Annotated in this window: 114 protein-coding genes, 1 tRNA gene and 1 other RNA gene (1 of these 116 running past the window's edge); 81 read left to right on the top strand and 35 right to left on the bottom strand. The window is 60.2% G+C overall.

Annotated elements, in window-relative coordinates; all coding sequences use genetic code 11:
• A protein-coding gene (locus QO231_RS08740; protein WP_316775207.1) for an ABC transporter ATP-binding protein crosses the window boundary here: on the bottom strand, positions 1-446 show its start. It extends 658 nt beyond the left edge of the window; the window shows 446 of its 1104 coding nt (coding positions 1-446); it begins with the start codon at positions 444-446; its stop codon lies off the left edge, out of view.
• A gap of 314 nt (positions 447-760) precedes the next feature.
• Between QO231_RS08740 and edd the strand changes: the two genes are divergently transcribed.
• The gene (gene edd, locus QO231_RS08735) at positions 761-2569 is read left to right on the top strand and encodes a phosphogluconate dehydratase (RefSeq protein ID WP_316775206.1); all 1809 of its coding nucleotides are present in this window, start codon (positions 761-763) and stop codon (positions 2567-2569) included.
• A 3-nt stretch (positions 2570-2572) separates the two neighbouring features.
• On the top strand, positions 2573-3220 hold the full coding sequence (gene eda, locus QO231_RS08730) for a bifunctional 4-hydroxy-2-oxoglutarate aldolase/2-dehydro-3-deoxy-phosphogluconate aldolase (RefSeq protein ID WP_316775204.1): 648 nt from the start codon (positions 2573-2575) through the stop codon (positions 3218-3220).
• Positions 3221-3271: 51 nt separating this feature from the next.
• Here the strand turns inward: eda and QO231_RS08725 are convergent, their stop codons facing one another.
• Complete coding sequence (locus QO231_RS08725; protein WP_316775201.1) at positions 3272-3928, bottom strand: TetR/AcrR family transcriptional regulator; 657 nt, start codon at positions 3926-3928, stop codon at positions 3272-3274.
• A gap of 65 nt (positions 3929-3993) precedes the next feature.
• Between QO231_RS08725 and QO231_RS08720 the strand changes: the two genes are divergently transcribed.
• From QO231_RS08720 to QO231_RS08700, 5 genes are all read left to right on the top strand, one after another.
• On the top strand, positions 3994-5310 hold the full coding sequence (locus QO231_RS08720; RefSeq protein WP_316775199.1) for a flavin-containing monooxygenase: 1317 nt from the start codon (positions 3994-3996) through the stop codon (positions 5308-5310).
• Positions 5307-6209 (top strand): bile acid:sodium symporter family protein, encoded by a 903-nt coding sequence (locus tag QO231_RS08715; RefSeq protein WP_316775197.1) that lies wholly within the window; start codon positions 5307-5309, stop codon positions 6207-6209. The genes QO231_RS08720 and QO231_RS08715 overlap by 4 nt, the downstream gene beginning before the upstream one ends.
• On the top strand, positions 6206-7138 hold the full coding sequence (locus tag QO231_RS08710; RefSeq protein WP_316775195.1) for an SDR family oxidoreductase: 933 nt from the start codon (positions 6206-6208) through the stop codon (positions 7136-7138). The genes QO231_RS08715 and QO231_RS08710 overlap by 4 nt, the downstream gene beginning before the upstream one ends.
• 56 nt (positions 7139-7194) lie before the next feature.
• Positions 7195-7893: an SDR family NAD(P)-dependent oxidoreductase gene (locus tag QO231_RS08705; protein WP_394356589.1), complete on the top strand. Its 699-nt coding sequence runs from the start codon at positions 7195-7197 to the stop codon at positions 7891-7893.
• An 81-nt stretch (positions 7894-7974) separates the two neighbouring features.
• A complete protein-coding gene (locus QO231_RS08700; protein ID WP_316775191.1) occupies positions 7975-8508 on the top strand; it encodes a DUF2478 domain-containing protein in 534 nt (177 codons plus the stop codon).
• A gap of 179 nt (positions 8509-8687) precedes the next feature.
• Here the strand turns inward: QO231_RS08700 and QO231_RS08695 are convergent, their stop codons facing one another.
• The gene (locus QO231_RS08695; RefSeq protein WP_316775189.1) at positions 8688-10370 is read right to left on the bottom strand and encodes a hypothetical protein; all 1683 of its coding nucleotides are present in this window, start codon (positions 10368-10370) and stop codon (positions 8688-8690) included.
• A 124-nt stretch (positions 10371-10494) separates the two neighbouring features.
• Here QO231_RS08695 and QO231_RS08690 point away from each other — a divergent pair, with 124 nt between their 5' ends.
• Positions 10495-10833 carry a hypothetical protein gene (locus tag QO231_RS08690; RefSeq protein WP_316775187.1) on the top strand — a complete coding sequence of 113 codons (339 nt, stop codon included), beginning with the start codon at positions 10495-10497 and terminating at the stop codon, positions 10831-10833.
• Positions 10834-10863: 30 nt separating this feature from the next.
• On the opposite strand, the gene QO231_RS08685 is transcribed toward QO231_RS08690, so the two are convergent.
• Positions 10864-11517, bottom strand: a complete 654-nt coding sequence (locus tag QO231_RS08685; protein ID WP_316775186.1) for a hypothetical protein — start codon at positions 11515-11517, stop codon at positions 10864-10866.
• Between the two features lie 141 nt (positions 11518-11658).
• On the opposite strand from QO231_RS08685, the gene QO231_RS08680 reads away from it, so the two are divergent.
• Positions 11659-13056 (top strand): amidase family protein, encoded by a 1398-nt coding sequence (locus QO231_RS08680; protein WP_316775184.1) that lies wholly within the window; start codon positions 11659-11661, stop codon positions 13054-13056.
• 12 nt (positions 13057-13068) lie between these two features.
• Here QO231_RS08680 and QO231_RS08675 read toward each other — a convergent pair whose 3' ends face one another.
• Positions 13069-13722, bottom strand: a complete 654-nt coding sequence (locus QO231_RS08675; RefSeq protein WP_316775182.1) for a GntR family transcriptional regulator — start codon at positions 13720-13722, stop codon at positions 13069-13071.
• 139 nt (positions 13723-13861) lie between these two features.
• Between QO231_RS08675 and dctP the strand changes: the two genes are divergently transcribed.
• The 8 genes from dctP to aqpZ all read left to right on the top strand — a co-directional run bounded on the left by dctP (position 13862) and on the right by aqpZ (position 23273).
• On the top strand, positions 13862-14848 hold the full coding sequence (gene dctP, locus QO231_RS08670; RefSeq protein ID WP_316775179.1) for a TRAP transporter substrate-binding protein DctP: 987 nt from the start codon (positions 13862-13864) through the stop codon (positions 14846-14848).
• A 53-nt stretch (positions 14849-14901) separates the two neighbouring features.
• Positions 14902-15450, top strand: a complete 549-nt coding sequence (locus tag QO231_RS08665; RefSeq protein WP_316775177.1) for a TRAP transporter small permease — start codon at positions 14902-14904, stop codon at positions 15448-15450.
• The gene (locus QO231_RS08660) at positions 15450-16766 is read left to right on the top strand and encodes a TRAP transporter large permease (protein ID WP_316775174.1); all 1317 of its coding nucleotides are present in this window, start codon (positions 15450-15452) and stop codon (positions 16764-16766) included. The genes QO231_RS08665 and QO231_RS08660 overlap by 1 nt, the downstream gene beginning before the upstream one ends.
• Positions 16763-18010: a malonyl-CoA decarboxylase gene (locus QO231_RS08655; RefSeq protein WP_316775172.1), complete on the top strand. Its 1248-nt coding sequence runs from the start codon at positions 16763-16765 to the stop codon at positions 18008-18010. The genes QO231_RS08660 and QO231_RS08655 overlap by 4 nt, the downstream gene beginning before the upstream one ends.
• Positions 18011-18021: 11 nt before the next feature.
• The gene (locus QO231_RS08650; RefSeq protein WP_316775170.1) at positions 18022-19533 is read left to right on the top strand and encodes a malonate--CoA ligase; all 1512 of its coding nucleotides are present in this window, start codon (positions 18022-18024) and stop codon (positions 19531-19533) included.
• 260 nt (positions 19534-19793) lie between these two features.
• Entirely contained in the window at positions 19794-20900 is a 1107-nt protein-coding gene (locus tag QO231_RS08645; protein ID WP_316775169.1) for a porin, read from the top strand.
• A 180-nt stretch (positions 20901-21080) separates the two neighbouring features.
• Positions 21081-22412, top strand: a complete 1332-nt coding sequence (gene tig / locus QO231_RS08640; protein ID WP_316775168.1) for a trigger factor — start codon at positions 21081-21083, stop codon at positions 22410-22412.
• Positions 22413-22583: 171 nt separating this feature from the next.
• On the top strand, positions 22584-23273 hold the full coding sequence (gene aqpZ, locus QO231_RS08635; protein ID WP_316775167.1) for an aquaporin Z: 690 nt from the start codon (positions 22584-22586) through the stop codon (positions 23271-23273).
• Between the two features lie 63 nt (positions 23274-23336).
• Here the strand turns inward: aqpZ and QO231_RS08630 are convergent, their stop codons facing one another.
• Positions 23337-23810 carry a lytic transglycosylase domain-containing protein gene (locus tag QO231_RS08630; RefSeq protein ID WP_316775165.1) on the bottom strand — a complete coding sequence of 158 codons (474 nt, stop codon included), beginning with the start codon at positions 23808-23810 and terminating at the stop codon, positions 23337-23339.
• 167 nt (positions 23811-23977) lie between these two features.
• On the opposite strand from QO231_RS08630, the gene QO231_RS08625 reads away from it, so the two are divergent.
• Together QO231_RS08625 and QO231_RS08620 are read left to right on the top strand one after the other, a co-directional pair.
• Positions 23978-24412 (top strand): DUF1330 domain-containing protein, encoded by a 435-nt coding sequence (locus QO231_RS08625; protein ID WP_316775164.1) that lies wholly within the window; start codon positions 23978-23980, stop codon positions 24410-24412.
• Positions 24409-25008 carry an isopropylmalate isomerase gene (locus tag QO231_RS08620; RefSeq protein WP_316775163.1) on the top strand — a complete coding sequence of 200 codons (600 nt, stop codon included), beginning with the start codon at positions 24409-24411 and terminating at the stop codon, positions 25006-25008. Before QO231_RS08625 ends, QO231_RS08620 begins: the two co-directional genes overlap by 4 nt.
• A gap of 62 nt (positions 25009-25070) precedes the next feature.
• On the opposite strand, the gene rplI is transcribed toward QO231_RS08620, so the two are convergent.
• The 3 genes from rplI to rpsF are packed head-to-tail and all read right to left on the bottom strand — an operon-like array spanning position 25071 to position 26334.
• The gene (rplI, locus tag QO231_RS08615) at positions 25071-25712 is read right to left on the bottom strand and encodes a 50S ribosomal protein L9 (protein ID WP_316775162.1); all 642 of its coding nucleotides are present in this window, start codon (positions 25710-25712) and stop codon (positions 25071-25073) included.
• Positions 25713-25723: 11 nt separating this feature from the next.
• A complete protein-coding gene (gene rpsR / locus QO231_RS08610; protein ID WP_138165171.1) occupies positions 25724-25951 on the bottom strand; it encodes a 30S ribosomal protein S18 in 228 nt (75 codons plus the stop codon).
• Between the two features lie 29 nt (positions 25952-25980).
• The gene (gene rpsF, locus QO231_RS08605) at positions 25981-26334 is read right to left on the bottom strand and encodes a 30S ribosomal protein S6 (RefSeq protein ID WP_316775157.1); all 354 of its coding nucleotides are present in this window, start codon (positions 26332-26334) and stop codon (positions 25981-25983) included.
• Positions 26335-26641: 307 nt separating this feature from the next.
• Here rpsF and QO231_RS08600 point away from each other — a divergent pair, with 307 nt between their 5' ends.
• Both QO231_RS08600 and QO231_RS08595 read left to right on the top strand, forming a co-directional pair.
• The gene (locus QO231_RS08600) at positions 26642-27229 is read left to right on the top strand and encodes a YceI family protein (protein WP_316775156.1); all 588 of its coding nucleotides are present in this window, start codon (positions 26642-26644) and stop codon (positions 27227-27229) included.
• 123 nt (positions 27230-27352) lie between these two features.
• The gene (locus QO231_RS08595) at positions 27353-27943 is read left to right on the top strand and encodes a YceI family protein (protein ID WP_316775154.1); all 591 of its coding nucleotides are present in this window, start codon (positions 27353-27355) and stop codon (positions 27941-27943) included.
• Positions 27944-28036: 93 nt separating this feature from the next.
• Here QO231_RS08595 and QO231_RS08590 read toward each other — a convergent pair whose 3' ends face one another.
• A complete protein-coding gene (locus QO231_RS08590) occupies positions 28037-29302 on the bottom strand; it encodes a cytochrome b/b6 domain-containing protein (RefSeq protein ID WP_316775153.1) in 1266 nt (421 codons plus the stop codon).
• 178 nt (positions 29303-29480) lie between these two features.
• Between QO231_RS08590 and fabD the strand changes: the two genes are divergently transcribed.
• Both fabD and fabG read left to right on the top strand, forming a co-directional pair.
• Positions 29481-30419 (top strand): ACP S-malonyltransferase, encoded by a 939-nt coding sequence (gene fabD / locus QO231_RS08585; RefSeq protein WP_316775152.1) that lies wholly within the window; start codon positions 29481-29483, stop codon positions 30417-30419.
• A 17-nt stretch (positions 30420-30436) separates the two neighbouring features.
• Complete coding sequence (gene fabG, locus QO231_RS08580; protein ID WP_316775151.1) at positions 30437-31174, top strand: 3-oxoacyl-[acyl-carrier-protein] reductase; 738 nt, start codon at positions 30437-30439, stop codon at positions 31172-31174.
• A 7-nt stretch (positions 31175-31181) separates the two neighbouring features.
• Here the strand turns inward: fabG and QO231_RS08575 are convergent, their stop codons facing one another.
• Positions 31182-31358, bottom strand: coding sequence for a hypothetical protein (locus QO231_RS08575; protein WP_316775149.1), 177 nt, complete (start codon positions 31356-31358; stop codon positions 31182-31184).
• A 296-nt stretch (positions 31359-31654) separates the two neighbouring features.
• Between QO231_RS08575 and QO231_RS08570 the strand changes: the two genes are divergently transcribed.
• The 21 genes from QO231_RS08570 (at position 31655) to QO231_RS08470 (ending at position 50294) form a co-directional block, all read left to right on the top strand.
• Positions 31655-31888 carry an acyl carrier protein gene (locus QO231_RS08570; RefSeq protein WP_316775147.1) on the top strand — a complete coding sequence of 78 codons (234 nt, stop codon included), beginning with the start codon at positions 31655-31657 and terminating at the stop codon, positions 31886-31888.
• 139 nt (positions 31889-32027) lie between these two features.
• Entirely contained in the window at positions 32028-32567 is a 540-nt protein-coding gene (locus QO231_RS08565) for a GNAT family N-acetyltransferase (RefSeq protein WP_316775145.1), read from the top strand.
• A gap of 100 nt (positions 32568-32667) precedes the next feature.
• Positions 32668-33411, top strand: a complete 744-nt coding sequence (locus QO231_RS08560; RefSeq protein WP_316775144.1) for a 1-(5-phosphoribosyl)-5-[(5-phosphoribosylamino)methylideneamino]imidazole-4-carboxamide isomerase — start codon at positions 32668-32670, stop codon at positions 33409-33411.
• A gap of 143 nt (positions 33412-33554) precedes the next feature.
• A complete protein-coding gene (gene fabF, locus QO231_RS08555) occupies positions 33555-34820 on the top strand; it encodes a beta-ketoacyl-ACP synthase II (RefSeq protein ID WP_316775143.1) in 1266 nt (421 codons plus the stop codon).
• Positions 34820-35974: an endolytic transglycosylase MltG gene (mltG, locus tag QO231_RS08550; protein ID WP_316775141.1), complete on the top strand. Its 1155-nt coding sequence runs from the start codon at positions 34820-34822 to the stop codon at positions 35972-35974. The genes fabF and mltG overlap by 1 nt, the downstream gene beginning before the upstream one ends.
• Positions 35975-36533: 559 nt before the next feature.
• Positions 36534-37904 (top strand): DNA-packaging protein, encoded by a 1371-nt coding sequence (locus QO231_RS08545; protein WP_449421109.1) that lies wholly within the window; start codon positions 36534-36536, stop codon positions 37902-37904.
• Positions 37905-38024: 120 nt separating this feature from the next.
• On the top strand, positions 38025-39212 hold the full coding sequence (locus QO231_RS08540; protein ID WP_316775139.1) for a phage portal protein: 1188 nt from the start codon (positions 38025-38027) through the stop codon (positions 39210-39212).
• A complete protein-coding gene (locus tag QO231_RS08535) occupies positions 39205-39432 on the top strand; it encodes a GTA head formation protein, RCAP_rcc01685 family (protein WP_316775137.1) in 228 nt (75 codons plus the stop codon). Before QO231_RS08540 ends, QO231_RS08535 begins: the two co-directional genes overlap by 8 nt.
• A gap of 35 nt (positions 39433-39467) precedes the next feature.
• Positions 39468-40025, top strand: coding sequence for an HK97 family phage prohead protease (locus tag QO231_RS08530; protein ID WP_316775135.1), 558 nt, complete (start codon positions 39468-39470; stop codon positions 40023-40025).
• Between the two features lie 36 nt (positions 40026-40061).
• Positions 40062-41243, top strand: a complete 1182-nt coding sequence (locus QO231_RS08525; RefSeq protein ID WP_316775133.1) for a phage major capsid protein — start codon at positions 40062-40064, stop codon at positions 41241-41243.
• A 168-nt stretch (positions 41244-41411) separates the two neighbouring features.
• The gene (locus QO231_RS08520; RefSeq protein ID WP_316775454.1) at positions 41412-42011 is read left to right on the top strand and encodes a head-tail connector protein; all 600 of its coding nucleotides are present in this window, start codon (positions 41412-41414) and stop codon (positions 42009-42011) included.
• Positions 42008-42346 carry a phage head closure protein gene (locus tag QO231_RS08515; RefSeq protein ID WP_316775132.1) on the top strand — a complete coding sequence of 113 codons (339 nt, stop codon included), beginning with the start codon at positions 42008-42010 and terminating at the stop codon, positions 42344-42346. Before QO231_RS08520 ends, QO231_RS08515 begins: the two co-directional genes overlap by 4 nt.
• A complete protein-coding gene (locus QO231_RS08510) occupies positions 42343-42756 on the top strand; it encodes a DUF3168 domain-containing protein (RefSeq protein WP_316775130.1) in 414 nt (137 codons plus the stop codon). Before QO231_RS08515 ends, QO231_RS08510 begins: the two co-directional genes overlap by 4 nt.
• A gap of 25 nt (positions 42757-42781) precedes the next feature.
• A complete protein-coding gene (locus QO231_RS08505) occupies positions 42782-43195 on the top strand; it encodes a phage major tail protein, TP901-1 family (protein ID WP_316775129.1) in 414 nt (137 codons plus the stop codon).
• Between the two features lie 4 nt (positions 43196-43199).
• On the top strand, positions 43200-43520 hold the full coding sequence (locus QO231_RS08500) for a gene transfer agent family protein (protein ID WP_316775128.1): 321 nt from the start codon (positions 43200-43202) through the stop codon (positions 43518-43520).
• Positions 43517-43720, top strand: a complete 204-nt coding sequence (locus QO231_RS08495; protein WP_316775126.1) for a rcc01693 family protein — start codon at positions 43517-43519, stop codon at positions 43718-43720. The genes QO231_RS08500 and QO231_RS08495 overlap by 4 nt, the downstream gene beginning before the upstream one ends.
• The gene (locus QO231_RS08490) at positions 43713-44372 is read left to right on the top strand and encodes a phage tail tape measure protein (RefSeq protein ID WP_316775125.1); all 660 of its coding nucleotides are present in this window, start codon (positions 43713-43715) and stop codon (positions 44370-44372) included. Before QO231_RS08495 ends, QO231_RS08490 begins: the two co-directional genes overlap by 8 nt.
• Positions 44373-44396: 24 nt before the next feature.
• Positions 44397-45029: a DUF2460 domain-containing protein gene (locus tag QO231_RS08485; protein ID WP_316775123.1), complete on the top strand. Its 633-nt coding sequence runs from the start codon at positions 44397-44399 to the stop codon at positions 45027-45029.
• Positions 45029-45916 carry a DUF2163 domain-containing protein gene (locus QO231_RS08480; protein WP_316775121.1) on the top strand — a complete coding sequence of 296 codons (888 nt, stop codon included), beginning with the start codon at positions 45029-45031 and terminating at the stop codon, positions 45914-45916. The genes QO231_RS08485 and QO231_RS08480 overlap by 1 nt, the downstream gene beginning before the upstream one ends.
• Positions 45913-46365: an NlpC/P60 family protein gene (locus tag QO231_RS08475; RefSeq protein ID WP_316775118.1), complete on the top strand. Its 453-nt coding sequence runs from the start codon at positions 45913-45915 to the stop codon at positions 46363-46365. Before QO231_RS08480 ends, QO231_RS08475 begins: the two co-directional genes overlap by 4 nt.
• Entirely contained in the window at positions 46365-50294 is a 3930-nt protein-coding gene (locus QO231_RS08470; protein WP_316775116.1) for a baseplate multidomain protein megatron, read from the top strand. Before QO231_RS08475 ends, QO231_RS08470 begins: the two co-directional genes overlap by 1 nt.
• 32 nt (positions 50295-50326) lie before the next feature.
• Here the strand turns inward: QO231_RS08470 and QO231_RS08465 are convergent, their stop codons facing one another.
• Complete coding sequence (locus QO231_RS08465; RefSeq protein WP_316775114.1) at positions 50327-50665, bottom strand: TraR/DksA family transcriptional regulator; 339 nt, start codon at positions 50663-50665, stop codon at positions 50327-50329.
• Between the two features lie 85 nt (positions 50666-50750).
• Between QO231_RS08465 and cysE the strand changes: the two genes are divergently transcribed.
• Complete coding sequence (cysE, locus tag QO231_RS08460) at positions 50751-51560, top strand: serine O-acetyltransferase (RefSeq protein ID WP_316775112.1); 810 nt, start codon at positions 50751-50753, stop codon at positions 51558-51560.
• Positions 51561-51601: 41 nt separating this feature from the next.
• On the opposite strand, the gene QO231_RS08455 is transcribed toward cysE, so the two are convergent.
• From QO231_RS08455 to QO231_RS08430, 6 genes are all read right to left on the bottom strand, one after another.
• Positions 51602-52900 carry a pyruvate dehydrogenase complex dihydrolipoamide acetyltransferase gene (locus QO231_RS08455; protein ID WP_316775110.1) on the bottom strand — a complete coding sequence of 433 codons (1299 nt, stop codon included), beginning with the start codon at positions 52898-52900 and terminating at the stop codon, positions 51602-51604.
• A gap of 10 nt (positions 52901-52910) precedes the next feature.
• Complete coding sequence (locus QO231_RS08450; RefSeq protein ID WP_316775108.1) at positions 52911-54266, bottom strand: pyruvate dehydrogenase complex E1 component subunit beta; 1356 nt, start codon at positions 54264-54266, stop codon at positions 52911-52913.
• A 16-nt stretch (positions 54267-54282) separates the two neighbouring features.
• Entirely contained in the window at positions 54283-55293 is a 1011-nt protein-coding gene (gene pdhA, locus QO231_RS08445) for a pyruvate dehydrogenase (acetyl-transferring) E1 component subunit alpha (RefSeq protein WP_316775107.1), read from the bottom strand.
• Between the two features lie 96 nt (positions 55294-55389).
• Complete coding sequence (locus tag QO231_RS08440) at positions 55390-55689, bottom strand: FtsB family cell division protein (RefSeq protein ID WP_316775105.1); 300 nt, start codon at positions 55687-55689, stop codon at positions 55390-55392.
• A gap of 146 nt (positions 55690-55835) precedes the next feature.
• Complete coding sequence (locus QO231_RS08435) at positions 55836-56729, bottom strand: fructose bisphosphate aldolase (RefSeq protein ID WP_316775103.1); 894 nt, start codon at positions 56727-56729, stop codon at positions 55836-55838.
• Positions 56730-56875: 146 nt separating this feature from the next.
• Positions 56876-58066: a phosphoglycerate kinase gene (locus tag QO231_RS08430; protein WP_316775101.1), complete on the bottom strand. Its 1191-nt coding sequence runs from the start codon at positions 58064-58066 to the stop codon at positions 56876-56878.
• A 130-nt stretch (positions 58067-58196) separates the two neighbouring features.
• Here QO231_RS08430 and QO231_RS08425 point away from each other — a divergent pair, with 130 nt between their 5' ends.
• From QO231_RS08425 to QO231_RS08415, 3 genes are all read left to right on the top strand, one after another.
• On the top strand, positions 58197-58703 hold the full coding sequence (locus QO231_RS08425) for a peptidylprolyl isomerase (RefSeq protein WP_316775099.1): 507 nt from the start codon (positions 58197-58199) through the stop codon (positions 58701-58703).
• Positions 58696-59244, top strand: a complete 549-nt coding sequence (locus QO231_RS08420) for a peptidylprolyl isomerase (RefSeq protein ID WP_316775097.1) — start codon at positions 58696-58698, stop codon at positions 59242-59244. The genes QO231_RS08425 and QO231_RS08420 overlap by 8 nt, the downstream gene beginning before the upstream one ends.
• Before the next feature lie 229 nt (positions 59245-59473).
• Positions 59474-59866 carry a cupin domain-containing protein gene (locus QO231_RS08415; RefSeq protein ID WP_316775095.1) on the top strand — a complete coding sequence of 131 codons (393 nt, stop codon included), beginning with the start codon at positions 59474-59476 and terminating at the stop codon, positions 59864-59866.
• Between the two features lie 102 nt (positions 59867-59968).
• Here the strand turns inward: QO231_RS08415 and QO231_RS08410 are convergent, their stop codons facing one another.
• The 5 genes from QO231_RS08410 to QO231_RS08390 form a co-directional block, all read right to left on the bottom strand.
• Complete coding sequence (locus QO231_RS08410; protein ID WP_316775094.1) at positions 59969-60484, bottom strand: bactofilin family protein; 516 nt, start codon at positions 60482-60484, stop codon at positions 59969-59971.
• Entirely contained in the window at positions 60435-61805 is a 1371-nt protein-coding gene (locus QO231_RS08405; protein WP_316775092.1) for a DUF5930 domain-containing protein, read from the bottom strand. Before QO231_RS08405 ends, QO231_RS08410 begins: the two co-directional genes overlap by 50 nt.
• Positions 61806-62025: 220 nt before the next feature.
• Positions 62026-62832: a ferritin-like domain-containing protein gene (locus QO231_RS08400; RefSeq protein WP_316775452.1), complete on the bottom strand. Its 807-nt coding sequence runs from the start codon at positions 62830-62832 to the stop codon at positions 62026-62028.
• Positions 62833-62878: 46 nt separating this feature from the next.
• A complete protein-coding gene (locus QO231_RS08395) occupies positions 62879-63556 on the bottom strand; it encodes a DUF6778 family protein (protein ID WP_316775091.1) in 678 nt (225 codons plus the stop codon).
• Positions 63557-63743: 187 nt separating this feature from the next.
• The gene (locus tag QO231_RS08390) at positions 63744-64205 is read right to left on the bottom strand and encodes a peroxiredoxin (protein WP_316775089.1); all 462 of its coding nucleotides are present in this window, start codon (positions 64203-64205) and stop codon (positions 63744-63746) included.
• Positions 64206-64361: 156 nt separating this feature from the next.
• On the opposite strand from QO231_RS08390, the gene QO231_RS08385 reads away from it, so the two are divergent.
• The 4 genes from QO231_RS08385 to QO231_RS08370 all read left to right on the top strand — a co-directional run bounded on the left by QO231_RS08385 (position 64362) and on the right by QO231_RS08370 (position 70853).
• On the top strand, positions 64362-67637 hold the full coding sequence (locus QO231_RS08385) for a YhdP family protein (protein ID WP_316775088.1): 3276 nt from the start codon (positions 64362-64364) through the stop codon (positions 67635-67637).
• A 92-nt stretch (positions 67638-67729) separates the two neighbouring features.
• Entirely contained in the window at positions 67730-68785 is a 1056-nt protein-coding gene (queA, locus tag QO231_RS08380) for a tRNA preQ1(34) S-adenosylmethionine ribosyltransferase-isomerase QueA (RefSeq protein WP_316775087.1), read from the top strand.
• Positions 68786-68891: 106 nt separating this feature from the next.
• Entirely contained in the window at positions 68892-70172 is a 1281-nt protein-coding gene (locus QO231_RS08375) for an MFS transporter (protein ID WP_316775085.1), read from the top strand.
• A 102-nt stretch (positions 70173-70274) separates the two neighbouring features.
• Entirely contained in the window at positions 70275-70853 is a 579-nt protein-coding gene (locus QO231_RS08370) for a DUF924 family protein (protein WP_316775083.1), read from the top strand.
• A gap of 11 nt (positions 70854-70864) precedes the next feature.
• Here the strand turns inward: QO231_RS08370 and QO231_RS08365 are convergent, their stop codons facing one another.
• A complete protein-coding gene (locus QO231_RS08365; protein WP_316775081.1) occupies positions 70865-71308 on the bottom strand; it encodes a DUF6674 family protein in 444 nt (147 codons plus the stop codon).
• Positions 71309-71462: 154 nt separating this feature from the next.
• Between QO231_RS08365 and lpdA the strand changes: the two genes are divergently transcribed.
• Positions 71463-72857, top strand: coding sequence for a dihydrolipoyl dehydrogenase (gene lpdA, locus QO231_RS08360; RefSeq protein ID WP_316775080.1), 1395 nt, complete (start codon positions 71463-71465; stop codon positions 72855-72857).
• An 80-nt stretch (positions 72858-72937) separates the two neighbouring features.
• Positions 72938-74299: an MATE family efflux transporter gene (locus QO231_RS08355; protein ID WP_316775079.1), complete on the top strand. Its 1362-nt coding sequence runs from the start codon at positions 72938-72940 to the stop codon at positions 74297-74299.
• Here the strand turns inward: QO231_RS08355 and gyrA are convergent, their stop codons facing one another.
• The gene (gene gyrA, locus QO231_RS08350; protein ID WP_316775077.1) at positions 74300-77065 is read right to left on the bottom strand and encodes a DNA gyrase subunit A; all 2766 of its coding nucleotides are present in this window, start codon (positions 77063-77065) and stop codon (positions 74300-74302) included.
• 193 nt (positions 77066-77258) lie between these two features.
• Between gyrA and QO231_RS08345 the strand changes: the two genes are divergently transcribed.
• Complete coding sequence (locus QO231_RS08345) at positions 77259-77528, top strand: usg protein (RefSeq protein WP_316775074.1); 270 nt, start codon at positions 77259-77261, stop codon at positions 77526-77528.
• 79 nt (positions 77529-77607) lie between these two features.
• Here the strand turns inward: QO231_RS08345 and QO231_RS08340 are convergent, their stop codons facing one another.
• Together QO231_RS08340 and QO231_RS08335 are read right to left on the bottom strand one after the other, a co-directional pair.
• Positions 77608-79158 (bottom strand): caspase family protein, encoded by a 1551-nt coding sequence (locus tag QO231_RS08340; RefSeq protein WP_316775073.1) that lies wholly within the window; start codon positions 79156-79158, stop codon positions 77608-77610.
• 82 nt (positions 79159-79240) lie between these two features.
• A complete protein-coding gene (locus QO231_RS08335) occupies positions 79241-80194 on the bottom strand; it encodes a radical SAM protein (protein ID WP_316775070.1) in 954 nt (317 codons plus the stop codon).
• A gap of 163 nt (positions 80195-80357) precedes the next feature.
• On the opposite strand from QO231_RS08335, the gene zwf reads away from it, so the two are divergent.
• The 3 genes from zwf to pgi are packed head-to-tail and all read left to right on the top strand — an operon-like array spanning position 80358 to position 84106.
• Positions 80358-81815: a glucose-6-phosphate dehydrogenase gene (gene zwf / locus QO231_RS08330; protein WP_316775069.1), complete on the top strand. Its 1458-nt coding sequence runs from the start codon at positions 80358-80360 to the stop codon at positions 81813-81815.
• A complete protein-coding gene (pgl, locus tag QO231_RS08325) occupies positions 81812-82483 on the top strand; it encodes a 6-phosphogluconolactonase (RefSeq protein ID WP_316775068.1) in 672 nt (223 codons plus the stop codon). The genes zwf and pgl overlap by 4 nt, the downstream gene beginning before the upstream one ends.
• Before the next feature lie 3 nt (positions 82484-82486).
• Positions 82487-84106, top strand: coding sequence for a glucose-6-phosphate isomerase (pgi, locus tag QO231_RS08320; protein ID WP_316775067.1), 1620 nt, complete (start codon positions 82487-82489; stop codon positions 84104-84106).
• Positions 84107-84267: 161 nt separating this feature from the next.
• On the opposite strand, the gene QO231_RS08315 is transcribed toward pgi, so the two are convergent.
• Positions 84268-84744: an acyl-CoA thioesterase gene (locus QO231_RS08315; protein ID WP_316775065.1), complete on the bottom strand. Its 477-nt coding sequence runs from the start codon at positions 84742-84744 to the stop codon at positions 84268-84270.
• 196 nt (positions 84745-84940) lie between these two features.
• Between QO231_RS08315 and QO231_RS08310 the strand changes: the two genes are divergently transcribed.
• Positions 84941-86560 carry a long-chain-fatty-acid--CoA ligase gene (locus tag QO231_RS08310; RefSeq protein WP_316775063.1) on the top strand — a complete coding sequence of 540 codons (1620 nt, stop codon included), beginning with the start codon at positions 84941-84943 and terminating at the stop codon, positions 86558-86560.
• A 260-nt stretch (positions 86561-86820) separates the two neighbouring features.
• Complete coding sequence (locus QO231_RS08305) at positions 86821-87303, top strand: SspB family protein (RefSeq protein ID WP_316775061.1); 483 nt, start codon at positions 86821-86823, stop codon at positions 87301-87303.
• A 5-nt stretch (positions 87304-87308) separates the two neighbouring features.
• On the opposite strand, the gene QO231_RS08300 is transcribed toward QO231_RS08305, so the two are convergent.
• Positions 87309-87872, bottom strand: coding sequence for a hypothetical protein (locus QO231_RS08300; protein ID WP_316775060.1), 564 nt, complete (start codon positions 87870-87872; stop codon positions 87309-87311).
• Between the two features lie 175 nt (positions 87873-88047).
• On the opposite strand from QO231_RS08300, the gene fumC reads away from it, so the two are divergent.
• Genes fumC through QO231_RS08285 form a run of 3 tightly spaced genes read left to right on the top strand, consistent with a single transcriptional unit; the run spans position 88048 to position 89866 of the window.
• Positions 88048-89442: a class II fumarate hydratase gene (gene fumC / locus QO231_RS08295; RefSeq protein WP_316775058.1), complete on the top strand. Its 1395-nt coding sequence runs from the start codon at positions 88048-88050 to the stop codon at positions 89440-89442.
• Entirely contained in the window at positions 89442-89618 is a 177-nt protein-coding gene (locus QO231_RS08290; protein WP_316775056.1) for a DUF4169 family protein, read from the top strand. The genes fumC and QO231_RS08290 overlap by 1 nt, the downstream gene beginning before the upstream one ends.
• Positions 89615-89866 carry a ribbon-helix-helix domain-containing protein gene (locus tag QO231_RS08285; RefSeq protein ID WP_316775053.1) on the top strand — a complete coding sequence of 84 codons (252 nt, stop codon included), beginning with the start codon at positions 89615-89617 and terminating at the stop codon, positions 89864-89866. Before QO231_RS08290 ends, QO231_RS08285 begins: the two co-directional genes overlap by 4 nt.
• Before the next feature lie 18 nt (positions 89867-89884).
• On the opposite strand, the gene QO231_RS08280 is transcribed toward QO231_RS08285, so the two are convergent.
• Positions 89885-90070, bottom strand: coding sequence for a hypothetical protein (locus tag QO231_RS08280; protein WP_316775051.1), 186 nt, complete (start codon positions 90068-90070; stop codon positions 89885-89887).
• A gap of 262 nt (positions 90071-90332) precedes the next feature.
• On the opposite strand from QO231_RS08280, the gene QO231_RS08275 reads away from it, so the two are divergent.
• Positions 90333-90406, top strand: a tRNA-Gly gene (locus tag QO231_RS08275).
• A gap of 74 nt (positions 90407-90480) precedes the next feature.
• Here QO231_RS08275 and ssrA read toward each other — a convergent pair.
• Positions 90481-90828, bottom strand: a transfer-messenger RNA (tmRNA) gene (gene ssrA, locus QO231_RS08270).
• A gap of 64 nt (positions 90829-90892) precedes the next feature.
• Positions 90893-91630 (bottom strand): FadR/GntR family transcriptional regulator, encoded by a 738-nt coding sequence (locus tag QO231_RS08265; RefSeq protein WP_316775050.1) that lies wholly within the window; start codon positions 91628-91630, stop codon positions 90893-90895.
• Between the two features lie 94 nt (positions 91631-91724).
• Between QO231_RS08265 and QO231_RS08260 the strand changes: the two genes are divergently transcribed.
• The 7 genes from QO231_RS08260 (at position 91725) to QO231_RS08230 (ending at position 98285) form a co-directional block, all read left to right on the top strand.
• A complete protein-coding gene (locus tag QO231_RS08260) occupies positions 91725-92504 on the top strand; it encodes a DUF2182 domain-containing protein (protein WP_316775451.1) in 780 nt (259 codons plus the stop codon).
• Positions 92505-92508: 4 nt separating this feature from the next.
• Positions 92509-93213, top strand: a complete 705-nt coding sequence (locus tag QO231_RS08255) for a DUF1326 domain-containing protein (RefSeq protein WP_316775048.1) — start codon at positions 92509-92511, stop codon at positions 93211-93213.
• Complete coding sequence (locus QO231_RS08250) at positions 93210-93722, top strand: DinB family protein (RefSeq protein ID WP_316775047.1); 513 nt, start codon at positions 93210-93212, stop codon at positions 93720-93722. The genes QO231_RS08255 and QO231_RS08250 overlap by 4 nt, the downstream gene beginning before the upstream one ends.
• Positions 93722-94831, top strand: coding sequence for a dimethylsulfoniopropionate demethylase (locus tag QO231_RS08245; protein WP_316775045.1), 1110 nt, complete (start codon positions 93722-93724; stop codon positions 94829-94831). Before QO231_RS08250 ends, QO231_RS08245 begins: the two co-directional genes overlap by 1 nt.
• Before the next feature lie 111 nt (positions 94832-94942).
• A complete protein-coding gene (gene acuI / locus QO231_RS08240) occupies positions 94943-95938 on the top strand; it encodes an acryloyl-CoA reductase (RefSeq protein WP_316775043.1) in 996 nt (331 codons plus the stop codon).
• Positions 95939-96200: 262 nt separating this feature from the next.
• On the top strand, positions 96201-96605 hold the full coding sequence (locus tag QO231_RS08235; RefSeq protein WP_316775041.1) for a universal stress protein: 405 nt from the start codon (positions 96201-96203) through the stop codon (positions 96603-96605).
• A gap of 45 nt (positions 96606-96650) precedes the next feature.
• Positions 96651-98285: a BCCT family transporter gene (locus QO231_RS08230; RefSeq protein WP_316775039.1), complete on the top strand. Its 1635-nt coding sequence runs from the start codon at positions 96651-96653 to the stop codon at positions 98283-98285.
• A gap of 54 nt (positions 98286-98339) precedes the next feature.
• Here the strand turns inward: QO231_RS08230 and QO231_RS08225 are convergent, their stop codons facing one another.
• A complete protein-coding gene (locus tag QO231_RS08225) occupies positions 98340-98714 on the bottom strand; it encodes a VOC family protein (RefSeq protein ID WP_316775037.1) in 375 nt (124 codons plus the stop codon).
• A gap of 133 nt (positions 98715-98847) precedes the next feature.
• Between QO231_RS08225 and QO231_RS08220 the strand changes: the two genes are divergently transcribed.
• The 7 genes from QO231_RS08220 (at position 98848) to QO231_RS08190 (ending at position 107970) form a co-directional block, all read left to right on the top strand.
• Positions 98848-100071, top strand: a complete 1224-nt coding sequence (locus tag QO231_RS08220) for an aminotransferase class V-fold PLP-dependent enzyme (RefSeq protein WP_316775035.1) — start codon at positions 98848-98850, stop codon at positions 100069-100071.
• A gap of 48 nt (positions 100072-100119) precedes the next feature.
• Positions 100120-101541: a cryptochrome/photolyase family protein gene (locus QO231_RS08215; RefSeq protein ID WP_316775033.1), complete on the top strand. Its 1422-nt coding sequence runs from the start codon at positions 100120-100122 to the stop codon at positions 101539-101541.
• A 78-nt stretch (positions 101542-101619) separates the two neighbouring features.
• Positions 101620-102828, top strand: a complete 1209-nt coding sequence (locus tag QO231_RS08210; protein WP_316775031.1) for a cyclopropane-fatty-acyl-phospholipid synthase family protein — start codon at positions 101620-101622, stop codon at positions 102826-102828.
• A gap of 15 nt (positions 102829-102843) precedes the next feature.
• On the top strand, positions 102844-103284 hold the full coding sequence (locus QO231_RS08205) for a TrgA family protein (RefSeq protein ID WP_316775029.1): 441 nt from the start codon (positions 102844-102846) through the stop codon (positions 103282-103284).
• Between the two features lie 8 nt (positions 103285-103292).
• A complete protein-coding gene (locus QO231_RS08200; protein ID WP_316775027.1) occupies positions 103293-104426 on the top strand; it encodes an NUDIX domain-containing protein in 1134 nt (377 codons plus the stop codon).
• 72 nt (positions 104427-104498) lie between these two features.
• Positions 104499-105533 (top strand): cysteine synthase A, encoded by a 1035-nt coding sequence (locus QO231_RS08195; protein WP_316775026.1) that lies wholly within the window; start codon positions 104499-104501, stop codon positions 105531-105533.
• Between the two features lies 1 nt (position 105534).
• The gene (locus QO231_RS08190; protein WP_449421108.1) at positions 105535-107970 is read left to right on the top strand and encodes a DUF3772 domain-containing protein; all 2436 of its coding nucleotides are present in this window, start codon (positions 105535-105537) and stop codon (positions 107968-107970) included.
• Between the two features lie 343 nt (positions 107971-108313).
• Here QO231_RS08190 and QO231_RS08185 read toward each other — a convergent pair whose 3' ends face one another.
• Positions 108314-109153 carry an AAA family ATPase gene (locus QO231_RS08185; RefSeq protein WP_316775023.1) on the bottom strand — a complete coding sequence of 280 codons (840 nt, stop codon included), beginning with the start codon at positions 109151-109153 and terminating at the stop codon, positions 108314-108316.
• Positions 109154-109337: 184 nt separating this feature from the next.
• Here QO231_RS08185 and dksA point away from each other — a divergent pair, with 184 nt between their 5' ends.
• Both dksA and QO231_RS08175 read left to right on the top strand, forming a co-directional pair.
• Entirely contained in the window at positions 109338-109760 is a 423-nt protein-coding gene (dksA, locus tag QO231_RS08180) for an RNA polymerase-binding protein DksA (protein ID WP_394356587.1), read from the top strand.
• A gap of 72 nt (positions 109761-109832) precedes the next feature.
• Positions 109833-110987, top strand: a complete 1155-nt coding sequence (locus QO231_RS08175) for an FAD-dependent monooxygenase (protein ID WP_316775021.1) — start codon at positions 109833-109835, stop codon at positions 110985-110987.
• A 9-nt stretch (positions 110988-110996) separates the two neighbouring features.
• On the opposite strand, the gene xth is transcribed toward QO231_RS08175, so the two are convergent.
• On the bottom strand, positions 110997-111776 hold the full coding sequence (xth, locus tag QO231_RS08170) for an exodeoxyribonuclease III (protein WP_316775018.1): 780 nt from the start codon (positions 111774-111776) through the stop codon (positions 110997-110999).
• Positions 111777-112156: 380 nt separating this feature from the next.
• Here xth and QO231_RS08165 point away from each other — a divergent pair.
• On the top strand, positions 112157-112625 hold a 469-nt coding region (locus QO231_RS08165; protein WP_316775016.1), incomplete at its 3' end, for a DUF6749 domain-containing protein.

Here is a 112625-nt window from a genome sequence, read left to right as displayed (position 1 = left end):
ATCTCGGAGGTGCGCCGCGTCTTGAGCGCCTCCATCTGCACCAGCTGCAGCATCCGGTCCACCGTTTCGGCGATCTCTGCCTTGGGCTTGCCCAGCATTTCGAGACCAAATGCGATGTTGCCCGCGACGCTCATATGCGGAAAAAGCGCATAGTTCTGAAACACCGTATTGATCGGGCGCTGGTTCGGGGGTAGCCGGGAGATATCGCGCCCCGCCAATTGTATCGATCCCATCGTCGGCGACTCAAACCCGGCGATCAGCCGCAACAGCGTGGTCTTGCCACATCCGGATGGGCCAAGCAGGGTGAAGAACTCGTTTCGGCGGATCGAGACCGAAACATCGTCAAGCGCCCGCACCTCCTGCTCTCCACCGAAAATTTTCGAGACACGGTTGACGTCAACCGCAGAAATATCAGACGCGATGTCTGGGCTTGATAATTGATCCATGTTCCCCGTTGGATATTGTCGATCCGGTTCATTGACCGGATCCTGTTTTCTTTCAGACTATAACAATGTCCACATGATGAAAGGCTCACATGCATGCCGGCGGCGTGGTGGAAGCGCATTGGCCAGCAAACGGGCTCGGCAACGGGGGGTTTGGGCTTGCCGTGTGCAGCGAGAAGTGTTAGCGCTACCATCGATCTTTACTTCACCAGTTGCGTCACAGGTACTGGAAATTTCGGGCGGTGTTGTCGAGACTTCGCAAAAAGACCCATGTACCGGACCCAAACGCGACCAGACTTGAAAGAGAAAGCTCTCTCATGGTTTTACATGTCAAAATCGCCGAAGTCACGGACCGCATCATTGCCCGCAGCAGCGAAACGCGGGGTATCTATCTCGACCGTATGCGCCAAGCTGCTGACAAGGGTCCGGCCCGCGCGCATCTGTCCTGCAGCGGGCAGGCCCACGCCTTTGCCGGCGCCGGTCCCGATCAGGATGCGCTCGCAACGGGGACGGGCGGCAACCTCGGCATTGTCACCGCCTATAACGACATGCTGTCCGCTCACCAGCCCTTTGAGCGCTACCCGGAATTGATCCGCGCCGCCGCGCGCAAGGTTGGCGGAACGGCGCAGGTGGCAGGGGGCGTTCCGGCCATGTGTGACGGCGTCACACAGGGCGAGGCTGGCATGGAACTCAGCCTGTTTTCCCGCGACGTGATCGCGCTCGCCGCCGGGGTCGCGATGAGCCACAACACGTTTGACGCGGCTGTCTTTCTCGGCGTTTGCGACAAGATCGTGCCGGGGCTGGTCATCGCCGCTCAGGCCTTTGGACACCTGCCCATCGTGTTCCTGCCCGCCGGTCCCATGACAAGCGGTCTGGCCAATGATGAAAAGGCCAAGGTTCGCCAGAAATTTGCCGCAGGCGAGGTTGGGCGCGATGCGCTGATGGCGGCGGAGATGGCGGCCTATCATGGTCCCGGCACCTGTACCTTTTACGGCACCGCGAACACCAACCAGATGCTGATGGAGTTCATGGGCCTGCATCTTCCGGGGTCGAGCTTTGTCAATCCCAACACCGACCTGCGCGATGCGCTGACCGCCGAGGGCGCCCGCCGGGCATTGTCGCTCAGTGCACTTGGGAATGACTATACACCGGTCTGCGACATCCTTGATGAACGCGCATTCGTGAATGGCATCGTCGGGCTGAATGCCACTGGCGGCTCCACCAATCTGCTCATCCATCTTGTGGCGATGGCGCGGGCCGGGGGCATCATTCTCGACTGGCAGGATTTCTCCGAACTCTCCGATGTCGTGCCGCTGATGGCGCGGGTCTATCCCAATGGTCTCGCGGATGTAAACCACTTCCATGCTGCGGGCGGGCTGGGGTACATGATCGGCGATCTGCTGTCAGCCGGCCTGCTGCATCCCGATACCCGCACCGTCGCGGGCGAGGGGCTGGCCCATTACACCACCGAACCAAGGCTAAAGGACGGTCTGCTCAGCTGGGAGCAGGGCAGTGGAATTTCGCTGAATGACAAGATCCTGCGCCCGGCGTCCGATCCGTTCCAGTCAAATGGCGGTTTGAAACGCCTTGCTGGCAATCTGGGCACTGCCGTGATGAAGATCTCGGCCGTTGCGCCGGATCATCGCGTGATCGAGGCCCCTGTCCGGGTGTTTCACGATCAGGACGACGTCAAGACCGCGTTCAAGGCGGGCGAATTCACCTCCGACACCATCGTCGTCGTCCGCTTTCAAGGGCCAAAGGCCAACGGCATGCCCGAGTTGCACAGCCTGACGCCCATGCTGGCGATTCTGCAGGGGCGTGGTCTCAAGGTGGCCTTGGTCACCGACGGGCGGATGTCCGGCGCGTCGGGCAAGGTGCCTGCGGCGATCCATGTCAGCCCCGAGGCATTGGATGGCGGGGCGATTTCCCGCCTGCAAGACGGGGATATCCTGCGGGTCGACGCCGATGTCGGGGCGCTTGAAATCCTGACCGAAGGGGTGCATGACCGTCCCGCCGCGCAAGCGGATCTTTCCGCGAACGAGGCCGGGTTGGGCCGCGAACTCTTTGCCAATTTCCGCCGTGCCGTCTGCTCCGCAGACAGCGGCGCCACTATATTCGGAGTATGATTCATGCCTCTGACCCCTAAAGACGCCAGCCGGCGCACCCGAGAGATTTGTGCGCGCGCGCCTATCGTCCCGGTGCTGGTGATCCACGACGTTGCTCATGCCCGCCCGCTTGCCGAAGCGTTAGTCGCCGGTGGTTTGCCTGCGCTTGAGGTCACCCTGCGCACGCCGGTCGCGCTCGAGGCGATCCGGATCATGGCTGAGGTTCCCGGCGGCATCGTCGGGGCAGGGACGTTGGTCACCCCCGCCGATGTGCGCGCTGCGCGCGAGGCCGGGGCGCTCTTCGGCGTTTCGCCGGGGTCGACGCCGGGTCTGCTCGATGCCTGCGAGGCGGAAGGCCTGCCAACCCTGCCGGGTGCCGCGACCGCAACCGAAGCGATGATGCTCTTGGAACGTGGCTATGACATGCTGAAATTCTTCCCCGCCGAAGCCTCTGGCGGAGCGCCCGCGCTCAAGGGGATCGGTGCGCCGCTGCCGCAGATCACGTTTTGTCCAACCGGCGGCGTCAGCACCAGGAACGCCAGCAGCTACCTGTCCTTGGCCAACGTCCTTTGCGCGGGCGGCAGTTGGGTTGCCCCTGTCGACCTGATGAATGCCGGCGACTGGTCCGGTATCGAGGCGCTCGCACGCGAAGCCGGCAAGCTTGCGGGCTGAATGCGCCGGGGCGGGCGAAGTCGTCTGTCTTTGGCTTGTCGTGCGGATGCGTCAGCAGCCTTCCAGGTTCGCCCGGATCCCGGCTGCGCAGAAGCGCACCAACTCTTCTTGCCGGTCAGGGCCGCCCGGATCAACGGCCCCCAGGGTCTCGATCCGCCAGGTCGAGGTCAGCACTGCCAGCATCGCGGACACGGTATAGACAAACCCCGACGCAATTGCGCCGCGCGGGGCGTCGGGAAACAGGGCAGCGATCTCATCGATGAAACGGTTTGCCGTGGGATCAAAACACACCGCCGCCAGTTCCCGCCATCGCGGATCGGCGGACACATGCGCGACCAGCCGCGCATAGGCCAGCCATTGCACGTCCCCGCTCGCGGCCCTTTCCAGATAGGGACCGACAAAGCACTCCAGCAGGCCTTCGACCGTCAACGTCCCTGCCGCCTTGCGCGCCGTCAACATTTTGAGTCGCAATGCTGACAGGTCATCGGCCCGCCGTGCCACAGTCTGCGCGAAGAGTTCTGCCTTGCCGCCTCCATGATGATGCACTAGCCCGACCTGTGTCTTTGCACGCTCGGCGATCTGCCGCAGGGTTGCCCCGTCAAATCCCTTGTCCGCGAACACGATTTCCGCCGCGTCCAGAATCCGTTCCCGCGACTGGATCGCCCGCCTGGAAGGGGCCCGTTGTCGTTGTTTTTTCGGTATCCTCATAAAATCATCTTGCCTTATATTGAACATGTGTTCAAGTTAACGCAGATTGTTGGTGGAGAATGCGCATGACCGAGACGCGCGAACAGTTTGCCCTGATCGGCGCGGGTCCAATGGGTTTGGCTGCGGCCAAAACACTGCAGGAACAAGGTATCGCCTTTCAGGGGTTCGAGATGCACACCGGTGTGGGCGGCCTCTGGGATATCGATAACCCGAAATCCACCATGTATGAGAGCGCGCATTTGATTTCGTCCAAGCGGATGACCGAATTTGCCGACTTTCCCATGCGGGACGAGGTGGCGGAGTATCCGTCGCATCATGAAATGAAGCGGTATTTCAACGATTTCGCCGATCATTTTGATCTGCGGCGTCACTACTGTTTCAACGCCGAAGTGGTGCGGACCGAACCTCTGGGGGAAACCGGCGATGGTTGGCGTGTGGTCTGGCGCGATCCGGATGGCGAGCACGAGGCGATCTTTGCCGGCGTGCTGATCGCCAATGGCACGCTTTCCGAACCCAACCGGCCCCGTTTTTCCGGCAGGTTCGATGGCATGTTGATCCACGCCGCCGACTATCGCAGCGCCAAACAGTTTGACGGCAAACGTGTCCTTGTCGTGGGCGCGGGCAATTCCGGTTGTGACATCGCGGTGGATGCAATCCATCACGGCGCAAGCTGCGATTTGTCGATGCGACGCGGTTATTACTTTGTTCCTAAGTACGTCTTTGGCAAACCAGCCGACACGGTGGGCGGCAGACTCAAGATGCCAAAATGGCTCAAACGCAAGGTCGACGCTCTGATACTCGGCTGGTTCGTCGGCAACCCGCAGAAATACGGCTTTCCCAAGCCCGACTACAAACTCTACGAGAGCCACCCGATCGTCAATTCGCTGGTTCTCTACCACGCGGGACATGGCGATTTGCGCGTTCGCCCGGATATTGACCGCCTTGATGGGCATACGGTCCACTTCAAGGATGGCAGCCACGCCGAGTATGATCTGATCCTCGCGGCCACGGGGTATCGGTTGCACTATCCGTTTATTGATGAAGCGCTGCTGAACTGGCAGGGCGATGCGCCGCATCTGTTCCTCAATGCCATGCACCCCAAGCGCGATGATCTCTTTGTGCTGGGCATGATCGAGGCGACGGGTCTTGGCTGGCAGGGTCGCCACGAACAGGCCGAGATGGTCGCCCGCTATATTGCCGGGTTGCGGCTGGCCCGGAACGAGGCGCGTCTGTTGCAGGCGGAGAAGGCCGATACCTTTACCCGCGCAACCGGTGGCGAAAATTATCTGAACGTTGCCCGCATGGCCTATTACGTGGACAAGGCAACCTATCGCGGCGCGCTCAACGCCTGGATCAAGGCGCTTGGCGGGCAGGGCGCATGACCGGCATCGACGATGTCGTTCTGAATTTCAGCCCCGGCTCGCTGATGATTTTGAACACGGTGCTTGCGATCGTGATGTTCTCGGTCGCGATTGACCTGAAGCCGTCCGATTTCCACCGTCTGGTGCACGCGCCCAAGCCGCTGATCACGGGGCTGATCTCGCAATTTGTCGCGTTGCCCGCGCTGACCTATTGCCTGGTTCTGGTGATGCACCCGCGGCCGTCGATCGCCCTCGGCCTGATCCTGGTGGCGGCCTGTCCCGGCGGAAACATTTCCAATTTCATCACCCACCGGGCAGGAGGAAACGCGGCGCTGTCGGTTTCCATGACCGCCTTTGCCACGATTGCCACGATCTTTGTCACCCCGTTCAACATCGCCTTCTGGGGCAGCCTTTACGAGCCGACGCGTGAGATTTTGCGGCGCACCGCGATTGAACCGATGACGGTGGCGATCACCGTCGGGCTGATGCTGGTCTTGCCGCTGGTGTTGGGTGTGATGCTGAACACCCGTCGTCCGGATATTGCCGCCCGTATCCGGCCGATGTTGCAATGGATCTCGTTCGGTATTTTCGTCGCGTTTGTCCTGCTTGCCCTTGCCGCGAACTGGGCATTTTTTCTGCACTTTGCCGGAGCCGTCGCACTGCTTGTCATCCTGCACAACACGCTTGCGCTCGCGGCGGGGTATGGCTGTGCAACGCTAGCGGGCGTTTCGCCCTTTGATCGGCGCGCCATTACCATCGAAACCGGTATCCAGAATTCCGGCCTTGGTCTCGTGCTGATCTTCGGATTCTTTGGCGGGCTTGGCGGCATGGCGGTGGTTGCCGCTTTCTGGGGCATCTGGCACGCGATCTCGGGGCTGGCGCTGGCCGCGGTCCTGAACCGGACGGAGGCCGCGCGATGAGCCGTATCCTGATTACCGGCGCATCCGGCATGATCGGCCGCGCACTTGTGCGGTCGCTGGAGGAGCACGAGGTGATTGCGACCGATCTCGCACCTGCCGGGGACCTGCCGCCACATGTGTCGGCTGAAAAGCTCGATGTGACGGGTGAAGATGCGGGGCGCGTGATTGCGCGGCACCGTCCGGAGGTGATCGTGCATCTTGCTTCGATCGTAACGCCATCCAGGGGAATGAGCCGCGATGCCGCCTTTGCGGTGGATGTCAAGGGGACACAGAATGTGCTCACGGCGGCGCTCGATAACGGCGTGCGGCGGCTGGTGGTTACGTCTTCAGGCGCGGCCTATGGGTACGACGCCGCCAATCCGGTGCCGCTGCGTGAAACGGATCCCCTGCGCGGCAATGCGGCCTTTCCCTATGCCCATCACAAACGACTGGTCGAAGAGATGCTGGCCGAGGCGCGCCGGAGCAGGCCGGAGTTGGAGCAGGTGGTATTGCGGGTCGGTACGGTTCTGGGAGAGGGCACCGACAATCAGATTACCGCATTGTTTCACAAGCCGCGTCTGCTTGCCGTTCGCGGATGCGATAGTCCGTTTGTGTTTGTCTGGACCGAGGATCTGGCATGTATTCTAAGGCGCGCCGCCACGGATGGGCCTGCCGGCATCTTCAATGTCGCCGGGGATGGTGCCATGGGGATCGAAGAACTGGCGCGCGCTCTTGGCAAACCGGTGCTGCATCTGCCGGCGGCGTTGCTCAGGGCCGCGCTTGCCGTCGCGCGCCCCTTGCGTCTCAGCCGCTATGGGCCCGAGCAGGTATGCTTCCTGCAACACCGACCGGTTCTGGCCAATGATGCGCTGAAGTCGGATTTTGGCTATGTGCCGCAGAAAACCAGCCGCGAGGTCTTTGAGCATTGGAAACAGGCGGAGGGACTGTGAAGACAGCTGTGATCTCCGGTGGTGCGGGTGGTCTGGGCCGGGCCATGGCAGAGCGCTTGCAAGGGCGTGGCTACCGCACGATCCTGCTGGATCTGAACATCGACGGCGTGCCCAGAACCGAGCTTCAACTGCCCATAGCCTGCGATCTTACGGACCAGGACCAGCTTGCCGCTGCCACCGACCGGATTCGGCGCGACTATCCGGAGATCGACCTGGTGATCTATAATGCCGGCATCACGCAGATCAGCGCCTTTGGAGACATGCAGGAGTCAGCGCATCGCAAGATCTTCGAAGTCAACTATTTCTCTGCGACGGCACTTGCGGGTGCACTGTTGCATCCGGTGCGCGCGGCGCACGGTACACATCTGGCGATTTCCTCGGTGGCCGGGTTCGCACCGCTGTTTCATCGCACGGCCTATGCCGCATCCAAACACGCGCTCGAGGGGTTCTTCAAGTCCCTGCGCTCCGAAGAGGTCCAATATGGGGTGCGCTGCCAGATTGCGGCCCCTTCCTTTATTGCGACGAATGTCGGAAACCCAGAGTTTCGCGCAGACGGCACATCCCGCCCCGGCGCGGCAACCGACGGGTTGGGCGATATTACCGCCGAACAGGCGGCAGACACAATTCTGCGCGGATTGGACCGGGGGGCACCGTTGATCCCGGTGGGACGTGTGGCGTGGCTTGCCTGGTGGCTCAACGGGTTGTCTCCCCGCCTGTTTCAGCGCCTGATGGAACGCAAGTTCCGCGACATCTGACTGCCCGGTTCCAAAACGGCTCTTGCCCGGGCAGGCGATTTCCGGCACCACATTCATGGAATGGAGCAGGAGAACTCGTCGATGGCACTGGCCTATATCAGAACCATGGCGCGTGGGCAGACCGACATTTTGCTGTCAGAGCTCGCGGACCAGCTGATTGCACGGGGTCTGTATGTTGGTGGCGTGGTTCAGTCCAACACCACCTGCACCGACAACGACCTCTGTGACATGGATGTGCGGGTGATGCCGGACGGGCCGGTCTTCCGCATTTCACAATCGCTGGGCACCGGGTCGCGCGGATGCCGGTTGGATTCCGCTGCACTGGAACAGGCCGTCGGTCACGTCGCGCAGTCGTTGAACCCGACGCAAGGACGGTTGCCGCAGGTGCTGATCGTCAACAAGTTTGGCAAGCACGAAGCGGACGGGCGCGGATTTCGCCCGCTGATCGCGGATGCCATGATGGCCGGGATTCCGGTTTTGACGGCGGTGAACCCGACAAATCAGGCACAGTTTCAGGACTTTGCCCAGGGCATGGCGACCTGTTTACCTGGACAGCTGCCCAGCCTGCTGGATTGGGTCTCGGAGGTTTGCATTCAGACAGGGTTGACGGTCTGATCCGATCCGGGGGTCACCCAGAGGGGGTGAGGAACACGATCCGAAGCGCTTGGCCTGGGTCATGCAGCGCGTTGCTTCCATAGCGTTTTGCGCTGATCCTCGCTTACCTATTATGGCCGAAATCATGGTTCTCAACGTGGCAGGTGATACCAGATACGCCAAGTCAACCGCGAAACGTTCTAGCCATTGCCGATCAGAAAGGCCGCTTCCAACTGGCGGATGAGGCTTGCTTGCAGCTCATCATGGAAACGCCGGTTTCTGACGAAACCTATGAGGTCGGCGTCCGATCTCAAATCTTTTTGCGCCAGCAATGCGCGGTGTTCGGCCATCATTTCAAGTTTCCCGTTGCGCGCCGCCGCCAGGTATTTCAACAGCAATTCCGTTTCAGATGTTTGCGTCGTCAGAGGTTCGGTCGCTGCCAGCGCGGCCGCGTCATCCGCCTGCATCGCCGCAAAGAAGGCCGGGGTAACGAAGAAGCCACTGGGTGGCGCATTCTCGAGATCAATTGCCTGTTGCGCCAGATCGAGCCCCTCGGACCAAAGGCCGAAAAACTCTGACAGGAGCGATCCGATCAGGGCCAGCGTTGCCGGATGCCGTGGGAACATCTCCCTCAGCTTTCGGCCAAGTTGTTGGGCGCGAACCAGGTCCTGATCCGGTGCCTGTACCGACAGAACCACACCCGCCATCAATGGCGCGTTTCGCAACGGCGCCAATTCAAGGCTTCGGTCGATCGCGACGCGGGCATCCTTCCAGGAATCGCGTCCTGGCCGCGGATTGCGGCCAAAGCGCACTTCATCCATGTAGAGGACACCCAACGCGGCCCAGGCCTCGCCGAATTCGGGAAACGCCTCGACCGCATCCTCCAGGCAATCGCGCAGCCTCAGATGTTCCGCCCGCGTGGGTTCGACGACATATTGATAGGTGCTTATGAAACAGAGGAACCCCTCGAGATTTGCCTCGGCCTTGCGCGCGTTCCGGGCAACGATCAGGTCGGGGGAAATGCCGTTTTCGGATCCCAGGCTCGACGCAATTCCGCTTGTGATCTTGAGATGTGTTTCCTGTATGTGCTCTGCCGTCGTCGGGATCGAGTAGGATTTGCTCCAGACCAGCCGCTCGCCGGGCAGGGAAATCAGCTGGGAATTCGTTTGCAAGTTGTCGCCCTGCCACAACAGCTGGCTCTTGAGTGCATAGTCGGCGCCGATCTCTTCTGGATCCAGTGGCGACACGACTGCGATCCAGGGATAGGCGGACAGGTCCAGCGTCAGCTCTGTATAGAGGCCGAACGCCACCTTTTCGAGGTTCGGTTGATCGCCCGCCGCCTCGAAAGGCATGACTGCAATGCGCAAGACAGGATAGGTTACCGTTTCATCCGACGTCGGGGCCGGTCGCAAGGTGTAGTAGAGCAACGGCAGCGCGATCAGAATCGGCAAGACGAACACCGCCCAGCGAAACGGGCGCACCGCCTGTGGTGCGGCCTCGACAGCGGGACCGATGTTCGGCGGTTTCAGCGTCGGCCGATACGTGCCCTTGGGAATGTCAATCGTCCAGAGGTCCGGGTCGTCGTGTTCACCATAAAAGATCCGCAGACCATCGCGCAGCCGCCCGATTTCGACCCTGACGATACTGTCCGAATTCGGATCAAAGTCTTCATCCCGTCCAAATACATCCAGGGCGATGGCGTAGGCCTTGATCTTGTCGCCCTGACCCGAGGTTTCCAGATCCACGAGATAGCGGAGCAGATTGGCGCGCCGTTCCGAATGCCCAAGCGCCCCCGAGGCCAGAACGGTCGTGAGCGTGTGCTCGATTCCATGCGATACATCGCCTTCGCTCTTGTCCCTGTTGGTGCTGTCCAACTCTGTCACGTTTTGGGGGCCTCAAGTTAAATGAATGTAAATCAATGTACTGTTTGTCTTGTTGCGGTGTACGTACTTACACTTTGCTTGGTTTTGTCGTTCTTCCGCCTCGGGTACAAGCGGGGAATTTGAGATGACTGACGATGACAAGGTCGAAATCGAAGATGCGATCACGCAAGGGTTTGATGGTAAAATAATAGAGGAATTGTATCGATTGGCAGAGATAGTTCAATCCACCGAGGGAAACGGTGACAGCGAACGCAAACGCATTGCTGCGGAACGGATGGCGGACATCCTGCAGACGTCTGTCGCGGCCAATCCTCCGCGACCAAAGCGCAATGCCGAACATCGTTGGATCCTCGATGTGCTGCTTGACCTTGTTCAGTATGCGGAAACCTATGATCTGGAAGATGTCGACAAGATACTCAATGATGCACGCTTTAAGACGACTCAAATCCTGAACCGGAAATAGCAGTTCTGCAAACGGTTTCTGTGGTTGGCCTTATCCGCCTGCAGTTGCTTGGCGCTGGCTTTTGCGGGCTTGCGTCGTCACCTTCGAGATCAGAGCATAGTCTTCGCGCGGCATCACGGTGTCGCGCAAGGCCAAGAGCACCCGGTTGGCCGAGGTCGTCAGCACATCCGCCGTCACAAGGTGGCCGCGGCCCGACATCAGTGTGATGCAATGGGTGAGGCGCGCCCGAATGTTTGAGCTTCCGACTTCCACAATTGTGCGAAACTCGATCGTGGCATTCTCGCCTTCGACACGGATGCTGGACGGGCTGTCGTGGATCATGTCGGGAAAACGGTATTCGTCGCCGGATATCAGGTCACCCACGGCCCTGATGGTTTGCTTGTGGCAAACACCGTCGACCACTTGAACCTGGTCCAGAAAGACGCAGTGGCAGGTTTCGCTTCTCCAGTCTGGACGGGTTGGAAAGTCCGCAGCAGGACCCGCGGCAACTTCTGAAACAGTTGCCTGAATACCAGAATACTCTTGATTGGCCACCATCGCCTGCAAAACCTTACTCACATTCATCATTTCACGTGTTAACCGAACAACACGAAAATGGAATATCAATTTGTTCACAATGTGACGAGTTTGTTGAATTGTTGCACATATCCGCCAGTTGTGATCGGGTGCAAGACCGCGCACCATCTGTGGTGGAATTCACAACGCGAAGCTCTTGTCAGGGGCGTTTCGCGAGGACGTCATGTGATCCAGGCCCCGCCCGACCTCAAGGCCGTTGATCACAGTGTGCATTATCCGGCAGTCTGTGATCAGAACCGGGAGGGGATCATGACGCAGTTATGGAAATCGACGGCCTCTGCGCTTGCGCAGGCCGTAAGATGCAAACAGGTTTCGGCCATCGAGGTGACGCAAGCGCATCTGGACCGCGCGGATGCCATCAACGCCCTGATAAACGCGGTGGTCGACAGCTTCCATGAAGAATCGCTGGATGCGGCGGGGCAAGTCGATGCGCAGATTGCACGGGGTCAGGATCCGGGCCCACTGTGCGGCGTTCCTGTAACGATCAAGGTCAATGTCGATCAGCAACGCCACGCCACCACGAACGGGCTGAAATTGCAGGAAAACCTCGTCGCCCTTGAGGATAATCCGGTGGTTTCCAACCTGCGCAAAGCCGGTGCCGTGATTATCGGGCGCACCAACACTCCGGCCTTTTCCCTGCGGTGGTTCACGCGCAACAATCTGCATGGTCAAACACTCAATCCACGCGATCCGTCGATCACGCCGGGCGGCTCGTCGGGCGGTGCGGGCGCGGCGGTGGCCGCCGGGCTGTGCGCAATCGGTCATGGCACCGACATCGCGGGTTCGGTCCGGTATCCGGCCTATGCCTGCGGCTTGCACGGGTTGAGGCCCAGCCTTGGTCGGGTGCCTGCGCACAATGCGACCGGTGGTGATCGGTTCATCGGGGCCCAGATGATGGCGGTGTCGGGACCGCTGGCGCGCAGTATCGAGGACATCCGCCTGTCGCTCGCCGCCATGTCGGCGCGCGACCCGCGTGATCCCTGGCAAACCGTCGCACCGTTGGATCAGGGGCCGTTCGAAAAGCGCGCGGCGCTGACTCTGGTGCCCGATGGCATGGAGGTCGCCGACGACGTGCAGGCGGCGCTGCTGGACGCGGCAGAGCGGCTCCGTGATGCGGGATGGACCGTCGATCAGGTGGATTGCCCGCCGATGCAGGAGGCGGCCCGCATCAATGCGATCCTCTGGATGGCGGAAAACCAGTTTGCGGCGGGCGACATGATCGCAAATGAGGGTGAACCCGATGCGATGTTTGTCGCAGCACAGATGATTGCGGACGCCGGAGCGATCGACCTTGAACGTGTCATGATGGCTCTGAAAACCCGCGTCGGGCTGATCCGCGAATGGGAGCAGTTTCTGGGCCGATACACGGTTCTGCTCTGCCCGGTTTCCGGCGAGCTGCCGTTTGAACAACAACTCGACGTGCGATCCGAGGCAGATTTTGCGCGGGTGTTTCGCGCGCAGCTCACGCAACGGGCGCTGCCGACGCTCGGGTTGCCGGGGCTGTCGGTCGCGACGGGGCAGGTGAACCAGATCCCGGTTGGTGTGCAACTGATCGCGGGCAGGTTCAGGGAGGACGTGTTATTCGCTGCGGGGACGGCTATTGAGCAGGCTGGCCCGGCAATTGCCATAGCCGAGCCGAACGCGTGAAAAATCAGCTATCTATGGCGTCTTGGTGATGCTGGACATGAGGTGGTGGAACTTCTCCCCTTGCACCGCCACATGACCGCGCATCGCGTCTGCAGCGCCAAGGGAATCACCGTCTCTCAGGGCCGTGACAATGGTTTCGTGTTCGGCCATCGACTGTGCCATGCGACCGCGCAGATGCAGTTGGATACGCCGGTATGGCTTCAGACGATGCTGTAGTCGCCGCGCTTCCTTGGCCAGAAAGCTGTTGCCCGACTGCTGGTAGATGGTCTGATGAAACCGCTCGTTCTCTTGATAGTACCTGTCGATATCTTTGGCTTTCATGGCCTGAAGGCACTCTTGGTTGATCTCGTCCAGTTCCACGAGCGCCGTGTCCGAGATCCGCATCGCGGCGAGCCGGGCGCAAGCGGCTTCGATCTCGGCCATCGTTTCGAACATTTCCATCAATTCAACTGGTCCGGGCTGCGCAACGAACACGCCGCGACGGGGAATTTGCACCGCCAGCCCGGATGCGACCAGACGCTGAAAGGCCTCACGGATCGGAGTCCGTGACACGCTGAACTGACCTGCCAGTCGGATTTCGTCCAATCGGTCTCCGTCCGTGAACGCGCCGGTAAAGATCATCTTTTCCAACTCGTCGGCTATCAAATCGGCGCGGCGCATATCCATTCACGAATCCTAGTATCTCGCTTCTTGGTACGCAATACATATATTATTGTATACAAAAAGCTTGACTTGGAATGACCCAACCCGAACACTGTCGTGCAGGGGTCTGGATTCGAGACGCCGGGCATCATGGGAGGAAAAAATGAAAACCAATTTGCTGACAGCCGCCGCATCAGCGGCGCTGATGATCATGGCAGGCACGTCTGGTGCTACCGAACTGCGCCTGTCGCACCAATGGTCGAACAAGGATGTTCGCCATCAGGTCGCCCAGATTGTGGCTGACGAAGTTGCGGCGGCGGATGTTGATCTGGAAATCAAGATCTTCGGCTCCAAGTCTCTGTTCAAGCCCCGCGAACAGTACAAACCCCTGTCGCGTGGCCAGCTGGATATGACGGTTTTTCCGCTGTCCTATGCCGGAGGACAGCAACCCGCCTACAATCTGACACTGATGCCCGGTCTCGTGAAAAACCACGATCACGCCGCGCGCCTGAATCAAAGCCCGTTCATGGAGGCGATCCAGGCCACGATGGCCGAGGATGACGTCATGGTGCTGGTGCATGGCTATCTGGCGGGCGGTTTTGCCGGCAAGGACAAATGCATCACCAAACCCGAGGATGTTCAGGGCCTGCAGACCCGCGCGGCGGGCAAGGCGTTTGAACAGATGCTGGCGGGAGCAGGGGCGTCTATCGCGTCGATGGCCAGTTCGGAGATCTACAACGCCATGCAGACCGGCGTTTTGAACGCGGCCAATACCTCGTCGTCATCCTTCGTGTCCTATCGCATATACGAGCAGGTGGCCTGCTATACCCCGGCGGCCGATGTGGCGCTGTGGTTCATGTATCAGCCGCTCTTGATGAACAAATCGACGTTCGAGGGCCTGACCGAGGCCCAGCAAGAGGCATTGCTCGCGGGTGCCGCCAAGGCCGAGACGTTCTATCTGGAAGAAGCCAAGAAGCAGGATGCCGCTTCGGTCGAGGTGTTCCGCGACGCCGGAGTGGAGATCGCCGAGATGACGCCCGAGGATTTCGAGGCGTGGCGCGCGATCGCCATGGAAACCAGCTATAAATCCTTTGTCGAGTCTGTTCCGGACGGGCAGGACCTGCTGGACAAGGCGCTGGCTGTTGAATGAACGACCCGGGCGGCCCCAACGGGCCGCCAGCCCGTCGAGCAAGGGAAAGCCGCATGTCAGGCCACAGTAGCGCCGCCGCCGCCAGGACCGGGAACAGCCGGATTCTGAGGGCCATTGCGGGTCTCTCGACTTTGGCCGGCTGGTTCTCGGCCGCGATGATCGTGCTGGCGGTCGCGATCACCTGCCAGATGATTTTCGTCCGCTTCGTGCTGAATGGATCAACCATCTGGCAGACCGAGGCGGTGATCTATCTGATGGTGGCGGCCACGCTGATCGGGTTGCCGTATGTGCAGCGCCTGCGAGGGCATGTGAATGTCGATCTGGTCCCGCTGTCGCTTCCGATGCGGGCGCGCAAGGTTCTGGCCATCTTTACCCTGTCGCTTTCCATCGCCATCGTCGCGGTGATGCTCTGGTATGGCTATGACTACTGGCATTTCGCCTGGGCGCGGGGGTGGACATCCGACACCGTCTGGGCGGTGCGTCTTTGGATTCCCTACCTGGCGTTGCCGGTCGGGTTTGGCCTCTTGCTGCTTCAACTCGCCGCCGATCTGGTCGCGGTCATCACCGGTGCCGATGCGCCGTTCGGGCTGGAGGACCGCTGATGGACCCGCTCGTGCTCGGCGCAGCTGTCGCAATCGTCACCATCCTCGTGCTGTTTTCCGGAGTTTCTGTCGCCCTGGGTCTGCTGATCGTCTCGGCGGGATTTCTCATTACCTTTGACGGGATCCGCAGCCTCGAACTCATGCCGGAAATCCTGTTCGGCAAGCTTGACAATTTTGCCCTGTTGTCGATCCCGATGTTCATCATCATGGGGGCGTCCATCGCCTCGACCCGAGCGGGCGCGGATCTCTATGAGGCGCTGGAGCGCTGGCTGACGCGCATCCCCGGCGGGCTGGTGATCTCCAACCTTGGGGCCTGCGCGTTGTTTGCCGCCATGTCCGGATCCAGCCCTGCCACCTGTGCCGCGATCGGCAAGATGGGCATCCCCGAAATGCGAAAACGCGGCTATCCCGATGGGGTTGCTGCCGGTTCCATCGCGGCTGGCGGCACGCTGGGCATACTGATCCCGCCCTCGGTCACGATGATCGTCTACGGTATCGCCACGGAAACCAGCATCGGTCGCCTGTTTCTGGCGGGCGTGTTTCCCGGCCTGCTGCTCGTCGGGTTGTTCATGGCCTGGTCGCTCTATTCGACCTGGCGTTCGGGCAACACCGCGCTGCTGAACTCGGGCAGCTACACCTGGAAAGAGCGGTTTGAGATCCTGCCCCGCGTGTTGCCCTTTCTCGCGATCATTCTCGGCGTTCTCTACGTCATGTACGGCGGCATCGCGACACCATCGGAAACCGCCGCCGTCGGCGCCTTGCTGTGCCTTGTGATTGCCATGGTGATCTACAGCCTCTGGCATCCGCGCGACTTGTGGGTGGTGCTGCGCGACTCAACCCGCGAGAGCGTGATGATCCTGTTCATCATCGCCGCCGCCGGGGTGTTTTCATACATGCTCTCCAGCCTCTTCATCACCCAGTCCATCGCCGAATGGATCGGTACGCTGGATGTGAACCGTTGGGTGTTGATGGGGGCGGTCAATCTGTTTCTGCTGATCGCGGGCTTTTTCCTGCCGCCCGTCGCCGTGATCCTCATGGCCGCGCCGATCCTGTTGCCGATCATCACCTCCGCCGGGTTCGACCCGATCTGGTTTGCGGTGGTTCTGACCATCAACATGGAAATCGGCCTGATCAGCCCGCCGGTCGGTCTGAACCTCTATGTCATCAACGGTATCGCGCCTGATATCTCGCTCAAGACCATCCTGCTCGGCTCCTTGCCCTACGTTGCTTGCATGGTGCTGGCGATTGTTGTCCTATGCCTGTTTCCCGGAATCGCCACATGGCTTCCTGACGTTGTGATGGGAATAGCAAGATGAGCCGACTGTCTGATTTGATGTCCACCGTCTTTGCGCGGCGCTATAGTCGCGCGACCGAGCCTGACCGTACCGGTCGCAGCATAGAAGAGCTTTGCGAGGCCCTGCTGGGCAGTTCCGGTGAAGTCTCGGGCATGATACTGGCACGCCATATTCTCGATCGGTATGCGGCACTGGATGATAACGGCAAACGCGGGTTCTTTGGGTTCCTGACGGCCCAACTCGGTATCGACGCCGAGGCCGTACGCACGACCCTCGCGGCGTTCGAGGCGACACCCACCAAGGCAACCTACCGCGCCTTTCTCGGGGCATCGGAGGCGCGCCGCCAGGAACTCGCCCGGCGGCTCAACCAGGTGCCCGGCGCTACGGGTCAGCTTGTCGAGATGCGCAAGGATCTGTTGCGCCTCATGCGCGATGCGCCGGAACTGGCCGTTGTCGATCTCGACTTTCGCCATCTTCTGGCCTCGTGGTTCAATCGGGGTTTTCTGGTCTTGCGTCCGATCAGCTGGGAAAGTCCGGCGGAGATCCTTGAAAAGATCATTGCCTACGAGGCGGTGCACGAAATCGGCAACTGGCAGGAATTGCGCCGCCGCGTCCAGCCTGAGGATCGCCGCTGTTTCGCGTTTTTCCATCCCAGCATGCCCAGCGAGCCGCTGATTTTTGTCGAGGTTGCGCTGACCCGCGGCGTCGCGTCCTCTGTTCAGAACGTCCTCAGCGAAAAGCGTGACATCATCCGCGCCGACGATGCGGACACTGCCGTGTTCTATTCGATCTCGAACTGCCAAGAGGGACTCGCGGGGATATCTTTTGGCAATTCGCTGATCAAGCAGGTGGTTGCCGATCTCTCGCGCGAATTGCCGGGGCTCAAGACATTTGTCACACTCTCACCGATCCCCGGTTTGACCCGCTGGGCCTCCGAAACCGGCTCGGATCTGCCCGACAACTCCCCTGAACAACAGTGCCAGCGCGCGGCGCATTACCTGTTGACGGCAAAACGGGGGGATGGCGCGCCCTATGATCCGGTGGCGCGTTTTCACCTGGGCAATGGTGCGCTGGTCCATGCCGTGCATGCGGAAGCGGATGTATCCGCGAACGGGCTCGCCCAATCAGGCGGGGCCATGGTCAATTATCTTTATGACCTGTCCTTGATCACCCAGAACCATGAACGCTATGCCAGCAAACAGACAATTGCTGCCTCGCCAGAAGTGACCGCATTGGCGCGGGCGGCGCAAAAAACGGCTGTTTGAGGGCTCAAACCATGGCAAATCCACTGTATGACACGCTGTTCGGGCGCTATTACGGGCAAGACACCGTGTTCCTGCACCTTCAGGACGGTCGCACTGTTACCCATGCCGCGTTTCTGGAGCAGGCCGCACAATTCGCTCATGTCTTTGCGGAACTTGGTGCGCAGCCCGGCGATCGGCTGGCGGTGCAGATCGAAAAGTCACCCGAAGCGCTCGCCATCTATTCGGCTTGCGCCCAGTCCGGCATCATCTTCCTGCCGCTCAACACCGCCTATACCGCGGAGGAAGTCACCTATTTCGTCGAGAACAGCGGTGCGCGCATCCTGATCTGTGACGGGGCCAAGGCGGAGGCGCTCGGCCCGGTTGCAGACGCGTCAGGCGCCACGCTGGAAACACTGAATGGCGATGGCACCGGAACGCTGCCGGACAAGGCCCAGGGCAAGCCAACCGCCTTTGAAACCATGCCGTGCAGCGCCGATGATCTTGCCGCCTTTCTCTACACGTCGGGCACCACGGGCCGCTCCAAGGGCGCGATGCTGACTCAGGCTAATCTTCTGTCCAACGCCGAGGTGTTGGCCGATTACTGGCGGTTTGATGAGACCGACGTATTGCTCCACGCGCTGCCGATCTTTCATACGCATGGACTGTTCGTTGCCACCAACATCGCGCTGATCACGGGGGGCTCGATGATCTTCCTGCCAAGGTTCGATCTTGATCAGGTCCTCGCGGACCTGCCGCGCGCCACGGCGATGATGGGCGTGCCCACGTTCTATACCCGTCTGCTAGGCGATGCGCGGTTTACCCGTGATCTGGTCAAACACATGCGCCTTTTCGTTTCGGGGAGCGCGCCGCTGCTCACCGATACCCATGTCCAATTCGAAGATCGAACCGGCCATCGTATCCTTGAACGCTATGGCATGACCGAAACCAACATGAACACCTCCAACCCCTATGACGGCGATCGCCGTGCCGGAACGGTGGGCTTTCCACTGCCGGGGATCGAACTCAAGATCACCGACGCCCAAAGCGGTGCAACGATACCTGATGGTGAGGTCGGTCAGATCGAGGTGCGCGGCCCGAACGTGTTCAAAGGCTACTGGCAGATGCCTGAAAAAACCCGTGAAGAACTGCGCGAGGATGGCTTTTTTATCACCGGCGATCTCGGGATGATCGACGATCAGGGATATGTCCAGATCGTCGGGCGCAACAAGGATCTGATCATTTCCGGGGGCTATAACATCTACCCCAAGGAGATCGAGCTGGTTCTCGACGACCAGCCGGGCGTGCTTGAAAGCGCTGTGATCGGTGTGCCTCATCCGGACTTCGGTGAAACCGTTGTCGGTGTTCTGGTGGCCGAACCCGGCGCAACGCTTGATACCGAGGCTGTTGCGGCTGCTGTCTGTCAATCGCTTGCCCGTTTCAAACATCCCCGAAAATTGGTGATCCTGCCGGAATTGCCGCGTAACACGATGGGAAAGGTTCAAAAGAACCTTTTGCGCGACCAGTTCGGTGCCCTGTTCATCTAGGTATTGCAGGGTTGAGGCCGCAATCGGTGGTCAGTGGCGCGGTGCAATCCTGTTGGGTCGCGATCTCGACGCAAGGATGATCTGCCCGCCAACCGCGCGAATGCGAAACTCACACGCATAACGTGAGTTAGTTTGTCACAATCGTGCAAAAACGACAGCATTCCGATGCCTTGCGCGTTTACTTGGCGACAAAAGGTGCGACAGTTGTGATGTCACCCACTTGGAGAAAATTCCTCTCCTAATAACGTGCGAGGTTCGATATGCATCCCATTGTTCGTAGCCTGACGATTGTATCACTGTTGCCCATGGCCAATGCGGCCGCAGCCGAAATGAAGTATGAAAACGGAAACGGGGGCAGCGTCCTTCTGTATGGCCAGCTTGACCCCGCCTATCTGTCCTTTGATGATGGTGTTGAAACCACTTCTGATTTTGTCGACAACAGCGCTTCCAACAGCCGCGTCGGCATTTGGGTCCGCCAAGACTATGGCGCAAATGTTCTGTCATTCAACTTTGAGACGGCGCTGGGATTTCGGCAATCTGGCAGCCTTTCCCAGATCTTCACGCCCAAGGCGGTCAACTGGCAGCGGACAAGCATCCGCAAGGTTGATCTGAGTCTCAAGACGGATCGCTTTGGTACTTTCTATGCGGGACAGGGCAGCATGTCGACGGATGGCGTTGCTGAGGTCGATTTGTCCGGCACAACGCTGGCAACCTACGTGAGTATCCCTGATACCGCCGGCGCTTTCGAGTTCAGGGATAGTGCGGGTGCGTTATCCGGGCGCTTCATCGCCGGCTCCTTCAGTGATTTCGATGGCGCGAGACTGGGCAGGGTTCGTTATGACACGCCAACCTTTGCGGGTTTCACGCTGTCGGCCTCTTGGGGCAAGGAAATCCTGGCGCAGGACAGTGATTTTGAATCCGCTGCGATCGCGCTTCGGTATGCAAACACCATTGGCGACTTCCAGGTCCAGGGCGCCCTTGGGTATGCGGACGCGAAACCGTCAAGGAACGTTGCAAAATTCAAGGACACCATCGGGTCCGTCAGTGTTCTGCACGCCTCGGGCGTCAGTGTCACCTTGGCCTCGGGTGACCGTTCGGACGCTGGCAACTATACTTATGGCAAGCTGGGGTACCAAGGTAACTGGCTGAGCATCGGCACGACGGCTATGTCTGTCGACTATTATCGCGGCAGGGAACGAACAGCAGACGGGTCGTCGGCGACATCCGTTGGCTTTGGCGCGGTTCAGAGCTTTCACAACGCGAATGTGCATGCCTATCTGGGCTATCGTACCTATGAGTTGACCGAACCTGATGCCAGCTATCAGGATGCGTCTTCCGTTATCTTTGGTGCACGCTGGAAGTTCTGAACCGACAGGACCACAATCCAGGATCATGAAACGCGCCTTTCGGGCGCGTTTTTCTTTGATAACCATGACCGCAGGAGTTTCGCGCCTGAATGCCTCTTGCGCCGCGCCGCCCCGACCAATAGAAGGCCCCAAATTCGCAAGGGTGCGCAGGGCGCACACCGGAACCTATGGGGAAACACGATGCAGGTCACCGAGACGCTGAACGAAGGTCTGAAGCGCGGTTACGCGATCACCGTCACCGCCGCCGAACTGGACGATAAGGTCAATGAGAAACTGACCGAAGCCCAGCCGGAAGTGGAGATGAAGGGATTTCGCAAGGGCAAGGTGCCCATGCCACTCCTGAAAAAGCAATTCGGCCAGCGTCTGATCGGTGAAGCGATGCAGGAAAGCATCGATGGCGCGATGAGCGAGCATTTCAAGGAAAGCGGTGATCGTCCGGCGATGCAGCCCGACGTCAAGATGACCAATGAGGATTGGAAAGAGGGCGACGACGTAGAGGTCGAGATGTCCTACGAGGCGCTGCCCGAGATCCCTGAAATCGATCTGAAATCGATCACCCTGGAAAAGATGGTGGTAAAGGCCGACGATACAGCGGTCGAAGAGGCCCTGAGCAATCTGGCCGAAACCGCGCAAGATTTCAAAGCGCGCAAGAAAGGCACCAAGGCCAAGGATGGCGATCAGGTCGTTCTCGATTTCGTCGGCAAGGTCGATGGCGAGGCCTTTGAGGGCGGCTCTGCCGAGGACTATCCGCTGGTTCTCGGGTCCAACAGCTTTATTCCGGGTTTCGAAGAGCAGCTGGTTGGCGTGAAGGTCGAAGAGGAAAAGGACGTCACCGTCAGCTTCCCCGATGACTACCAGGCCGAGCATCTGGCCGGCAAGGAAGCCGTGTTCAGCTGCACCATCAAAGAGGTCAAGGAACCGGTTGCCGCCGAAATCAACGACGAAATGGCCAAGAAGTTCGGTGCCGAAGATCTCGCGGCGCTGAAAACCCAAATCGGTGAACGTCTTGAAGCGGAGTATGCCGGCGCGGCCCGTGCCGTGATGAAACGCGCCTTGCTGGATGCGCTGGATAACATCGTCTCCTTTGACTTGCCTCCAAGCCTGGTCGAAGCCGAAGCCAAGCAGATCGCGCATCAGCTGTGGCACGAGGAAAACCCCGATGTCGAAGGTCACGATCACCCGGAGATCGAAACCACGGATGAGCACACCAAACTGGCCGAGCGCCGCGTCCGTCTGGGCCTGCTGCTGGCCGAACTGGGTCAAAAGGCAGAAGTCGAAGTCAGCGACGCAGAGATGACCCAGGCGATCATGAACCAGGCCCGTCAGTATCCGGGTCAGGAGCGCCAGTTCTTTGAGTTCGTGCAACAGAACCAGCAGATGCAACAGCAATTGCGCGCGCCTCTGTTCGAAGACAAGGTCGTGGACTATGTGTTTGAACTGGCAAGCATTACCGACAAAGAGGTGAGCAAGGACGATCTGCAAGAGGCTGTCGAGGCAATGGAAAACGAATAGTCCATTTGCAATTCGGATGACAATGGCCGCCCGATGGGCGGCCATTTTTTTGCCAGTGCTGTAGCCACGTTTTTGGGGCCTGTCACCAAAACGCGCGATATCCGGAAAAATTCTTTGGTGTCCGGACGGGACAGGGTAAGACTATCACAGTTATGTGAACTGGAGAGACTGATGTCAAAGAAGATGATGGCCGAGTTTTTCGGCACCTATTGGTTGGTGTTCGGAGGCTGTGGCAGCGCGATCCTCGCGGCTGGTGTGGCAAATGTCGGGATCGGATGGCTTGGCGTCAGCCTGGCCTTTGGTCTGACCGTCCTGACCATGGCGTTTGCAGTGGGCCATATTTCGGGCGGTCACTTCAACCCGGCGGTCACGCTGGGGCTGGTTGTCGGCGGACGTCATCCGGCAGGAGAGCTGTTGCCGTACTGGGCCGCTCAGGTTCTTGGCGCGATTACCGCGGCGGGCACGCTCTATATGGTCTTCTCTGGCACGGCTGATTTTCAGGGCGTGGGCGGCTTTGCCTCGAATGGTTTCGGTGATGCCTCGCCTGAAAAATACGGTATGATGTCGGCCCTCGTGATCGAAATCGTGCTGACCGCCTTTTTTCTGATCATTATTCTGGGCGCAACGTCTTCGGGCGCACCGGCCGGGTTTGCACCCATCGCGATCGGACTTGCCCTGACCTTGATTCACCTGATCTCGATCCCGGTGACCAACACGTCGGTCAACCCCGCCCGATCAACCGGTGTCGCGCTCTTCGCTGATGGGCCTGCCTTGTCGCAGCTTTGGTTGTTCTGGCTCGCACCGCTAGTCGGGGGCGCCTTGGGCGCGGTGATCTGGAAGATGATGACCACCGACGACTGACACCGGGTCAGAGAATGGGTACGGGCCGCAGCTTCTGCGGCCCTTCCAATGGGTTTGCGGCGACTACTGCTGAACCAGCCCGGTCTCGACCAACATTCCGCGCCGTTTGGCCTCGTGCCAATAGCCGCGTGAATAGTGTTTCACCGCGTTGTCATAGCTGCCGTCCGAGATCAGCCATGCTCCGCGCAGGTATTTTCCCGCGTATTTAAGGTTGGTCTCTGCATCCAGCAAATCCTTGGGTTTGCCTTTGAACCCCATCGACCGGGCCGTCGCGGGCAGGATTTGAAGCAGGCCGTAATAGGGGCGATTGACCGCCGCTGGCCGGTGGGTGCTCTCGCGGATTGCAAGGCGATGCACCAGCGGGCGTGGCACCTCGTAGAGATCAGCATACTCGTTGATCAGGGCCCTCAATTCCGGCGTTTCGTTCGGATAGAGCGGGGGGCCGGCGGGCGGGGCTTCGGGCGCTGTGGCACATGCAGATGTGGCAAGACATATGGCGATCACGGCCAGCGCACGACGGCGGGACAGTGGTAACATGAAATGAAGAATCCAGTCGTTAATCCGGAGGGCAATTTACTGATCAGATTGTCCGAGGCAAGCTGTGGTTTGACTCACATGGGTTATGGGCGACGGATTGCCGATGGTGGGCTTGTTCTGGCTCACGCGGCACGCCAAGCTGCGCTCTAGCTGCAGAGGGGAAACGGATGCCGCACCTGGGATTTAAAAAAGAGGACTACGAGGCGTTCAAGGCCAATGATCGTGCAGGGCCGATTCACATGCTGAACCTCGTGAGACTGCGAGAGCGGGCCGTTTACGAGGACGGAACCGAAACGACCGGGCGGGCGGCCTATGCCGCCTACGGGCGTCTGAGTAGCCCGATATTCGAGCGGGTGAAGGGGCGTATCGTCTGGCGTGGCGCGATGGAGCAGATGCTCATCGGGCCGCCCGAACAGCAATGGGACCTGTGTTTTATTGCCGAGTATCCGCAACCGGGCGCGTTTCTGGAGATGCTGAAAGACCCCGACTATCGCATTGCGATGGCCCATCGTCAGGCGGCGGTCGCAGATTCCCGGCTGACCCGTATGGCTCCGCTCTCGGTCGGAGCGGGGTTTGGCGGCGGCGATGCAGGAGGCGAATGAGCGCGATGCTGTCAGCCGTCGGACAATGCCTGAGTGAAAACTGGTCGCCCACGATCGGCGATCCGAGCGTGATGGGCTGGATAACCGTCGCGGCCTATGGGCTCGCTTCGGGCCTGTGTGTTTTGGCATTCGGGAGGCAATCATCGCGTCGTCTGAAGGTCTTTGGCTTTGGTCTCGCGGTGTTGCTGGCTCTGTTGATGGTGAACAAGCAGCTGGACCTTCAATCGGCCCTGACAGCTGCGGCACGCTGCCTGTCGCAGTTGCAGGGATGGTACGAAGACCGGCGTGCGATCCAGATCGGGTTCATCCTTGTGCTCTTGCTGTATTGCCTGGGTTTCGGGCTCTTCGTGGTGTGGATCATGCGGCGGCATCTGGGGCAGATCTGGTTGATGCTGCTCGGGCTGATCCTGTTGCTCGCCTTCATCGCCGTTCGCGCGGTCGGGTTTCATCATTTCGACGCGTTCATCAGCTCCCAGATCAGCAATGTCAGGATGAACTGGGTGCTGGAATTGGGAGGGTTGGCGATGATCGCGGTGAACGCGATCTGGATACTCTTCACAGGTCGCGGGCAACGGATCTCGGGCAGAGGTCGCTGACGAAAAAACCGCGCGGGGCAGGGCCGCGCGCGGTTCGATCTGGTTGCGATCCGATGAACAGATCAGGCCTTGGAGGCGTCGTCCTCGTCGGATTCTGCAGCGGCGCCGTCGACACCAGCCGCTTCGGCAAGTGCGTCGTCGTCCGATGCGGCCGTACCGATATCATCAAACAGTTCCGCAATCTCGAATTCGGCCTCGGCCTCCTCTTCTGCGGCCAGTTCCTGAATCGATTTGCCAGAGGCCTGCAGTTCGGCCTCTTCGGGCGAACGGGCGACGTTCAGCTTGATCTTGACGTCGACTTCGGGGTGAAGGTTCACTTCGACTTCGTGCAGGCCCAGTGCCTTGATCGGGATGCGGATCAGGACTTGCTTGCGATCAACGGTGAACCCGGCTTCGGTTGCGGCATCGGCTGCGTCACGCGGAGTGACAGAGCCGTAAAGGTTGCCGCCGTCAGACGCCGAGCGAATCACGACGAACTGCTGACCGTCGAGCTTTTCGCCAAGCGCCTCGGCTTCCTTGCGGGTTTCGAGGTTGCGCGCCTCGAGCTGCGCTTTCTGTTCGTCGAACGCCGCAATGTTCGATTTGCTGGCGGTCAGCGCCTTGTTCTGCCGCAGCAGAAAGTTGCGCGCGTAACCCGGTTTGACGTCCACGACGTCGCCCATTTGGCCCAGCTTTGCGACACGTTCCAGAAGGATGACTTGCATGTGCTTTCTCCTTACTTGACGGCGTAGGGCAAGAGGGCGAGGAAGCGTGCGCGCTTGATGGCGCGGGACAGCTCGCGTTGCTTCTTGGCCGATACGGCGGTGATACGGGACGGAACGATCTTGCCGCGTTCGCTGATATAGCGCTGCAGCAGACGTGTGTCTTTGTAGTCGATGGCCGGTGCGTTGTCGCCCGAGAAGGGGCAGACTTTGCGGCGGCGGAAAAATGGTTTGGCTGCCATGATTTACAGTCCTTTTCTCAAGCTAATGATCAACGGCGCTCGCGACGGTTGTCGCGTTCGTCGCGTTTCTGCATCTGGACCGACGGGCCTTCTTTGTGCGCGTCGACCTTGATGGTCAGAACCCGCATCACGTCATCGTGCAGACGCATCAGGCGTTCCATTTCCTGTACGGCCGGTGCCGGTGCATCGGTGCGCAGGAAGGCATAATGGCCCTTGCGGTTCTTGTTGATCTTGTAGGCCATGGTCTTGACGCCCCAGTATTCCTGGTCGACTAGCGCGCCGCCGTTGTCGGACAGCACGGCTCCAAAATGTTCGATAAGGCCTTCAGCTTGCGTGTTGGACAAATCCTGACGCGCAATCATGACATGCTCATAGAGTGGCATGTGGACTCCTGTTCTTGTTTCAAGGCGCATTTCAAAGGTGGGGCCAATGTCCTTTCGCGGCCCCGCCACGAGAGACTGCGCGGTTCAGATTGTTGCGAAAGGAGCGCTCCGTATACACGGATCTCCATTCAGGGCAAGTCCGGGATGATCCGCTGTTTCAAAGGTGTTTCACGCCAAGTGACAAACCGGTGTGGCACTGTTCATCTGCTCACAGCTCCTGTGGAGATTTCCCGAGTTGGGTTCCGCGTCCAAACCCCTAGATGTCGTGGGTGAATGACCCCCTGATCCCCGAGAGGAACATGAGAACATGAGACCCATCCTAATTGCTGCCGCCCTTGGCCTCGTTGCGACGACGGCTGCTGCTGAGCCAGAAACCTACACCCTGGATCCCAGCCACAGCCAGGTGCTGTTCAGCTACAATCACCTTGGCTATTCCACGACCTGGGGCATGTTCTCGGGCTTTGAGGGCAAGATCAGCTTTGACACCGAGACGCCGGAAGCGTCGAGTGTCGAAGTGTCGATGCCCGTCACCTCGATGTTGACCGGCTGGGAAGACCGCTTCAAGCACTTCATGTCGCCGGACTTCTTTGATGCCTCTGATGCGGAAATGGTCACATTTGCGTCCACCGGCATCGAAGTGACCGGAGAGAACACCGCGCTGATCACCGGGGACCTCACGCTGAACGGGGTGACCAAAGAGATTGTTCTGGACGCCAAGCTGAATCAGGCGGGGATGCATCCGATGGCCAACACCCCCTGGGCCGGGTTTGACGCGACGACGCAGCTGATCCGATCCGATTACAACCTCGGCAAGTTTGCGCCCTTTGTGAGCGATGAAGTCGAGTTGAAGATCTCGGTCGAGGCTCAAAAGGCAGCGGACGGCAACGCAGGCTGATCGGCCAGATCTCCGTGGGCCCGATTTGGGCCTGCGGATTTTTTCGCTCTTCGGTCTTGTTCCTTGAGCGCCATCAGAGCAACCTTACTGAGATAGGACGGCTGAATTTGTCTGGAGGGATAGATGAGCAGGAAAACGATTGCAGCAGGATTGTTGGCCGCATTTGCGTTGGCTTCTGCAGCGCAGGCAGAAACCTGGATGGTGGATCCGGAGCACACAGAGGTGCGGGTCTATTGGGATCACGCGGGGTTTTCCGAGCAGTCGCTTGAGTTTACCGAGGTTGACGGGTCCCTCAATTTCTCGCTTGATTCTGTGCCGAGTTCGACGGCATTTTTTGCGATCCCGGTCAGCAGCATGGAAACCGGGGTCGAACGGTTCAACAGTGATCTGTGGAGCGATACGTTCTTTGACGTGGCGAACTTTCCCCTCGTCAGTTTCAACTCGACCTCTTTTCAGCAGGTCGGACCAACGCAGTTGAAGGTCAAAGGCGATCTGACAATCAAGGACGTGACCAGGGAGGCCGAGTTCGATGTCACAGTTCACAATGTGGGCGAACATCCGGTCGGCAAGTATTTCAAGTATTTTGCGGGCACCTGGCTTGGCGTGACTGCGGTCGCGACGATCAAACGGTCAGAGTGGAACATGGGCGCCTTTGTGCCGATGGGTTCAGATGAGATCCGGATCGTGATCAATTCAGAACTCAGAGCGCAGTAGGGTGCTGCTCTCTTGGCGATGGAAGAGGTGAACCGTGCCCCCCGTCGGGAGACGCGAGCGCAGCGATCTTCGGGTTTGACCCGGTGCCCCTGATCATTCGGTCGCGGGTGCGCGGGTGGCGGTGAGCGAAATGGTAACATCCACGGCAAAGCCCAGAGACGCCTCATCGGGCATGTTGGCCCCGATTCCGTAGTCGAGCCGTTCAAGCGTCAGCGCGCCGGTCATGGTTGCGGTCTTGCCGGCCAGTTCAAGGTCGAATGGCAGGGTCACGAGGATCGTCACATCGCGAATGGTGAGCGGCCCCGCAGCGACATAGCCGGTTTCGGTCTTGGTGATATCGGCGGTGAACCGGGCGTCGGGGAATCTCTCGGCATCAAAGAAATCCGGCCCCATCGCCTGCTGGGTGACGCTGCCCAGTGTGAGGGACGGGATTGCGATGCTGACGTCGACGCGTCCGGCCGGACCGGGCGTGTCGGGGTCTTCAAAGGTGATGTCGGCAGTCCAGTCGTCGAACTGCCCTGAGACGGCGCTGCCCATCTGTGTAATCGAGATTGCAAGCGATCCTTCGGTGACTTGCCAGCCGGTTGGCTCGGCTTGGGTAGTCTGGGTCGAGGTGGACTGTTCCGGGGCGGGCGCGGGCGTTGCACGCGGTGAATGCGGCGTAAACAGCCCCAGAGTGGCAGCGATGCCGAGTGCTGCGGCCCAGGTGGCAAGTGCCGCAACAAATGGGAGTGCCGTGTGGGCTTTGCCCGTGGCGGGCGGGGCCATATCACCGCCACCGGGCAGCATCCGGCGCAAGGTTGAATCGCGGTCGATGATCTGATGTTTCAGCGCGCCGGCGATATGCAGGATGAGCGACACCAGAAGAACTCGTTCCAGCACCATATGGAGGGTGGCAAAGAGGTCGGAGATGGCCTTGTCCTTGGGCACGAAAGGCAGATTTTGGCCAAAGGGCCACCAGATCGGTGCGAACCCGACCGTCGCGGCATGGTGGATCCAGCCGGTCAGAGGAACAAGGAGTAGCGAGCCATAGAGCAGCCAATGCACGGTTTCGGCCAGAAATGATTCAAGACGGCGCTTCGGGTGCAGCGGGGCGGGCTTTGTCTGGGTGATGGCCCAGAGTATTCGGGCAAGTGCCACGAAAAAGATCAGTACGCCGGTGGTCTTGTGCATCGAGAACAGAAGCGCGGTGCGCAGGATGTCGTCCTCGGTGCTGGTGATCTCTGGGTTGCGCAGGTCGTGCGCCATATCATGGGCAATGACGCCAAGGGGAATCACGCTCAGTATCAGCAACGCGGTGAGCCAGTGAAAACTCATGCTGACTGTGCCGTAGCGGGCGGGGGTGTTTTGCAGTGCCATCGCTTCCTCCGCGTGCGGTCTTCGGAAAGATAGTGAATTTGAGCGCGGGCACAACGGCGGCCCTGCACACGCCGCGCGCGCGCCTGCACACGCCGCGCGCGCGGGTGCACAGGATTGTCCACCGTTGCCTCTGTCATCGCGGCGGGATATGCCAGTGACGGGCAGTTGGAGGCATAACATGAGCAGAGCATTTGTTTTTCCCGGACAGGGCGCGCAGGCCATAGGCATGGGACAGGCGCTCGCCGCCGCGTACCCTGCGGCGCAGGCGGTGTTTGACGAGGTGGATGACGCGCTGGGCGAGAAGCTGAGCGCGCTGATCTGGGACGGTGATATCGCGGAATTGACGCTGACGAGCAATGCGCAACCGGCGTTGATGGCGACGTCGATGGCGGCGATGCGGGCGCTGGAGGCCGAGGGGGTCACGATCACGGCCGCCGGGTTTGTGGCCGGGCATTCGCTGGGAGAGTATTCGGCGCTGGCAGCGGCCGGGGCGTTGAGCGTGGGCGATACCGCCAAGCTGCTCCGGACACGCGGGCAGGCGATGCAGAACGCGGTGCCTGTGGGGCAGGGCGCGATGGCCGCGATCCTTGGGCTGGATCTGGCCACTGTGCGCGACGTCGCCGAGGCGGCAGCGCAGGGCGAGGTATGCCAGGCGGCGAACGACAATGATCCGATGCAGGTTGTCGTCTCAGGCGCCAAGGCCGCGGTGGAACGCGCGGCGGAGATCGCCAAGGACCGCGGAGCCAAGCGGGCGATCATGCTGCCGGTGAGCGCGCCCTTTCATTGTGCGCTGATGCAGCCAGCCGCCGAAGTGATGGCCGAAGCGCTGGCGAATGTGGCGATTCAGGCTCCGGCGGTGCCAGTGGTGGCGAATGTGCGGGCAGAAGCGGTCAGCGACGCGGATACGATCCGGGCGCTTCTGGTTGAGCAGGTGACTGGAGCGGTGCGCTGGCGTGAGAGCGTTGAATACATGGGCGCGCAAGGGGTGACCGAGGCATGGGAGATCGGTGCAGGCAAGGCCTTGTCCGGCATGATCCGCAAGATCAATCGCGAGATTGCCTGCAAGGCCGTGGGCGCACCGGATGATGTGAAGGCAGCTGCCGAGAGCCTCGGGTAAGCAGAAAGGAAGACGGTATGTTTGATCTGACGGGAAAATCTGCGCTGATCACCGGCGCGTCAGGCGGGATTGGCGGCGGCATCGCGCGGGCATTGCATGGTGCAGGGGCGACGGTCGGTTTGTCGGGCACGCGGGTGGAACCGCTTGAGGCGCTGGCGGCAGAATTGGGCGTGCGCGCGCATGTCCTGCCGTGCAACCTGAGCGATCCGGAGGCCGTCGATGCCCTGCCCAAGCAGGCGACCGAGGCGATGGGTGCTGTGGATATTCTGGTCAACAATGCCGGTATCACACGAGACAACCTGTTCATGCGTATGTCGGTCGATGAATGGCAGAGCGTGCTTGACGTGAACCTGACGGCGACCTTCCGGCTGTGCAAGGGCGTGATGCGCGGCATGATGAAATCCCGGTGGGGACGGATCGTGAACATCAGTTCGGTCGTGGGGGCCACGGGCAATCCCGGGCAAGCCAACTACGCGGCGTCAAAGGCCGGAATGGTCGGCATGTCCAAGAGCCTGGCCTACGAGGTGGCGAGCCGGGGCATCACCGTGAATGCGGTTGCGCCAGGTTTCATCACAACGGCCATGACCGACAAGCTGACCGATGACCAGAAAACCGGTATTCTGGGGCAGGTGCCGGCTGGACGGATGGGCGAAGCTGCAGAAATTGCGGCGGCTGTCTTGTATCTTGCCAGCCCCGAGGCGGGTTATGTGACCGGCGCGACCTTGCATGTGAATGGCGGTATGGCGATGCTGTGACGCTCTGTCAGCGTTTGTCGAGCTTCTCCGGATTGTCGGTCTGCGACGATCCGGGGCGCAGCAGGCGGAAGACAAGATAACTGAGGATCAGAAGGGCGAGGATGAGCAGCAGGCTTTGCGCTTCGTGCAACTGAATCATTGAACTTGCTCCTTGCGACGTGTGCTCTGCGGTCATGGGTTTCATGTCGGCCCCCAGGCCTTCGGCCCTTGTTTCGTGACTGAGGACAGTTTATCTCCGAAAAAGGACAATTTTTCGGCAGGTTCTAGACCTAAAGATGAAGTGATCGGGTCTTTTCGAAAGCGTTTGCCTATTTGCAACTCTGTGCTATAGGCGGCGCAATCCTGACAGGCGGCGGTACAACGTCCGACTGTCATCCCCGGAACGCCGGGAACGAGCCGCCCAATCGGGCGATACCAACCGACCCCGAGCGGGCGAGGGCAGACTTGGGCCGATGGCCCGTAATGGAATGAGGAAGTAACATGAGCGACGTCGCAGACCGCGTGAAGAAGATCGTTGTAGAACATCTGGGTGTTGAAGAGGACAAGGTGACCGAAAACGCCTCGTTCATCGATGATCTGGGCGCAGACAGCCTGGATACCGTCGAGTTGGTCATGGCTTTTGAAGAAGAGTTCGGTATCGAGATTCCGGATGATGCGGCCGAAACCATTCAAACCTTCGGCGATGCAGTGAAGTTCATCAACTCGGCGTCCTGAACCGTTCCAAACAGATTGCAGATTCGGCGTTTCCCATCGGGAAGCGCCGTTTTTTTGCCTGATGGGCCGCGAAGCCCTTGCGTCCGCCGGGATTCTGTAGACACCTTTGAATTGAGGCAAGCAGACAAGAAACGGCGCAATGATCCGTTCAGTTCCCAATATCAATACATCGCGCCTCGTCCTGCGCGCGATGAAACCGGAAGATTTCAACCGCTTTGCCCAGATCTGGGCGACGCCTGGTGCCGTGCGCAACAGCGGTGGTCAGCAGATGAGCCGGGGCAAGGCGTGGGAAGCGTTTCTTCGCAATGCCGGCCACTGGGAAATGACCGGGTTCGGTCAATGGGCGGTGATCGAGCAGGGAACGCGTCTGATGGTTGGCCAGACCGGGTTCTTTTTCAGCGCCTGCGCCTACGGTGAAGATTACGACCCCTTTCCCGAAGCAGGCTGGATGCTCACCCCCGAGGCCCAGGGGCGCGGGCTGGCGCGGGAAGCGGCGGAAGCGGCGCATGACTGGTTTGACCGGGTGATCCCGGGGACGCTGGTGGCACGAGTCGGAGCGGAAAGCACCGCATCGCTGCGTCTGGCGGCGCATCTGGGTTACGAAGAAATGCGGGAAACCGACTGCAGCGGCGAATCAATTGTCCTGTTGCGCCGAAACGGGCCGCCGGCGACCCGCTGACGCCGCAAACAGAACGGGTAGCGCCGAAATAGAGCGACGTCGCCACTCGCTTTGTGGTAGTCTGTGATCGAAACAGGTGACCAATATCGGGGGCAAGGTCATGTTGATATTTCCGACAATGGAGTTGCAGGGCGGACGCTGCGTAACGCTGGCCAAAGGCCGGCTTGACGAGCCGATGGTCTGGCATGTCGATCCGGTTGAAACCGCGCACGGCTTTGCCGAGGCCGGTGCGAGTTGGATGCATCTTACTGACTTTGACGCGGTCGAGGGACGCGCGGACAATGCCGAGCTGGTTCACGAGATCATTCGCAGCGCCGGCATTCCCGTGCAGTTGGGTGGCGGGTTTCACAGCCGCGAGATGGTGGAACACTGGATCGACAAGGGGGCCGGTCGCATTGTGATCGGGACGTTGGCGGCACGAGATCCGCAACTTGCGCGGGAATTGGCCAAGTTCCATCCGGACCAGATCGTGTTGTCCGTCGATGTCTGGCGCGGACAGGTGATGACCGAAGGTTGGAGGTCGGCCAGTGCCTGGACGCCCGGAGCATTCATCGAGGCCTTTGGCGATGCGCCCTTTGCCGGGATCATCATCACCGATATCGAAAGTGATATGGATGAGGTTGAAGCGCAATTGGGTCTGATTGCCGGTCTGGCGGCACAGGCGCGTTCGCCGGTTATCGCCAGCGGGGTCGTCCACACTGTCGATGATATCGCCAGGCTGACCTATGTTCCCAATATTGCCGGGGCGTTGGTGGGGCGTGCATTGTTCCGCAAGAGCGTCGATCTGGGCGAGGCACTGAGGATCGCGCAGCCAGGGCCGGAGCCGGTGGCCGAACTCCAGTAAGGCGTTGAACGAATAGCAAAAACGGCGGAAACCCGTCCACCGGGCGCGGAAAGGTGCCGCCTTACGGTGCGCTGCGCTCTTGCCCCCATGCCCCGGTGCAGGGTAAGAGCGATGCGCAACGGCAATAGGGGCAAGAGGCAGTCATGCGCAGAGTAGTCGTAACGGGGCTGGGACTGGTGACACCGCTGGCAAGCGGAGTAGAAGAAAGCTGGTCAAGGCTGTTGGCCGGACAATCGGGCGCTGGCCCGATCAAGCAATTCGATGCGGTGGCTAGCGGGGTTACGACCACGTATGCCTGTGAGGTGCCACTGGGCGATGGCAGCGATGGCACGTTCAATGCGAATGACTGGCTGGAGCCCAAGGAACAGCGCAAGATTGACGATTTCATCCTCTTCGGGATCGCCGCGGCTGACATGGCGTGTCACGATGCCGGCTGGACGCCCGAAGACGAGGCGGACCGCCTGCGCACAGGGGTGATGATCGGGTCGGGCATCGGTGGCTTGAGTTCGATCGCCGATACGGCGGTGATGATCAAGGAGCGCGGGCCGCGTCGGGTGTCGCCATTCTTTATTCCCGGGGCGCTGATCAACCTGATTTCCGGTCAGGTCGGTATCCGGTTTGGATTCAAGGGACCGAACCACTCGGTGGTGACCGCCTGTTCCACCGGCGCGCATGCCATTGGCGACGCGTCGCGACTGATCCAGCATGGTGATGCAGACGTGATGATTGCCGGTGGGGCCGAGGCAGCGATCTGCGAGATCGGTATTGCCGGTTTCAATGCCTGCAAGGCGCTGAGCACCAAGTTTGCCGACAATCCCCAGGCTGCGAGCCGGCCATATGACGCGGATCGCGATGGGTTCGTGATGGGCGAGGGCGCCGGCGTGGTTGTCTTGGAAGAATACGAACATGCCAAGGCGCGTGGGGCCAAGATCTATGCCGAAGTACTGGGCTATGGCCTGTCTGGCGATGCCTATCACATCACAGCCCCGTCCGAGACCGGTGACGGCGCCGAACGGTCGATGCGTGCGGCGCTCGACGGTGCAGGGCTGAAGCCTGCGGATGTGGATTACATCAACGCCCACGGCACCAGCACGATGGCTGATACCATTGAATTGAGCGCGGTCGAGCGGATGATGGGGGATGCGGCGTCAAACGTGACCATGTCGTCCACCAAGTCCATGACCGGGCATCTGTTGGGGGCTGCGGGCGCGATCGAGGCGATCTTTTCGATTCTGGCGATCCGCGACCAGGTCGCACCGCCGACGATCAATCTGGACAATCCTGCGGTGGAGACCGTGGTCGACCTTGCCCCGAACGCAAAACGGGAACGTGAAATCAACGTGGCGCTGTCCAACTCATTCGGGTTTGGCGGCACCAATGCGAGCGTTGTCTTCGGAAAAGTCAGCTGATGTGGCGCAGTCTCGCTTCTAACATGCTGACATTTCTGATCGTCGGGTTGTTCCTGGCGGTTGGTGTCGTGATGTGGGGGAAATCTCAATACAGCGTCGAGGGTCCGTTGAGCGATGCGATCTGCCTGCGCGTCGAGCGTGGCTCGAACATGGGCAAGGTAAGCCGTGACCTTGAGGCAAAAGGCGCGGTGAGCAATGGCACTATTTTTCGGCTGGGAGCGGACTATGCCGAGAAGGCCGATCAGCTGAAGGCGGGCAGTTTTCTTGTCAAGCCGGGGGCATCGATGGAACAGATCGTCGACCAGATCACCCGGGGTGGGGCCAGTACCTGTGGCACCGAGATTGTTTATCGGGTGGGTGTGACCCGGACCGAGGCGCGCGTACGCGAGCTTGATCCGGCGACGGACCAGTTTGTCGAGATCGCGGCGTTTGATCCGACGAGCGAAGACGCACCCGAAGGATACACCGCCAAGCGCGCCGATGCGGATACCCGCTATCGCATCGCGCTCGCCGAAGGGGTGACAAGCTGGCAGGTCGTGGAAGCGCTGAACGCAATTGACGTCCTGAGCGGTGAAATCACCGAACGCCCTGACGAAGGTATGCTGGCCCCTGACAGCTATGAGGTGGTTTCCGGTGCGGACCGTACCGCGTTGCTGGCACAGATGCAGGAGGTTCAGGAATTGCGGATCGCCGCAGCTTGGGAAAGCCGGCAGGAGGGGTTGCCGCTGGCGAGCCCCGAGGAAATGCTGGTTCTCGCGTCAATCATCGAGAAGGAAACTGGCGTCGCGGAAGAGCGTGGGCAGGTTGCGAGCGTGTTTGTCAATCGTTTGAACCGGGGCATGAAACTGCAAACCGATCCTACGGTGATCTATGGCGTGACAAAGGGCAAGGGCGTGCTGGGCCGTGGGTTGCGCCAGAGCGAACTTCGCAGCAGCACTCCATGGAATACCTACGTCATCGATGGCTTGCCGCCATCTCCGATTGCCAATCCGGGCATGGCGAGCCTGGAAGCTGCGGTCGCGCCGGTTGAGACGGATTATGTTTTTTTTGTCGCGGATGGTACGGGTGGTCACGCCTTTGCGGAGACGCTAGACGAGCATAATCGCAACGTTGCGAAATGGCGCGAGATCGAGGCACAGCGACAGAACAACTGAGACACTGCGCGCATTGCACGGTAGGGACAACGTCCGGATGTTTGCTGGTTTCTGCGTTCAGTTGCATTGATATTGGGCGTGGGTCTTTTTTGGCTTCGATCTACCATTTCGGTATTCTGTTATTAACTATTTTTAACAATGTGTTACGGGAGATTCCCGGTGGGGTGATCTTGACTCATCGCGCGGACTAACGTATAGGTTGTGTCATGCTAGAAGACGTGGGTGAACGGCCGCGGGGAAACCCGGAGGCCGTTTTTTCATGTCTCTCGTGCGGAGAATTTTCACGCATGAGGCAATAGAGCAAACATGACTTTGATTACCCCGGAGGAGCGTATTTCTCAGACGGCCGACATTCTACGATCGCTTGAGGAATCGGTGCAGAGTTTGCGGAAGCGGGCAGAAGACCTGCGAAAGCAACTTGAGGCCGGGGAGGATGCAAACCTTGTGACGGGCAGTAGAAACTTGCTGGAGGTGGAGAAGCTTATCAGCAGCTGCCGAAGAGTGGAGATGAGCCTTGACGAACAATATAGAAAACAAGCGGGAATCGTTCAGGGGGGATATGCCCTGGACCTCGACGCCGCCCGATCTGAGATCGGGTGCCGTCTGTCTCGCCTCAGAAACTGCTGTGGTTCGTGAAGGCTTTTTGAGCAGCCTTGGGGAGGGAGCGCTATGTGCGCTCCCTTTCCTTTTTGAATTCTGGGCGCTGGAGCATCAGTTGGCGCCCGCTGGTGATTGGCGGTCTTGGGTGATCATGGGCGGACGCGGCGCGGGCAAGACGCGGGCAGGTGCCGAATGGGTGCGCAGCCAGGTCGAGGGGGCACGCCCCCTCGATCCCGGAATCAAGAAGCGCATCGCGCTGGTGGGTGAGACCTATGATCAGGTGCGCGATGTCATGGTGTTTGGCGATAGTGGTATTCTGTCCTGTTCACCGCCGGACCGTCGCCCGACATGGAAGGCAACCGAGCGCAAGCTGATCTGGCCGAATGGGGCACAGGCACAGGTCTTTTCGGCACATGATCCGGAAGGCTTGCGTGGGCCACAGTTTGATGCGGCCTGGGTTGATGAAATGGCCAAGTGGAAGAAGGCGCGCGAGACCTGGGACATGCTGCAATTTGCGTTGCGTCTTGGAGAGGTGCCGCAGGTCTGTGTCACGACGACGCCGCGCAACGTGGGGGTTCTGAAGGAATTGCTGACCTTGCCGTCAACCGTCGTGACCCGTGCGCCGACCGAGGCGAATCGAGCCAATCTGGCGGCGAGTTTTCTCGAAGAAGTGCGCAGTCGATACGACGGCACGCGGCTTGGTCGGCAGGAGTTGGACGGCGTGTTGCTAGCCGATGCCGAGGGGGCGCTGTGGACGACCGAGATGATGCAGACCGCGCGCATTGAAACTGCACCCGTCCTGGACCGAGTCGTGGTGGCGCTCGATCCGGCCGTCAGTTCCGGGACGGGGGCGGATGAATGTGGGATCGTGGTCGTGGGCGCGCAGACCGATGGGCCGCCGCAGGATTGGCGGGCCTGTGTTCTGGCAGATTGCACGGTGCAGGGGGTCGGGCCGAGCGGCTGGGCCCGTGCGGCGATTGCGGCGATGGACCAGTATGGGGCCGAAAGGTTGGTGGCGGAAGTCAACCAGGGCGGTCAACTGGTTGAAGAGGTGCTCAGGCAGGTGGACCCGCTGGTGCCGTACAGGGCCGTTCACGCATCGCGCGGCAAGGCGGCTCGGGCCGAGCCGGTGGCGGCGCTCTATGAGCAGGGGCGGGTTCGGCATGTGCGCGGATTGGGTGACCTGGAAGAGCAGATGTGCCTGATGACGCCGCGTGGCTATGAAGGGCAGGGCTCGCCTGACCGCGTGGATGCGCTGGTCTGGGCGTTGCACGACCTGATGATCGCTCCGGCAGCGGCATATCGGCGCCCGCGAATCCGTTCCCTGTAGGGCGTTCGGACCACCGTACGGTGGGTTTCAGGAATTTTACCAAAGACAGGTCAGAAAGGTCGTCGACAACCGGACGGCGCGGACCTGACGTGCGGTGAAGATCAAATAGGAGCATCGGGAATGGTTTTTGATTTCTTGCGTCGTGGCGCGAAGGCGGAGGTGCCGAACACCAAGGCAAGCGCGACCGGACCAGTTGTCGCCTATCATTCGGCGGGTCGCGTGGCCTGGAGCCCACGTGACACCGTTTCGCTGACGCGGACGGGTTTTTCCGGCAATCCAGTCGGGTTTCGGTCGGTGAAGCTGATTGCAGAAGCCGCCGCGGCGTTGCCCCTGGTCTTGCAGGATCAGCATCAACGCTATGACGCGCATCCGGTGCTGAGCCTCGTGGCGCAACCCAATGCCGCGCAGGGGCGGGCCGAGTTGCTGGAAGCGCTCTTTGGTCAGTTGCTGCTCTCCGGAAATGCCTATGTGGAGGCGGTTGCAGGCGAGGGCGCGCTTCCGCTGGAGTTGCACGTGTTGAGGTCGGATCGGATGAAGGTGGTGCCGGGTGCGGATGGGTGGCCCGTGGGATACGAATACAGTGTCGGGGGACGCAAGCATCGGTTCGATGCGTCGGATGCGGTCTCGCCGATATGTCATATCAAGTCGTTCCACCCGCAGGATGACCACTATGGCTTTTCGCCGATGCAGGCCGCGGCGATGGCAGTGGACGTGCACAACAGTGCGTCGCGCTGGTCCAAGGCGCTGCTGGACAATGCGGCACGGCCGAGTGGGGCGCTGGTGTTCAACAGCGCCGATGGGCACGGGGCGATGGCCGACGATCAGTATCGGCGTTTGTCCGAGGAGATCGAGGCCAACTATCAGGGCGCGCGCAATGCCGGGCGGCCGATGGTGCTGGAGGGGGGGCTGGACTGGAAGCCGATGGGCTTTTCACCCAGTGATATGGAATTCCAGAAAACCAAGGAAGCCGCCGCGCGCGAGATTGCCCTGGCCTTCGGGGTGCCTCCGATGCTGATCGGCATACAGGGGGATGCGACCTATGCCAACTATCAGGAAGCAAACCGGGCGTTCTATCGTCTGACCGTCTTGCCATTGGCCACTCGTGTGGCCTCGGCGCTGAGTGATTGGTTGTCGCAGTTCACTGGCGAAGTGTTGGAACTGAAACCCGATATGGATCAGGTTCCGGCGCTGGCTGCGGAACGCGATGCTCAATGGAAGCGTGTTTCAGAGGCCCCGTTTCTGACCGAGGCGGAAAAGCGGGCGTTGCTGGGGTTGCCGGCCCTGCCCGAAGGCGGCGCGGATGGATGACAAACGCCCAAGATTCGACGCCTTTGAGTGTGCACCGGGCCTGAGGCTCGCCGCGCATGAGCGGCTGAGCCAGGTGCATCACGACAATCTGGTGCAGCGACTGGATCGGCTTGACGAGCTGATGGAGCGACTCGAACGGCGTTTGTGGCTCGCAGTTTATGGGGTCGTTGCAGTGATCCTGGGGCAAGCGGTTCAGTCTTTTCTGGTCGCCACGCCCTGAACGGCGGAAATTTCAAGATCAATAAGGAGTGTGTCATGGAAATGGACACCGGGTTGGAGCACAAGTTTGCTCGTTTTGGTGACGGGCTAAGCGTTACCGAGGGGGCCGTGATCGAGGGCTATGCCAGCCTGTTCGGGCAGGTCGATCAGGGCGGTGACGTTGTTCAGGAAGGGGCCTATGCGGCCTCGATCCGTGCGCTGAAACAGTGCGGACAGCGGGTCAAGATGCTGTGGCAGCACGATCCGGCGCAACCCATCGGCGTCTGGGATGAGGTGCGCGAGGATGCCCGGGGCCTTTGGGTCAGGGGGCGGCTGCTGGACAGCACCCAGAAGGGGCGCGAGGCGGCGGCACTGATTGAGGCGGGCGCAATCGACGGCCTGTCGATCGGCTATCGTACGACGAAGGCAGGCAAGACTGACAAGGGCCAGCGGCTCTTGACCGAACTGGAGCTTTGGGAGGTGTCGCTCGTGACCTTTCCGATGCTGCCCAGTGCGCGGGTGGCGGCAAAGGGCGACATGCTGACGACCGAAACCGTTCTGCGCGAATTGGCGGCGACACTGGAAAGTGCGCGGCTGGAGCTGGCGCGCCGTTAATCGCGCCTTTTTCTCACCCACAGACAGGATGTTCCGATGAGCAAGACCGAGCGACTGGATTCAGCCCGAGAAGGTGCGCCCCTGGTTCGGGAGGTGAAGCAGGCGATGACCGGCTTCGTAAGCGAATTCAAGGGCTTTCAAGACGAAATGAATATGAAACTTCAAAAAACAGAAGAGCGACTGACCATGCTGGATCGTAAATCACAACTCGCGGCACGTCCGCGCCTGTCCGCCGCAACCGAAGAATCTGCGCCGCATCAGAAGGCCTTCAATGCCTATCTGCGCAGCGGTGACGATGACGGTCTGCGCGGCCTGGAATTGGCCGGCAAGTCGATGTCGACGGCGGTCAACAGCGATGGCGGCTTTCTGGTCGACCCGCAGACGTCGGATACGGTGCAGTCAGTATTGCATTCCACAGCGTCGCTGCGGTCGATTGCTGCGGTGGTGAATGTCGAGGCGACGAGCTTTGACGTGCTGGTCGATCACTCGGATGTCGGGGCCGGCTGGGCAACCGAAACAGACGCCCAGACCGAGACCGACACGCCTCAGATTGACCGGATCACCATCCCGCTGCACGAGTTGAGCGCGCTGCCCAAGGCAAGTCAGCGCCTGCTGGATGACAGCGCGTTTGATATCGAGGGTTGGCTGGCGTCGCGTATCGCCGACAAGTTTTCGCGTGCCGAAGCGGCGGCGTTCATTGCGGGCGATGGTGTGGACAAGCCACGCGGGGTTCTGACGCACGCCAAGGTGGAGAATGACAACTGGTCCTGGGGCAGCGTCGGCTATGTCGCAAGCGGCGTCGACGGAGATGTGGGACCGGGTGATGCGATTGTCGATCTGGTCTACGCTCTGGGGGCGCAATACCGTGCCAATGCCACGTTTGTGATGAACTCCAAGACCGCCGGTCTTGTTCGCAAGCTCAAGGATGCCGACGGCCGTTTCCTGTGGTCGGATGGCCTGGCAGCGGGGGAACCGGCGCGTCTGATGGGGTATCCTGTGGTGGTCGCCGAGGACATGCCGGACGCGGCGAGCAACTCGTACTCGATAGCGTTTGGCGATTTCAATGCGGGCTATACGATTGCAGAGCGTCCCGATCTGCGCGTTCTGCGCGACCCGTTCAGTGCCAAACCACATGTCCTGTTTTATGCAACCAAACGCGTGGGCGGCGATGTGTCCGACTTCGCTGCGATCAAGTTGCTGAAATTCGGCACTTCCTAATTAGTGCCGAGTGCGGGGCCGGGAAACCGGCCCCGGGGTGGGCGCGCGTCATACGAGACCCTTCATGTTGTCTAGCTGCTCCCCTCCGTCCGAGCAATGTGAGGCGGCGCGCGTCCATCAAATCAGATCGAACTGGCCCGGAGGGGTCCGAGCTTGCGGAGTGAAATGATGATGTTGATCGAAGAGACCACCGTGCCTGACGTGGCGCTGCCGGTGGCAGAATTCAAGGCGCACTTGCGGCTGGGGACCGGGTTCGGCGAGGAAAGCCTGCAGGAGGGTGTTCTAAGGGGGTTCCTGCGGGCAGCGATTGCGGCCATCGAGGCGCGCACTGGCAAGGTGCTGATTACGCGCGACTTTACATGGACGCTGACAGGGTGGCGAGATCGAGCGGGGCAGGTATTGCCGGTTGCTCCGGTCACGGAGATCACGCAGGTGACGTTGATCGATGCGATCGACACCGAGTCAGAACTGGCGGCGAGCGATTTTCGGCTTGAGGCTGACAGTCAGCGCCCGCGACTGCGCCCGTCAGGCAGCCTGTTGCCGATGATCAAGACCGGCAGCGTGGTCCGGATCGGTTTCACGGCAGGGTATGCCGAGACCTGGGGTGGGCTGCCCGCCGATCTTGGTCAGGCCGTGTTGTTGCTTGCGGCGCACTACTATGAATATCGCAACGAAACCGCGCTGAGCGATGGCTGTATGCCCTTTGGTGTTACCAGCCTGATCCAGCGGTATCGGGCGATACGGATCGGTGTCGGGGCGGGGCTATGACCATGCCGTATCTGAACCGGAAGCTGGTTCTCGAGACCCCTCGGAGGGTTCCGGACGGGGCCGGTGGATATACGCAGAGCTGGGAAAGCCTGGGCGAACTCTGGGCTGAAGTCCGTAGCCGCACGGGGCGCGAGCGGGCCGAGGCAGGGGTGACGGTGTCGTCTGTCAGTTACAGGATTGTGGTGCGTGGTGCGCCACATGGAACAGCAGCAAGGCCGATGCCCGGTCAGAGGTTTCGCGAGGGCACGCGCCTGTACGTGATCCAGGCGGTTGCGGAACAGGACCCGCAAGCGCGGTACCTGACTTGCTTTGCCGATGAGGAGATCGTGGCATGAGCTATGCAATGGCGGGCGCGCTGCAGGCGGCTGTGTATCAGCACTTGCTGGCCGATCCGGGTGTGAACGCGCTGGTGGGAAACGCCATCTTTGATGCGTTGCCGGCAGGCGATCTGCCGGACGTCTATGTGGCGATCGGTACCGAAACGGTACGCGACCGCTCGGATACCGAGGGTGCCGGTGCCGAACACCGGTTCACCGTGTCGGTGGTGACCGACGCCTCAGGCTTTGGCGAGGCCAAGGCGGTTGCCGGTGCGGTGAGCGATGCGCTGTCGGGGGCAACCCCGAGCCTGAGTCGGGGCCGCGTGGTCGGTTTCTGGTTTGAGCGTGCTCAGGCGCGAAGAACCGGAAGAGCGGGGCGTGTCAGGCAGATCGACCTGCGGTTTCGCGCGCGCCTCGAAGACAACTGAATACAAATTTTTTTGGAGACACGATATGGGTGCGCAGAACGGAAAAGACCTGTTGGTCAAAGTCGACATGACAGGCGATGGCCTGTTTGAAACCATCGCTGGGCTGCGCGCGACGCGCGTCAGCTTTAATGCCGAGAGCGTTGATGTCACGAGCCTTGAAAGTCAGGGGGGATGGCGCGAGTTGTTGTCTGGTGCAGGCGTCAAATCAGCGGCGATCTCGGGGTCCGGTGTGTTCAAGGACGCAGGCACCGACGAACGCGCACGGCAATTGTTCTTTGATGGTGAGACGCCGGATTTCCAGGTGATCATTCCCGATTTCGGAATCGTCGAAGGCGCATTTCAGGTGACGTCGATCGACTATGCGGGCAGCCACAATGGCGAGGCGACATATGAGATGTCGATGGCCAGTGCTGGCGCCCTGAACTTTACGGCGCTGTGATCTGATGGCCAATCCGTGGACGGGAGAGGTGGCATTGGTCATCGATGGGCAGCGGCGGGTTCTCAAGCTGACGCTTGGGGCATTGGCAGAACTTGAACAGGTGATGGAGACACAATCGTTGGTGGCGCTGGTCGAGCGGTTCGAGAGTTCATCGTTTTCGATGCGTGATGTGATGGCATTGCTGGCAGCGGGTCTGCGCGGCGGCGGCGTCGAACTGAGCGTCAAAGAGCTTGGACAGGCCGAGATCGAGGGTGGCCCGATGCAAGCGGCGCGGGTGGCTGCCGAACTGTTGGCGCGGGCCTTCATGGTGCCGGGCGAAACATGAGCGGGTTTGACTGGCCTGCCCTGATGCGGGCCGGTGTACAGGGGTTGCGGTTGCGTCCAGAGGAATTCTGGCGCCTGACCCCGGCGGAATTGCGATTGATGCTGGGTCAGGGGGCGGCAAGTGCCGCCTTGTCCCGGACCGGGCTGGACGCGTTGTTGGACGCGTATCCGGACAGGCAACGAGGAGAATGCGATGAATGATCGCGATGGAATAGTCGACCTTGATGATCAGGCCGAAGCGCTGGAGGACAGTCTGGGGGCTGCTGCCAGCATGGCGGCCGGGTTTGACAGCGAGTTGCGCCGCGTTCGGGATGCGTTGTCCGCGACGGGCAAGGACGTATCGACGCTTGAACGCGGGCTGTCCAAGGGGCTGCGGCGCGCCTTTGACGGTCTGGTGTTTGACGGCATGAAGGTGTCGGACGCAATGGAGACTGTCGCAAAGTCAATGATCCAGACAACCTATTCGGCTGCAATCAAACCGGTTGCGAACCATTTCGGCGGATTGCTGGCAGATGGGGTGAACGGCATAGTCGAGGGCCTGCTGCCCTTTGCCGACGGCGGGAGCTTTTCGCAAGGCCGTGTCATGCCGTTTGCAAATGGCGGAGTGGTATCGGGACCTGTGACCTTTCCCATGCGCGGCGGCACCGGGTTGATGGGCGAGGCGGGACCAGAGGCGATCATGCCGTTGGCGCGCGGAGCGGATGGCAAGCTGGGTGTCCGCAGCGCGGGCGGTCGTGGCGTCAGTGTGGTGATGAACATCTCGACGCCGGATGTGCAGGGTTTCAATCGGAGCCAGGGCCAGATCGCGGCCCAGATGAGCCGGGCATTGAGCCGTGGCAATCGCAATCGCTAAATCGGACGAAAGGGGGAAAACGCAATGAATTTTCATGAGGTGAGATTCCCGGCCTCGCTGAGCTTTGGCTCGGTAGGGGGACCGGAGCGCCGCACGGATGTCGTGACGCTGGCCAACGGTTTTGAGGAACGCAATACGCCCTGGGCGCATTCCAGGCGCAGATACGACGCAGGTCTGGGCATGCGGTCTTTGGACGATGTGGAAACGCTGATCGCGTTTTTCGAGGCGCGTCACGGCCAGATGTATGGGTTTCGCTGGAAGGACTGGTCGGATTTCAAATCTGGTCGAGCCTCGGTCGAGACGAAGTTTGATGATCAGGTCATCGCAACCGCAGACGGTGGTCAAACAGCGTTTCAGTTGATCAAGACCTATCGCTCTGGCGAGTTTTCGTATGCGCGCCCGATCAGCAAGCCGGTCGCCGGTTCTGTTCGCATCGGGATTGAGCAGGACGAAATGCGCGAGTCGGTGGATTATCAGGTGGATATGACCACTGGCCTTGTCCAATTCGACAAGCCGCCGGTCAAATCCATGCGGGTCACTGCCGGGTTTGAGTTCGACGTACCGGTGCGGTTCGACACGGACCGTATCCAGACCAGCGTAGCCAGTTTTCAGGCCGGGGACGTCCCCAACGTCCCGGTTGTCGAGGTGCGTGTCTGATGGCTGGCATGGAAGATGGTTTTAAAGCGCACATAGCCAGCGGATTGACGACGCTATGTCGGTGTTGGGCGATTACCCGGAAGGACGGAGGCGTGCTTGGATTTACGGACCACGACGTTCCGCTTGCCTTCGAGGGTGTGACGTTCAAGGCCGATAGCGGCCTGTCCGCTCTCGCTTTGCAGCAAAGTACCGGCCTGTCTGTCGACAACACCGAAGCGCTTGGTGCGTTGAGTGATGCGTCGGTGCGGCCGGAGGACATAGACTCTGGCCGCTATGACGGGGCTGATGTTCGTGCATGGTTGGTGAACTGGGCCGATGTCAGCGTCCGCTGGTTGCAATTTCGCGGCTCGATCGGAGAATTGCGAAGAGTCGGCGGCGCATTTCATGCGGAGCTGCGCGGGCTGACCGAGAATTTGAACCGCCCTTTGGGACGGATCTATCAAAAGCCATGTACCGCCGTTCTGGGAGATGGCTCGTGCCGCTTCACGCTGGATACGCCCGGGTACCGGGACGAGCGCGCGGTCGAGGAACTCGCCGAAGGGCGGTGTTTTACCTGGACCGACATGACCGAGTTCGAACCCGGCTGGTTCCTGCGTGGGCGATTGAGCGTTCTGACCGGGCCGGCGCAGGGATTGTGGGGCATGATCAAGCAGGATTGTTTGGTCGGCAACGAGCGCCAAGTCGAGCTTTGGGAACCGATCCGCGCGAGGATTGACCGTGGCGATATGGTCCGTCTTGATGCGGGGTGTGACAAGCGGATGGAAACCTGTCGCCTGAAGTTCAACAACATTCTCAATTTTCAGGGTTTTCCCGATCTGCCGGCCGAGGACTGGGTGATGGCGGTCCCCAAGCAAAGCCGTAGAAACTCGGGAGGTAGCCGCCGTTGACGTCCGGACAAGAAACCATAGTAGAGATCGCACGCAGCTGGCTCGGCACGCCCTATCGACATCAGGCCGCCTGCCGTGGTGCGGGCACTGATTGTCTTGGCCTTGTGCGCGGTGTGTGGCGCGATGTCATGGGGAGCGAACCCGAAGTTGCGCCCGCCTATTCGATGGACTGGTCAGAACCACAGGGGCAGGAGCGGCTTTGGCAGGCGGCGTCCAGCCATCTCAGCGAACAGCCGCATGTGACCGACGGATTGTCGGCAGGGGATGTCATTCTGTTTCGCATGCGCACAGGCGCGGTCGCAAAGCACCTGGGCATCGTTTCGGTGGTCGGGGCGTCGCCGGCGTTCATTCATGCCTATGAGAAATACGGTGTGGTCGAGAGCCCGCTGAGCCAACCCTGGCAACAGCGCATTGTTGCGCGTTTCAAATTTCCTCTGGAGGTTTTCTGATGGCGACGATTCTTCTTTCGGCAGTGGGCGCGGCCATTGGTGGGACGGTCGGTGGCACGGTCGCCGGACTTTCTTCGGTTGCCATCGGGCGAGCGGTTGGCGCGACACTGGGGCAGGTCATTGATCAGCGACTTTTGGGGCAGGGATCGGAGTCTGTCGAAACCGGGCGCGTGGATCGGTTTCGATTGACGCAGTCGGGTGATGGGAACCCTATCGCGCAAGTCTTTGGCCGGGTACGGGTCGGTGGTCAGGTGATCTGGGCGTCCGATTTTCTTGAGCGGAGCGCCACGACAGGCGGCGGTGGCAAGGGTAGCAGTCGCAGCACGCCCGAAGTGACCACCTTCAGCTATAGTGTTTCGCTCGCGATCGCTGTTTGCGAGGGAGAAATCGCGAGCATTGGACGCGTCTGGGCGGATGGCGAGGAAGTCGCGCCTCGAGATCTGAACATGCGCGTTTACACCGGCACCGCAGACCAGTTGCCGGATCCATTGATCGAGGCGATTGAAGGCGCAGGTCTTGTTCCGGCCTATCGAGGGACTGCCTATGTGGTGTTGGAACGATTGCCCCTGGGACAGTTTGGAAATCGTATCCCGCAATTTTCGTTCGAGGTGTTGCGCGCCGAGCAATCGGACTCCTCCAGCCATGATACGGACCTGGCACAGTTGGTAAAGGGTGCCGCATTGATACCGGGCACCGGAGAATACGCGCTTGCCACCACGCCGGTCCACTACACCATGGGTCCGGGCATCAACTGGGCGGCAAACTCCAACAGTCGGTCGGGCCAGACGGACTTTATGACCTCATTCGAGGCGCTGACCGAAGAACTTCCGTCCTGCCGTTCCGTTTCGTTGGTTGCGTCATGGTTTGGCAGCGATCTGCGGTGTGGACATTGCGCGTTGAAACCCAAGATCGAGCGTGCCGCCATCGAAGGGGGCAACATGGCTTGGAGTGTTGCGGGGCAGACCCGTGCGATGGCAGAAGAGATTGAATTGCGCGATGGTCGGCCGATCTATGGCGGTACGCCAGCGGATAGATCGGTGATCGAAGCCATCCGGCACATGAATGCCTCCGGTCGGCGGGTCATGTTCTATCCATTTATCTTGATGGAACAGACCGAAGGAAACGGGTTGGAAGACCCGTGGACATCAGCGACCGATCAGCCGGCGTTGCCTTGGCGTGGGCGCATTACACTTTCTGTGGCGCCGGGGCGCAATGGGTCGCCTGATGGTACGGCGTTTGCGGACCAGGAGGTTGCAGTATTTTTTGGATCAGCGCGGGCGACTGACTTTAGGATAGATGGTAATTCAGTTGCGTATGATGGTCCGCAGGAATGGGGGTTGCGCCGGTTTGTCCTGCACTATGCCGCGCTGTGTGCGGCGGCGGGCGGCGTGCATGCGTTCTGTATCGGTTCTGAAATGCGGGCGTTGACCCAGATCCGCGGGGCATCGGGGTTCGCGGCGGTCGCAGAGTTACGTGCGCTCGCCGCCGAAGTCCGCGCATTGCTTGGGCCAAACACACGGATCGGCTATGCGGCCGATTGGAGCGAGTATTTCGGCTATCAGCCTCAAGATGGCACCGGTGACCGATACTTTCATCTCGACCCGTTGTGGGCCGATGACAACATCGACTTTATAGGGATCGACAACTACATGCCTTTGTCGGATTGGCGGGACGGCGATGATCATGCGGATGCCGGATGGCAGAGCATCTACAATCCGGACTATCTGGCGGCCAACATCGAAGGCGGTGAAGGATACGAATGGTATTATCATTCGCCGGAGGCCGAAGCCGCCCAGTTCCGAACGCCGATCGAAGATCCGGACCATGGTGAGCCATGGGTCTGGCGCCATAAGGACATTCGGAACTGGTGGCAGAATGCGCACCACGAACGTATCAGCGGTGTTCGTCAGGATGAACCGACGAGTTGGGCACCCGAGTCCAAACCGATCTGGTTTACCGAACTGGGATGCGCCGCAATCGACAAGGGCACCAACCAGCCGAACAAGTTTCTTGATCAGCGATCATCTGAATCCGCATTGCCGAAATATTCAGACGGGTCTCGTGATGATTTCATGCAGGTACAGTACCTGCGCACCGTGTTGGATTACTGGGCACAGCCGGCAAACAACCCGGTGTCCGAAGCCTATGGTGCCCCGATGATTGATCTGGAGAATGCCTATGTCTGGGCCTGGGATACGCGGCCTTACCCGACCTTTCCGAACAACGTCGCGCTGTGGAGCGATGGTAAGATTCAGGCACGGGGTCATTGGTTGAATGGCCGGGCAGGGGCACGCACACTTGCATCTGTCGTCGAGGAAATCTGCCGCCGTTCGGGGGTGACCGATATCGATACTTCCGGGCTGTTTGGCATGGTGCGCGGGTATTCCGTCGATGATGTCGCAACCGCGCGGACCGCGCTTCAGCCTCTGATGCTTCGGTATGGATTTGATGCGATTGAGCGCGACGGTGTGCTGCGGTTTGTAATGCGCGGCACGGTCCGTCCGCATACGCTCGCCGCCGACAGATTGGCGGTCTCAAACGAACTGGATGGACAGATCGAGCATCGTCGGGAAGCCGAGGCAGAAATGACCGGACGGGTGCGATTGCGTTTTGTCCAATCGGGCGCGGATCATGACATCGTCGCCGAAGAAGCCGTATTGGCGGACACTGCGACGCATGCGGTCACATCATCGGACTTGCAGATTGCCATGACACGATCCGAAGGACGGCAAGTGGCAGAGCGGTGGTTGGCGGAGGCACGGGTGTCACGGGAATCGGTGCGGTTTGCGCTGCCACCGTCTCTGATGCACGTTGGTGCGGGCGATGTCGTGCAACTCGCATCGGGTAGCGACGAGGAGAACGCGCTTTATCGGGTAGACAGAGTCGAACAGTCTGACCTCCAGTTACTCGACTCTGTGAGGATCGAACGCGATATCTATGAAACACCGGAAATGGCCGACGATGTTCCGAGCGTGAAATCTTTTGCTGCCCCGGTTCCGGTACTGCCACTGTTCATGGACTTACCGCTGATGCGTGGCGACGAGGTTGCACATGCGCCACATCTTGCTGTTACGGCTACGCCATGGCCGGGATCGGTTGCCCTATACAGTTCGTCCTCTGATGACAGCTATGCCCTGAGTCAGGTAATCGCCAGCCGATCGGTCGTTGGGCAGACTGAGACGCCCCTTGTCTGGTCACGTTCGGGGATTTGGGACGATGGGGCGCCGCTCCAGATCAGGCTGTTGAGTGGTGCCCTGGAGGCGCGCGAGAAATCGGCCATTCTGAGCGGGGCCAATCTGGCAGCGATTGGGGATGGTACCAACGGCAATTGGGAGTTGTTTCAATTTCAGAACGCCGAATTGGTGGCCGAGGATACCTATCGGTTGACGCGCCGGTTGCGGGGACAGGGCGGCAGTGACGGTCTCATGCCAGCAGCCTGGCCCGCCGGTTCTTGGTTTGTCCTGATGGATGGAACCCCGGGACAGATTGATCTGGCCAGCGCGCAAAAGAGAATAGCGCGGCACTACCGTATCGGTCCCGCGCGCCGTGGCTATGATGACCCGTCCTACATGCATCTCGTCGAGGCATTTGATGGCAACGGGCTGCGGCCCTACGCGCCCTGCCACCTCGGTGTGCGGACATCGGCAAATGGCGATCTGCAGTTTGAATGGGTGCGGCGCACGCGCATTGACGGGGACAGCTGGGATTTGCCTGAGGTGCCGCTGGGTGAAGAGAATGAGAGCTATGTCGTCCGGATTTGGAGCGGGGCCAGTCTGCTGAGAGAAGTCACAGTTGCATCGCCTGGCTGGACCTACTCACAGGAAATGCAGGACATTGATGCTGTGACTGAACCCCTCCGGTTCGAGGTCGCCCAGGTATCTGATCGCTATGGGTTCGGCCTCTTTTCATCGCTTGACCTCGCAGCCTGAGTTTTGGGACCGCTACCTACCCTGGGTCAAACTCAGCCGTTTGCGCAGGAGATGCACTTGAACACCGTGGGATCGAGGTCCAGCCTCTGAGCTGCGATTTCGGTCCCGCAATCAATGCAATAGCCGAACTCCTCTTCGTCGATCCGGCGCAGGGCGGCCAGCAGGCGCTGTCTCTGCTGGTCGCGCCTGTGTTGCTGGGCCTTGGCCATGGCCTGATTTTGCAACGCGTCCATGCGGCTGAGTCTTCCGACGGATTGCTGATCCAGCGAAACCACGGCCTGCCCCTCCCGCCCCAGTTCATTGTCCTTGGAAAGCCGCTGTAACATCTGCTCGATCTGGGCGGTGTAACGGGCGATATCTGCATCATTCATATCTGGAATATGTCCCATCAAGGCTTTGCGTTTTGCTTTTGCGTGGTTAGATGCATATTCTAGACGTGGAAAAGGAAGCAAAGCCATGGCTGAAACGCGCAGAAAACTCTCTCCTGTCGATCCGGTTTGGGACCGTATCAATTACGAGGCCCGGCAAGCGGTTCAGGACGAGCCGTTGATGGGCGGATTGATCCACGCCTGTATCCTGCACCACAAGACGCTGGAGAAAGCGCTCTCATATCGCATTTCAGCAAAACTGTCGTCAAACGAGATGTCGATGGCGATCTTGCGCGAAATCGCCGATCAGGCATATGAGGAATCGCCTGCGCTGGTCGATGCGGCCCGCGCCGATCTTGTTGCGGTGTTCGAGCGCGACCCGGCCAGCCATCGCTTGTTGCAGCCGATCCTCTACTTCAAGGGCTATCAAGCCATGCAGGCCTATCGTGTCGGGCATTGGCTTTGGGAGAACGGTCAGCAGGACCTGGCTTATTTCTTCCAGATGCGGGTATCGGAGATCTTCGGGATCGATATCCACCCGGCGGCGCAGATCGGCAAGGGGATCATGATCGACCATGCTCATTCCATAGTGATCGGCGAAACCGCAGTTGTCGGGGACAATGTGTCGATGCTGCATTCGGTCACGCTGGGTGGAACCGGCAAGGAAGAAGAAGATCGCCATCCCAAGATCGAGGACGGTGTATTGATCGGCGCGGGGGCGAAGGTTCTTGGCAATATCCGCGTCGGCCATTGCAGCCGCATTGCGGCTGGTTCGGTCGTTCTATCCGATGTCCCACCGTGCAAGACGGTTGCCGGCATTCCAGCCAAGATCGTCGGAGAGGCGGGGTGTGATCAACCCTCTGTCTCCATGGATCAGATGTTTCCGGATATGTCGTGATCGCAAGAGGCGCGGGGTTTGATTCTGCGCCTCTTGTCGTTTCAGGCCAGCATGACCATCGGATTTTCCAGGTGGTCCACGATCTGTTGCAACAACTGCGCGCCCAATGCGCCATCGATGACCCGGTGATCCACAGACAGCGTTACCGACATCACGGTTGCGACAGCGACTTCGCCGTCCTTTCCGGCCACCGGTTTTCTGACGCCCGCACCAACTGCCAGAATTGCGCCATGGGGTGGATTGATCACTGCATCGAAACTGTCGATTCCGAACATGCCAAGATTGGAAATTGCAAAGCTGCCGCCCTGGTATTCGTGGGGGGCCAGCTTTCGGTCGCGCGCCCGGCCCGCCAGCTCTTTCATTTCCGCAGACAGCGCCGATAGCGATTTCAGCTCTGCGTCTTTCAGGACCGGAGTAAAGAGGCCGCCGTCAATGGCAACCGCGACCGCGACATCGGACGGCTTGAGCCGCAGAATCCTGTCACCTGCCCAGACCGCATTGGCATCAGGCACCGCCTGCAAGGCGAGCGCGCAGGCCTTGATGATGAAATCATTGACCGAGAGTTTCACGCCGCGGCTTTCCAATTGCGCGTTCAGTTCACCACGGAACGCGAGTAACGCATCAAGGCGAACATCGCGGCGCAGGTAGAAATGCGGTATCGACTGCTTTGCTTCGGTCAGCCGCGCGGCGATGGTCTTGCGCATGCCATCGAGCGCGATCTCTTCATAGGCGCGCCCTTCGTACATCTTTGCCACCGTATCTGCTGTCGCGCCTGATGGCATAGCGGCAGACGGCGCGACGGACTTGGGCGTCTCAACGTTCGCAGTCGGGGCCGGTGCATCCTCAGGCTCGGTATCGACTACATCCGCTTTGATGATCCGCCCGCGCGGGCCGGTACCCTTGATCGATTGAAGGTCGAGTCCCTTTTCCGCCGCGATCCGGCGCGCCAAGGGTGATGCAAACACACGGTCGCCATCGCGCGCAGGTGCTGCCGGGCTCTCGATCACCTTTGCGGTATCTGCCGTCGCAGCAGGTGCATCTTTCTGGGCCGGGGGGCTGGCCTGCGAGGCGGTCTCGCCAATGTCATCTGCGGTTTCGCCGTCTTCGAGCAGCACGGCAATCGGCGTGTTGACCTTGACTCCTTCGGTGCCGTCCGCAACCAGCAGTTTTCCGATCGTACCTTCGTCAACGGCTTCGAATTCCATCGTTGCCTTGTCGGTTTCGATCTCGGCCAGGAGGTCGCCCGCGGATACGGTGTCGCCCTCCTTGACCAGCCATTTTGCAAGCGTGCCGTCTTCCATCGTCGGGGACAGGGCGGGCATCAGGATTTTCGTCGTCATCGCGCGCTCCTCACCTGTAGGTCACTTGTTTCACGGCGGCGATCACCTCGTCGGTGGTGACCAGCGCGTGTTTCTCAAGATTGGCGGCATAGGGCATCGGAACATCCTTGCCGGTGCAGTTGATCACCGGGGCATCAAGGTAATCAAACGCCTCCTGCATCAAGACCGAACTGATATAGCTTCCAACCGAACCCTGTGGCCAGCCTTCCTCCACGGTGACGCATCGGTTGGTCTTCATCACCGAGCTGATGATTGCGCCGGTATCCATCGGGCGCAGCGTGCGAAGGTCGATCACCTCGGCGCTGATCTCGTCCTCGGCAAGTTTTTGGGCGGCTTCCAGTGCGTATTTCATCCCGATGCCAAAGCTGACGATGGTCACGTCGTCGCCTTGTTGCCAGATGCGGGCCTTGCCGAATGGCACGGTGAAATCATCCAGAACCGGAACATCAAAGCTGCGTCCGTAGAGGATTTCGTTTTCCAGAAAGATCACCGGGTTCGGATCGCGGATCGCGGATTTGAGCAAGCCTTTGGCATCAGAGGCGGAGTAAGGCATTGCCACTTTCAGCCCGGGGACCTGCATGAACCATGCCGCGAAATCCTGGCTGTGCTGCGCGGCGACGCGCGCGGCTGCCCCGTTGGGACCGCGAAACACCATTGGTGCGCCCATCTGGCCGCCCGACATATAGAGTGTCTTTGCCGCCGAATTGATGATCTGGTCCATTGCCTGCATGGCGAAATTGAAGGTCATGAACTCGACGATCGGGCGCAATCCGCCAAAGGCAGCGCCAACGGCGACCCCGGCAAACCCGTGCTCTGTAATCGGTGTATCAATCACCCGTTTGCTGCCGAATTCGTCCAGCAACCCCTGGCTGATCTTGTACGCCCCCTGATATTCGGCGACCTCTTCGCCCATCAGAAACACGGTATCATCGGCGCGCATTTCCTCGGCCATGGCGTCGCGCAACGCCTCGCGGACGGTTTGCTGTTTGAGCTTTGTACCGTCAGGCCAGTCCGGTTCGGGTGTCGGCGCGGGTTCCGGGGCAGCGACTGGCTTGCTGTCCGGCTGCTTGGGAGCGGCGGGCTCGGACGGGGTCTTGGCTGTTGGCGCCTCGTCCACCTCTTCGCCATCTTCGATCAGCACCGCGATGGCGGTGTTCACCTTGACGCCCTCTGTCCCCTCGGGAACCAGCAACTTGCCGACAATGCCTTCATCGACGGCCTCGAACTCCATCGTTGCCTTATCGGTCTCGATCTCTGCCAGCAGGTCGCCCGCGGATACGGTGTCGCCCTCCTTGACCAGCCATTTTGCCAGCGTGCCTTCCTCCATCGTCGGGGACAGGGCGGGCATCAGAATCTCGGTTGCCATTTTTCTGTCCTCCTCCTTATGCGTTCTGCGGCGCCACGTCGGCGTAGATGTCTGTCCACAATTCATCAAGTGCCGGTTCCGGGCTGTCCTTGGCGAATTCGGCAGAGGCGTTGATCACCTTCTTGATGTCCTTATCGATGGCCTTGAGGTCGTCCTCGGTCGCGTGTTTGCCGGCCAGCAACATGCTGCGCACCTGTTCGATCGGATCGCGTTCTTCACGCATCTTCTGCACTTCTTCGCGGGTGCGGTACTTGGCCGGATCCGACATGGAGTGGCCGCGATAGCGGTAGGTCTTGACCTCGAGAATATAGGGGCCCTTGCCTGCGCGGCAGTGTGCAATCGCCTTGGCACCTGCTTCCTTGACCGACACGACATTCATGCCGTCCACGATTTCGCCGGGAATGCCGAACGCCCCGCCGCGCGTGTAGAGATCGGGTGTCGAGGTCGACCGTTGCTGCGCGGTGCCCATGGCGTACTGGTTGTTCTCGATCACGAAGACCACAGGCAACTCCCACAGCGCGGCCATGTTGAATGTTTCGTAAACCTGCCCCTGGTTCGACGCGCCATCGCCGAAATAGGTAAAGGTCACACGGCCGTTTTCGCGATACTTGTCGGCAAAGGCCAGCCCCGCGCCAATCGGAACCTGCGCCCCGACGATGCCATGACCGCCGTAAAAGTGCTTTTCCTTGGAAAACATGTGCATGGAGCCACCCTTGCCTTTGGAATAGCCGCCTTCACGCCCGGTCAGCTCGGCCATGACGCCATCCGGACTCATCCCGCACGCCAGCATGTGACCATGGTCGCGATACGAGGTGACGCGCTTGTCGCCGTCTTCCGCGACAGACTCGAGGCCCACAACCACGGCTTCCTGGCCGATATAGAGGTGGCAGAAGCCGCCGATCAGTCCCATGCCATAGAGCTGGCCTGCTTTTTCCTCGAACCGCCGGATCAACAGCATCTCACGATAAAACGTCTTCAACTCTTCGGCGGAAACGTTCGGTTTCTTGGTGCTCTTTCGCGTGACCATCGCGGTGCACTCCCCCCTGCGTAGTGATAGTTTAATGCTAAACTATGGATAACGGCTCTGGCGTCGGATGGCGAGTGAAATTGACGCGAGCGGAGTCTAGCGGATCACGATCTCGTCGGCACGCAGCAACCCCAGCACTGACCGCGCCTGCTGATCGAGCAGGTCGAGGTCGAGATATTCGTCTGACAGGCGGTGGGTCAGGTTCTCGGCCGACGCGATTTCGGCTTCCAGCCGGGTCAGAGTCTGACGCAATGCATCCGCCTCGGCGGAAATCTCGACACGGCGGAACAGGCCAAAATCACCTTGCACGGCGGCAAAGGTGAAATAGGCACACAACGCAAAGGTCGCTGCGAAATAGATCAGGGCCCCAAAGCCGGGGCGCGTCGAGCGGGTCAAACTGCACTGCCTCATCTGCGCCCTTTGCGGGCGTTCTCGGTGCACTATGGCATAGGCGAATCGGCTTGTGAATCCCTGTTTATGGGGAGGGGCATGCGCGAATCGGAAATTCTGATCCCGTGGCCAAAAGGCCGCAGGGCAGGGGTTCAGCCGGCGACAGAGGCGGTATAGACGCGGGTGATGGTGTCGCCCAGGGCCTCATTGAACGCGGCGTCCGGTTGGCCTGCCGACAGCCCTTCGGTCAGCGCCCTGGAGAACGAAGCGATCACGCCGTGATTTACGCTCAACCGCGCGTTGGCCTCGTCGCGCGAATAGCCGCCAGAAAGCGCCACCACCCGCATGACACGGGGATGGTCGACCAGCGACGCATAGGTGTTGGCGGTTTCCGGCAAGGTCAGTTTCAGGATGACCTGTTGGTCGGCGGGCATTGCATCCACGTGCTTGGTCAATTCTGCAAGCAGGATCGCCTCGGCCTCGGCTTTGGCGCTGATGGTGATGGTGATTTCGGGTTCGATGATCGGGATCAATCCCTTGGCCAAGACCTGGCCCGCGATCTCGAATTGCTGTGCCACGATTGCCGCGATACCGCTGGCAGAGGCGCCGTCGATCACCGAACGCATCTTGGTGCCAAAGATGCCCTTGGAAACGGCCCGGTCGAGCAAATCGTCCAGACCTGGCATCGGCTTCATGAGCCGCACACCATCTGCCTCGTCGAGCAATCCCTTGTCGATCTTCAGGAACGGCACCACCGAGCGTTTTTCCCAGAGATACTGCGCGGTCGGAATGCCATCTATGTCGCGGTCCATGGTCTGTTCAAACAGGATTGCCCCGACAATGTGCTCGCCGCTGAAGACGGGCGAGGTGATGATCCGGCTGCGCATCTTATGGATCAGATCATACATCTCGGACTCCGAACCATAGGCGCTTTCGTCCACACCATAGAGCTTCAGTGCCTTGGGAGTTGAGCCGCCGCTCTGATCGAGTGCCGCGACAAAACCCTTGCCCGAGGTCATCTGTTCGGTTTGACGTGTGTCTGCCATGGGTCAATTCACCTTGCTGGTTTTGGCCCACGCGGGGAATCGTTGGGATCCTGCAAGGGTTTAAGACAGGGCCTTGCAGGTTGCAATCGCGTTAGCGCGAACAGACCTGCCGCTGCCATGGGTCCGCTGGTGGATGCCGAATAGAATCAGGTTTGCAATGCGGCGACACCTGGCAGTGTCTTGCCCTCCATCCACTCGAGGAATGCGCCGCCCGCGGTCGAGATATAGGTGAAATCACCGGCTACGCCGGCCTGGTTCAGGGCGGCCACGGTGTCACCGCCTCCGGCGACGCTTGTCAGCCGTCCCGCGCGCGTCTGCGCGGCCGCCTGACGCGCGGCGGCATTGGTCGCCGCGTCAAACGGCTCGATTTCAAAGGCGCCCATCGGGCCGTTCCAGATCAGCGTTTTTGTCGTGTCCAATACCGCTGCGATCTGGCGCACTGTTTCCGGACCCGCGTCCAGAATCATCGAGTCGTCCGGGCATTGATCGGCGGGCACCGTCTGGTTCGCCGCCCCTGCCTTGAACTCACGCGCGACGACAACGTCTACGGGCAGGAGGATCGTACAGCCTGTGCGCTCCGCCTTGCCCAGGATCGCGTTCGCCGTGTCGGTCATGTCATGCTCGCACAGGGATTTGCCTACATTCACGCCCTGGGCCGCGAGAAATGTATTGGCCATGCCACCGCCAATGATCAGGTGGTCGACTTTTTCGACGAGATTCCCCAACAGGTCGAGCTTGGTCGAAACCTTGGCCCCTCCAACCACCGCCGCGACAGGTCGTTCCGGTGTGCCGAGGGCCGCTTCCAGGGCCGTCAGTTCCGCCTCCATCAACCGACCTGCACAGGCAGGCAACAATCGCGCCACCCCTTCGGTCGAGGCATGCGCCCGGTGTGCTGCCGAAAACGCATCGTTGCAGTAGATATCGCCGAGTTCCGCAAATTCTGTCGCGAGCGCCGGGTCGTTCTTTTCTTCGCCGGTCTGAAACCGGGTGTTCTCCAGGAGAAGGACCGAGCCGTCTGCCAATGCTCCGATCGCCGCCTGGGCGGCGTCACCCCGGCAATCCGCACAGAAGGCGACCGGAGCGCCGAGCCTCGCTTCCAGTGCCGGAACCAGCAGACGCAGGGACATGTCCGGAACATGCTTGCCCTTGGGCCGACCGAAATGGGCGAGCAGGATGGGCTTGCCGCCTTTCGCCAAAATGTCGGCAATGGTCGGTTTCACCCGCCGGATGCGGGTGTCGTCCGTGACAGCGCCATCGTCGACGGGGACGTTGATATCAACCCGCACCAGAACCCGTTTTCCCGCGATGTCCATGTCGTCCAGCGTATTCCAGCTCATTGGCCTATCCCCGTGCTCTGATGAAGTCTGGCGCTTTTTCTCACATTTCTGCTCATCGTCAATGGCTCACTTGGCATTCCCGTGTCCCGGCCTTAGATATCTGCGCAACATAGTTGGACAGGAGGGCCAGATGGCCGAGATCAAAGACCCCGAAAACACCATCCTGATGGAACTGAAAGACGGTACCGTCACCATCGAGCTTCTGGCCGATGTCGCGCCGCTGCATACCCAGCGGATGAAGGACCTGGCCCGCGCCGGTGCCTATGACAATGTCTGCTTTCACCGCGTGATCGATGGCTTCATGGCCCAGACCGGCGATGTACAGCATGGCGACATGGAAGACGGATTCAACATCGGCCGGGCAGGCACCGGCGGTTCGGACATGGATGATCTTCCGGCGGAATTCTCGAAGCTGCCCCATGACCGTGGAACCCTGGGTGCAGCCCGGTCGCAAAATCCCAATAGCGCCAACTCGCAGTTTTTCATCAACTTCAAGGACAACAGCTTTCTCAATGGTCAATACACGGTCTATGGCCGCGTGATCGAAGGCATGGAACATGTTGATGCCATCACGCGAGGCGAGCCGCCTGCGTCCCCGGATCGGATGATCAGCGTCAAGGTGGCCGCCGATGCATAAGCTTGCTGCGGTTTTTGCGCTCTTGGCCAGCCCCGCACTGGCGACCGGACTTCAGGTCGAGATCGAAGGTGAAGGGGCCAACGGGACCGTTACCATCGATCTGCTGGAAGACCTTGCACCCGGCCACGTGGAACAGATCACCGCGCTGGCGTCCGAAGGGGCCTACGATGACGTGGCGTTTCATCGCGTCATAGACGGCTTCATGGCCCAGACCGGGGATGTCGAATTCGGCAAGCTTGGTGGTGATATGAGCCGTGCGGGCATGGGGGGATCTGACCGGGACAATCTGGCCGCCGAGTTTTCGGATGTCCCGTTTGATCGGGGCGTTGTCGGTATGGCCCGTTCGCAGGACCCCAACAGCGCCAACAGCCAGTTCTTTATCATGTTCGATGAAGGTCATTTCCTGAACGGTGAATATACCGTGATCGGGCGTGTCACGGAGGGTATGGATGTCGTCGACGCGATCAAGCGCGGCGAGGGCAGAAACGGCAGCGTTGTTGGCGCGCCTGATGTGATGAAATCGGTCACGGTCATCGACTGATCCAGGCACCCTTCGCCGAAACGAAAAAGGCGCCGTGTCTCGGTCAAGCCCGTGTCAGATGGGTTCTCGTGTCAGGACAGGCGCGTTGGGTGTATCGGTCCAACAAGGAAGCGGAGCCTCGCAATCGTCTGCGAGGCTCCGTTTTTTCATGGCAGTCAGCTGGGCGGGAATATGCCGCTCTTGACCGAGCCCGCCGCTCTTACCAGGCTAAACGCTTTGGAGCGCCTTCATGAAAGAAACAACTTTGCCACTGGAGGCAGATGCAAAATCGCCTGCCGGTGCAGACATTCGTTTCATCATGGATGGAACGACGGGAAACATGATCCACAGCACCGTTCCCGCAGGTCAGATCAACCGGGCAACTGTTCATGAAAATGTCAGTGAGTTCTGGTTTGTTCTGGAAGGTGATGGAGAGATTTGGCGGCGAGAGGGGGATGAGGAGAGGGTCACCAGCCTTGTACCTGGCGTCTCAATTGACATCCCCGTCGGAACAGCCTTTCAATACCGAAACGTTGGGCTGCAGCCTCTGAAGTTCATTTGTATCACGATGCCTCCTTGGCCCGGAGATCACGAGGCATCGCATCTTGAAGGCGTCTGGGAACCAACAGTCGGCAACCGGTGAGCGCGTGTAGGCCGCCTCGGCAATCGGGTGCGACCTACCATACTTCTGGCAAAGGGCCCGCAGTCACATGCGGCGCCCATAGTGCATTCCCTTCTCTGGGGCTCAGCCCTGCGACATAACCTTGGCGGCAGCGGGGTTTGCACCCTGTGCCTTGCCTGCGCCGCCGGGGTTCAGCGGATCATCCTGACGCTGCACGGAGCCTTCGAAATGCGCGCCGCTCTCGATCGCGATGGTCTTGTGGATGATGTCGCCCTCGACCCGTGCGGTCGATGTCAGGCGGACCTTCAGGCCACGAACGCGACCAACGATTCGACCGTTGATCACCACATCATCCGCGATCACTTCTCCTTTGATCGTCGCTGTCTCGCCGATGGTCAGCAAGTGAGCGCGGATGTCGCCCTCGACGGTGCCCTCGACCTGGATGTCTCCGGTTGTCTTGAGATTGCCTGTGACATGCAGGTCTGCAGACAGGGTCGATGCGGGGGGCTTTGCCTTGGGCGCGCTGGCCTTGTAGTCACCTGTCGATGATGGTGCAGCAGGCCCCGCAGAGGGCGCCGCCGTCTTCGCGTCATCGGTCGTTTTTGAGCCCGGTTCGTTTATCTTGCTCTTCGAAAACATTACTTGCAGCCTTGATGTAGATCATGGGGTTTACAGGCGTCCCATTCACCCGAACTTCGTAGTGAAGATGGGTGCCGGTCGTCCGTCCGGTGCTACCCATATCAGCAATGTGATCGCCACGCGAGACCCTTTGACCCTTCCTGACGCGAATGCGCGAGTTATGGGCATATCGGGTTTCGATGCCAAAATCGTGCTGGATCTTGATCAGTCTGCCAAAGCCCGATTGCCAACCCGCATGGGTCACAATGCCATCCGCCGTCGCCAGAATATCCGTGCCCGACGGGCCTGCGAAATCCGACCCGTTGTGCATCCGCCGGCCACCGGTCTTGGGGTCGCGCCGATATCCGAATCCGCTGGTGTATCGAACGGCGGCCTTGATCGGGCTCGCAAACGGCGCGCGTTCGGCAGCGATTCGATACATGTTCAGCAGGTCCATCTGCGCGAGGATGCGGTTGGTCCGCAACTCATCCACAGTCGGTTCGTCTTCGCCGCGGGTGGTAAAGGACAGGGGTGTCAAGGGACCGCCCTGGCCGCTATACCCGCGGCGAACCTGCTCGATTATCTTGTCGGTGGGCATGCCTGCGGTGCGGAACATCTTGTCGAGAGGCGCAACCGAAATGGTCATTGCCTCTTCAAGCTGCCGGAAAATCTGGTCGTTTTGTTCTTCTTTCAGTTTCAGGTCATGCTCCAGCTCGGCGGCCCGTTCGAGTGCATGCCGGGCATTTTCCAGGATCTGGTCGCGTTCATTTGCCGTTTGCGCCAGCGCATCGGCCATGAAGTTGATCGGCGCGGGCGAGCCGCTGTTGGAGGTCTGTGCCGTTCCGGGCGTGGTCTGCTCCGCTTGCAGTGCCGCCAGTTCCGTTCGCGCCAATTCACGGTCACCCATGGTGTCGCGCAGGGTTGCCTGGATCACTTCGATCCCGGTTTCCAGTTCGCGCCGGTGGGTTTCCGAGGCAAGCAGTTCGGATTGCATGATCGAGATCTGGCCAAGGGCCGCATTGAACCGCTGTTGCGCCGCCAAAGCCTCTTCGGCACGGGCGTCGCGTTCCAATGCCAAGGCATTCAGCCGGTCCTGGTACATGTCCTGTTCGCGCTTGGCCTGTTCGCGAAAATTGCCGGACCCGATGCTGTCCATGAGCAGAACTGCCGTTGCGATGATGGCCCAGGCGACAACAGCAGACATGCCTGCGCCGATCAACAGCTGAGTCATCGGCCGAAGCCGGACAAAACGCGTATCCTCATCAGATTTGAGGAAGACCCGGCGCTCGGGGAACAAGCGTTCCATCGCCGCATGTATCCTTATCGCAAGCCTGGTGCGCACGCGCTCATCCCTAATTCCATCCCTCGTGGCGGCAACCGAGACAGCGTAGGCCTCGCGCCTTAGCGGTCATTAAACATAGCGTCTGTCCTGAGCAAGTTCGCCGAACCTGTAACAGGCGCGTAGCGGACAGATTGCGCGAAACCGGCGAAATCTTGCCGAAATCAATGGCTTTGCGGCTGTGGATCGGCAAGGGATTGCCGTCCAGGGAAAGCGGCCCGTTTCACTCCGCGTTGTTTTGTCGCTCTGTCAGCGGCCAGTAGAAATCGGGTGGAATACCTGCCTCTGCGCGCTTTTCCTCGTTGAACGGCGGCTTGAGCGGACTGTGGAAATAGCGTCTTACCAGATCGTGAAAGACCTCTCGCGGATCAACATCGTGGCGACCGCAAAGGAAATGGAACCACTTGGACCCGTAGGCGACATGCGCAACCTCTTCGGCATAGATCGTTTCCAGCGCAGCGACGGCCTGCTCGACCCCGGCCTTGCGAAACAGTTCGATCATGCCCGGGGTCACATCCAGACCACGCGCTTCGAGTACCATCGGAACAACGGCAAGGCGCCCCATGAAATCTTCCGCGGTATCCTCGGCTGCGCGCCACATGCCCGCATGGGCGGGCAGGGCGCCATAGTGGCTGCCAAACGCTTCAAGGCAATCACACATCAGGTTGAAATGCTTGCTTTCCTCGTCGGCTGCCCTGACCCAGTCGTCATAGAACCCGATCGGCATCGGGACGTCGGTGAACCGCGCAATGATGTCCCAATGCAGATCGACTGCGTTCAGTTCGATATGGGCAACAGCATGCAGGAGTGCGACCCGGCCAGCGGGGCTGCCCGGACGCCTGCGGGGAACGTCGCGCGGCGAGAGCAACTCTGGCTGCGGTGGCCGAGACGGGTGCATTGGCGGCGTCGCCGTGCCGACCGGAATGTCATTCGTCTGACCATGGCGAGCGGAAAACCAGCGCGCCGCGTGCTGTCGCGACACTCTTGTCTTTTCGCGGCCGTCAGCGGTCTGAAGAACCTCGGTCGCCATCTGGGCAAGGGAGAGTGTCACGCGCCGCGCAACGCAGGCAGGGTCTTCATTTTCCGACGCTGATAAAGCTGCCGCGATTGTCTGGCCCGGTTCCCAACCAGCCGCTGAAGGTCGCGGCGATATGTGCCGTTACGCGCTCTTTCTGAGTCGGTCCGAACTGTGCCGCGTAATATGCCGCTTCACCCACCAGTGCCGGCATTTCGGCCAGGATCAGGGTTGGTTCGGTCAAGGTTGCGCCGGTGCGCGCATCGCGAACCTGCGCCGCAAATTTCATATTGTGGACGGCGCCCGGGGCGCGCGCCACCGTGATCGGGGACACGCCGTGAAAGTGCAGAACCGTGACGTCCAGAACCACCGGGCGAGAGCCGTTCAGACCCCGTGCGGCCTCTTGCACACCCGCCGTCGTGATCGCCTTGACCTGCGCGCGCCGGTCGCCGGCAGGGTCGCCGTGCCACACGATGTCTGCTTCGACGAAGAACCTGTTCACATCCGATACGGTCAACGTGTCAGGCACAGAGACTTGAACACTGCTCACACGCCAGTTCGCGGTGGCGGCACTCGAAAGCGGCTCGTCATAGTCGGTTGACCATTCCCGCTCGCATGCGGTCAACATGAATGCGCCCGCGAGAAACATGATCGCCAGACGCACGCTGCGGTGAAGGCGTGCCAACGTCGCGACACCTGTGTCGGCAATGATAGAAAAGGCATTGTAGGTTCGGAGCATTTGGGCTCTCCCGCACTTAAGACATCAACTCGTCGGATACGCCGATTTGAACAAGACCGCCCAACTGGCACAGATACTGCGTTTCGGTACGCCAGAAAGGCGCGGCTGTGTAGGCAAATCTGTCACTTCTGTACCTCGACACACCATAATAGTGGCCTTTAACCCACAGCCGTCGCCCTACCTATGGCTAGCCTTGCTTTAGGGTGGCCAGGACCTCGTCGACATGACCGGGGACCTTGACCTTGCGCCAGATGTGACTGACCTGCCCGTCCGGGTCGATCAACACGGTCGTGCGTTCAATGCCCATGAACGTCTTGCCGTACATCTTTTTCTCTTTCCAGACGCCGTAATCTTCGCAGGTCTGGCCGTTCTCGTCTGACAAGAGTGGCACGCCCAATCCGTGTTTGGCGGCAAATTTGTCGTGGCTTGACAGGCTGTCCTTGGAAATGCCGAACACCGCCGTCCCGGCATCAGAAAAGGCATGGTGCGCGTCAGAAAATCCGATGGATTCCTTGGTGCAGCCCGGCGTATCATCACGGGGATAGAAAAAGAGAACAACCGTCTGACCACGCAGTTCAGAAAGACGGATGGTTCCGCCGCCGGTGCAGGGCAGAGCAAAGTCGGGGGCGAGGTCGTTGACGTCAGGCATGAGCGAATTCCGTATGATTGAGTCAGAGATACGATCGACAATAGGTTGTTCCGGCAAAACGAAAAGGCGCGCAGACCGGTTTTCATGACGACAGAGCCCAAAACCGACAACCAAGCGGGCGCAAAGCCGCCGCGCCGCCGGTCGCGCAGGCGCCGGATGGGGATTTGGTCCGTATACAGCGCCTCTGTACTGGCGGTTCTGGTTGGCGTTTTCGCGCTCTGGGGAATTGGCCAGACCCTGACCATGCCGGATTGGTTGCGCAGTCGGATCGAAACACGAATCGAAGAGAACCTGGGCGGTCTTCAGATCGCGTTTGGCGATGTCGAAATGGTGGTCAATCGCGGCTGGCGTCCACGGGTGCGCCTGCGCGATGTCACGCTCAGCGCGGCCGATGGCCGACCCATCGTCCAGCTTGCCGATGCGCAGGCCAGTCTCGCGATGCGTCCGCTGTTGCGCGGGCGCATCCAGCCCAAGTCGATTTCGCTGAGCGGCGCGTTCATCACCCTGAGGCGCAAGGCTGACGGCAAGTTGTCGCTTGCACTTGGACAGCAGTCATCCGTGGTCCGCGAGGCCGCGAGCATTCCCGAACTGATCGAAGAGTGGGACCGCCGACTGACATCTCCTCCGCTTTCGTCGCTTGTCTCTGTCGAGATGAAATCGCTGACCCTGCGCTATGATGACTTGCGCCAGAACCGGAGCTGGACGCTGGATGGCGGTCAGATCACGCTGAACCGTGACATCGACGATCTGCGCATCGCCAGCAGCTTTTCCCTGCTCAGCGGCGGCGCCAACGCCGGTGCTGTCGCGATGAATTATGTCAGCCGCATCGGCGAGACAGAGGCCGAAATCGGCGTGACAGTGTCGCAGATCGCGGCACAGGATATTGCCGCACAATCCGTGGCCCTGGCCTGGCTCGACGTGTTGCGCGCACCGATTTCAGGCGCGTTGCGCGCCAGCGTCGACAGCGACGGCGCACTTGGCCCCTTGTCGGCGACGCTGCAGATCGGGGCGGGGGTTGTACAACCGACCGATGCGACCCGGCCGGTCCCCTTTGACGGCGCGCGCAGCTACTTTACCTATGCGCCCAGGGATCAGGTGCTGATATTTGATGAGGTCTCGGTCGCGAGCGCCTGGGGGACGGGCACTGCCGAAGGCCGCGCATATCTGGGGATCGAGTCTGGCGCCTTCAGCGATCTGATCGGGCAGCTTACTTTGACCGACCTGTCGCTGAACCCTGACGATTTGTACGAAACCCCGGTAGAAATCCCCAGAACATCCGCGGATTTCAGGCTACAGCTGGCTCCGTTCCGGGTGACGCTGGGTGAGATGTTGATCACGCAGCAGGACAGTCAAATGCATCTCTCGGGCAATCTTGATGCGCACTCCGAAGGTTGGCGGCTGGCGGTCGATGGCAGCATGGACCGGTTGACGCCCGAGCGGCTGAAACAGCTCTGGCCGGATCGCGCCGCGCCGAAACCTCGCAAGTGGGTGAACGAGAACATTTCCGGAGGCGTCCTGCAGGACATCGGGTTTGCCTTGCGGATCAACCCGGGTGAGCGACCCAACGTCTATCTGGATTTCAGCTATGACGACACCGAGGTGAAATTCCTCAAGACGTTGCCACCGATCTCCGGCGCGCGCGGGCAGGTCACGATCGAGGATGACCGGTTTGTCGCCACCGCCACCGCCGGGCAGATCATTGCCGACGAAGGTGGCGCGGTCGATGTCACCGGTACGTCATTCATCATTCCCGAAATGGCCGTCAAGCCGGACACGCCTGCCGTGGTGCGAGTGCAGGGCGCGGGATCGGTGACATCGCTGATGTCGCTTCTGAACCGTCCGCCACTGGCGGTCCTCAAGGATACGCCATTGCCGGTTGACATGGCTGATGGTCAGGCACGGCTGGCTGGGACATTGGCGCTGCCAATGAAGCCGAAGGTGCCGTTTGAAGAACTCGAATTCCATCTCAGCGGTGTAATTACAGATGTCCAGAGCACGGTGTTGGTTCCGGGCCAGACTGTCCGTGCAGCGGAGATGGAGATTGTCGGAGATCAGGACGGGATCGGCGTGTCCGGGGACGGGAACATCGGCCCGGTTCCGGTGTCGGTACGCTGGCAGCAACCCTTGGGCAAGGACGCACCCAAGGCGAGCCAGCTGGATGGCACTATCGAACTGTCGTCGCGTGTGGTTGACACGTTCGGGATCGGACTGCCCAAGGGCAGCGTGTCGGGCAAGGGCAGCGCTGAATTCTCGATGGTTCTGGGTGCGGGCAAGCCGCCGGAATTGAAACTGTCATCCGACCTGCGCGGCGTCGGCCTTTCGATGCCACCGCTTGGCTGGGCGAAACCCGCGTCCGTGACCGGGAAACTGGAAATCGCGGGAATTGTCGGAGACCAGACCCGCATTGATCGGCTTGTGCTCCAGGCCTCGGGGCTGACTGCCAACGGGGCAATCACGAACCGGCCGGGCGGCGGGCTGGATCGCGCATTGCTGAGCTCGGTGCGGTTGAATGGGTGGCTCGATGCGGGGGTCGAACTGGTCGGACGGGGCAGCGCGCCTCCGGATATCCGAATCCTCAGCGGTACGCTGGACGTGCGCAAGGCAACATTCGGGAGCGGGTCCGGCGGTGAGAGCGGCAGGATGGACGTCGCCCTGGATCGGCTACAGGTGACAGACACGATCTCGCTCACCGACTTTACCGGAAAATTCAGCACCACCGGCGGGGTCAAGGGGCCGTTCCGCGGCAAGGTCAATGGCCAAACAGAAGTTTCCGGTGAAGTTCAACCGCAATCGGGCCGCAGCGCGGTTCGCATTCGTTCAGGCGACGCCGGTGGAGTCGTGCGCTCTGCCGGTTTGCTGACGATGGCGCGGGGAGGCAACTTTGACATGTCGCTGCGCCCCGGGGTGCGAACTGGGCAGTTCGATGGCACCCTTCAAATCACCAACACCCAGGTGCACGACGCCCCGGCCATAGCGGCGCTCCTCAATGCGATCAGCGTCGTCGGATTGCTGGATGAGATGTCCGGGCAGGGTATCCAGTTTTCGAACGTCGAGGCCAAGTTCCGACTTGGCCCCTCCAAGGTCACAGTTTTTGAAAGCAGTGCGACGGGCCCGGCGATGGGGCTGTCGATGGATGGCACCTTTGACGTGCCAAGCGGGACGTTGCGGATGCAGGGTGTCATATCGCCATTGTACCTGGTCAATCAGGTCGGGAACCTCATTGCGCGCAAGGGCGAAGGCGTGTTCGGATTCAACTACACCCTGACCGGGCCGGCAAAGAACCCCAAGGTGGGCATCAACCCGCTTTCCGGTCTGACGCCCGGCTTTTTGCGCGACATCCTGCGCAGGGCACCGCCACCGGTGGATGAGTTCGCCCCACCGCCCACCGCAAAACCGCACATCACGCCGGATGATGCAGGGGCGGGACGTTGACGACCGACGCCTCGGTCCATTGCAGCCCTTTTCACCCGCAGATAAAAGCCAGCGACTCCCGACCACTCCAAGCGCCTGACTGGATCACACCGATGAAGCTGAGCGATTTTGATTTTGACCTGCCCGATGACCGCATCGCGACCCGTCCTGCGGTGCCGCGCAGCGCCGCGCGTCTGCTGGTGGCGCAAGGGGATGAGATCACCGATGCTGGGGTGCGTGACCTGCCTGACTGGTTGCGCCCGGGAGACCGGCTGGTGCTGAACAATACCCGCGTCATCCCGGCGCGCCTGAGCGGTACGCGCCTCCGCACCAGCGCGCAGGGGCAAACCAGCGCCCGTATTGAAGTCACACTGCTCGAGCCACGCGCCGACGGAACATGGGCGGCACTGATCAAACCTCTGAAAAAGCTGAAACCCGGCGAAGTCGTTACCTTTGCCGCTGGGCTGGCCGCAGAGCTGGACCATGTGGCAGACGGGCAGGGGATGATGCGCTTCAACCTGACGGGCGATGCATTCGATGCCGCACTGGCCAAAGCCGGTGCCATGCCGTTGCCGCCCTACATCGCCGCCAAGCGCGCCGCGGATGAGCGTGACAAGACCGACTATCAAACCGTCTTTGCCCGCAATTCCGGCGCGGTCGCCGCGCCGACGGCGTCGTTGCATTTTGACGCGGCGCTGTTGTCGTCGTTGCGGGCGAGGGGCGTGGACTTCACCGAAGTGACATTGCATGTGGGGGCGGGGACGTTCCTGCCGGTCAAGGTCGACGATGTCACCACCCACAAGATGCACGCGGAATGGGGGCGGGTCAGCGCCGAGGCCGCATCCGAAATCGCCGCCACCCGCGCAGCGGGGGGCCGGATCGTTCCGGTGGGCACCACCGCCCTGCGCCTGATCGAAACGGCGGCGCGCAGCGGCGAGATCGCGGCCTGGGAAGGGGACACCGACATCTTTATCTATCCCGGTTTCAGGTTTCATGTCACGGATGCGCTGATGACAAATTTTCATCTGCCGAAATCGACACTGCTGATGCTTGTTGCGGCATTGATGGGTCAGGGTCGGATTGGCCGGATCTATGATCACGCGGTGCAGGAGGGCTATCGGTTTTTCTCTTATGGCGATGCCTCGCTGCTGATCCCGCAAAACGACTGAAATTGCCTCTTGCGACTCACGGTGTGTCGCTGCCAAGGGGGACGCGTCCGGTCTGATCCGCGATACCTGACCCCTAAGCCGCAATGCCAGATACCGGAGGTGCGAGATGTTACAGGTCCTGTCGAGCTCGTGGGCGTTGCTTTTGGGCATGATGCTGCTGATGGTTGGAAACGGCCTTCAGGGCACGTTGCTTGGTGTGCGTGGCGAGATCGAAGGGTTCTCGACGCTACAGATGTCGATCGTGATGTCATCCTACTTTCTCGGCTTTCTCGGCGGATCGCGACTGGCTCCGGAAATGATCCGCCGGGTCGGGCATGTGCGTGTCTTTGCGGCGCTGGCATCGTTCATTTCCGCGGTGATGATCCTCTATCCGACCTTCACCGATCCGATCGCCTGGGCCCTGGGCCGTGTCATCATCGGCTTTTGTTTCTCCGGCGTGTACGTGACTGCGGAAAGCTGGCTGAACAACTCGGCAACCAACGAAACACGCGGTCAGGCGCTATCACTCTACATGATCGTGCAGATGGTCGGCATCGTGTCCGCCCAGGCGCTGATGCTGGTGGGTGATCCGGCGGGGTTTGTCACCTTTGTTATCGCGTCGGTGTTGATTTCGATTTCGTTTGCGCCGATTCTCCTTTCGATCAGCCCGACTCCCGCGTTTGACACAACAAAACCCATGACTTTGCGGGAATTGTTGAAAATCTCACCGCTAGGTTGTGTGGGGATGTTCTTGCTGGGGGGAGTCTTCGCCTCGCAATTCGGGATGAGCGCGGTTTTCGGTGCCAAGGCCGGGCTGAGCGTGGCGCAGATTTCGATCTTTGTGGCGACCTTCTATATCGGGGCAATGTTGCTGCAATATCCCCTGGGCTGGATATCGGATCGCATGGATCGGCGGCTGTTGATCCTCGCCGTATCAGGCTGTGGCGGCATTGGTGCCTGCATCGGGATGCTGTTCGGTTCCGATTTCACGTTTCTGCTGCTCGGCGCGTTCCTGATCGGTGGTCTCAGCAATCCGCTTTATTCGCTGCTGCTTGCACATACCAATGACTATCTCGATCACGAAGATATGGCCGCGGCCTCGGGCGGTCTGGTGTTTATCAACGGGTTGGGTGCGATCACCGGGCCGCTGATCATCGGCTGGCTGATGGATGATGACGTCATTGGGCCACCGGGCTTCTTTCTGTTCATGGCGGGGTTGTTGTTTGTGCTTGCAATCTATGCTGCGTATCGCAGCACCCGCCGCCCGGCGGTGCCGATCGAGGAAACCGGCAGCATTGCAGCGATGTACCCATCGTCGACATATGTGGCTGTTGAGTATGCGCAGGAGTTGGCCATCGAGGCCGATCTGGAGGATGATCAGGTGACGGAAACGCCACATTCACGCTGACAATTTCCCGAGTGTAGTAAATTGTTACTGTAATAATCCCGTAAATAGGTTTCAATGAAGGCGTGACTTGGAAGGGGATGTTGAGAGAGTAGGGAGTGGACCATGGTTGGCCCTGAAGATGTACTGAGTTTTTGGTTGGACGATGTGGGTGAAGCCGGTTGGTACGCCCAAGACAACGATCTGGACAGCGAAATCACGCGAAGGTTCGGACCCTCCTGGGAAGGCGCACGAGACGGGCGGTTCTCGCTCTGGCTTACATACCCTGGCGGGTCTCTGGCCTATGTCATCCTGACAGATCAATTCCCCCGCAACATGTTCCGAGGCAGCAGCAAGGCCTTTTCGACCGACGATGCGGCGCTTGCGGTGGCCAAGGCCTGTGTCGACAGACGTTGGGACATGCGAATAAGTGAGCCGGCGCGGCAGTTCTTTTACCTGCCGATGATGCACTCGGAAAACCTGTGTGATCAGGAACGATGCGTTCGTCTGATGTGCGAACGGATGCCGGAATACGGTGCATCCAACCTGTTGCACGCGCGGGCGCATCGCGAGGTGATCCGCAAGTTCGGCCGTTTCCCGTATCGCAACGATGCATTGTCCCGGCCATCAAGTGCGCCGGAAACCGCTTACGTCACCGCCGGTGGCTATGGCAATACGGTGCGTGAGATGCAGCAGGCAGGCTAGGCGACCGACGCCTAGCTCGGTGGTGATACATCATCTGCGGGCACACATCCCCGGATGCGGGTGACGCTGATGACGGCCTGGGCACCGGCCTTTTGAATCGCATGATCCAACAGGCGGTTGGGCGCAGCGCGCAACTCTGCAAGGGAGCCTTGCATGTCGGCCAACTTGGCCTCCATCTGTTCCACGCGATCTTGAATGCGCGCCATTGTGGCCGATGAATCCTCTCCCGATTGGTTTTTCATTTCTGCAAGATCAGCGCGCAACGCCGCCAACTCGGCCCCGGTCGTCTGAACGCTTTCCTGAAGCGGTGCCACGATCTGAAGATGCTCTGCAAAGGTCTCGGTCAACGAATTGGCCCTGTTGGCCAGCGTCAGCAGCAAGAACAGGCACAGCGCGACCAGGATCAGGGTGGCGTTCAGCACTGCGAGAAACAGGTCTTTCAGGGTCTTTCCCATTGCGTCGCTCCGGATTTTTCCACGTCAGACTACCACGCGACCGGCAGGTGACCACCGCAATCTTGAGGCGGCACGCTGATATCTTTGCAATGATGGGAGGCAGTTGCTAGGCTGTCCTCTACTGGTTCAACCCCTTCTGACAGCAAGGTAAAACATGGCCGCCAAATCCTATGATATGATCGTTGTCGGGGCGGGTCCCGGCGGGTATGTCGCCGCCATTCGCGGTGCGCAGCTGGGTCTGAACGTGGCCATTGTCGAGCGCGAGCATATGGGCGGTATCTGTCTCAACTGGGGCTGTATCCCGACCAAGGCGATGCTGCGCAGCGCCGAGGTGTTTCATCTCATGGAGCGGGCCGCAGAATTCGGCCTCAAGGCGGACAAGGTCGGCTATGATCTCGACGCCGTCGTCAAACGCAGCCGAGATGTGGCAGGGCAATTGTCGGGTGGCATCGGGCATCTGATGAAAAAGAACAAAGTTACCACAGTGATGGGCGAGGCCGCGCTGACCGGCAAGGGTCAGGTCAGCGTCAAGACCGACAAGGGACAGGAGGAGCTTTCCGCCAAGCACATCGTTCTGGCCACCGGCGCGCGGGCGCGAGAACTAGCGGGGATTGAGGCCGACGGCGATCTGGTCTGGACCTATAAACATGCGCTGCAACCGGCTCGGATGCCCGGGAAACTGCTGGTCATCGGCTCGGGTGCGATCGGCATTGAATTCGCCAGCTTCTACAATACGCTGGGGGCGGACACGACGGTTGTCGAGGTGATGGACCGGATCCTGCCCGTTGAGGATGCCGAGATCAGCGCGTTTGCCAGCAAGCAATTCACCAAGCAGGGCATGACGATCAGGGAAAAGGCTGCCGTCAAGAAACTCGACCGGGGCAAGGGCAAGGTCACCGCGCATATCGAGACCAACGGCAAGACCGAGGCGCATGAGTTTGACACGGTGATTTCGGCGGTCGGCATCGTCGGCAATGTCGAGAACCTCGGGCTCGAGGCGCTTGGGGTCAAGATCGACCGGACGCATGTGGTGGTCGATGAATACTGCCGGACCGGCGTTGACGGGCTATATGCCATTGGCGACATCGCCGGCGCGCCCTGGCTTGCGCACAAGGCCAGCCACGAAGGGGTGATGGTCGCCGAGTTAATTGCGGGCAAGCATCCGCATCCGGTCAAACCGGAGAGCATTGCCGGATGTACCTATTGCCAGCCACAGGTGGCCTCCGTCGGCTTTACCGAGGCCAGGGCAAAAGAGCTTGGGTATGACATCAAGGTCGGGCGCTTTCCCTTTATCGGCAATGGCAAGGCTATCGCCCTCGGCGAACCCGAAGGCATGATCAAGACGGTGTTTGACGCCAGGACCGGCGAATTGCTGGGCGCACACATGGTGGGGGCAGAGGTGACGGAACTCATTCAGGGGTACGTGGTGGGGCGGCAGCTCGAAACCACCGAAGAGGATTTGATGAATACGGTCTTCCCGCACCCGACCCTCAGCGAAATGATGCATGAATCCGTTCTCGACGCGTGGGACCGCGTGATTCACATGTGATCGCAGTCGCCGGGCGCGCGCCCTTTTTGCCATTCTCGCTCTTGCCGGGGGGGTATGATCTGCCCTACTGCAGAATTCTCATGAGCGCTGCAATGACATATCCCGGCCATATCAAGGCCATCTTGGTGCTGGGCCTGCCGCTTGTCGGAGGGCACCTTGCGCAGTTCGCCATCGGCCTTGTCGATACGGTGATGCTGGGCTGGTATGGGGTGAACGAACTTGCAGCGGTGACGCTGGCGTCGACCTACTTCTTCGTGCTCTTCATTCTGGGCGGTGGGTTCGCGCTGGCGGTGATGCCGATGGTGGCCGCCGCCGAGGCATCGGGCGATGAGATCAGCGTCCGACGCTCCACGCGCATGGGGCTATGGTTGTCGCTTGCCTATGCCCTGCTGGTCATGCCCCTGATGATCTGGTCGCGCCCGATCCTTCAATTGCTGGGGCAGGAACCTCTGGTGGCGCAACTGGCTGCGGAGTATCTGCGGGTGGCCTGCTGGGGGATCATTCCGGCCTTGCTGGTGATGGTCCTGAAATCCTACCTCGCCGCACTTGAACGTACACAGGTCGTTCTCTGGGTCACGCTGACGGCGGCGGTGACCAATGGCGTGGTGGACTACATGCTGATCTTCGGCAACTGGGGTGCGCCGGAACTGGGCCTGTTTGGCGCGGCGCTCGCATCCCTTGTGACACAGATGATATCGCTGATCGCGATTGTTGCCTATGCTGCGTGGCGACTGCCTGACCACCAGATCTTTCTTCGCCTTTGGCGGCCTGACTGGGAGATGATGGGGCGCGTTTTCCGACTCGGTGTGCCCATCGGGCTGACCCTTGTAAGCGAGGTCGGGCTGTTTGCGGCCTCTGCGCTGATGATGGGGTGGCTGGGCACGCTGTCGCTGGCGGCGCACGGGATCGTCGTTACCGTGGCTTCTGCCACGTTCATGGTGCATCTGGGGCTGTGCAACGTCGCCACGATCCGGGCGGGCAATGCCTATGGTCGGCAGGACCGGGCACATATGGCGCGTGGTGCTATTGCGGTGACTGGTCTGTCGCTGGTCTTTGCGGTCCTGACCATGATCGTCTTCGTCCTCGCGCCGGTTCCGCTTCTTTCGGCGTTCATGGAAGCCGATAACCCGTACCGACCGGAGATCCTCGAAATCGGTGTGATGCTTCTGGCTGTTGCCGCGCTGTTTCAGCTTGTCGACGGGGCACAGGCCATGGCCTTGGGGCTGCTTCGCGGGGTGCAGGACACCAAGGTGCCGATGGTGATGGCGGCGATGTCCTACTGGCTCATCGGGATCCCCACATCCTACTATCTCGGCTTTGTGCAGGATATGGGCGGAGTCGGCATATGGCTGGGCCTTGTCGTCGGCCTGGCCTTTACCGCCCTGTTCCTGATGGTGCGGTTCTGGGGTCGGACGATAAAACAGATCGGCGTGGCGGCCTGATTATTCGCCGCCAGCCATTTCGTCGCCACCCGTTTCCGCGTCGGCCTCGCCCTGATCCGCAATCCACGCCACGCTGACCACCTCTTCACCGTTCGACGTGTCAAAGACCTTGACGCCGCCAGCAGAGCGCGAGCGGAAGGAAATCCCCTCGACCGGAACCCGGATGGACTGTCCCTTGGAGGTGGCAAGCATGATCTGATCATCAAGCTCGACCGGGAAGGACGCCACCAGGTCACCACCGCGCATGGCCTTGTCCATGGCCGCCACGCCCTGACCGCCCCGCCCGCGAACGGGATAGTCGTGACTGGAGCTGAGCTTGCCGGAACCACGTGCCGAAATCGTCAGGATCAGATTTTCCGCCGCCGACATTTCCGCATAGCGTTCCTGAGAGATCGTGGCCATCGCGTTGACGTCTTCGTCCTCTGACGCTTCGACATCATCGGCCAGGCCGGCGACGGCGCGGCGTCGCTTGAGATAGGCCGCGCGTTCGTCCGAAGTGGCGTCGAAATGCCGAATGATCGACATCGACACGACACGGTCATCGCCGTTCAATCGAATCCCGCGCACGCCGATCGAGTTCCGGCTGTTGAATACGCGCACATCGGTGGCCGGAAAGCGGATGGCACGGCCCGAGTTGGTGACCAGCATCACATCGTCGTCGTTGCTGGCGATGCGGGCATTGATCAGGGTCGTCCCGGCATGCTCGTCCTCGAATTTCATTGCGATCTTGCCGTTGCGCATCACGTTGGTGAAATCCGACAGCTTGTTGCGGCGCACGGTGCCCGCCGAGGTGGCAAAGACCACCTGCAAATCAGCCCATTCCGTCTCTTCGCGATCCACCGGCATGATCGCCGCGACCGAGACACCGGGGGGGATCGGCAGGATATTGACCACCGCCTTGCCCTTGGAGGTCCGTCCGCCTTGCGGCAGGCGCCATGTCTTGAGCTTGTAGACCATGCCCTCGGTGGTAAAGAACAGCAGTTGCGTGTGTGTATTGGCTACGAAGAGCGTGGTGACCACGTCCTCTTCCTTGGTCTGCATCCCTGCGAGGCCCTTGCCGCCACGCCGCTGGCTGCGAAAATCGGCCAGCGGAGTCCGTTTGATATAGCCGCCCGAAGTCACGGTTACGACCATGTCCTCACGCTCGATAAGGTCTTCGTCTTCCATGTCGCCGGACCAGTCGACGATCTCGGTGCGGCGCGGCACGGCAAATTGCTCGCGGACCTCGCGAAGTTCGTCCGAGATGATCCCCATGATGCGTTCACGGCTGCCGAGGATTTCAAGGTATTCCTTGATCTTACCGGCCAGTTCTTCCAACTCGTCAGTGACTTCCTTGACGCCGATCTGGGTCAGGCGCTGCAGGCGCAACTCAAGGATCGCGCGGGCCTGGGTTTCGGACAGGTTATAGGTGCCGTCCTCGTTTGCCGTGTGCGTCGGATCGTCGATGAGGGCGATGTATTCCATGATCGACGCGGCAGGCCAGCGGCGGGTCATCAGCTTTTCGCGCGCTTCGGCGGCATCTGCGGAGGAGCGGATCGTGGCGACGATTTCATCGATGTTGGTGACAGCGACGGCCAGACCGCAGAGCACGTGACTGCGTTCGCGCGCCTTGCGCAGCAGATAGGCGGTGCGCCGGGCTACGACATCCTCACGGAAGTCGATAAAGGCGGTCAGAAACCGGCGAAGGGTCAATTGCTCGGGTCGGCCACCGTTCAGCGCCAGCATGTTACACCCAAAATAGGTCTGCATCGGGCTGAACCGATAAAGTTGGTTCAGGACGACCTCGGCGGTCGCATCGCGCTTGAGTTCGACAACAACGCGGACCCCGTTGCGGTCGGATTCGTCCTGCACGTGGGCGACACCCTCGATGCGTTTTTCGCGGACCGCCTCGGCGATCTTCTCGATCATGCTCGCCTTGTTCACCTGGTAGGGAATCTCATCGACGATGATCGCATAGCGGTCTTTGCGGATTTCCTCGACGCGGGTGCGCGCGCGAATGATGACGCTGCCCCGGCCTTCGAGATAGGCCTTTCGCGCGCCGGATCGTCCGAGCATGATTGCGCCCGTCGGGAAATCCGGCCCCGGAACGTAATCGATCAGCTGTTCACTGGTCAGGTCCGGTTCTTCGATCAGGGCCAGCGTGGCGTCGATCACTTCGCCAAGGTTGTGGGGCGGGATGTTCGTCGCCATGCCGACGGCAATGCCACCTGCGCCATTGACCAGCATATTGGGAAAGCGCGCCGGCAGGACAGTGGGTTCCTTGTCCTTGCCGTCGTAATTGTCCTGAAAATCAACGGTGTCCTTGTCGATATCCGCGAGCAGCGCCGCCGAGGGCTTGTCCATGCGCACTTCGGTATAGCGCATCGCCGCCGGGTTATCGCCGTCCATGGAGCCAAAGTTCCCCTGGCCGTCCAGCAGCGGCAAAGACATGGAAAAGTCCTGCGCCATCCGCACCAGTGCGTCATAGATCGCGCTGTCGCCATGGGGGTGGTACTTACCCATGACATCACCGACCGGCCGCGCGGATTTGCGATAGGGTTTGTCATGCGTATTGCCGGTTTCATGCATCGCATAGAGAATGCGGCGATGGACCGGTTTCAGACCGTCTCGCAGGTCGGGAATGGCGCGGGACACGATGACCGACATCGCATAGTCCAGATAGGATGTGCGCATTTCGGATTCGATGGACACGCTGGGCCCGTCATAGACGGGCCGCTCTGGCGGGGTTTCATCCATATTTTCAGGTGGTTCCGGCGTGTCGCTCACGTTATTTTGCCCACTCTCTGTGCGTCGACTATATATAGTAGGCGGACCTTACCAGACGACGCATATAAGGTGCAATGGTGCTGTGACCGATCATTTGGCAGCCACCGTGATGTTCTGCTAACACACTGTTTTTGTTGAAAGTTAACTTTTTTTGGCGATCATGAACATATCGAGGCAACTTACGAGTTATATCATGGAACCCACAGAAACCGAACTGATGCTGAAAGGGTACGGGCTGACAACGGCAGAATTGTTCTATCACATGCCGGACTATACCCACGTTCTCAACAGCTATGTATGGCAAGAATATGATCTTGCACCAGACCATCCCGCGTTGTTCAAATTCGTAGAATTCTGGCAACGTGAAATCGATGGACCCCTGCATTCCGTCCGTTTTACGCATCGCAAACTGCTGTCATCGGGCGAATGGCACAATCAGGTGGGTGAGTTCGCACTGCACTGACGATCCATCGGTCCGCAGCGCTGCGGCACGCGACATCTTTCGGTAAGGCCGTTGGCTCCGTATGGGTTGGGGCGTTGGATCAGCTCACGCGCCAAGCCGTTGCAGTGCATCCATTGGAGGCGACGTTGGAGTAACTGCGGCCATCCGCAGCCAATGTGCCCGACGCATAGGTTGTGACGGTCGCCCAGTTCAGCACGAATTTCATCTTGCGCCCGGTCAGGGTGACCAGCGTCGTCGCGCTCTGACCCAGAGAGTCGTTCACCGTACCTCTGAAGGAATTGGGGCCGGTACGGGTGTAACTGGCTGTTCCGGTGGTCTTGATGAACAAGGGGCAGCTTGCTCTGAATTGCCAGTTGCCGGCGATGTTGAAACCGGCCGGTTGCGCCCGCGAAACAGCAGCATCGGGCTGAGCCGCGGGTTGCGCGTTGCATGTCCGGGAACCGCTTTGCCTGATTGCCTGCAGCGCCTTCGCTGTCCCAAGGTCGGTGGCTTTCAATGCGGCACCGGTGTCGGTGATGAACCGCTGAAAGGCCTGGCGCGTGCGCGGGCCGGGGACGCCGTCGGCGGACCCGGCAGAGCATTTGGCGGCGTTCAGGGCGGCTTGGGTCTCGCGGATGATGGTTTTTCGATCTGGTTCCTGGGCCGCCGGGTCAGGCTCCTGTTCGGGGGCGAGGCGGGTGTCGGACTCATCCTTTTCGCGCAATTGCAAGGCCATGCGATAAGTGAATTCATCCTTGCGATCGGTGTATCGGTCGAGAAAGACCTGTATCGCCTCGGGGGTGCCGATGCTCCGGGCGAGATCGAAATCGGCGCGCATATGGTCGGTGGTGGCGTTGTCCGGGCCAAGGGTTTCCTGCACCGACGACGATGCGCGCGCGAAATAGAAGTCCCCCAGCAACTCGTCATAATAGGCCGGGAACTGCTGATGGTTGACGCTGCGGGCAAGGTCGCGGACTTCGGTGCGCAGGTCGGCGACCAATGTGCGCAACTCCAGATCCGGCTGGGCGAGGCGGGGCAGCAACAGGCGGGTGAACACAGAATTCTCGGCGACTTCGTCCTCGGTCAGCTCGTCCAGTGCCAGCTGTCCCGCACCCGCAGAAAAGATCACGAATGTGCCCTGCGGCGCGGTGATGCGGCCCAGGCCACGGGCGCCGCCGATACTGCGGCCCGTCGTGTTCTGGAACGGATTGTTACGACAGGCATCGATGATGGCGATTGTCGTTCTTGCGCCAGTGGCCCGGATCCGGTCGAGCAGGGCGGAGAGTGCGATGGATTCCGACTTGATGAAATCCCGCTCGCCGCTCGCCGGGGCGATGATATCAGTGGGTAGAAGATAGTTCTCGCCGTCGATTTCGACCCCGTGGCCAGCAAAGAACAGGACCGCCGTATCGCCCGCCTGCAATTGCCCGGTGAATTCCGAAATGCTCCGATTCATCTGCCGGCGGCTGGAATCCGTTGCGGTGATGGTTTCAAAACCCTGTGCGGTCAGTGTCTCGGCGATGGCGGTGGCGTCTGCGACCGCTTTTTCGAGCCGGGGAACCTGATCGTAGGCATCATTCCCGATCACCAGGGCCATTCGGCGTTCGGCTGCCGCCGAGCCGGGGACCAGTGCCAGCAGCAGAAGGGTCATTCCAAGTCGTATCAATTCACGTGCTCCGCAGCGATTCCCTCGCACTATAGCGCAGGTTTCTACGGCAGTCGGGTGAACCGGTTCACGCGGAACAGCTTGCCCCTCCCAGGACGCAGAACTTGGCGCAATGCGGGTGGTTCAGCTGGACGTCCTGTTCGGCGTCGCTGAGGGTTTCACCGAGTTCGAATTCGGGTGAATACGGGAGCAGGGTACAGGCCAGCACGACGGGATGATCCGCCCCCTTGCGCCTGACCACCATCCGGGACGAGGCGCACATGACATCTTCTGGACGCTTGCCGAGGATATCCCAGCAGGATGTGGTGATCTCGGGCACCTCGACCTCTGCATCCATCTCCGGAAAAAGCACGAGCTCGGCCGGCGACTGCGCGTTGATGGCAAAACCGTTCGACTCGAAGAGGGCGGCAAAACCCGCACGGCCGGACGCCTCATCTTCGTCGAAGTGGGCGCGACCGGCGACCGTTGTCCGGATACCGGTATCCCGAAGCCAATCCATTCCGGTCATGGTCTTGGCAAAGCTCCCCGCACCGCGTTCAGCATCGTGCAGGTCGCGGCTGTAGTGATCCAGCGATACGCGCAGTGTCATCTGTGTGCCGTAAAGTCTCTGAAGTTCGATCAACCCCTCGCGCATTGTCCTGCGCATCATCGGGCGCATCGCGTTGGTCAGGATCAGCACCTCAAATCCACGCGAGAGAGCGGCGCGTGCCATGTCGATCATCTCGGGATTCATGAACGGTTCGCCGCCGGTAAAGCCGATTTCGCGTATCGGCCAACCGCGTTCGGAAATCTGGTCAAGATAGGCGTTGACCTCGTCCGTGCTGATATAGACCAGCGCATCGTTGGTGGGGCTGCTGAGAATATAGCAGTTCTCGCATTCGATATTGCATTGCGTTCCGGTGTTGAACCAGAGTGTTTCCGGCTTGCTGAGCGGCACCGAGGCCCGCGTCTCCCCCTGGGCGGTGACAAAACGGTTCTGGAACTTTCCTGCATTGGCGGGTTGCGTTGCCAGATCTTTCATTTGCCATCTTCCATTGTGAACGTCCTGAAACGGGTTTAGCCCACGGAGGTCGGCGGAGAAATGTAACACTGCGGCGATTGACATAGTTGTGATGCACGCGTGTTTTGGTATATGTGAGCGCTAACATTTACGTAAAACACGCAAACATGAGGGCAGGTTGGTCATGGTATCGCGAGTCATTCCGGTGGAACCGTTTGATCTTGTTATCTTTGGGGGTACCGGGGATCTGGCGCGGCGCAAGATCCTGCCGGCCTTGTTCCGTCGCTTCTGCGCCGGGCAGATGCCGCATGAGGCGCGGATCATCGGCGCGGCGCGCTCCAGGCATGGAGCCGACGAATACAAGGCAACGGTGCGCGCGGCGATCGTCGAGTTTGTTGGCGGCAACGAGGCGCAGTCGGATGCGCTTGAGGGTTTCGTGGATCGCATCGACTATGTAACCGTCGATGCGCGCGGGACTGACGGCTGGGCCGAACTTGCGGGCAAGATGCGTGACGGCTGTGTGCGGGCGTTCTACTTTTCGGTGGCACCCGCGCTTTTTGGCGATCTGGCCGAACGCATCCACCATCACGGGATCGCGACGGAGCAGTCGCGGATCGTGGTGGAAAAACCATTCGGGAATGATCTGGCCACCGCACGCGCGCTGAACGACACGTTGGCCGAGCATTTTGACGAAGGTCAGATCTATCGGATCGACCACTATCTGGGCAAGGAAACCGTTCAGAACCTGATGGCGATCCGCTTTGGCAACATGTTGTTTGAGCCGCTCTGGAACAGTCAATACGTGGATCACATCCAGATCACCGTGGCCGAAACCGTCGGTGTCGGTGGACGCGGGGAGTATTACGACAAGGCCGGGGCGATGCGCGACATGATGCAGAACCACCTGATGCAACTCTTGTGCCTGATCGCGATGGAGCCGCCGGCCAAGTTCGATCCGGATGCGGTACGCGATGAAAAGCTCAAGGTGATCCGGGCGTTGGATGCGGTTGAACCACACCACATCGTGCGCGGCCAGTACCAGGCGCTTGATGGGGAACATCCCGGCTATCGCGAGGCCGCAGGCAACCCACGCAGCAGCACTGAAAGCTATATTGCGCTAAAGGCGCATATCAGCAACTGGCGATGGGCGGGCACACCGTTTTATCTGCGCACGGGCAAGCGCCTTGTGGCCCGGTCCTCGGTGATCAGCGTGGTCTTCAAGGACGCGCCCCATTCCATATTCGGAGCGGAAGCCGGTCGCCATGCCAATGTGCTGTCAATTCGGTTGCAGCCGAACGAGGGAATCACGTTGCAGGTGACGATCAAGGAACCCGGCCCCGGTGGTATGCGGCTTGTTGACGTTCCGCTGGACATGACATTTGCTGAGGCGCTCGGACCCGAGGGCGGAGATCCGCCGGACGCGTATGAGCGACTGATCATGGACGTGATCCGGGGCAACCAGACCCTGTTCATGCGCGGCGATGAGGTCGAGGCGGCATGGGCATGGGCCGATCCGATGATCGCGGGCTGGACAGCGCGCGGAGAGGTGCCCAAGCCCTATGAAAGTGGTAGTGTGGGCCCCGATCACGCGGAACAGTTGTTGCGCCGCGATGGTCGCGCCTGGCGGGGTATCAAACCATGAATATCATTGAATATGCAGATCGCGAACTCGCGGCCATCGACTTGGCGAACGTGATTGCCGGTGATCTGGAATCGGCTCTGTTCACCCATGATCGCGCATCGCTCGCGGTCCCCGGTGGAACGACGCCGGGACCGATCTTTGATGTGCTCTGCGCGGCCGATCTGGATTGGTCCCGCGTGCATGTATTCGCAACAGATGAACGCTGGGTGCCGCAGAACGACCCGCGCAGCAACGCCGGGCTGATCGCCTCGCGATTGCTGACCGGGCGCGCCGCCGCTGCCACGCTATTGCCGTTCTATGCACCCGCGCAGGAACCCGAGTCGGTGCTTCCCGAGATCGAGGCGCAATTGGCGCCGGAACTGCCGGTTTCGGTGCTGTTGCTCGGGATGGGCGTGGACATGCATACGGCCTCGCTGTTTCCGGGCGTTGCGGGATTGGCAGAGGCGTTGTCGGAGGATGCGCCGGTGCTGTCGGTGCTGCGTCCCGAGGGCGTGCCCGAAACCCGGGTGAGTCTGAGCGCCTGGGTGCTGAACGGCGCGATGTCAAAGCACCTGGTGATCTTCGGGGCTGACAAGCGCGCCGCGCTGGAACGGGCCCGGAAACTGTCGCCCGAAGAGGCACCCGTGCGCGCGGTGCTGGATGAAATGACGATACATTGGGCGGAGTGAAAGATGGTAGACTGGACGCACCTGAATGGGCTTTACGCGGCGACCGGATCACGGCAGATGCTCGCCATGTTCGAAGACGACCCCGATCGCGCCGAGAGGTTTTCCGCGCAAGTCGGTGATCTGCGGCTGGACTATTCAAAGACGCGTGTGGATGCCGCTGTGATGGAGGCGTTGATCGATCTGTGTGATCAGGCCGACCTTGCCGGGCATCGCGCGGCCATGTTCGGTGGCGACCGCATCAATGAAACCGAAGACCGCGCTGTGCTGCACACGGCATTGCGCAATCTGGACGGTGGACCTGTGATCTCTGGCGGCATTGATGTGATGCCCGGTATTCTGGCGACGCTGGATCAGATGCGGGCCTTTTCGGATGCTGTGCGCTCGGGCGAAAAGGCCGGAACCGGCGGTGCCTTCACCGATATCGTGAATATCGGCATAGGCGGGTCCGATCTCGGCCCGGCGATGGCGGCGCTGGCGTTGGCACCCTATCAGGATGGGCCGCGCTGCCATTTCGTGTCGAATGTCGATGGCGCGCATATCGCCGATACGCTGCGCGGATTGGATCCGAAGACCACGCTGGTGATCGTTGCTTCCAAGACCTTCACGACCATCGAAACGATGACCAATGCCCGCACGGCACGGGCCTGGATGCAGGAAGGGGGCGGCGATCCCGCGATGCAGTTTGCAGCGCTGTCGACGGCCCGCGACAAGACGGCGGCATTTGGTATCGACGATGCGCATGTGTTCGGCTTCGAGGATTGGGTCGGCGGGCGCTATTCGGTCTGGGGGCCGATCGGTCTGTCGCTGATGCTGGCCATCGGCCCCAAGGGGTTTGATGCGTTTCTGCGCGGTGGGCAGGCAATGGATACGCATTTCCGGGCCGCTGATTGGCACGAGAACCTGCCGGTTCTGCTCGCCCTGATCGGCATCTGGCACCATCAGATATGTGGATATCCGACCCGCGCGGTGCTGCCCTACGATCAGCGACTGGCGCGGTTGCCAGCCTATTTGCAGCAACTGGAAATGGAATCCAACGGCAAGAGCGTGGCGATGGATGGCAGCGCGCTGACCGTGCCATCCGGCCCGATCGTCTGGGGCGAGCCTGGCACCAACGGTCAGCACGCGTTTTACCAGCTTATCCACCAGGGAACGGGCGTGGTGCCATGCGAATTCATGGTGGCCGCGCAGGGCCACGAGCCGGATCTGGCGCATCAGCATCGCCTGCTGGTCGCGAACTGCCTGGCGCAGTCCGAAGCGCTGATGCGGGGGCGGTCCATCGACGAGGCGCGGGCGCGCATGGCAGACAGGGGGTTGGACGCTGCGGAACTGGAGCGTCAGGCGCGGCATCGGGTCTTTCCCGGTAACCGTCCGTCGACGACATTGGCCTATCCGCTGCTGACGCCGTTCGTGTTCGGCCAGATCGTCGCTCTGTACGAACACAGGGTTTTTGTTGAGGGCGTCATCCTTGGCATCAATTCCTATGATCAATGGGGCGTCGAGTTGGGCAAGGAACTTGCCACCTCGCTGGGACCGGTTGTCGATGGCACGCAGAGCACATCGGGCAAGGACGGTTCGACCGCAGCGCTGGTCGAGTTCGTGCACAGGCACGGAGGTGCTGCCTGACGCGCGAAAACCGGGCCAAACATCGGGGCAAACATCGGGGCCAAACATCCGGGCGGACAGGAACGGAAAGGGGCAGGGGGCGCTGCCCCCTCCGGCGAAAATCGAGATTTTCCCCGTTCACCCCCGGAGTATTTCAGACAAAGATGAAGGGCTGCGAGAGATCAGGCGTCAGAGGTTGCGCCTTCGCTCAGCTGGAACTGTTGTCTGAGGCTCTGGGGCAGCGGCAGGCGGCCCGAACCGGTCGGGGCGAGCAGGACCATGACCGCAGTGAGCGTGGCGCGCAGATCACCCGCCCACAGTTGTTGTTCAAGCGTGTATGAGGTGTTGCGAAAGGCCGCGACGCGGGCGGTTGCGACATAGTCCTCGCCCATCACCATCTCGCGGATGAATTGCATGTTGGCATTGCGCAGGACCATGCGCGGGCTGCCCCCGTCCTGGAAGTGATGGGCGCAGAACCTGTGGAAATGCGCGACGCGCAGGGTTTCGAACCATCCCATGTAGGATTTGTTGTTCACATGCTGGAGGATATCGAGTTCGGCGTAACGAACGCGATCTGCCAGCGCCAGTGTTTGCGGCGTGGCAATCCCGAGCGTGGTCTGTTCGGTCGGGCTCAGCGGGGTGTGGTAACGCAAGGTCATAGGCGAAACGGCTATCCGCAGTGCGATTTCAGGACAAGCCCGATATTGCCAACAGGTGTTATCCTTGTCAGGTTGACCGGGGGAGGAGACGGACCGGACAGGCGACCAGAGCGGTCAGCCGATCGGGCACGCCTCAGATGACCAGAACGCGCACGGGGCCTTTGCCCGGCCAGAACCATTGAACGAGGAGCCTGTTATGCTGGGCCAGATGATGACTGCACCCCTGCTGATTTCGTCGCTGATTGATCATGCGGAAAACTATCATGGCGATACCACGATCGTGTCCGTCGAGACATCCGGGGGCGTGACCCACACCAACTGGAGGGACGTTGCGCGCAATGCCCGCAAGCTGGGCTCGGCCCTGCACAAGCTTGGTCTCGATCCGCAGACGCGTTGCGGCACGATCGCGTGGAACAACCGGCGGCATCTGGAAATCTACTTCGGGGTGTCTGGTGCGGGTCTTGTCTGCCACACGATCAATCCGCGCCTGTTCCCCGAACAGTTGATCTATATCATCAACCATGCGGACGATCGGGTCCTGTTTTTGGATGCCACATTCCTGCCAATCGTCGCCAAGCTGGGCGAACATCTGCCCAACCTGGAGCATGTCGTGCTGATGGGACCGCGGGACGCGGCGCTGGCGGAGCAGGTGCCGGGGCTGATGTTCTATGACGAGTTGATCGAGACCGGGGATGATGATTTCGAATGGCCGGACCTGGATGAAAACACCGCTTCAAGCCTTTGTTATACCTCTGGAACGACGGGAAATCCCAAGGGCGTTCTGTATTCGCACCGTTCGACCCTGCTGCACAGCTATGCCGCGAATCTCGCGGATTCGCTTGGCTTGACGGCAATGGATGTCGTGATGCCGGTCGTGCCGATGTTCCACGTCAATGCCTGGGGCGTGCCCTATTGCGCAGCAATGGTGGGCAGCCGGCTGGTGATGCCTGGGCCGGGGCTTGACGGCGAGAGCCTGGTCAAGCTGATTGACGGAGAGAAGGTGACGCTTGCCTTGGGCGTGCCGACCATCTGGCTGGGTTTGCTGGCACATGCCAAGGGAATGGGCAGCAAGCTGGAGAGCCTCAAGCGTACCGTTGTTGGTGGATCCGCTTGCCCGCCCTCGATGATGACACAGTTCCGCGAGGATTTTGGCGTCGATACGATCCATGCCTGGGGCATGTCCGAAATGAGTCCGCTGGGTTCGGTGAACATTCCTCTGGCCAAACATCGCGATCTGCCGATTAGGGAGCAGCACAGGCTGCGCGAGAATCAGGGCCGTCCGCCGTTTGGTGTGGAGTTGAAGGTCGTCGACGAAGATGGCGGCACCTTGCCAAACGATGGCAAGACGCAGGGCGATCTGCTGGTGCGGGGCCACTGGGTGATCGACAGCTATTTCCGTATGGGCGATCAGGACACCCTTCAGGAGGGCTGGTTCGCGACGGGCGATGTTGCGACGATTGATCCGGACGGGTTCATGACGATCCGTGACCGGTCAAAGGATATCATCAAGTCCGGCGGCGAATGGATCAGTTCGGTAGAGCTTGAAAACATCGCGATCGCACATCCCAAGCTGGCCAATGCCGCCGTCATCGGGGTGCGTCACCCGAAATGGGACGAACGTCCCTTGCTTGTCGCGGTTGCGGCCGCGGGAGAAACGCCGACGGAAGAGGAGTTGCTGGCCTTTTTCGACGGCAAGATCGCCAGCTGGCAGGTTCCCGACAAGGCCGTGTTCATCGAGGCGTTGCCTTTGAACGCCACGGGCAAGGTTCTCAAACGCAATCTGCGCGAGCAGTTCGCGGATGCCTTGACCGGCTGATGCGGACCGGAAACCTGCAATTCGCAGCATCATGGCGGGGGCTGGGGGCGGTCCCAGTATCTGTAGCTAGGTGTTGACCGCAGATACCGAGACCTGCGGGTGCGGTGGGCAAGCGTCAGGAACTCTGTCGGCCCATCGGTGGCGGGGTCGCGACGCTGCTCTCCCGTCAAGCGGACGGCGAAACAAATTAGGGTTGTCCCAGGGGTTTGTTTATGCTCGAATCCCTTATGCTTGATGCAGCCCCTAGTGTGGAAGATTGAATGTCCCGCGATATCGACTACGGAAACCTGATGCACACTGCGATGCGCGGACTGATCAAGTCCGTCTTGCAGGATGTGGCCGACAATGGTCTGCCCGGGGTGCATCACTTCTTCATCACCTTTGACACGTCACACCCCGGGGTTGAACTGGCTGATTGGCTGACCGACCGTTACCCCGGCGAGATGACCGTGGTGATGCAGCATTGGTTCGACAATCTGGATGTCGGGGAGGACGGGTTCGCCGTGACGCTGAATTTCGGGGATGCGCCCGAGCCACTCTATATCCCCTATGACGCGATCAAGACCTTTGTTGATCCGTCCGTCGAGTTCGGGTTGCGCTTTGAAAGTGCGGAAGACGAGGAAGAAGACGAGATCGAGTCGATCGTTCCGGCCGCGATCAACACCGACCATGTACAGGAAGACGAGGCGACTGCTGAAAAGGTCGATGCCGAAGTTGTTTCGCTGGACAGCTTCCGCAAGTAGCCTGTCTACTTCTCTTCGAGAAAGACCTCGGTAGTCCGTGTTTCCTTGCCATTCGCGGTTCGCGTGAATTTGAGATCAAGCCCACCGGCTGCGAGTGTCCGGTCGAATTGCTGCATTTCGTAACCGCCGCTGTCATTCACAAACAGCGAAAACACGGTCAGCGTTTCATCATCGATCCGCGCCCAGACATAGGGTTCGCCCTGCATCGGATCCAGTTGGGCTTCATGGCCGAACACGTTGCGCTTCATCGCCGCTGCGAACACACCGTCGCGATCAGTGGGCACAAAGTTGATCTCGAAGGTCGTTTCCTTGATCCGGTCGCGTGTCTTGTAGGTGGTCGTGGTCCATTTCACCGAGAAGCCCTTCTTGGTCTCCTTGATCGTGACACTCATGTCTCGCGGAATCTCTGAACCATCACTATCAGAGACCACGGCGGAGCCGGTGTATTGCCCCACAAAACGAGAGATTTCGGCCGATGCGGTCTGTGCCACAACGCAGAAAAGGAGTGCGACGGTCAGGGCCCGCAGTGTGCGGGCAAATCCGGGATGGATCACATTCACGCATGGCATCTGAAAGCTTTGCCTCCTGAGATCTCTCTACCTTACAGCGTCATCCGGCAATCTCAATGATGCAAGTGCTGCTCCGAAACCCGGTGGCGATGCGCCCTGCGCCCAGATGGCAGATTGCACCGATCCCTCATGGCGGATAAATGGCATACAAGCGCATACCTGACGGAGATCCAACATGTCCCAGACCCGCACCGAAACCGATAGCTTTGGACCGCTCGAGGTCCCCACCAACAAGTATTGGGGCGCGCAGACCCAACGGTCCATTCAGAATTTCCCCATTGGCTGGGAAAAACAGCCCGTCGCCATTGTGCGGGCGCTTGGCGTAATCAAACAGGCCTGTGCGCAGGCCAACAAGGCGTCCGGGGCGCTGGATGCGAAACTGGCCGATGCTATCATTCAAGCGGCTGGTGAGGTTGTCGACGGCAAGTTTGACGATAACTTTCCCCTGGTCGTCTGGCAGACCGGCTCCGGCACACAGTCCAACATGAATTCAAACGAGGTGATCGCCAACCGCGCGATAGAAATTCTTGGCGGCGTCATCGGCTCCAAGGACCCGGTGCACCCGAACGATCACTGCAACATGGGGCAATCCTCCAACGATACCTTCCCGACCGCCATGCACATCGCGACGGCGATGAGTGTCCGCGACGTGCTGATGCCGGGGCTTGAGAAACTCGCCGCGGGGCTCGAGGCCAAGGCCGAACAGTTCAAGGACATCATCAAGATTGGGCGCACGCACACGCAGGATGCGACACCGCTGACACTGGGACAGGAATTCTCGGGCTACGCCCATCAGATCCGGCAGGGGATCGCTCGGGTGAATGCGGCGCTGCCGGGAATCTATGAACTCGCACAGGGTGGCACCGCTGTCGGCACCGGGCTGAACACCAAGCACGGCTGGGGCGAAACGGTCGCTGCCAACATGGCCGAGATTACCAATCTGCCGTTTGTCACCGCTCCCAACAAGTTCGAAGCGCTGGCCGCCCATGACGCCATGGTTTTCATGTCGGGTGCATTGGCCACGGTTGCCGGATCGATGTACAAGATCGCCAACGACATCCGTTTCCTCGGTTCTGGCCCGCGCTCGGGGTTGGGCGAACTGATCCTGCCAGAAAACGAGCCGGGTAGCTCGATCATGCCGGGCAAGGTCAACCCGACCCAGGCCGAGGCGATGACGCAAGTCGCCGCGCATGTCATGGGCAACGACGCTGCGATCAAGTTTGCCGGCAGCCAGGGCCATTTCGAACTGAACGTCTACAATCCAATGATGAGCTATAACCTGCTCCAGTCGATCCAGCTTATCGGCGACGTTGCCGACAGCTTTACCGAGCGGATGCTGAACGGCATCGAGGCCAATGAACCGCGCATCGACAAGCTGATGAAAGAGAGCCTTATGCTGGTTACGGCGCTGGCGCCGACCATTGGGTACGACAACGCCACAAAGGTCGCAAAGACCGCGCATAAGAACGGCACTACGCTCAAGGAAGAGGCCATCGCGCTTGGCTTTGTGGATGCGGAGACCTTCGAAAAGGTGGTTCGGCCCGAGCAGATGGTCGGCCCCAAAGACTGATGTCGAAGCCGGTCAACCTGAACCGTTTTCGCAAAGACAAGGCGCGGGCTGACAAGACCTCCCGCGCCGAAGAAAATGCGGTCAGGTTCGGACGGACAAAGGGCGAAAAGAAACTGGATCGCGCCCGCACGGAAATGGCACGGCGCGATCTGGATGGTCACAAGGCCGAGGAATGAGCGGGCGTCCGAAGAAACACTCGCTGACCCTGCGCGGGCATCGCACCTCGGTATCGCTCGAAGACGCGTTCTGGGCCGCGTTCCGCAGAATTGCCGAAGAGCAGTCTATCCCGATCAATGTACTGGCGGCCCGGATAGACGAAGAGCGCGGCACATCGGCGGGGTTGGCGACGGCCATCCGGTTGTTTGTGCTGGCGCACTACGAGGCGCGGCTAGAGGAACTGTCGGCAGAGTCGTCCAGCACGTGATGCGCCTGTTCTTCAGCGCTATGCTGTTGGCGCAGTTGGAGAAGAACGCAGGTCGGCTTCGAACAGGTCTGCGTATTCGGCTCGCAGGTGATGCTGAACCTTTGAGTTTTCGCGGACCACCTCTTTGGCGCAATACGCCTGGGTGTCGGAAACCGGGCCGAGAAAGAAGATTGACCGGGCCGCGTTGGTCAGGAACATTGTCATTTGGGTCTCCAGTTTCGGTTTGGTCGGTATACATCTGGATCTAGCCGCTGACGTCACACCGAAAACGGGGAAAAATCCGCAATTGTCCCCCTAAGTTGCGGTCCAAAGCACTCTTCTGAAAGAGAGTGAGACGACACGGCCAGAACGTCGTTGCAAGTGCACAATACCAACGCGGGATGGGCAGGGCGCCATCGCCTGCCAGGCCTTGCGCACCCTTTTGAACTTGCGTGGCTCACGTCGTTCCGCTATCCCGATGCGCGCTGCGGGTGTAGCTCAATGGTAGAGCACCTGGTTCCCAACCAGATGACGGGAGTTCGATTCTCCTCACCCGCTCCAATCCCAAAACGGGTCGAGGACAAATGCGAGACGGGCTTTGCGAGCGCGTTCTTTGGATCTGAAACTACGTGAAAAGTGCAGGCTTCTGTTGCCAGGTGCCTGCGAACCCCGCCTTACACTGCTAGGCGCAAGGGCTTAAGTTTCGGTACTGTTACTGCTTACGCAGCAACGGCAACCGGAGCACGATTGTCATTTGCAATTGTACTTTTTTCGCCGGTAACGGTGGCAGACCGCCGAGACAAAGCTAACCCCTTTAGACGTTCGTCGATCCTATTTCGGCCCCATGATCCCCAAATGAGGGATATTTGGTGGAGCCGCCGGGTACCGCCCCCGGGTCCGATCCGCTTATTACGAGCGCGTTTATGTCCATAGTCCCGAAGGACAGTCACAATATAGGCAGGGAAGTGCGCGGATGCAATCGGCGCTGTGCGATCTGGCGCACAAACCCGAGGCTTGAACCCTGGCGCGGGCGCATTGCCGGTCTCGTCATTGGCCGAGGGGTTTTGCGCGCGCGGCAAAGACGCTTTGGGCCAGCGCAAGCGTTTCGGTTTCGAGCGCGGTGAGCGCGGCGCTTGCGGCCGCGCCGTCCTGCGATTCTATCGCGTTGGCAATGTCGGTGTGCAGATTGACAATCGCCTCGCGCGAGCGGGCGGTGAACGTGATTATGTTCATCAAGGGCTGCATCGCCTCGACCGCACCGGCGAGTTGATAGGACAGCACGGGGTTGCCAGCCCCATCCACCAACGCCCGGTGGAATGCGACATCAGACGCACAGAATGCTTCGTCCGTCAGGCCGGGTTGGCCCTGCCTGAAAATCTCGGCGCGCATGGTGGCAAGATGATCCGCAGTTCTGCGCGCGGCAGACAGCGACGCACAGGCGCGCTCCATCGCATAGCGCGCTTCGCAGGCTGTTTCAAAACTGACCGCGTTCATCGACAGGAGCAGGGTTGAGGTGGTGATCTGCTGGGAATAAGCCTCCGGATAGCTGAGCCGGTTGACAAAGGCCCCGCCAGAAGCTCCCCGTTGCGTGCGGATCAACGACTGTGCCGCCAACCGTTTCAGCGCCTCGCGTACCGTGGGGCGGGAGACGGCAAAGTGGTCGGCCAGCTCGGCTTCGGACGGCAGGCGTTCGTCCACGATCAACCCGCCCGTCATGATCGCATCTCGAATCGACGTGGCGATCTGGGCGGAAAGATCCGCGTTGCTGTTGGGGTCAATTTGCATCGGTGCACTTTTCATTTGTCTGACATTTAAAAGTCTGACATTTAAAACGCAAGAGGTGAGTCGGGCGAACAGGGAGGATGCCGTGCCTGTGGCAATGCTTCGCAACGGTCTTTGGCTGGGTTTCTTCGCCGCGATCCTGTGGGCGTGGTGGGTGCTTTATTCCATGGCCGTCGGGATGGATCTTGACCTGATCGGGCGGCCCGGAGCCATGGGCGAGGCAATGCGCCGGATGGATCCGCGCATGGACATGTACATGCCGATGGCGCATTTCTGGCCGCTGTTCTGGATGTGGGCGGTGATGATGGCGGCGATGATGTTGCCGACGCTGGTGCCCACGCTGCGCAGTTACGAAGACCTGATTGCAAGCGCCGATGGCAGCCGGGCCGGCTGGTTGGCGGTGCTGCTTGGCTATCTGATTGTCTGGCTGGCGTTTGCGGCGGCCATTGCGGGTGTGCAACTGGCGCTGCTCTACGGGGGTGTCATCGACATGCTCGGGATTGCAACGTCGCCGCTGATGGCAGGGGGGCTGCTGATCTTGGTGGGCCTGTTCCAGTTCACGCGCACCAAGGAACTTTGCCATGGCGTCTGCCACAGCCCGATGAGCTATTTTCTGGGTCGTTGGCGCACCGGCTTTGCCGGCGGCCTTCGAATGGGGCTGGGGCTGGGTGCCTATTGCGTCGGGTGTTGCTGGGGCTTCATGGCGCTCGGGTTCGTGGGCGGCGTGATGAGCCTGCTCTGGATGGGGGCGGCGACGCTCTTCATGGTGGTGGAGAAGCTACCGCAAGTTGGGCATTTTGTAACAAAGCCAATGGGGCTTGCATTGATCGCTGCGGGGATCGCGGTGATTGGCTGGCCCTGGTTCTTCGGAGGATAGAAATATGGCGACGAACAAGCGACCGGATGCAGACAAGCTGCCGATCAGTCAGAGAATAGACAGTCGGATGCCGAACCCGAAGCGGCGTCAGATGACGCCAACGGACTGGGCGATCAAGGGTGAACTGATCCTGAACTGTTCTTGTGATGTGTTTTGTCCCTGCGTCGTCTCGCTGGGCGCGCATCCTCCGACAGAAGGGCATTGCCATGCCTGGATGGGGATCATCATCGACGAAGGCCATTTCGAGGGCGAAGATTTGTCTGGGCTGAATGTCGGTCTGCTGGTCGATATCCCGGGCCGAATGGGTGAGGGGCAATGGAAGGTTGCCGCCTATGTGGACGAGCGTGCCAGCGGCAAGGCCTACAACGGTATTCTGCAAATTTTCAGCGGGGCTGCAGGCGGCACAACAGGGTTGTTCACGATGCTGGTCAGCGACATCATCGGGGCCGAACGCGCGCCGGTGCTGATCGAGCGGGACGGCAACCGCCGCCGCATCTCGATCGGGCGCAAGATCCAGGGTGAGGTCGAGATGCTCGAGGGCAAGGACGCCGATCATCCGGTCATGGTGACCAACAGCAAATATTGGATGGGACCGGACATCATGGTGGCGCGTGGGCTTAAATCCAAGGTGCGCGATTATGGCCGGGTCTGGGATTTCGGCGGTAAGTCGGCCGAAGTTTGCCCGATCGACTGGCATGGCCCAAAATGAAGATCGGCCCTGAGTATTGCGTGATGATGGCGCGGTACAACACCTGGCAGAACCGTCAGGTGTTCGATCTGCTGCGCGATGTTGACCCGGCAGAGCTGACACGTGACCGGGGCGCGTTCTTTGGGTCGATCCTTGGCACGCTCAGCCATCTTTTGTGGGGCGATCATATCTGGATGTCGCGCTTTGACGGCGGAACCGCGCCGGAAGTGCCCGGCGACAAGAGTACGACCCTCGTGCCGACACTGGGCGCCTGGGAGGCGGAGCGAGTTTGCATGGACGGTCGTATCCGTCTGTGGGCAGACGCGCTGGACAACAGCGATCTTCAGGGCGATCTGGTCTGGTACTCCGGTGTAGCGGACCGCGATATGAGCAAGCCCATGGCGTTTTGCGTCGTCCATATGTTCAATCATCAGACCCATCATCGCGGACAGGTGCACGCGATGATGACCGCAGCGGGTCTGGCCGCTCCTGTCAGCGATCTGATTTTCATGCCAGAGGAGGTTGCCTGATGGCCGCGCCCGTGTTGTCTCCCTCGCGCCGGCTGCGCAGGACGCCGTTCTCTGACGGGGTCGAGGCTGCGGGGGTCAGGGCCTATACGGTCTACAACCATATGTTGCTCCCAACGATGTTTCGCAGCGTTCAGGAAGATTACCGCCACCTCAAGGAGGCGGTTCAGATCTGGGACGTGGCCTGCGAACGGCAGGTGGAGTTGCGCGGGCCGGACGCCGGGCGCCTGATGCAGATGCTGACACCGCGCGACCTGCGTCGCATGACACCCGGGCAATGCTACTATGTGCCGATCGTGGACGAAACCGGCGGTATGCTGAACGATCCGGTTGCGGTCAAACTGGCCGAGGACCGATGGTGGATTTCGATAGCCGACAGCGATCTGCTCTATTGGGTGCGGGCGACGGCGATCGGCTGGCGGCTGGATGTGCTGGTGGACGAGCCCGATGTCTCACCGCTGGCGGTACAGGGACCAAAGGCCGATGATCTCATGGCGCAGGTCTTTGGCGATTCCGTGAGCGATATCCGGTTCTTTCGTTTTGGCGTGTTTGATTTTCAGGGGCGCGATATGGTGATCGCACGCTCCGGCTATTCCAAGCAGGGCGGCTTTGAAATCTATGTCGAGGGCAGCGATATCGGCATGCCTTTGTGGAATGCGTTGATGGAGGCGGGCAGGGCCCTGGATGTCCACGCAGGCTGTCCGAACCTGATCGAGAGGATCGAGGCCGGGCTGTTGAGCTATGGCAATGACATGACGGATGACAACACCCCACATGAATGCGGGCTGGGGCGGTTCTGCAACACGCACACGGCCATTGGCTGCATCGGCCGCGACGCCTTGCTGCGGGTCGCCAAGGAAGGTCCGGTGCAGCAGTTGCGCGCGATCGAGATTGACGGACCGCCGGTGCCGGGCTGCGATCGCTGGTGGCCGCTGACGGCAAATGGCAAACCGGTCGGGCGGGTGAGTTCGGCCGCCTGGAGTCCGGATTTCGACACCAACGTCGCCATCGGAATGGTCCGGATGACCCATTGGGACCCGGATACCGAAATCGAAGTCGCCGCACCGGACGGGCTGCGCAAGGCGATCGTGCGCGAGTCCTTCTGGCTCTAGCGCGAACGGGCAGGTCGGATGCCTCCGGCGGGAGTATTTTTGCAAAGCTGAAATCAGCAAAGACAAGCAGGGCCGCGCGGATTGTGTGGTCGGAACATGAAGGAGTTTGAGATGTTCAACGCATTGGTTGTGAACAAGGACGAAGAGAGCGGCAAGACCAGCGCGGCCGTAACGCAGCTTGGTCTGGATGATCTGCCGCATGGAGACGTGACCGTGGCGGTGGAGTACTCGACGGTGAACTACAAGGATGGTCTGTGCATCGGGCCCGGTGCCGGATTGGTGCGGAAATACCCGCATGTGCCGGGTATTGATCTTGCCGGAACCGTCGAGGAGTCATCCGATGACCGCTACAAGCCGGGCGACAAGGTGGTTCTGACCGGCTGGCGCGTCGGCGAAGCGCATTGGGGCGGCTACACGCAAAAGGCGCGGGTGAATGCCGATTGGTTGGTTCCGTTGCCAGAGGGGCTGGACACGCGCGCGGCAATGGCCGTGGGGACTGCCGGGTTTACCGCGATGCTGGCGGTGATGGCGCTTGAGGATCATGGGCTGAAGCCGGGGCACGGCCCGGTCCTGGTGACCGGGGCCGCTGGCGGTGTCGGCTCTGTTGCCACCGCGATTCTGGCGCATCTGGGCCATGAGGTCGCTGCCGTGACCGGACGCCCGGAGCAGGAGCCGTATCTGCGCAGCATCGGGGCGACGCAGATCGTTGCCCGTGAAGAGCTGACCGAAGCCACCCGCAAGCCGTTGGAAAGCGAGGTTTGGGCAGGGTGTGTCGACGCGGTGTCCGGCGTCATGCTGGGCCGGGTGCTCAAGCAGATGAAATACGGGACTTCGGTGGCGGCCATCGGACTTGCGGGAGGCGCGGCAATCGAAGGGGCGCTGATCACGCCGTTCATCCTGCGGGGCGTGAACCTGTTGGGGATCGACAGCGTGATGCAGCCTTATGACAACCGTCTGCGCGCCTGGACGCGGATCGCAAACGATCTGCCGATGGACAAGCTTGAGGCGATGGTACAGCCCGCAACGCTGAGCGATTTGCCGCAATTGGGGGCCGATATCCTGAACGGCCAGGTGAAAGGCCGCGTCGTCGTCGATGTGAATGCCTGAACAGGCAACGTTCCGTTGACTGCGTGACGCAACCTCAGGCGGGGACATTCCCGCCTGGGATCATATCCCACCGTCGCAACCGGTTGCTGTAAGGTCGCGGATGGTTGCATGCCCTGACACAATGGCTTTACGCTGACCCCTGTCGGCCCGGCCTGATGCGGCCGGGATATCCCGAGACATGCTCGGGCAAACATGTCGGCTTCGCGTCGTTCTTGCGAAGCATGCATAGGCAGGAAAGGCGTATCTCGTATTCTCCAAAATCATGGTGCCGGTCGATCTGGTCCACGCGGCACGGCTCGGTCGTGCGCTCAAGGTGGCGGCGGAATTGGCCGGTTTGTACAATGCGGAAATCTGCTTTGTAGCCGTTACCGCATCTACACCGGGACCCGCAGGGCACAACCCGCAGGAGTTTGCCGCAAAGCTGGAGGCGTTTGCGCAAAGCGAGGCCGAAACACACGGTGTAGCGGCCTCGTCACACAGTATCATCAGCCACGATCCGGCGATTGATATGGATCGCGCGCTATTGAAGGCGCGAGAGGAAATCGGCGCAGACCTGGTCGTCATGGCCAGCCACGTGCCGGGCATCGCCGATTATCTGTTTCCGTCTCACGGCGGTCGGATGGCGCAGCATGCCGGTGTCTCGGTGATGATCGTGCGTGAGGAGTGATCGCAGACAGCACCGAACGACTGAATCAATAAACGGGAGGTCGCCATGAGCGATGAAGTAACCAACCAGGGTATTCCGGAGCCCGAAGGTGCCGCCGAAGTCATCGATACGGACTATGAGATCGGACAAGACAATTTTGAAGGCAGCGTCGGGCCCATCGGGTTTGACATTCACAACCCGGTGTTCATGGTCTCGGGTCTGGCGATTGTCGCCTTTGTCTTCTATGCACTTGCATTGCCAGAACAATCCGCGGCCCTGTTTGGCTGGTTGCGTCCGGCGGTCACATCGACCTTTGACTGGTTCTTTCTGGCCTCGGCAGATGTCTTTGTCCTGTTTTGCCTGTTCCTGATCGTGTCTCCCTGGGGCAAGGTGCGGTTGGGTGGCGCAGACGCGACGCCGGACTATTCCTACATCGGATGGTTCGCGATGCTGTTCGCCGCCGGGATGGGCATCGGCCTCATGTTCTATGGCGTCAGCGAACCGATGAGCCATTTTTCGACATCCTTTGGCGGTGTCGTTTCGGAGGGCGGAGCCCGGACCGATTGGGCCCCTCTGGGCGCAGCGGCGGGTGACGAGGCGGCTTCGGTGCGGCTGGGCATGGCGGCGACGATCTTTCACTGGGGTCTGCACCCCTGGGCGATCTATGCGATTGTTGCGCTGTCGCTGGCGTTGTTCACCTACAACAAGGGATTGCCGCTCACCATCCGGTCGGCGTTTTATCCGATCTTTGGGGAACGTGTCTGGGGCTGGACTGGCCATATCATCGATACGCTGGCCGTATTCGCCACCCTGTTTGGCCTCGCCACGTCGCTGGGTTTTGGCGCGACACAGGCCAATGCGGGACTGAACGAACTGTTCGGCGTTCCGATCGGCGCGTCCACCGAGGTGATCCTGATCACGGCGATTACCGCCGTTGCCCTGATTTCGGTTGTGCGTGGCCTGGATGGCGGCGTCAAGATTCTCTCCGAGATCAATATGGGACTGGCTTTCGTCCTGCTGATCTTTGTGCTGATCGTAGGGCCGACCGTGGCGATCCTGACGGGATTTGCCGACAGTCTGCTTGCCTATGTGGAGTATCTGCCGGCGCTGGCCAATCCGTTCGGCCGCGAAGACGTCAACTTCAGCCAGGGCTGGACGGCATTCTACTGGGCATGGTGGATCAGCTGGTCGCCTTTTGTGGGCATGTTCATCGCCCGTGTCAGCCGGGGGCGCAGTGTGCGTGAGTTCATCATCTGCGTCTTGTTGATCCCGAGCCTTGTCTGCGTGCTGTGGATGAGTGTCTTTGGTGGCACCGCCATTCATCAGGTTGTCGCAGACGGGTTTACCGGGGCACAGGATGCATCGCTGGAGCTGAAGCTGTTCAAGATGCTCGGCGAATTGCCGCTGGCCTCGATCACGTCGTTTGTCGGGATCGTCCTTGTCGTGGTGTTCTTTGTGACGTCGTCGGACTCAGGCTCCTTGGTGATCGACACGATCACCGCCGGTGGCAAGGTCGACGCGCCGGTCCCACAGCGGGTGTTCTGGTGCATCTTCGAAGGCGCGGTGGCGATTGTGTTGTTGCTGGGGGGCGGACTTGGCGCGCTTCAGGCGATGGTGATCTCGACCGGCCTGCCATTCACGGTGGTTCTGCTGCTGATGTGTTGGGCGATCGTGAAAGGCCTGGCGTCCGAGCCACGCTGAGCGGCGGTTTGACAATGAAACGCCCCGGCCTTCCAGCCGGGGTGTTTCATGATTTCAGGACCGCATTTTGAAGAATCCAATCGAGTTTCCGTCCGGATCCGTGGCATAAAAGAACCGTCCCGGTGGAATGTCGATGATGGGCGAAAGAACTTTGCCGCCGGCATCCGTCACCCGGTTCATCGTTTCTTCCAGCGTTCCGGCGCTGGCCAGATGCAGTGTCGGGCCACGCCCGTCTTCGGCAGGCTTGCCGGGATAGAGATGCAGCGCGACACCGTTGTCCAGCGTCTGGAAATCCGCGATCGGATTCGGCCCGGTTTCGGTACGGTTCAGGCTGCCGCCGGTGACGGTGGTGTAAAAGGCAATCGCCTTGTCCAGATCAGAGACTGGAATTTCGGCCCAGACAAGGGCATTTTCAGGCAGGTTGGTCATGGTGTGTCCTTTCGAGTCATGATGGATCGAGGATAGCAGGGGCTGTTGTCAGTATCTGTCATCAGCGCTGGCGCTTGACCTCTGCGGTCAGGACCGGCATCCATTTCACGACGGGGTAAGGTGGAGAGATGATATGGCGTTGGATACAGACTTTGTGCGCGGGCAGTTTCCGGCATTCTCCGAACCGTCGCTGCAGGGGCAGGCGTTCTTCGAGAATGCGGGCGGATCCTATGCCTGCCGTCCGGTGATCGACCGGCTGACGCGCTACTATACACAACGCAAGGTGCAGCCCTACGGGCCGTTTGAGGCCAGCCGATTGGCGGGCGAGGAGATGGACGAAGCCCGAACGCGGATGGCTGCGATTCTGGGCGTTGAAACCGATGAGCTCAGCTTTGGCCCGAGCACGACGCAGAACACCTATGTTCTGGCGCAGGCGTTTGGGGCGTGGATGAAACCGGGCGAGGCGATTGTCGTCACCAATCAGGACCATGAAGCCAACTCCGGACCGTGGCGGCGGCTCGCCGATCGGGGCATCGAAATTCGCGAGTGGAAGGTCGACTCGGTGACGGGCCATCTGGCGCCCGAAGATCTCGAAGACCTGCTCGACGAATCCGTTCGGCTTGTCTGTTTTCCACACTGTTCAAACGTTGTGGGCGAAATCAATCCGGTGACCGAAGTAACCGCGATTGCCCATGCCGCAGGCGCTTTTGTCTGCGTGGATGGCGTCTCCTATACGCCGCATGGCTTTGCCAATGTGGGGCGGCTGGGGCCGGACATCTACCTGTTTTCGGCCTACAAGACCTATGGTCCGCACCAGGGGTTGATGGTTATCCGTCGCACGCTGGGTGAATTGCTGCCCAACCAGGGTCATGTCTTCAACGGCGACTCGCTTTACAAGCGCTTCACGCCTGCGGGACCGGATCATGCGCAGATCGCCGCGAGCGCCGGGATGGCGGACTACGTCGAAATGCTCTGCACCCATCACGGTGGGCCGACGGGAAAGCCGTCTGAGCGTGGCGCGTTTGTACATGACCTGATGCGCGCCTACGAGATCGAATTGCTGCAACCGCTTCTGGACGCAGTCAAGGATCGCAATGCCGTGCGCCTGATCGGACCGTCCGACGCCACACTGCGCGCACCGACGGTGGCGCTGGCTCTGAACCGGAACGCCGGGCAGGTCGCCGCCGAACTTGCCGAACATGGGATCATGGCGGGTGGTGGTGACTTCTATGCGGGACGGGCGCTGCAAGCGGTCGGCGTGGATATGGACGCGGGCGTGCTGCGGCTCAGCTTTACCCATTACACCTCCAGGGCAGAAATGGATAAGCTTCTCACCGCGTTGGACCGCGTTCTTTGATCCACCCTTCAGGACGGCGCGTATCAGTCGGAAAGAGGCTGGGCGCAGATGAGTAGTAATTCACCGATCCTGATGTGGTTCAGGCGCGACCTGCGTCTTTCCGATCACCCGGCCCTCAGCGCGGCAAGCAAGAGCGGGCGCCCCGTCATACCGATCTTCATACTGGATCCCCTGGCCAGATCGCTGGGGGCCGCCCCGAAGTTTCGGCTGGGTCTTGGGGTGGACCGGCTTGCCAATCGTCTGAAGGCGCAGGGAAGTCGATTGATCCTGCGCAGTGGTGACGCACGGGACGTGATTGAGCAGTTGATCAAAGAGACCGGGGCAGGGACTGTCTATTGGTCGCGCCTCTATGATCCTGACTCTGTGGCGCGGGACACCGGGATCAAGGCGACGCTGAAGGCGCGCGGGATCGAGGCGCAGTCGTACGGCGGGCATCTGATGTTTGAACCCTGGACCGTTCAAACCAAGACGGACGGATACTACAAGGTGTTCACGCCGTTCTGGAAAGCGGTCAAGCAGCGGGAGGTCGAGTCACCACTGCCCGCGCCATCACGATTGGCGGCGCCGGATGTATGGCCAGACTCGGAAGCGCTCTCTGACTGGCACCTCGGCGTGGCGATGAACCGGGCCGCAGACATTTTGCGCGGCCATGCGCGCGTAGGTGAAGACGCCGCCCTTGCCCGGCTGGGCCAGTTCATTGAGGAAAGTGTCGGACGCTATGCGGAGCGGCGCGACATCCCGGGAGTCGACGGCACCTCGGGCCTTTCGGAGAATCTGAGCCTGGGCGAGATCAGCCCGCACCGGTGCTGGCATGCCGGGTTGCGAGCCCGCCACGAGGGCAAACCGGGTGCTGAGACCTTTCTCAAGGAACTGGTATGGCGAGAATTTGCCTATCATCTGATGCACCACACTCCACGTATCCTGACGGCCAACTGGCGTGAAGAGTGGGAGGCCTTTCCGTGGGAGACGGACCCCGGTCATCCGCACGCCGTGGCCTGGAAACAGGCGCGAACCGGGATCGAGTTTGTCGACGCGGCCATGCGCGAGATGTACGTGACAGGGCGGATGCACAACCGGGGCAGGATGATCGTGGCGAGCTTTCTGACCAAACATCTAATGTGTCACTGGAAAACCGGCATGGCGTGGTTTCAGGACTGCCTGACAGACTGGGATCCTGCCAGCAATGCAATGGGGTGGCAGTGGGCGGCAGGGAGCGGGCCGGACGCGTCGCCGTATTTCAGGGTGTTCAACCCGGCCACCCAACTGGATAAGTTCGACCGGGACCGGAGCTATGTACGACGCTGGATTGCTGAAGGGCAGGGAGACCCACCCGAGGACGCGCTTGCCTATTTTGACGCGATCCCGCGTCGCTGGGCGCTGTCGCACGACGATGGATATCCATCTCCGATCGTGGCGCTGGACGATGGCAGGAAATTGGCTCTTGCCGCCTATCAGTCGCGCGGTTTCTAGCGCCGAAGTTCGGATCACTTGTTTGATATCGCAACAGGAATTAACCTCTCTTTCGGAAAGTGGCATGGGGAATAGCCGATGATCCTGACTTCGGTCGACGGGCAGACGAACCTGCCCAGGTATTTTGCACAGGCAATGGATGTCGTGCAGCGGATGGAATGTGGCCGTCTCGATATCCGTCTGGATGACGGTCGCGTGTTTCGTTACGAAGGGCCAAAGCCTGGACCGGTCGCCGAATTGCATGTGCACAATCCAGATCTTTTTGCGCGGCTGGTGCGCGAAGGCGATCTGGGATTTTGCGACGCCTATCTTGAACACTGGTGGAGCACCCCGGATCTGCAGGCGTTCATGGACCTCGTGCATCTGGGCAATGACATCATCTATGACGGATTTCCCGGCATGTCGCTGGTGCGCGCTTATGAACGCCTTCGGTTCTGGCTGCGGCGCAATCATCGGGAACAGGCCCGCAAGAACATCTCTTATCACTATGACCTGGGCAATGATTTCTACGGTCTCTGGCTGGACGATACGATGACCTATTCCAGCGCGCTTTTCGTAACCGGACAGGAGAGCCTCGAGGCCGCTCAGATCGCCAAATACGCGAACCTGATTGACCAGATGGGCGCGCAGCCCGGAGATCATATTCTCGAAATCGGCTGCGGCTGGGGCGGCTTTGCGGAATACGCCGCCAAGGAACGCGGGATGCGGGTGACCGGGTTGACGATCAGTCAGGAACAGTTGAGATATGCGAGAGATCGCATTGAAAAGGCAGGATTAAGTGACCGTGTGACCTTCAAGATGCAGGACTATCGCGACGAAACCGGCACCTATGACGGCGTCGCCAGCATCGAGATGTTCGAAGCCGTCGGCGAGAAATACTGGCCGGTGTTCTTTCAGACCGTGCGGGAGCGGCTCAAACCCGGGCGCAATGCGACCTTGCAGATCATCACCGTCGCTGATCGCCGCTGGGAGGTCTATCAACGCGGTGTCGATTTCATCCAGAAATACATCTTTCCAGGGGGGATGTTACCTGCGCCATCGGTCTTGCGGCAACAGATCGAAAAGGCGGACCTGATCGTGACGAGGTCAATCGAATTCGGCTCCAGCTATGATCAGACCCTTCGGCGCTGGCATGATACCTTCAACGAGAAATGGGACGAGATTGCAAAACTCGGCTTTGACGATCGTTTTCGGCGGATGTGGAATTTCTATCTGACATCCTGCGCGGCGGCTTTTGACAGTTCCAATGTGGACGTGACACAGATAACGGTGACACGACCTGCATAGGATCCGAACCGCCGCATGCCAACCACGTCACGACTCGTCGCTGCTGTCTGCCTGGCGCTTCTCGCCTATGTCCTGTCCCGTGTGGTCATGCCATTGATGCCCGAGGGCATGAACTTTGGCTATTTCATCTACGTGAACATGGGGCTTGGCGTTCTGATCGGCTGGAACGTTATCGGCAGCCGCGCAGGGCGTGGCACGACCGCGGCCATCAACAACGGGCTGACAGGGGTTGTCGCGCTGATCTTCTGGGGGTTATTCGTGCAGGGTTGCTATGAAATGTTCGATCAGGCCATGAACAACCGGTTTGATGGCCCGTTCGAGGCGCTCGTTGCAATCCTCGAGATCGCAGCCGAATACGCGCTGATCCTGTTGACCCCGACCTTCATCCTGACGGCCCTGCTCGGCGGGGCTCTGTCTGGGCTGGCGACCGAATGTGCATGGCGTCGCTGGCGCTGATCACTGGAATGGATGATACCTTGTCTGATTTCTTTTTCTACGGCACGCTGCGCCACTTGCCGCTGTTACAGATCGTTTTGGGGCGGGAGGATGACACTCTTGAATACGAGGCCGCGCGGCTCGCCGATCATGGTGTGTTTCAGGTCGCGGATACGCCGTTTCCCCACTTTGCCGCCGCCGCCGGTTGCAACTCTTCCGGGATACTTGTGCGCGGCATTACCGATGAGGAAACAGCGCGGCTCCGGTTTTGTGAAGGCGGGTTTGATTTCGAGCTTCGGCCGGTTTCGGTGGCGCTGGAAGATGGCGTATCGACCTACGCATCGGTGTTCTTTCCGACCACGCAACAGGCTCCGACATCAGAACCCTGGTCGTTTGACGACTGGGCGAGAAACTGGTCAAAGATCAGCGTTATCTCGGCCCGGGAGGTGATGGCGTGGTACGGGCGCAAGACCCCCGCCGAGATTTCGGTGTCCTTTCCGGGCATCCGGCGTCGCGCGTCGGCATTTGTGGCGGGGCAGAAACGGGCGCCGGATCCCGAGTGGGACCTGTCGCAGGATGTGATCGTGGCAGCGCACCATCATCCCTATACCAAGTTCTTTTCTCTGCAGGAAATCGACGTGCAGATGCGCCAATTTGATGGCCATATGAGCGATGTTCTGAACCGCGCGGCGATTCTGGTCGGGGAAGCGGCCGTGGTGCTGCCTTATGATCCGCTGCGCGACTGCGTGATGCTGGTCGAGCAGTTTCGCGCGCCGGTGTTCATGGCGGGCGATCCCGCCCCCTGGATATGGGAACCCATCGCCGGGCTGCTTGAGCCGGGCGAGGCGGCGGAAACCGCGGTCCGGCGTGAGGCGCTGGAAGAGGCGGGATTGACCCTTGGCCGACTGGAACCCGCAGGCGAGATGTATTCCAGCACGGGGTCTTCAACCGAATATCTGTACCTGTTTGTGGGCTTTGCCGACCTGGGTGGCGATGTCACCGGAATGGGTGGCACGGACGAGGGCGAGGACATCCGCAGCAAGGTGATTGGATACGAGGAACTGATGCAGGGGATCGACGCCGGTCTCTATAAGGACATGCCGCTTGTCACGACCGCGCTATGGCTTGCGCGGCATCGTGAGAGACTGCGCACATCGGCGTAGTTACGACGTGTCAACGCTTGAGGTCGGACAGCGCCAACGATACATGGGGCTGGAGTAACTGTTGGGGACATCATGCATATCGCACGTGATCTGGCCGAGGCCGTAGGAAATACACCGTTGATCCGGTTGCGCCGCGTCAGCGAGGAAACCGGCTGCGAAATTCTGGGCAAAGCCGAGTTCATGAACCCCGGCCAATCGGTCAAGGACCGTGCGGCGCTGTTCATCATCCGCGACGCCATCGCCAGGAACGAATTGCAGCCCGGCGGAACCATCGTTGAGGGTACGGCCGGAAACACTGGCATCGGGCTGGCACTTGTCGGTGCGTCGATGGGATTCAAGACCGTCATCGTGATCCCCGAAACACAAAGCGAAGAGAAAAAGGACATGCTGCGCCTGGCAGGGGCGGAACTGGTGCAGGTTCCGGCAGCACCCTATCGGAACCCCAACAACTTTGTGCGCTACTCCGAACGGCTGGCAAATGAACTGGCCAAGACCGAGCCACATGGAGCGGTCTGGGCAAACCAGTTCGACAACGTGGCCAATCGGCAGGCCCATGTGGAAACCACCGGTCCGGAGATTTGGGCGCAGACCGAGGGCAAGGTCGACGGATTTGTAAGTGCGGTCGGTTCCGGCGGGACGCTCGCGGGCGTCGCAGAAGCGTTGCAACCAAAGGGCGTCAAGATCGCCCTGGCCGATCCGATGGGCGCGGCTCTCTACAGCTACTACACCACCGGAGAGCTTGTGACCGAAGGGGGCAGCATCGCCGAAGGCATCGGACAGGTGCGGATCACCGAGAACCTGAAAGGGTTCAAACCGGATTTCGCATACCAGGTACCGGATGAAGAGGCGCTGCCTTATGTGTTTGATCTGCTTCGGGAAGAAGGCCTGGTGATGGGCGGCTCCACCGCGATCAATATCGCTGGTGCCGTGCGCATGGCGCGCGACCTGGGGCCGGGGCATACCATCGTGACGGTGCTGTGCGACTATGGCACGCGCTATCAGTCAAAACTGTTCAATCCGGACTTTCTGAAGGACAAGAACCTGCCGGTGCCGACATGGATGACCAAAGGGCCTGTCTCGATACCTGGCGTGTTCGAGGACGTCTGAGGTGCAGTCGGTGCGCGCATTTCTGCTAACAGGTCTTTCCATAGTCTTGCTATGGGGTGCATCGCTTGCGGGTGCGCAACAGATCACAGACGAGCAACGCGCGTTTCATGATCGATGGCTTGCCACCGCGCAACGCGCCGAAACGGTTCTGAACACCAAGCGTGCCTCCAACGCCTCGCTGGAACAGCTGCGCACGGAAATCGTGGAGTTCCGCGACACCTTCAACGTTAGCCGCACCCGGAACAGCGACCGGATCGAGACACTGCAGAGCCAGCTGGAAGCGCTCGGACCGGCACCCGAGGATGGTGCCAGCGAAGTGGCGGACATAGCTCAACTGCGCCAGCGTCTCAACGATCAGCTCGACAGTCTGAAGGTACCCGAGGTCATTTCCGAAGAAGCCTACAGCCGCGCCAACGGGCTGATCAGCGAAATAGATTCGACGATCTGGGAACGGACCAAGCGGGAATTGCTGTCGCGCGGCCCTTCACCATTGAACCTGGCCCTGTGGCCCGAGGCCTACAGAGAGTCCCGCCTCGCCCTGCTGAGGCTGTATCACGAGACAGTCGAGAACTTCGGGATTGGAGCGGTCAGGGCGCAGGTCCAGGATCGGTTGCCCGTAATTGTCATCCTGACAGTCCTTGGGATGGTCCTCCTGGTCAAGGGAAAGCGCTGGTCAGACAGGGTCGGAAACTACCTGCGGTCGCTTGGCGGTGCCGGAAGCGGCGTCTGGACATTCGTGGTTTCACTGACACGTATCCTGATCCCCTGGATCGGAGTTGTCTTCATATCCTTTGCCTTGCAGTTTACCGGTATCCTCGGTGTTCGCGGAACGTTGCTTGTGCAGCAAATTCCGTACCTGTCTGCAGTGTTTCTGAGTCTTGACTGGATCCGGCGGCAGATCGTCAGCTATGCGGTCCTCAACGACCCGGAAGGCCCGATTGCGACAAAGGCGACGCAGTACAGGATCTACGTCGGTTTGCTCGCTGTGTTCCTTATCCTAGAGGAACTCGTGCGTCTGTTTGAGCGGATCGACAATCCGTCGGAAGGAACGCTGGCGGTCATTTCCTTTCCCCTCATTCTGGTGACGGGGCTGGTCCTGCTGCGCATGATGCGCTTGCGGCGATCAAAGTTCGTAGAACCCGATCAATTTGAAGAAGAAGAAGGCCACAAGGTCGGGTTCTCCAGTGCGATCGACCTGGTGCAGCGCGTTGTGTACCTGCTTGGGATTATCTCGCCGGTTCTGGCAGCCTTTGGCTATGTTGCCGCGGCCGATGCGATTGTGTTTCCCGCTGTCGAGACAATCGCCTTGATGGCGACCGTTATCATCCTGCATAGGTTCGCAACCAATCTGTACGGCTGGATCTCTGGCAAGGGTGAGGCGGCAGGAGATTCGCTGCTAATCGTCGTTGTCGGGTTTGTGCTGACTGTCCTCGCATTGCCCGTGCTTGCGTTGATCTGGGGCGCTCGGTCGGCGGAACTGGCTGAAATCTGGTCGACCCTGATGAGCGGTTTCGATGTCGGTGGAATCAGAATTTCGCCGACGATCTTTATCGTGTTTGCCGCGGTTTTCACGATCGGATACACGCTGACGCGGTTGCTGCAGGGTGGGCTGCGCAACTCGCTGCTGCCAAAGACGCGGATGGATGCGGGCGGGCAAAATGCGGTCGTATCAGGCGTCGGCTATATCGGCATCTTCTTCACAGCACTGTTGGCCATCATCAGCGCGGGGATTGACCTGACTGCCCTTGGCTACGTGGCCGGTGCGCTCTCGGTTGGTATCGGTTTTGGCCTGCAGAATATCGTCTCGAACTTTGTGTCCGGGATCATCCTTCTGATCGAACGGCCGATTTCCAAGGACGACTGGATCGATGTCAACGGGCAGATGGGCTATGTGCGCGACATCTCTGTTCGGTCCACACGGATCGAGACCTTTGACCGCACCGATGTCATCGTGCCCAACTCTGATCTCATAAGCGGCACGGTCACCAACTTTACCCGCGGCAACACGGTCGGACGCGTAATCGTTCCCGTGGGGGTCGCCTATGGCACTGACCCCAGGAAAGTTGAAACCATCCTGTCCGAGATTGCTAATGCCCATCCCATGGTTCTGGCGCATCCCGCACCAAGTGTGGTGTTCCAGGGGTTCGGGGCGGATTCTCTTGATTTCGAGATCCGGGCAATCTTGCGGGATGTGAACTGGGTATTGTCCGTCAAGTCCGACATGAACTACGAGATCTCGCGCCGGTTTGTCGAGAACGGGATCGATATACCATTCGCACAACGCGACATCTGGCTGCGCAACCCCGAAGCACTTTCAGGCAATCCGACACCGGAACCTGACGTGGCCCCTCAGCCTGCAAGACCGCCTGCCATAAAACCCATGGACCTTACCGAAGCCGACATGGGAGACGGGGCCGGAAACGGCGACGACTACTGAGGTGTCTGGCTGCCGGCGAAACATTGGCAACCGCGCCCTAAAGCGTTCCGTGTTAAACCTGAATCGCCTAACGCTGCCTGAAATCATAGATTTCAACGCGTTAGGTGACACTAGATGATCCAAGTTAGACGCGAAACGCACTAGATGGCCTGCGGCCAACCATTGAACTGATCTCCGTAGAAGTCTTTGCCACACGGGTGATCTAGCGACATGGACAAGCAGAAAGCCCATGACCACCTCGACCTGAGGCGACGGTATGTGCGGCTTGGCCTAAACCAGTCACGGTGCAGGATCGGCCATGGCTGACCCGGAGATTGAGACAAGGCCGAGGCCAGCGGTACGTTTACCGCTGACTGCGCGCCATAAAGGCCAGCCGTTCGAACAGATGCACATCCTGTTCGTTTTTTAGCAAAGCGCCGTGCAGCTTGGGCAGAGCATTGGCGCCATCGCGTTTGAGGTCTTCGGCGGTCAGATCCTCTGCCAACAGCAGCTTCAGCCAGTCCAGAACCTCGGACGTTGATGGCTTCTTCTTGAGGCCGGGCTGTTCGCGCAATTCATAGAATTGCGTCAGCGCCGTGGTCAGCAATTGTTCCTTGATACCGGGATGATGCACTTCGACGATCCTGCGCATGGTCGCTTCGTCCGGAAATCGAATGTAGTGAAAGAAACAGCGGCGCAGAAAGGCGTCGGGCAGTTCTTTTTCGTTGTTGGAGGTGATGATGACGATGGGGCGCTGGCGGGCGCGAATTGTCTCGCCGGTCTCGTAGACAAAGAACTCCATCTTGTCGAGCTCCTGCAGCAGATCGTTGGGGAATTCGATGTCCGCCTTGTCGATTTCGTCGATCAGCAAAACCACCTTTTCGCCCGCCTCAAAAGCCTGCCAGAGCTTGCCTTTCTTGATGTAGTTGGCGACATCATGCACCTTTTCTTCGCCAAGCTGGCTGTCGCGCAGACGGCTGACTGCATCGTATTCATACAGGCCCTGCTGCGCACGGGTGGTCGACTTGATGTTCCACTCGATCATGCTCAGCCCGAGCGACTCTGCAACCTGCCGCGCCAGTTCGGTCTTGCCTGTGCCGGGCTCGCCCTTGACCAGCAATGGCCGCTCCAGCGTGACGGCGGCGTTCACAGCAATGGTCAGGTCGCTTGTCGCTACGTAACTTTCTGTGCCTTGAAATTTCATGCTTTTACAACCCTTTGGTAATAGGTCCGCGTGGGAAACCGGTTGATGGTGCTTTTAACCCGACCCGTGCAGGATTGTGTAGTGACATTCTGAATAGCGTCAGCTAAATGCAGCGTCAGTGAGGAGCCAGATGTCTAAGGAAGTAATGTTGCCAGGCAGTGTTGGCCAATCCGAGGGAGCTAAAATGAAGCAGGACGATTTTCTGCCGGATGACTATCGTCCGGCCGAGGATGAGCCGTTTATGAACGACAAGCAGTTGGAGTATTTCCGCCGAAAGCTGATCGAGTGGAAGAACGAGCTGATGGCGGGGAGCCGGGATACAATCGAAGGGCTGCAGGACGGGACGCGCAATATTCCTGACGTGGCAGATCGTGCCAGTGAAGAGACCGATCGCGCACTTGAACTTCGTACGCGTGACCGACAGCGCAAGTTGGTTGCCAAGATCGACAGTGCCTTGCGCCGTGTCGAAGAGGGCGAGTACGGGTATTGCGAAGTGACCGGAGAACCAATTTCGCTAAAGCGGCTCGACGCACGGCCGATTGCGACCATGAGCCTTGAGGCGCAGGAACGGCATGAACGGCGCGAGAAAGTACATCGCGACGACTGATCAACTGATCGGTATGCAAATGAATGTGCGCCGGGGCTCTTGCTCCGGCGTTTTCTTTGGGTGAAGTCAAAGATGGCTCTGAAGGATCTGGACATTGTTGTCGTCGGTGCCGGGATCGGCGGATTGGCGACGGCCCTGGCGTTGCGCCAAACAGGCGCGCGTGTCCGGGTGCTGGAGCAGGCCGTCGAACTGAGCGAGATCGGCGCGGGCCTTCAGATCAGCGCCAACGGCATGGTGGTGCTGCGCGCACTCGGCGTTGTACCGCAAGGCTCCGGCGGACCGGGAGTGCGATCCGATGGCACGATCATTCGGGACTATCGGACCGGTCGTCGGGTCACCACCCTGCCGCCGCCAACGGCCGGGCCGACATATTACTTTCATCGGGCCGATCTGATCGACCTCCTGCACAGTGCAGCGGAGCGCGCCGGTGTCGACCTCGTCCTCGCACAGCAGGTCGCATCCTACGACGCGCGTGGGGGGCAGCCGTCCGTCGAAACCGTGGATGGGCAAGTGCACCTTGCGAACCTTGTAATTGCGGCTGACGGCGGCCGTAGCCGGTTGCGCGACACGCTTGCCGGACCGGGAGCGCCTCGATTCACAGGACAGGTTGCATGGCGGGCAACGATCAGCGGGCAGAACGCGGATCTTGACCCGAGGGCCGTTCTGACCATGGGGCCGGGGCGTCACATCGTGACCTATCCGCTCCGCGGTGGCCGCCAGACAAACATCGTTGCGGTGGAAGAGAGAACGGATTGGCGGGAAGAGGGCTGGCGGCATCAAGGCGATCCCGAGGACCTGAAACGTCGGTTTTCGGGATTTGGCGGAGAGGTTGCCGAGCAATTGGCGGCTGTCAAAGCCGTGCACCTCTGGGCCTTGTTCCTGCATCCGGTTGCCAGCCGGTGGCAGGACGGGCGGCTGGCGCTTGTCGGGGATGCGGCGCATCCGACATTGCCGTTCATGGCGCAGGGGGCCTGTCTGGCATTGGAGGATGCCTGGGTCCTGGCGCGAAGCCTCTCGCAGACGGGCGACCCGGCCACGGGCCTGACGACATACGAAGCCACACGAAAACATCGCGCACAGCGCGTCGTCGCCGCCGCGTCAGCAAACGCGCGCAATTTCCACTACAAGAGCCCGATGCGCCAACTGGCGCAACTCGGTCTGATTGCCCTGGGGCCACGGATCGCGCGGCGCTATGACTGGATATATGCCCACGACGTGACCCGCTGAGCAGGCTTTCTAGACATCCAGATCGACCCAGACAGGAACGTGATCCGACGGTTTTTCATACCCGCGAATGTCCTTGTCGATCTGGCAATCCGTCAGAAGATCGGCGGCTTGCGGGGTCAGCAGGAAATGATCTATCCGGATGCCGTTGTTCTTGTTCCAGGCACCCGCCTGGTAATCCCAGAACGAATATTGTTCGGGCGCCTGTGATCGCGCGCGGAAGGCATCTGTAAAGCCCAGATTGACGATGCGTTGATAGGCGTTGCGGCTTTCTGGCCTGAACAGGGCATCTTCGCGCCACGAGTCGGGGTGCTTTGCATCTTCGGCCTGGGGTATGATGTTGTAGTCGCCCGCCATCAATGCCGGCTGTTCCTGTGCCAAGAGTTCGGCGGCGCGCGCATGGAGGCGTTCCATCCAGGCCAGCTTGTAATCGTATTTCGGTCCGGGGGCCGGGTTTCCGTTGGGCAGGTACAGCCCGCAAATGCGAATGGCCTTGCGACCCACGACTGTCGCCTCGATCCATCGGGCCTGATCGTCGGTATCGTCGCCCGGCAGTCCGCGGCTGACGTCCTCAAGCGGAAATTTCGACAAAATCGCTACGCCGTTAAAGGATTTTTGACCATGTGCGGCGACATTGTACCCGCGGTCTTCAAACAGCTCGCGGGGAAAGTTCTCGTCTACCGACTTGATCTCTTGCAGCAGCACGACGTCCGGCCGCGCATCATCCAGCCAAGCGGGCAACGCCTGCGCGCGCGCCTTGATGCCGTTGATGTTAAATGTAGCGATTTTCATTCCGTTTCCCCGACCCGATGCGCCTCGTCGATCTATCGCTGATGCGGTCGTTCAGGGCAAGGTCGCCAGCTCGCGACATTGCTGACACAATTTGTGTCATTCCGAATCGCTGAGCGGTCAAATGACCAAATACTCGATCTGATTCGGCTTCGGTGACGTTAGGTAACGTGCCAATCCGAACACATTTTTGGCATGTGGATAACATTTTTTTAACGCATTCTGCGTCAACGTGTTTTCCTACAGCGTCAATACGCTGGCCGAATTTTTTGATGTGGATAAGTCGCCAATTTTGCAACCTATCCAAGAAAAAGTTCTTTGAAAATCTACCATTGAGTGCAAGCGTCGGGGGGCAATCAACTCCAACACTGAGGATCACTGCCATGAACGCTCAACGTAAAATCAAAGAGATTCAAAACGTTACCATCACCGATGAAGCCGGAAGCCTGTTTGACGGCGAGGGCACTTCCATGTTCTCGTCCGGGTCGGCGCCCACTTGCCAGGGTGACACCTATACTGGTGATGCGACCGCACTGTTTTCGTCCGGTTCCGCCCCTGTTGCCTCGAGCGCAACAATCACGGGTGAAGGCGTTGAAATGTTCTCGTCCGGCTCCGCTCCGGTCACATCATCAACAGCTTTGACCGGTGATTTGGTCCAAATGTTCTCCTCCGGCTCCGCTCCGGTTGCCAGCGGCGATGCGATCACCGGCGAAGGCACACAGATGTTCTCGTCCGGCTCCGCTCCGGTTGCCAGCGGCGATGCGATCACCGGCGAAGGCACACAGATGTTCTCGTCCGGCTCCGCTCCGGTTGCCAGCGGCGATGCGATCACCGGCGAAGGCACACAGATGT

The sequence above is a fragment of the Sedimentitalea todarodis genome (genome assembly GCF_032595355.1).
GTDB lineage: Bacteria > Pseudomonadota > Alphaproteobacteria > Rhodobacterales > Rhodobacteraceae > Sedimentitalea > Sedimentitalea todarodis.
The sequence above is the reverse complement of the archived record's forward strand: the minus strand, read 5'-3'. Positions and strand labels throughout refer to the sequence as shown.

Coding starts and splice junctions, on each gene's coding strand:
- QO231_RS08485 (WP_316775123.1), top strand. CDS start 44,397: ATGAATTTTCATGAGGTGAGATTCCCGGCCTCGCTGAGCTTTGGCTCG.
- QO231_RS08570 (WP_316775147.1), top strand. CDS start 31,655: ATGAGCGACGTCGCAGACCGCGTGAAGAAGATCGTTGTAGAACATCTG.
- zwf (WP_316775069.1), top strand. CDS start 80,358: ATGGTATCGCGAGTCATTCCGGTGGAACCGTTTGATCTTGTTATCTTT.
- QO231_RS08685 (WP_316775186.1), bottom strand. CDS start 11,517: ATGGTGCGCGGTCTTGCACCCGATCACAACTGGCGGATATGTGCAACA.
- QO231_RS08540 (WP_316775139.1), top strand. CDS start 38,025: ATGGTTTTTGATTTCTTGCGTCGTGGCGCGAAGGCGGAGGTGCCGAAC.
- QO231_RS08285 (WP_316775053.1), top strand. CDS start 89,615: ATGAGCGGGCGTCCGAAGAAACACTCGCTGACCCTGCGCGGGCATCGC.
- QO231_RS08355 (WP_316775079.1), top strand. CDS start 72,938: ATGAGCGCTGCAATGACATATCCCGGCCATATCAAGGCCATCTTGGTG.
- QO231_RS08345 (WP_316775074.1), top strand. CDS start 77,259: ATGGAACCCACAGAAACCGAACTGATGCTGAAAGGGTACGGGCTGACA.
- QO231_RS08625 (WP_316775164.1), top strand. CDS start 23,978: ATGCCGCACCTGGGATTTAAAAAAGAGGACTACGAGGCGTTCAAGGCC.
- pgi (WP_316775067.1), top strand. CDS start 82,487: ATGGTAGACTGGACGCACCTGAATGGGCTTTACGCGGCGACCGGATCA.
- QO231_RS08660 (WP_316775174.1), top strand. CDS start 15,450: ATGGACCCGCTCGTGCTCGGCGCAGCTGTCGCAATCGTCACCATCCTC.
- QO231_RS08305 (WP_316775061.1), top strand. CDS start 86,821: ATGTCCCGCGATATCGACTACGGAAACCTGATGCACACTGCGATGCGC.
- tig (WP_316775168.1), top strand. CDS start 21,081: ATGCAGGTCACCGAGACGCTGAACGAAGGTCTGAAGCGCGGTTACGCG.
- QO231_RS08490 (WP_316775125.1), top strand. CDS start 43,713: ATGAATGATCGCGATGGAATAGTCGACCTTGATGATCAGGCCGAAGCG.
- QO231_RS08390 (WP_316775089.1), bottom strand. CDS start 64,205: ATGCCTGACGTCAACGACCTCGCCCCCGACTTTGCTCTGCCCTGCACC.
- QO231_RS08630 (WP_316775165.1), bottom strand. CDS start 23,810: ATGTTACCACTGTCCCGCCGTCGTGCGCTGGCCGTGATCGCCATATGT.
- QO231_RS08665 (WP_316775177.1), top strand. CDS start 14,902: ATGTCAGGCCACAGTAGCGCCGCCGCCGCCAGGACCGGGAACAGCCGG.
- QO231_RS08395 (WP_316775091.1), bottom strand. CDS start 63,556: ATGCTCCGAACCTACAATGCCTTTTCTATCATTGCCGACACAGGTGTC.
- QO231_RS08225 (WP_316775037.1), bottom strand. CDS start 98,714: ATGACCAACCTGCCTGAAAATGCCCTTGTCTGGGCCGAAATTCCAGTC.
- QO231_RS08435 (WP_316775103.1), bottom strand. CDS start 56,729: ATGGCAGACACACGTCAAACCGAACAGATGACCTCGGGCAAGGGTTTT.
- pdhA (WP_316775107.1), bottom strand. CDS start 55,293: ATGGTCACGCGAAAGAGCACCAAGAAACCGAACGTTTCCGCCGAAGAG.
- QO231_RS08370 (WP_316775083.1), top strand. CDS start 70,275: ATGGTTGGCCCTGAAGATGTACTGAGTTTTTGGTTGGACGATGTGGGT.
- QO231_RS08400 (WP_316775452.1), bottom strand. CDS start 62,832: ATGGCGACCGAGGTTCTTCAGACCGCTGACGGCCGCGAAAAGACAAGA.
- QO231_RS08650 (WP_316775170.1), top strand. CDS start 18,022: ATGGCAAATCCACTGTATGACACGCTGTTCGGGCGCTATTACGGGCAA.
- QO231_RS08565 (WP_316775145.1), top strand. CDS start 32,028: ATGATCCGTTCAGTTCCCAATATCAATACATCGCGCCTCGTCCTGCGC.
- QO231_RS08715 (WP_316775197.1), top strand. CDS start 5,307: ATGACCGGCATCGACGATGTCGTTCTGAATTTCAGCCCCGGCTCGCTG.
- QO231_RS08560 (WP_316775144.1), top strand. CDS start 32,668: ATGTTGATATTTCCGACAATGGAGTTGCAGGGCGGACGCTGCGTAACG.
- QO231_RS08495 (WP_316775126.1), top strand. CDS start 43,517: ATGAGCGGGTTTGACTGGCCTGCCCTGATGCGGGCCGGTGTACAGGGG.
- QO231_RS08455 (WP_316775110.1), bottom strand. CDS start 52,900: ATGACGACGAAAATCCTGATGCCCGCCCTGTCCCCGACGATGGAAGAC.
- QO231_RS08375 (WP_316775085.1), top strand. CDS start 68,892: ATGTTACAGGTCCTGTCGAGCTCGTGGGCGTTGCTTTTGGGCATGATG.
- QO231_RS08205 (WP_316775029.1), top strand. CDS start 102,844: ATGCCAACCACGTCACGACTCGTCGCTGCTGTCTGCCTGGCGCTTCTC.
- QO231_RS08185 (WP_316775023.1), bottom strand. CDS start 109,153: ATGAAATTTCAAGGCACAGAAAGTTACGTAGCGACAAGCGACCTGACC.
- xth (WP_316775018.1), bottom strand. CDS start 111,776: ATGAAAATCGCTACATTTAACATCAACGGCATCAAGGCGCGCGCGCAG.
- QO231_RS08675 (WP_316775182.1), bottom strand. CDS start 13,722: ATGGATATGCGCCGCGCCGATTTGATAGCCGACGAGTTGGAAAAGATG.
- QO231_RS08235 (WP_316775041.1), top strand. CDS start 96,201: ATGGTGCCGGTCGATCTGGTCCACGCGGCACGGCTCGGTCGTGCGCTC.
- cysE (WP_316775112.1), top strand. CDS start 50,751: ATGGCTGAAACGCGCAGAAAACTCTCTCCTGTCGATCCGGTTTGGGAC.
- QO231_RS08535 (WP_316775137.1), top strand. CDS start 39,205: ATGGATGACAAACGCCCAAGATTCGACGCCTTTGAGTGTGCACCGGGC.
- QO231_RS08500 (WP_316775128.1), top strand. CDS start 43,200: ATGGCCAATCCGTGGACGGGAGAGGTGGCATTGGTCATCGATGGGCAG.
- QO231_RS08215 (WP_316775033.1), top strand. CDS start 100,120: ATGAGTAGTAATTCACCGATCCTGATGTGGTTCAGGCGCGACCTGCGT.
- QO231_RS08195 (WP_316775026.1), top strand. CDS start 104,499: ATGCATATCGCACGTGATCTGGCCGAGGCCGTAGGAAATACACCGTTG.
- QO231_RS08505 (WP_316775129.1), top strand. CDS start 42,782: ATGGGTGCGCAGAACGGAAAAGACCTGTTGGTCAAAGTCGACATGACA.
- QO231_RS08525 (WP_316775133.1), top strand. CDS start 40,062: ATGAGCAAGACCGAGCGACTGGATTCAGCCCGAGAAGGTGCGCCCCTG.
- mltG (WP_316775141.1), top strand. CDS start 34,820: ATGTGGCGCAGTCTCGCTTCTAACATGCTGACATTTCTGATCGTCGGG.
- QO231_RS08230 (WP_316775039.1), top strand. CDS start 96,651: ATGAGCGATGAAGTAACCAACCAGGGTATTCCGGAGCCCGAAGGTGCC.
- QO231_RS08310 (WP_316775063.1), top strand. CDS start 84,941: ATGCTGGGCCAGATGATGACTGCACCCCTGCTGATTTCGTCGCTGATT.
- QO231_RS08575 (WP_316775149.1), bottom strand. CDS start 31,358: ATGAAACCCATGACCGCAGAGCACACGTCGCAAGGAGCAAGTTCAATG.
- QO231_RS08470 (WP_316775116.1), top strand. CDS start 46,365: ATGGCGACGATTCTTCTTTCGGCAGTGGGCGCGGCCATTGGTGGGACG.
- QO231_RS08315 (WP_316775065.1), bottom strand. CDS start 84,744: ATGACCTTGCGTTACCACACCCCGCTGAGCCCGACCGAACAGACCACG.
- QO231_RS08450 (WP_316775108.1), bottom strand. CDS start 54,266: ATGGCAACCGAGATTCTGATGCCCGCCCTGTCCCCGACGATGGAGGAA.
- QO231_RS08655 (WP_316775172.1), top strand. CDS start 16,763: ATGAGCCGACTGTCTGATTTGATGTCCACCGTCTTTGCGCGGCGCTAT.
- QO231_RS08465 (WP_316775114.1), bottom strand. CDS start 50,665: ATGAATGATGCAGATATCGCCCGTTACACCGCCCAGATCGAGCAGATG.
- QO231_RS08710 (WP_316775195.1), top strand. CDS start 6,206: ATGAGCCGTATCCTGATTACCGGCGCATCCGGCATGATCGGCCGCGCA.
- QO231_RS08430 (WP_316775101.1), bottom strand. CDS start 58,066: ATGAGCTGGAATACGCTGGACGACATGGACATCGCGGGAAAACGGGTT.
- QO231_RS08700 (WP_316775191.1), top strand. CDS start 7,975: ATGGCACTGGCCTATATCAGAACCATGGCGCGTGGGCAGACCGACATT.
- eda (WP_316775204.1), top strand. CDS start 2,573: ATGCCTCTGACCCCTAAAGACGCCAGCCGGCGCACCCGAGAGATTTGT.
- fumC (WP_316775058.1), top strand. CDS start 88,048: ATGTCCCAGACCCGCACCGAAACCGATAGCTTTGGACCGCTCGAGGTC.
- rpsF (WP_316775157.1), bottom strand. CDS start 26,334: ATGCCACTCTATGAGCATGTCATGATTGCGCGTCAGGATTTGTCCAAC.
- QO231_RS08265 (WP_316775050.1), bottom strand. CDS start 91,630: ATGCAAATTGACCCCAACAGCAACGCGGATCTTTCCGCCCAGATCGCC.
- QO231_RS08290 (WP_316775056.1), top strand. CDS start 89,442: ATGTCGAAGCCGGTCAACCTGAACCGTTTTCGCAAAGACAAGGCGCGG.
- QO231_RS08645 (WP_316775169.1), top strand. CDS start 19,794: ATGCATCCCATTGTTCGTAGCCTGACGATTGTATCACTGTTGCCCATG.
- QO231_RS08720 (WP_316775199.1), top strand. CDS start 3,994: ATGACCGAGACGCGCGAACAGTTTGCCCTGATCGGCGCGGGTCCAATG.
- QO231_RS08515 (WP_316775132.1), top strand. CDS start 42,008: ATGACCATGCCGTATCTGAACCGGAAGCTGGTTCTCGAGACCCCTCGG.
- QO231_RS08480 (WP_316775121.1), top strand. CDS start 45,029: ATGGCTGGCATGGAAGATGGTTTTAAAGCGCACATAGCCAGCGGATTG.
- QO231_RS08280 (WP_316775051.1), bottom strand. CDS start 90,070: ATGACAATGTTCCTGACCAACGCGGCCCGGTCAATCTTCTTTCTCGGC.
- QO231_RS08200 (WP_316775027.1), top strand. CDS start 103,293: ATGGATGATACCTTGTCTGATTTCTTTTTCTACGGCACGCTGCGCCAC.
- QO231_RS08260 (WP_316775451.1), top strand. CDS start 91,725: ATGCTTCGCAACGGTCTTTGGCTGGGTTTCTTCGCCGCGATCCTGTGG.
- QO231_RS08520 (WP_316775454.1), top strand. CDS start 41,412: ATGATGTTGATCGAAGAGACCACCGTGCCTGACGTGGCGCTGCCGGTG.
- QO231_RS08300 (WP_316775060.1), bottom strand. CDS start 87,872: ATGCCATGCGTGAATGTGATCCATCCCGGATTTGCCCGCACACTGCGG.
- QO231_RS08620 (WP_316775163.1), top strand. CDS start 24,409: ATGAGCGCGATGCTGTCAGCCGTCGGACAATGCCTGAGTGAAAACTGG.
- QO231_RS08530 (WP_316775135.1), top strand. CDS start 39,468: ATGGAAATGGACACCGGGTTGGAGCACAAGTTTGCTCGTTTTGGTGAC.
- dctP (WP_316775179.1), top strand. CDS start 13,862: ATGAAAACCAATTTGCTGACAGCCGCCGCATCAGCGGCGCTGATGATC.
- QO231_RS08690 (WP_316775187.1), top strand. CDS start 10,495: ATGACTGACGATGACAAGGTCGAAATCGAAGATGCGATCACGCAAGGG.
- QO231_RS08340 (WP_316775073.1), bottom strand. CDS start 79,158: ATGACCCTTCTGCTGCTGGCACTGGTCCCCGGCTCGGCGGCAGCCGAA.
- QO231_RS08425 (WP_316775099.1), top strand. CDS start 58,197: ATGGCCGAGATCAAAGACCCCGAAAACACCATCCTGATGGAACTGAAA.
- QO231_RS08210 (WP_316775031.1), top strand. CDS start 101,620: ATGATCCTGACTTCGGTCGACGGGCAGACGAACCTGCCCAGGTATTTT.
- QO231_RS08255 (WP_316775048.1), top strand. CDS start 92,509: ATGGCGACGAACAAGCGACCGGATGCAGACAAGCTGCCGATCAGTCAG.
- edd (WP_316775206.1), top strand. CDS start 761: ATGGTTTTACATGTCAAAATCGCCGAAGTCACGGACCGCATCATTGCC.
- QO231_RS08410 (WP_316775094.1), bottom strand. CDS start 60,484: ATGTTTTCGAAGAGCAAGATAAACGAACCGGGCTCAAAAACGACCGAT.
- QO231_RS08365 (WP_316775081.1), bottom strand. CDS start 71,308: ATGGGAAAGACCCTGAAAGACCTGTTTCTCGCAGTGCTGAACGCCACC.
- rpsR (WP_138165171.1), bottom strand. CDS start 25,951: ATGGCAGCCAAACCATTTTTCCGCCGCCGCAAAGTCTGCCCCTTCTCG.
- pgl (WP_316775068.1), top strand. CDS start 81,812: ATGAATATCATTGAATATGCAGATCGCGAACTCGCGGCCATCGACTTG.
- QO231_RS08385 (WP_316775088.1), top strand. CDS start 64,362: ATGGGGATTTGGTCCGTATACAGCGCCTCTGTACTGGCGGTTCTGGTT.
- rplI (WP_316775162.1), bottom strand. CDS start 25,712: ATGCAAGTCATCCTTCTGGAACGTGTCGCAAAGCTGGGCCAAATGGGC.
- QO231_RS08545 (WP_449421109.1), top strand. CDS start 36,534: ATGCCCTGGACCTCGACGCCGCCCGATCTGAGATCGGGTGCCGTCTGT.
- QO231_RS08245 (WP_316775045.1), top strand. CDS start 93,722: ATGGCCGCGCCCGTGTTGTCTCCCTCGCGCCGGCTGCGCAGGACGCCG.
- QO231_RS08250 (WP_316775047.1), top strand. CDS start 93,210: ATGAAGATCGGCCCTGAGTATTGCGTGATGATGGCGCGGTACAACACC.
- queA (WP_316775087.1), top strand. CDS start 67,730: ATGAAGCTGAGCGATTTTGATTTTGACCTGCCCGATGACCGCATCGCG.
- QO231_RS08220 (WP_316775035.1), top strand. CDS start 98,848: ATGGCGTTGGATACAGACTTTGTGCGCGGGCAGTTTCCGGCATTCTCC.
- QO231_RS08590 (WP_316775153.1), bottom strand. CDS start 29,302: ATGGCACTGCAAAACACCCCCGCCCGCTACGGCACAGTCAGCATGAGT.
- acuI (WP_316775043.1), top strand. CDS start 94,943: ATGTTCAACGCATTGGTTGTGAACAAGGACGAAGAGAGCGGCAAGACC.
- fabF (WP_316775143.1), top strand. CDS start 33,555: ATGCGCAGAGTAGTCGTAACGGGGCTGGGACTGGTGACACCGCTGGCA.
- QO231_RS08335 (WP_316775070.1), bottom strand. CDS start 80,194: ATGAAAGATCTGGCAACGCAACCCGCCAATGCAGGAAAGTTCCAGAAC.
- QO231_RS08175 (WP_316775021.1), top strand. CDS start 109,833: ATGGCTCTGAAGGATCTGGACATTGTTGTCGTCGGTGCCGGGATCGGC.
- dksA (WP_394356587.1), top strand. CDS start 109,338: ATGAAGCAGGACGATTTTCTGCCGGATGACTATCGTCCGGCCGAGGAT.
- QO231_RS08600 (WP_316775156.1), top strand. CDS start 26,642: ATGAGACCCATCCTAATTGCTGCCGCCCTTGGCCTCGTTGCGACGACG.
- QO231_RS08725 (WP_316775201.1), bottom strand. CDS start 3,928: ATGAGGATACCGAAAAAACAACGACAACGGGCCCCTTCCAGGCGGGCG.
- lpdA (WP_316775080.1), top strand. CDS start 71,463: ATGGCCGCCAAATCCTATGATATGATCGTTGTCGGGGCGGGTCCCGGC.
- aqpZ (WP_316775167.1), top strand. CDS start 22,584: ATGTCAAAGAAGATGATGGCCGAGTTTTTCGGCACCTATTGGTTGGTG.
- fabD (WP_316775152.1), top strand. CDS start 29,481: ATGAGCAGAGCATTTGTTTTTCCCGGACAGGGCGCGCAGGCCATAGGC.
- QO231_RS08420 (WP_316775097.1), top strand. CDS start 58,696: ATGCATAAGCTTGCTGCGGTTTTTGCGCTCTTGGCCAGCCCCGCACTG.
- QO231_RS08595 (WP_316775154.1), top strand. CDS start 27,353: ATGAGCAGGAAAACGATTGCAGCAGGATTGTTGGCCGCATTTGCGTTG.
- QO231_RS08510 (WP_316775130.1), top strand. CDS start 42,343: ATGAGCTATGCAATGGCGGGCGCGCTGCAGGCGGCTGTGTATCAGCAC.
- fabG (WP_316775151.1), top strand. CDS start 30,437: ATGTTTGATCTGACGGGAAAATCTGCGCTGATCACCGGCGCGTCAGGC.
- QO231_RS08415 (WP_316775095.1), top strand. CDS start 59,474: ATGAAAGAAACAACTTTGCCACTGGAGGCAGATGCAAAATCGCCTGCC.
- QO231_RS08680 (WP_316775184.1), top strand. CDS start 11,659: ATGACGCAGTTATGGAAATCGACGGCCTCTGCGCTTGCGCAGGCCGTA.